Origin of the sequence: Ideonella livida (assembly GCF_010499455.1) — a bacterium.
Lineage (GTDB): Bacteria > Pseudomonadota > Gammaproteobacteria > Burkholderiales > Burkholderiaceae_C > Ideonella > Ideonella livida.
On record NZ_JAAGOH010000008.1, the window covers coordinates 1 to 110,591 of the forward strand.

At 70.5% G+C, this 110,591-nt stretch carries 101 protein-coding genes, 2 tRNA genes, 2 pseudogenes and 2 riboswitches (1 of these 107 running past the window's edge); of the genes and pseudogenes, 60 read left to right on the forward strand and 45 right to left on the reverse strand.

The annotated features are described in order from the left end of the window. Positions 1-464, forward strand: a 464-nt coding sequence (locus G3A44_RS08435; protein WP_163457076.1) for an IS30 family transposase, incomplete at its 5' end; no start/stop codon positions are given. Positions 465-481: 17 nt separating this feature from the next. Beyond that, positions 482-1,195 (forward strand): hypothetical protein, encoded by a 714-nt coding sequence (locus G3A44_RS08440; protein ID WP_163457077.1) that lies wholly within the window; start codon positions 482-484, stop codon positions 1,193-1,195. Positions 1,196-1,421: 226 nt separating this feature from the next. Here G3A44_RS08440 and aroQ read toward each other — a convergent pair whose 3' ends face one another. The 6 genes from aroQ to G3A44_RS08470 all read right to left on the reverse strand — a co-directional run bounded on the left by aroQ (position 1,422) and on the right by G3A44_RS08470 (position 5,979). Beyond that, the gene (gene aroQ, locus G3A44_RS08445; protein WP_163457078.1) at positions 1,422-1,937 is read right to left on the reverse strand and encodes a type II 3-dehydroquinate dehydratase; all 516 of its coding nucleotides are present in this window, start codon (positions 1,935-1,937) and stop codon (positions 1,422-1,424) included. Between the two features lie 54 nt (positions 1,938-1,991). Further along, a complete protein-coding gene (gene aroE, locus G3A44_RS08450; protein ID WP_163457079.1) occupies positions 1,992-2,825 on the reverse strand; it encodes a shikimate dehydrogenase in 834 nt (277 codons plus the stop codon). Positions 2,826-2,890: 65 nt separating this feature from the next. Further along, positions 2,891-4,114, reverse strand: a complete 1,224-nt coding sequence (locus G3A44_RS08455) for a CaiB/BaiF CoA transferase family protein (protein WP_163457080.1) — start codon at positions 4,112-4,114, stop codon at positions 2,891-2,893. Beyond that, a complete protein-coding gene (locus G3A44_RS08460) occupies positions 4,111-4,620 on the reverse strand; it encodes a MaoC family dehydratase (RefSeq protein WP_163457081.1) in 510 nt (169 codons plus the stop codon). Before G3A44_RS08460 ends, G3A44_RS08455 begins: the two co-directional genes overlap by 4 nt. A 28-nt stretch (positions 4,621-4,648) precedes the next feature. Further along, on the reverse strand, positions 4,649-5,032 hold the full coding sequence (locus G3A44_RS08465) for a VOC family protein (RefSeq protein ID WP_163457082.1): 384 nt from the start codon (positions 5,030-5,032) through the stop codon (positions 4,649-4,651). Then, positions 5,029-5,979, reverse strand: a complete 951-nt coding sequence (locus G3A44_RS08470; RefSeq protein WP_163457083.1) for a ketopantoate reductase family protein — start codon at positions 5,977-5,979, stop codon at positions 5,029-5,031. The genes G3A44_RS08465 and G3A44_RS08470 overlap by 4 nt, the downstream gene beginning before the upstream one ends. A gap of 121 nt (positions 5,980-6,100) precedes the next feature. Between G3A44_RS08470 and G3A44_RS08475 the strand changes: the two genes are divergently transcribed. Next, on the forward strand, positions 6,101-7,033 hold the full coding sequence (locus G3A44_RS08475) for a LysR family transcriptional regulator (protein ID WP_163457204.1): 933 nt from the start codon (positions 6,101-6,103) through the stop codon (positions 7,031-7,033). Here the strand turns inward: G3A44_RS08475 and ttdB are convergent. From ttdB to G3A44_RS23245, 5 genes and pseudogenes are all read right to left on the reverse strand, one after another. Continuing rightward, a complete protein-coding gene (ttdB, locus tag G3A44_RS08480; protein WP_163457084.1) occupies positions 7,026-7,652 on the reverse strand; it encodes a L(+)-tartrate dehydratase subunit beta in 627 nt (208 codons plus the stop codon). The genes G3A44_RS08475 and ttdB overlap by 8 nt on opposite strands. 17 nt (positions 7,653-7,669) lie before the next feature. Continuing rightward, positions 7,670-8,590 carry a L(+)-tartrate dehydratase subunit alpha gene (gene ttdA, locus G3A44_RS08485; protein ID WP_163457085.1) on the reverse strand — a complete coding sequence of 307 codons (921 nt, stop codon included), beginning with the start codon at positions 8,588-8,590 and terminating at the stop codon, positions 7,670-7,672. A 29-nt stretch (positions 8,591-8,619) separates the two neighbouring features. Further along, positions 8,620-9,645, reverse strand: a complete 1,026-nt coding sequence (locus G3A44_RS08490) for a Bug family tripartite tricarboxylate transporter substrate binding protein (protein ID WP_375138641.1) — start codon at positions 9,643-9,645, stop codon at positions 8,620-8,622. A gap of 94 nt (positions 9,646-9,739) precedes the next feature. Beyond that, positions 9,740-10,633 carry an SDR family NAD(P)-dependent oxidoreductase gene (locus tag G3A44_RS08495; RefSeq protein WP_163457086.1) on the reverse strand — a complete coding sequence of 298 codons (894 nt, stop codon included), beginning with the start codon at positions 10,631-10,633 and terminating at the stop codon, positions 9,740-9,742. A 163-nt stretch (positions 10,634-10,796) separates the two neighbouring features. Then, positions 10,797-10,925, reverse strand: a pseudogene (locus G3A44_RS23245) (IS5/IS1182 family transposase); the annotation flags it as partial. Positions 10,926-11,002: 77 nt separating this feature from the next. Here G3A44_RS23245 and G3A44_RS08505 point away from each other — a divergent pair. The 3 genes from G3A44_RS08505 to G3A44_RS08515 all read left to right on the forward strand — a co-directional run bounded on the left by G3A44_RS08505 (position 11,003) and on the right by G3A44_RS08515 (position 12,286). Next, positions 11,003-11,194, forward strand: a complete 192-nt coding sequence (locus G3A44_RS08505; RefSeq protein WP_163457075.1) for a hypothetical protein — start codon at positions 11,003-11,005, stop codon at positions 11,192-11,194. Positions 11,195-11,213: 19 nt separating this feature from the next. After that, a complete protein-coding gene (locus tag G3A44_RS08510) occupies positions 11,214-11,540 on the forward strand; it encodes a hypothetical protein (RefSeq protein ID WP_239061765.1) in 327 nt (108 codons plus the stop codon). Between the two features lie 71 nt (positions 11,541-11,611). Continuing rightward, the gene (locus G3A44_RS08515) at positions 11,612-12,286 is read left to right on the forward strand and encodes an ATPase (RefSeq protein ID WP_239061766.1); all 675 of its coding nucleotides are present in this window, start codon (positions 11,612-11,614) and stop codon (positions 12,284-12,286) included. Positions 12,287-12,316: 30 nt separating this feature from the next. Here G3A44_RS08515 and G3A44_RS08520 read toward each other — a convergent pair whose 3' ends face one another. Genes G3A44_RS08520 through G3A44_RS08530 form a run of 3 tightly spaced genes read right to left on the reverse strand, consistent with a single transcriptional unit; the run spans position 12,317 to position 16,835 of the window. Then, entirely contained in the window at positions 12,317-13,489 is a 1,173-nt protein-coding gene (locus G3A44_RS08520; protein ID WP_163457089.1) for an acyl-CoA dehydrogenase family protein, read from the reverse strand. Between the two features lie 20 nt (positions 13,490-13,509). Next, positions 13,510-14,688 (reverse strand): acetyl-CoA C-acyltransferase, encoded by a 1,179-nt coding sequence (locus tag G3A44_RS08525; RefSeq protein ID WP_163457090.1) that lies wholly within the window; start codon positions 14,686-14,688, stop codon positions 13,510-13,512. A 14-nt stretch (positions 14,689-14,702) separates the two neighbouring features. Next, entirely contained in the window at positions 14,703-16,835 is a 2,133-nt protein-coding gene (locus tag G3A44_RS08530; protein ID WP_163457091.1) for a 3-hydroxyacyl-CoA dehydrogenase NAD-binding domain-containing protein, read from the reverse strand. Between the two features lie 303 nt (positions 16,836-17,138). On the opposite strand from G3A44_RS08530, the gene G3A44_RS08535 reads away from it, so the two are divergent. Then, on the forward strand, positions 17,139-17,933 hold the full coding sequence (locus tag G3A44_RS08535) for an IclR family transcriptional regulator (RefSeq protein WP_163457092.1): 795 nt from the start codon (positions 17,139-17,141) through the stop codon (positions 17,931-17,933). Positions 17,934-17,953: 20 nt separating this feature from the next. Here the strand turns inward: G3A44_RS08535 and G3A44_RS08540 are convergent, their stop codons facing one another. Continuing rightward, positions 17,954-18,601: a hypothetical protein gene (locus tag G3A44_RS08540; protein WP_163457093.1), complete on the reverse strand. Its 648-nt coding sequence runs from the start codon at positions 18,599-18,601 to the stop codon at positions 17,954-17,956. 354 nt (positions 18,602-18,955) lie between these two features. On the opposite strand from G3A44_RS08540, the gene G3A44_RS08545 reads away from it, so the two are divergent. From G3A44_RS08545 to G3A44_RS08575, 7 genes are all read left to right on the forward strand, one after another. Beyond that, a complete protein-coding gene (locus G3A44_RS08545; RefSeq protein WP_163457094.1) occupies positions 18,956-20,014 on the forward strand; it encodes a helix-turn-helix domain-containing protein in 1,059 nt (352 codons plus the stop codon). Positions 20,015-20,201: 187 nt separating this feature from the next. Next, positions 20,202-21,398, forward strand: coding sequence for an amine dehydrogenase large subunit (locus G3A44_RS08550; RefSeq protein ID WP_163457095.1), 1,197 nt, complete (start codon positions 20,202-20,204; stop codon positions 21,396-21,398). Next, positions 21,398-21,952, forward strand: coding sequence for a MauE/DoxX family redox-associated membrane protein (locus tag G3A44_RS08555; RefSeq protein WP_163457096.1), 555 nt, complete (start codon positions 21,398-21,400; stop codon positions 21,950-21,952). Before G3A44_RS08550 ends, G3A44_RS08555 begins: the two co-directional genes overlap by 1 nt. Beyond that, positions 21,949-22,587: a methylamine dehydrogenase accessory protein MauD gene (mauD, locus tag G3A44_RS08560; RefSeq protein WP_163457097.1), complete on the forward strand. Its 639-nt coding sequence runs from the start codon at positions 21,949-21,951 to the stop codon at positions 22,585-22,587. The genes G3A44_RS08555 and mauD overlap by 4 nt, the downstream gene beginning before the upstream one ends. Then, positions 22,584-23,132 (forward strand): methylamine dehydrogenase light chain, encoded by a 549-nt coding sequence (locus G3A44_RS08565; protein WP_163457098.1) that lies wholly within the window; start codon positions 22,584-22,586, stop codon positions 23,130-23,132. Before mauD ends, G3A44_RS08565 begins: the two co-directional genes overlap by 4 nt. A 17-nt stretch (positions 23,133-23,149) precedes the next feature. Next, positions 23,150-23,653 carry a c-type cytochrome gene (locus G3A44_RS08570; RefSeq protein WP_163457099.1) on the forward strand — a complete coding sequence of 168 codons (504 nt, stop codon included), beginning with the start codon at positions 23,150-23,152 and terminating at the stop codon, positions 23,651-23,653. Beyond that, positions 23,650-24,186 carry a c-type cytochrome gene (locus G3A44_RS08575; protein ID WP_163457100.1) on the forward strand — a complete coding sequence of 179 codons (537 nt, stop codon included), beginning with the start codon at positions 23,650-23,652 and terminating at the stop codon, positions 24,184-24,186. The genes G3A44_RS08570 and G3A44_RS08575 overlap by 4 nt, the downstream gene beginning before the upstream one ends. Positions 24,187-24,228: 42 nt before the next feature. On the opposite strand, the gene G3A44_RS08580 is transcribed toward G3A44_RS08575, so the two are convergent. Genes G3A44_RS08580 through G3A44_RS08595 form a run of 4 tightly spaced genes read right to left on the reverse strand, consistent with a single transcriptional unit; the run spans position 24,229 to position 28,527 of the window. Beyond that, positions 24,229-24,870, reverse strand: coding sequence for an NIPSNAP family protein (locus tag G3A44_RS08580; protein ID WP_163457101.1), 642 nt, complete (start codon positions 24,868-24,870; stop codon positions 24,229-24,231). Between the two features lie 57 nt (positions 24,871-24,927). Further along, positions 24,928-26,502, reverse strand: a complete 1,575-nt coding sequence (locus tag G3A44_RS08585; RefSeq protein ID WP_163457102.1) for an acyl CoA:acetate/3-ketoacid CoA transferase — start codon at positions 26,500-26,502, stop codon at positions 24,928-24,930. A gap of 10 nt (positions 26,503-26,512) precedes the next feature. Then, positions 26,513-27,676, reverse strand: a complete 1,164-nt coding sequence (locus tag G3A44_RS08590; protein WP_163457103.1) for an acyl-CoA dehydrogenase family protein — start codon at positions 27,674-27,676, stop codon at positions 26,513-26,515. Between the two features lie 44 nt (positions 27,677-27,720). After that, complete coding sequence (locus tag G3A44_RS08595; protein WP_163457104.1) at positions 27,721-28,527, reverse strand: shikimate dehydrogenase family protein; 807 nt, start codon at positions 28,525-28,527, stop codon at positions 27,721-27,723. A gap of 110 nt (positions 28,528-28,637) precedes the next feature. Here G3A44_RS08595 and G3A44_RS08600 point away from each other — a divergent pair, with 110 nt between their 5' ends. Then, positions 28,638-30,530 carry an FAD-dependent oxidoreductase gene (locus G3A44_RS08600; RefSeq protein ID WP_163457105.1) on the forward strand — a complete coding sequence of 631 codons (1,893 nt, stop codon included), beginning with the start codon at positions 28,638-28,640 and terminating at the stop codon, positions 30,528-30,530. A gap of 61 nt (positions 30,531-30,591) precedes the next feature. After that, positions 30,592-31,407 carry a sugar phosphate isomerase/epimerase family protein gene (locus tag G3A44_RS08605; protein ID WP_163457106.1) on the forward strand — a complete coding sequence of 272 codons (816 nt, stop codon included), beginning with the start codon at positions 30,592-30,594 and terminating at the stop codon, positions 31,405-31,407. Here G3A44_RS08605 and G3A44_RS08610 read toward each other — a convergent pair. Further along, a complete protein-coding gene (locus tag G3A44_RS08610) occupies positions 31,350-31,676 on the reverse strand; it encodes a hypothetical protein (RefSeq protein ID WP_163457107.1) in 327 nt (108 codons plus the stop codon). The two genes, G3A44_RS08605 and G3A44_RS08610, sit on opposite strands and share 58 nt — an antisense overlap. Positions 31,677-31,771: 95 nt before the next feature. Further along, positions 31,772-32,857: an MBL fold metallo-hydrolase gene (locus tag G3A44_RS08615; protein WP_163457108.1), complete on the reverse strand. Its 1,086-nt coding sequence runs from the start codon at positions 32,855-32,857 to the stop codon at positions 31,772-31,774. 254 nt (positions 32,858-33,111) lie between these two features. Here G3A44_RS08615 and G3A44_RS08620 point away from each other — a divergent pair, with 254 nt between their 5' ends. After that, positions 33,112-33,615: a MarR family winged helix-turn-helix transcriptional regulator gene (locus G3A44_RS08620; RefSeq protein ID WP_163457109.1), complete on the forward strand. Its 504-nt coding sequence runs from the start codon at positions 33,112-33,114 to the stop codon at positions 33,613-33,615. Positions 33,616-33,635: 20 nt separating this feature from the next. Here G3A44_RS08620 and G3A44_RS08625 read toward each other — a convergent pair whose 3' ends face one another. Both G3A44_RS08625 and G3A44_RS08630 read right to left on the reverse strand, forming a co-directional pair. Beyond that, positions 33,636-36,722 carry an ATP-binding protein gene (locus G3A44_RS08625; RefSeq protein ID WP_163457110.1) on the reverse strand — a complete coding sequence of 1,029 codons (3,087 nt, stop codon included), beginning with the start codon at positions 36,720-36,722 and terminating at the stop codon, positions 33,636-33,638. 14 nt (positions 36,723-36,736) lie between these two features. Beyond that, positions 36,737-37,897: a response regulator gene (locus G3A44_RS08630; RefSeq protein WP_163457111.1), complete on the reverse strand. Its 1,161-nt coding sequence runs from the start codon at positions 37,895-37,897 to the stop codon at positions 36,737-36,739. Between the two features lie 208 nt (positions 37,898-38,105). Between G3A44_RS08630 and G3A44_RS08635 the strand changes: the two genes are divergently transcribed. Further along, positions 38,106-39,242: an aminotransferase class V-fold PLP-dependent enzyme gene (locus tag G3A44_RS08635; RefSeq protein WP_163457112.1), complete on the forward strand. Its 1,137-nt coding sequence runs from the start codon at positions 38,106-38,108 to the stop codon at positions 39,240-39,242. 40 nt (positions 39,243-39,282) lie between these two features. Here the strand turns inward: G3A44_RS08635 and G3A44_RS08640 are convergent, their stop codons facing one another. From G3A44_RS08640 to G3A44_RS08650, 3 genes are all read right to left on the reverse strand, one after another. Next, positions 39,283-39,843 (reverse strand): CAP domain-containing protein, encoded by a 561-nt coding sequence (locus G3A44_RS08640; protein ID WP_163457113.1) that lies wholly within the window; start codon positions 39,841-39,843, stop codon positions 39,283-39,285. A 152-nt stretch (positions 39,844-39,995) separates the two neighbouring features. Then, positions 39,996-40,080 (reverse strand) — tRNA-Leu (locus tag G3A44_RS08645). A gap of 413 nt (positions 40,081-40,493) precedes the next feature. Beyond that, positions 40,494-40,578 (reverse strand) — tRNA-Leu (locus G3A44_RS08650). A 152-nt stretch (positions 40,579-40,730) separates the two neighbouring features. Here G3A44_RS08650 and G3A44_RS08655 point away from each other — a divergent pair. Beyond that, positions 40,731-41,471 (forward strand): DUF4336 domain-containing protein, encoded by a 741-nt coding sequence (locus G3A44_RS08655; protein WP_163457114.1) that lies wholly within the window; start codon positions 40,731-40,733, stop codon positions 41,469-41,471. A gap of 19 nt (positions 41,472-41,490) precedes the next feature. Here G3A44_RS08655 and G3A44_RS08660 read toward each other — a convergent pair whose 3' ends face one another. Beyond that, positions 41,491-42,219, reverse strand: coding sequence for a TetR/AcrR family transcriptional regulator (locus tag G3A44_RS08660; protein WP_239061767.1), 729 nt, complete (start codon positions 42,217-42,219; stop codon positions 41,491-41,493). A gap of 229 nt (positions 42,220-42,448) precedes the next feature. Between G3A44_RS08660 and G3A44_RS08665 the strand changes: the two genes are divergently transcribed. After that, positions 42,449-43,273: a Crp/Fnr family transcriptional regulator gene (locus G3A44_RS08665; protein WP_163457115.1), complete on the forward strand. Its 825-nt coding sequence runs from the start codon at positions 42,449-42,451 to the stop codon at positions 43,271-43,273. A 45-nt stretch (positions 43,274-43,318) separates the two neighbouring features. Here the strand turns inward: G3A44_RS08665 and G3A44_RS08670 are convergent, their stop codons facing one another. Beyond that, a complete protein-coding gene (locus G3A44_RS08670) occupies positions 43,319-43,738 on the reverse strand; it encodes a VOC family protein (protein ID WP_163457116.1) in 420 nt (139 codons plus the stop codon). A gap of 450 nt (positions 43,739-44,188) precedes the next feature. Here G3A44_RS08670 and G3A44_RS08675 point away from each other — a divergent pair, with 450 nt between their 5' ends. Next, a complete protein-coding gene (locus G3A44_RS08675) occupies positions 44,189-45,199 on the forward strand; it encodes a S1C family serine protease (protein ID WP_163457117.1) in 1,011 nt (336 codons plus the stop codon). An 82-nt stretch (positions 45,200-45,281) separates the two neighbouring features. On the opposite strand, the gene G3A44_RS08680 is transcribed toward G3A44_RS08675, so the two are convergent. After that, complete coding sequence (locus G3A44_RS08680) at positions 45,282-45,953, reverse strand: PEP-CTERM sorting domain-containing protein (protein ID WP_163457118.1); 672 nt, start codon at positions 45,951-45,953, stop codon at positions 45,282-45,284. Between the two features lie 152 nt (positions 45,954-46,105). On the opposite strand from G3A44_RS08680, the gene G3A44_RS08685 reads away from it, so the two are divergent. Together G3A44_RS08685 and G3A44_RS08690 are read left to right on the forward strand one after the other, a co-directional pair. Next, positions 46,106-46,825, forward strand: coding sequence for a tRNA-uridine aminocarboxypropyltransferase (locus G3A44_RS08685; RefSeq protein ID WP_163457119.1), 720 nt, complete (start codon positions 46,106-46,108; stop codon positions 46,823-46,825). A 51-nt stretch (positions 46,826-46,876) separates the two neighbouring features. After that, on the forward strand, positions 46,877-47,941 hold the full coding sequence (locus G3A44_RS08690) for an RNA methyltransferase (protein ID WP_163457120.1): 1,065 nt from the start codon (positions 46,877-46,879) through the stop codon (positions 47,939-47,941). A 70-nt stretch (positions 47,942-48,011) separates the two neighbouring features. Here G3A44_RS08690 and G3A44_RS08695 read toward each other — a convergent pair whose 3' ends face one another. The 3 genes from G3A44_RS08695 to G3A44_RS08705 all read right to left on the reverse strand — a co-directional run bounded on the left by G3A44_RS08695 (position 48,012) and on the right by G3A44_RS08705 (position 51,333). Beyond that, entirely contained in the window at positions 48,012-49,439 is a 1,428-nt protein-coding gene (locus G3A44_RS08695; protein WP_163457121.1) for an AarF/UbiB family protein, read from the reverse strand. Beyond that, positions 49,436-50,224: a TetR/AcrR family transcriptional regulator gene (locus G3A44_RS08700; RefSeq protein WP_163457122.1), complete on the reverse strand. Its 789-nt coding sequence runs from the start codon at positions 50,222-50,224 to the stop codon at positions 49,436-49,438. Before G3A44_RS08700 ends, G3A44_RS08695 begins: the two co-directional genes overlap by 4 nt. 170 nt (positions 50,225-50,394) lie before the next feature. Continuing rightward, positions 50,395-51,333: a DMT family transporter gene (locus tag G3A44_RS08705; protein WP_310734346.1), complete on the reverse strand. Its 939-nt coding sequence runs from the start codon at positions 51,331-51,333 to the stop codon at positions 50,395-50,397. A gap of 343 nt (positions 51,334-51,676) precedes the next feature. On the opposite strand from G3A44_RS08705, the gene G3A44_RS08710 reads away from it, so the two are divergent. The 4 genes from G3A44_RS08710 (at position 51,677) to G3A44_RS08725 (ending at position 58,394) form a co-directional block, all read left to right on the forward strand. After that, a complete protein-coding gene (locus tag G3A44_RS08710) occupies positions 51,677-52,402 on the forward strand; it encodes a hypothetical protein (RefSeq protein WP_163457123.1) in 726 nt (241 codons plus the stop codon). 61 nt (positions 52,403-52,463) lie between these two features. Further along, positions 52,464-54,719 carry a helicase-related protein gene (locus G3A44_RS08715; protein WP_163457124.1) on the forward strand — a complete coding sequence of 752 codons (2,256 nt, stop codon included), beginning with the start codon at positions 52,464-52,466 and terminating at the stop codon, positions 54,717-54,719. Between the two features lie 308 nt (positions 54,720-55,027). Further along, positions 55,028-56,800, forward strand: coding sequence for a DUF1800 domain-containing protein (locus G3A44_RS08720; protein WP_310734347.1), 1,773 nt, complete (start codon positions 55,028-55,030; stop codon positions 56,798-56,800). 10 nt (positions 56,801-56,810) lie between these two features. Then, complete coding sequence (locus tag G3A44_RS08725; protein ID WP_163457125.1) at positions 56,811-58,394, forward strand: DUF1501 domain-containing protein; 1,584 nt, start codon at positions 56,811-56,813, stop codon at positions 58,392-58,394. Between the two features lie 54 nt (positions 58,395-58,448). Here the strand turns inward: G3A44_RS08725 and scpC are convergent, their stop codons facing one another. Continuing rightward, on the reverse strand, positions 58,449-59,957 hold the full coding sequence (gene scpC, locus G3A44_RS08730; RefSeq protein ID WP_163457126.1) for a succinyl-CoA:acetate CoA-transferase ScpC: 1,509 nt from the start codon (positions 59,955-59,957) through the stop codon (positions 58,449-58,451). Positions 59,958-60,358: 401 nt separating this feature from the next. Between scpC and G3A44_RS08735 the strand changes: the two genes are divergently transcribed. Next, on the forward strand, positions 60,359-61,060 hold the full coding sequence (locus G3A44_RS08735) for a heme oxygenase-like domain-containing protein (RefSeq protein WP_163457127.1): 702 nt from the start codon (positions 60,359-60,361) through the stop codon (positions 61,058-61,060). Positions 61,061-61,141: 81 nt separating this feature from the next. Here the strand turns inward: G3A44_RS08735 and G3A44_RS08740 are convergent, their stop codons facing one another. Continuing rightward, the gene (locus G3A44_RS08740; protein ID WP_163457128.1) at positions 61,142-62,104 is read right to left on the reverse strand and encodes a PDR/VanB family oxidoreductase; all 963 of its coding nucleotides are present in this window, start codon (positions 62,102-62,104) and stop codon (positions 61,142-61,144) included. 167 nt (positions 62,105-62,271) lie between these two features. On the opposite strand from G3A44_RS08740, the gene G3A44_RS08745 reads away from it, so the two are divergent. The 5 genes from G3A44_RS08745 to G3A44_RS08765 all read left to right on the forward strand — a co-directional run bounded on the left by G3A44_RS08745 (position 62,272) and on the right by G3A44_RS08765 (position 65,418). Continuing rightward, the gene (locus tag G3A44_RS08745; protein WP_163457129.1) at positions 62,272-63,321 is read left to right on the forward strand and encodes an aromatic ring-hydroxylating dioxygenase subunit alpha; all 1,050 of its coding nucleotides are present in this window, start codon (positions 62,272-62,274) and stop codon (positions 63,319-63,321) included. Between the two features lie 126 nt (positions 63,322-63,447). Continuing rightward, positions 63,448-63,816, forward strand: coding sequence for a nucleotide pyrophosphohydrolase (locus tag G3A44_RS08750; protein ID WP_163457130.1), 369 nt, complete (start codon positions 63,448-63,450; stop codon positions 63,814-63,816). Between the two features lie 3 nt (positions 63,817-63,819). Then, complete coding sequence (locus G3A44_RS08755) at positions 63,820-64,203, forward strand: hypothetical protein (RefSeq protein ID WP_203561343.1); 384 nt, start codon at positions 63,820-63,822, stop codon at positions 64,201-64,203. Next, positions 64,203-64,853, forward strand: a complete 651-nt coding sequence (locus G3A44_RS08760) for a 2'-5' RNA ligase family protein (protein WP_163457131.1) — start codon at positions 64,203-64,205, stop codon at positions 64,851-64,853. Before G3A44_RS08755 ends, G3A44_RS08760 begins: the two co-directional genes overlap by 1 nt. Positions 64,854-64,932: 79 nt before the next feature. Continuing rightward, entirely contained in the window at positions 64,933-65,418 is a 486-nt protein-coding gene (locus G3A44_RS08765) for a universal stress protein (protein ID WP_163457132.1), read from the forward strand. Between the two features lie 71 nt (positions 65,419-65,489). On the opposite strand, the gene G3A44_RS08770 is transcribed toward G3A44_RS08765, so the two are convergent. Both G3A44_RS08770 and G3A44_RS08775 read right to left on the reverse strand, forming a co-directional pair. After that, a complete protein-coding gene (locus G3A44_RS08770) occupies positions 65,490-67,970 on the reverse strand; it encodes a serine/threonine-protein kinase (protein WP_163457133.1) in 2,481 nt (826 codons plus the stop codon). 96 nt (positions 67,971-68,066) lie between these two features. After that, a complete protein-coding gene (locus G3A44_RS08775; RefSeq protein WP_203561344.1) occupies positions 68,067-68,990 on the reverse strand; it encodes a LysR family transcriptional regulator in 924 nt (307 codons plus the stop codon). Between the two features lie 132 nt (positions 68,991-69,122). On the opposite strand from G3A44_RS08775, the gene G3A44_RS08780 reads away from it, so the two are divergent. After that, entirely contained in the window at positions 69,123-70,214 is a 1,092-nt protein-coding gene (locus tag G3A44_RS08780) for a tartrate dehydrogenase (protein ID WP_163457134.1), read from the forward strand. 46 nt (positions 70,215-70,260) lie between these two features. On the opposite strand, the gene G3A44_RS08785 is transcribed toward G3A44_RS08780, so the two are convergent. Further along, positions 70,261-71,895, reverse strand: a complete 1,635-nt coding sequence (locus G3A44_RS08785; RefSeq protein WP_163457135.1) for a sensor domain-containing diguanylate cyclase — start codon at positions 71,893-71,895, stop codon at positions 70,261-70,263. Between the two features lie 725 nt (positions 71,896-72,620). Between G3A44_RS08785 and G3A44_RS08790 the strand changes: the two genes are divergently transcribed. Continuing rightward, complete coding sequence (locus G3A44_RS08790; RefSeq protein WP_163457136.1) at positions 72,621-73,100, forward strand: hypothetical protein; 480 nt, start codon at positions 72,621-72,623, stop codon at positions 73,098-73,100. 38 nt (positions 73,101-73,138) lie between these two features. Here the strand turns inward: G3A44_RS08790 and G3A44_RS08795 are convergent, their stop codons facing one another. Both G3A44_RS08795 and G3A44_RS08800 read right to left on the reverse strand, forming a co-directional pair. Then, the gene (locus tag G3A44_RS08795; protein ID WP_163457137.1) at positions 73,139-74,047 is read right to left on the reverse strand and encodes a sulfotransferase family protein; all 909 of its coding nucleotides are present in this window, start codon (positions 74,045-74,047) and stop codon (positions 73,139-73,141) included. Between the two features lie 81 nt (positions 74,048-74,128). Further along, on the reverse strand, positions 74,129-74,821 hold the full coding sequence (locus G3A44_RS08800; RefSeq protein WP_163457138.1) for a PEP-CTERM sorting domain-containing protein: 693 nt from the start codon (positions 74,819-74,821) through the stop codon (positions 74,129-74,131). 506 nt (positions 74,822-75,327) lie between these two features. Between G3A44_RS08800 and G3A44_RS08805 the strand changes: the two genes are divergently transcribed. Next, positions 75,328-76,953 (forward strand): alpha-D-glucose phosphate-specific phosphoglucomutase, encoded by a 1,626-nt coding sequence (locus tag G3A44_RS08805; RefSeq protein WP_163457139.1) that lies wholly within the window; start codon positions 75,328-75,330, stop codon positions 76,951-76,953. 31 nt (positions 76,954-76,984) lie between these two features. Here G3A44_RS08805 and G3A44_RS08810 read toward each other — a convergent pair whose 3' ends face one another. The 6 genes from G3A44_RS08810 to G3A44_RS08835 form a co-directional block, all read right to left on the reverse strand. After that, complete coding sequence (locus tag G3A44_RS08810) at positions 76,985-77,140, reverse strand: hypothetical protein (RefSeq protein ID WP_163457140.1); 156 nt, start codon at positions 77,138-77,140, stop codon at positions 76,985-76,987. A gap of 134 nt (positions 77,141-77,274) precedes the next feature. Next, the gene (locus tag G3A44_RS08815; protein ID WP_163457141.1) at positions 77,275-78,138 is read right to left on the reverse strand and encodes a YfaP family protein; all 864 of its coding nucleotides are present in this window, start codon (positions 78,136-78,138) and stop codon (positions 77,275-77,277) included. A gap of 74 nt (positions 78,139-78,212) precedes the next feature. Further along, the gene (locus G3A44_RS08820) at positions 78,213-79,925 is read right to left on the reverse strand and encodes a DUF2300 domain-containing protein (protein ID WP_163457142.1); all 1,713 of its coding nucleotides are present in this window, start codon (positions 79,923-79,925) and stop codon (positions 78,213-78,215) included. After that, the gene (locus tag G3A44_RS08825; RefSeq protein WP_163457143.1) at positions 79,922-84,841 is read right to left on the reverse strand and encodes an MG2 domain-containing protein; all 4,920 of its coding nucleotides are present in this window, start codon (positions 84,839-84,841) and stop codon (positions 79,922-79,924) included. The genes G3A44_RS08820 and G3A44_RS08825 overlap by 4 nt, the downstream gene beginning before the upstream one ends. 51 nt (positions 84,842-84,892) lie before the next feature. Further along, positions 84,893-85,693 carry a DUF1175 family protein gene (locus G3A44_RS08830; protein WP_163457144.1) on the reverse strand — a complete coding sequence of 267 codons (801 nt, stop codon included), beginning with the start codon at positions 85,691-85,693 and terminating at the stop codon, positions 84,893-84,895. Positions 85,694-85,701: 8 nt separating this feature from the next. After that, on the reverse strand, positions 85,702-87,498 hold the full coding sequence (locus tag G3A44_RS08835; RefSeq protein ID WP_163457145.1) for a DUF2138 family protein: 1,797 nt from the start codon (positions 87,496-87,498) through the stop codon (positions 85,702-85,704). Positions 87,499-87,853: 355 nt separating this feature from the next. On the opposite strand from G3A44_RS08835, the gene G3A44_RS08840 reads away from it, so the two are divergent. The 24 genes and pseudogenes from G3A44_RS08840 to G3A44_RS08950 form a co-directional block, all read left to right on the forward strand. Beyond that, a complete protein-coding gene (locus G3A44_RS08840; RefSeq protein ID WP_163457146.1) occupies positions 87,854-88,612 on the forward strand; it encodes a DUF3047 domain-containing protein in 759 nt (252 codons plus the stop codon). Between the two features lie 44 nt (positions 88,613-88,656). Beyond that, positions 88,657-88,891, forward strand: a riboswitch (cobalamin riboswitch). 149 nt (positions 88,892-89,040) lie between these two features. Beyond that, entirely contained in the window at positions 89,041-90,894 is a 1,854-nt protein-coding gene (locus G3A44_RS08845) for a TonB-dependent receptor domain-containing protein (protein WP_163457147.1), read from the forward strand. Between the two features lie 166 nt (positions 90,895-91,060). After that, positions 91,061-91,864 carry an energy transducer TonB gene (locus G3A44_RS08850; RefSeq protein WP_163457148.1) on the forward strand — a complete coding sequence of 268 codons (804 nt, stop codon included), beginning with the start codon at positions 91,061-91,063 and terminating at the stop codon, positions 91,862-91,864. Next, the gene (locus G3A44_RS08855; protein WP_163457149.1) at positions 91,864-92,949 is read left to right on the forward strand and encodes a FecCD family ABC transporter permease; all 1,086 of its coding nucleotides are present in this window, start codon (positions 91,864-91,866) and stop codon (positions 92,947-92,949) included. Before G3A44_RS08850 ends, G3A44_RS08855 begins: the two co-directional genes overlap by 1 nt. A gap of 13 nt (positions 92,950-92,962) precedes the next feature. Next, on the forward strand, positions 92,963-93,814 hold the full coding sequence (locus G3A44_RS24055) for an ABC transporter ATP-binding protein (RefSeq protein WP_163457150.1): 852 nt from the start codon (positions 92,963-92,965) through the stop codon (positions 93,812-93,814). Between the two features lie 58 nt (positions 93,815-93,872). Beyond that, on the forward strand, positions 93,873-94,499 hold the full coding sequence (gene cobO, locus G3A44_RS08865) for a cob(I)yrinic acid a,c-diamide adenosyltransferase (protein ID WP_163457151.1): 627 nt from the start codon (positions 93,873-93,875) through the stop codon (positions 94,497-94,499). Positions 94,500-94,543: 44 nt separating this feature from the next. After that, positions 94,544-95,602 carry a nicotinate-nucleotide--dimethylbenzimidazole phosphoribosyltransferase gene (gene cobT, locus G3A44_RS08870; protein ID WP_163457152.1) on the forward strand — a complete coding sequence of 353 codons (1,059 nt, stop codon included), beginning with the start codon at positions 94,544-94,546 and terminating at the stop codon, positions 95,600-95,602. A 91-nt stretch (positions 95,603-95,693) separates the two neighbouring features. Beyond that, positions 95,694-96,761 (forward strand): adenosylcobinamide-phosphate synthase CbiB, encoded by a 1,068-nt coding sequence (gene cbiB, locus G3A44_RS08875; protein WP_163457153.1) that lies wholly within the window; start codon positions 95,694-95,696, stop codon positions 96,759-96,761. A gap of 63 nt (positions 96,762-96,824) precedes the next feature. Then, a complete protein-coding gene (locus G3A44_RS08880) occupies positions 96,825-97,982 on the forward strand; it encodes an aminotransferase class I/II-fold pyridoxal phosphate-dependent enzyme (protein ID WP_163457154.1) in 1,158 nt (385 codons plus the stop codon). A gap of 27 nt (positions 97,983-98,009) precedes the next feature. Continuing rightward, entirely contained in the window at positions 98,010-98,900 is an 891-nt protein-coding gene (locus tag G3A44_RS08885) for an adenosylcobinamide-GDP ribazoletransferase (protein WP_163457155.1), read from the forward strand. Then, positions 98,893-99,528 (forward strand): histidine phosphatase family protein, encoded by a 636-nt coding sequence (locus tag G3A44_RS08890; protein WP_163457156.1) that lies wholly within the window; start codon positions 98,893-98,895, stop codon positions 99,526-99,528. Before G3A44_RS08885 ends, G3A44_RS08890 begins: the two co-directional genes overlap by 8 nt. 106 nt (positions 99,529-99,634) lie before the next feature. Continuing rightward, positions 99,635-99,899, forward strand: a riboswitch (cobalamin riboswitch). 266 nt (positions 99,900-100,165) lie between these two features. Then, positions 100,166-100,822 carry an energy-coupling factor ABC transporter permease gene (locus G3A44_RS08895; RefSeq protein ID WP_163457157.1) on the forward strand — a complete coding sequence of 219 codons (657 nt, stop codon included), beginning with the start codon at positions 100,166-100,168 and terminating at the stop codon, positions 100,820-100,822. An 8-nt stretch (positions 100,823-100,830) separates the two neighbouring features. Continuing rightward, a complete protein-coding gene (gene cobM, locus G3A44_RS08900) occupies positions 100,831-101,622 on the forward strand; it encodes a precorrin-4 C(11)-methyltransferase (RefSeq protein ID WP_163457158.1) in 792 nt (263 codons plus the stop codon). Further along, a complete protein-coding gene (locus G3A44_RS08905; RefSeq protein ID WP_163457159.1) occupies positions 101,619-102,551 on the forward strand; it encodes a sirohydrochlorin chelatase in 933 nt (310 codons plus the stop codon). The genes cobM and G3A44_RS08905 overlap by 4 nt, the downstream gene beginning before the upstream one ends. After that, positions 102,548-103,240 (forward strand): precorrin-8X methylmutase, encoded by a 693-nt coding sequence (locus G3A44_RS08910; RefSeq protein ID WP_163457160.1) that lies wholly within the window; start codon positions 102,548-102,550, stop codon positions 103,238-103,240. The genes G3A44_RS08905 and G3A44_RS08910 overlap by 4 nt, the downstream gene beginning before the upstream one ends. Positions 103,241-103,252: 12 nt before the next feature. Continuing rightward, complete coding sequence (locus G3A44_RS08915) at positions 103,253-104,407, forward strand: cobalt-precorrin-5B (C(1))-methyltransferase (protein WP_163457161.1); 1,155 nt, start codon at positions 103,253-103,255, stop codon at positions 104,405-104,407. After that, entirely contained in the window at positions 104,404-105,735 is a 1,332-nt protein-coding gene (gene cbiE / locus G3A44_RS08920) for a precorrin-6y C5,15-methyltransferase (decarboxylating) subunit CbiE (protein ID WP_163457162.1), read from the forward strand. The genes G3A44_RS08915 and cbiE overlap by 4 nt, the downstream gene beginning before the upstream one ends. After that, positions 105,725-106,570, forward strand: a complete 846-nt coding sequence (gene cobI, locus G3A44_RS08925) for a precorrin-2 C(20)-methyltransferase (RefSeq protein WP_163457163.1) — start codon at positions 105,725-105,727, stop codon at positions 106,568-106,570. The genes cbiE and cobI overlap by 11 nt, the downstream gene beginning before the upstream one ends. Beyond that, positions 106,567-107,307: a cobalamin biosynthesis central domain-containing protein gene (locus G3A44_RS08930; protein WP_163457164.1), complete on the forward strand. Its 741-nt coding sequence runs from the start codon at positions 106,567-106,569 to the stop codon at positions 107,305-107,307. The genes cobI and G3A44_RS08930 overlap by 4 nt, the downstream gene beginning before the upstream one ends. Next, positions 107,304-107,708: pseudogene (locus G3A44_RS23255) on the forward strand (cobalamin biosynthesis protein); the annotation flags it as partial. The gene G3A44_RS08930 and the pseudogene G3A44_RS23255, both read left to right, overlap by 4 nt. A gap of 15 nt (positions 107,709-107,723) precedes the next feature. Further along, positions 107,724-108,758 (forward strand): precorrin-3B C(17)-methyltransferase, encoded by a 1,035-nt coding sequence (cobJ, locus tag G3A44_RS08935; protein WP_203561346.1) that lies wholly within the window; start codon positions 107,724-107,726, stop codon positions 108,756-108,758. Next, positions 108,755-109,171 (forward strand): (2Fe-2S) ferredoxin domain-containing protein, encoded by a 417-nt coding sequence (locus G3A44_RS08940; protein ID WP_163457166.1) that lies wholly within the window; start codon positions 108,755-108,757, stop codon positions 109,169-109,171. Before cobJ ends, G3A44_RS08940 begins: the two co-directional genes overlap by 4 nt. A gap of 118 nt (positions 109,172-109,289) precedes the next feature. Continuing rightward, a complete protein-coding gene (locus G3A44_RS08945; RefSeq protein ID WP_163457167.1) occupies positions 109,290-109,787 on the forward strand; it encodes a GNAT family N-acetyltransferase in 498 nt (165 codons plus the stop codon). Next, on the forward strand, positions 109,784-110,591 hold the 5' portion of the coding sequence (locus G3A44_RS08950) for a cobyrinic acid a,c-diamide synthase CobB (RefSeq protein ID WP_239061768.1). 626 nt of this gene lie beyond the right edge of the window; only the first 808 of its 1,434 coding nucleotides appear in the window; its start codon is at positions 109,784-109,786; the stop codon falls past the right edge of the window. Before G3A44_RS08945 ends, G3A44_RS08950 begins: the two co-directional genes overlap by 4 nt.

The window sequence follows — 110,591 nt, forward strand, 5'->3', positions numbered from 1 at the left end:
GCGCCATCGGCACAGCCGTTGAGCGCTACAGCCGCTTTGTGCTGCTCACGCAGATGAACGGCTGCACCGCCGCACATGCCCTCGAAGGCTTCAGCCGGCGCTTCAAGACCGTCATGCCCGAACTGCGACTGAGTCTGACCTACGACCGTGGCAGCGAGATGGCCCGCCACGAAGAGTTCACCCAAGCCACAGGCATGCCGGTCTACTTCTGCGAGCCCTACTCCCCGTGGCAGCGCGGCTCCAACGAGAACATGAACGGCCTGGTACGTCAGTTCCTGCCCAAGGGCACCGATCTGTCCACAGTGACGCCCCAGAAGCTGGCCTACATCGAGGCCATGCTCAACGACCGCCCCCGCAAGATCCTCGACTTCCGAACGCCCCGCGAGGTGTTCATGGAAATCGTCGAGGCCGAGCGATTCAAGCGCCTGCATGGGTCGGGGCTCGGTGTTGCACTTCAGGGTTGACACCACCACCTATGCAAATGCACATCGCGCGCCGATTGTCAGAAGCAATCGGTAGCTGGCTTCATTATGAGTTTTGTTGCTATAGAGCTGGTCTCTTTTCAGAAGACTCCCTAAAGGCCGCAGTAGGTGGCGTTTTGAGTTCATTTCCGATAATTACGAAGGGCGCAAGAGTCTACGCAAATTTTCCTCATGAATCTCTTAATCCACTTCGAAAAGCTGGACGTAAGCGTGAGGTGGACTTTGCACTAATACTTGCCGGAGCAGGTCTTCCAAAAAAGGGAGCTCAGATTGTTGTGGAGACAAAATGGGCAGGATCAAGCCACTGCCGTCCTGAAAACATATTTCAAGACTTCCTTCGTCTTGCAGCGATCAAGCGTGATGATCCGAATGCAACCTGCATTTTCCTACTTGCTGGAAACGAAAGGGACGTTAGCTCAGTACTTCAGAATATGCCCTTCCGAAGTGAGGGTAAGACGAATTGCGGAATTCGCTCATCGGGACGTAATTGCCGTCTGACATTAGATCCTTCAAATACATCTCATCGCTCCTACTTTGGCGATGTAATTGGCGGCCTTTCTAGCGATGGATTTAAAGTTCCGGAATCATTCGTTAGCCGAGCACACGGCTTACATCCGAGACAGACAGATGTGGGTACGGTGGACTTTCAAGCAATTGCTTGGGAAGTTCTTGAAATTTCTTCACAATTCATCAATCCAACGCTGTGGTCGTGACAAGAAAATGCCGCCTGGCCCATCTGGTAAGAATTCCTGGCGAGTCAATAAAAACCTGGCAGGCCCCCCCTTCTAAAGCGGCTTTTGGACTTGGTGAACCGGTGTGCCGATGAGCCGGGCTCCATTCACTCGGTGTGACCTTGGGTTCGAAGAAGGGTTATCGAGTTTTCCTCCAGCCGATCTGACCTGGCAGTGCATCCTTGTGCACACGCCCGTCAAGATCAATTCACAGGGCTGGTGTCAGCGCTCTTGCAACGGCCGTGGCGGCTCCACCCATCCCCTCCGCCTGCCGTGCCCGCGCATGCCCCAACCCCGTGCGCAACGCCAGCAGGTAGCTGTCCACCCCAAAGCCGGCGATTTGGCCTTGCACGATGTCGGCGAAGACGGAGTGGTGGCGGAAGGGTTCGCGGGCGTGGATGTTGGACATGTGCAGCTCGACGATGGGGCAGGTGAGGATGGCCAGGGCGTCGCGGATGCCGTAGCTGTAGTGGGTCCAGGCACCGGCGTTGATCAGCACGGCGTCCACGCCGTCGAAGTAGGCCTGGTGGATGCGCTCCACCATCTCGCCTTCGTGGTTGGTCTGGAAGGCCTGCAGCTCAGCGCCTAGGCTGTGGGCCAGGGCCTGGAGCTGGGCGTTGATCTCGTCGAGGGTGGTGGTGCCGTATTGCCGTGGGTCGCGGCGGCCGAACATGTTGTGGTTGATGCCGTGCAGCATCAGCACGCGTGGGGTGGGGGCGGTCATGGTGGGGTGGGGGTCAGGCAAGGGCGGCGCGGTGCGCGGGCAGGGGGCAGCGCGTCACTCCAGCGGTACAGTCAGGCGGTCGATGACGGCGGTGGTGGCGGGGCGCACGCCGCGCCACCAGGCAAAGGCTTCGGCGGCTTGTTCCACCAGCATGCCCACGCCGTCGGCCACGCCGCGCACGCCGGCTTGGCGGGCCAGTTTCAGGAAGGGCGTGAGGCCTTTGCCGTAGGCCAGTTCGTAGGCGGTGCCGGTGGGGCTGAACACGCTGGCGGGCACGGGCGGCAGTTGGCCGCTCAAGCTGGCGGAGGTGGCGTTGACGACCAGGTCAAAGCGGCCCTCGGCGGCCAGCGCGGCATAGGGGCGGCTGCGCAGCGGGCCGCGGCCGGCCAGTTCCGCCACCAGCGCCTGGGCTTTGGCCTCGTCGCGGTTGGTCAGCACCAGCTCGGCCGGGCCGGCGTGCAGAAAAGGCAGCAAGGCGCCCCGGGCGGCGCCGCCGGCCCCCAGCAGCAGCACGCGGCGGCCGGCCAGGGGGCATTGCAGGTTGACCTCGATGTCGCGGCGCAGGCCGATGCCGTCGAAGTTCTCGGCCAGGATGCGGCCGCCCTCGAACTTGAGCGCGTTGGCGGCGCCGGCCAGGGTGGCGCGTTCGCTGCGCTCGTCGGCCAGGGCAAAGGCGCGCAGCTTGAATGGGGCGGTGATGTTCAGGCCCAGGCCGCCCTGGGCGCGGAAGTCGTGCACCAGGCGCTCAAAACCATCGGCCGGGGTGAGTGGGCCTTCCAGCGCCTCGTAGCGCAGGGTGTGGCCACAGGCCTGGGCGAACAGGCCGTGGATGAGCGGGGACTTGCTGTGGCCGATGGGGTGGCCGATGACGGCGTAGCGGTCGGTCATGAAAGGGCTCCGGGTGACGGGTCAATGGCAGGCCAGTAGCGGGTCAGTGGCGGGTCAGTGGCGGGTCAGTGGCGGGCCAGCACGCCGGCGGCTTGCAGCGCGGCAATTTCGGCGTCGTCATAGCCCAGGCCGCGGGCCACCTGGGCGTTGTGTTCGCCCAGGTCGGGGGCGACCTGGCGCACGGTGGTGTCGCAGTCGCTGAAGCGGAAGGGCAGGTTGGGCAGGCGCAGGGTGCCGTAGCGGGGGTGCTGCTGCTCCAGCACCATGCCGCGGGCCTGGATCTGCGGGTCGGCCAGCACCTCGTCAATGCGCTGCACCTTGGCGGCGGGCACGTCGATGCTGTCCAGCAGGGCCAGCAGCTCGGCCACGCTGCGGGCGGCCACCCAGGGTTTCACCACCGCCAGGATGTGTTCACGCGCCGCATTGCGGCCGGTGCTGGTGTGCAGGCGGGTGTCTGAGCCAAAGCCGGCCGGGCCGCCGTGGGCTTCCACCAGCGCGGCAAAGCGTTTCCAGGCGTCGTCCACCTGGGCGGCGATCACCAGGTCGCCGTCGGCTGCACGGAACACGCCGTAAAGCGTGCTGGTGGGCATGTCGTGGCCGGTCTGCACGGGTAGCGCACCGGTGAGGGTGTAGTTCTGCACCGCATATTCGTGCATGGACACCAGGGTGTCGTACAGCGCCATGTCGATGTGCTGGCCACGGCCCGAGCGTTCACGCCCCAGCAGCGCGGCGTTGATGGCGGCCACGGCGTGGATGCCGGTGTACATGTCGCCTAGCGAGATGCGCAGCAGGGGCGGCGCCTCGCCGGGCGTGCCCACCATCTGCATGATGCCGCTCTTGGCCTCGGCGATCAGGCCGAAGCCGGCGCGGTGGGCGTCGGGCCCGGTGTGGCCGTAGGCCGAGATGCTGCAGTACACCAGCCGGGGGTTGCGCGTGCGCAGCTCGGCCTGGCCCAGGCCGAGTTTGTCCAGCGCGCCGGGGCGGTAGTTCTCAATGAACACGTCGGCTGAGTCGCAGAGTTTTTGCATGAAGGCCCGGCCACGCGGGTCTTTCATGTTGACGCTCACGCCCTGCTTGCCCATGTTGAGCTGCAGGAAGTAGCCGCTGCTTTGCTCGTCCAGCACGGTGGCGTGCTGGCGGCCGGCGTCACCACTGCCCGGGCGCTCCACCTTGATGACCTCGGCGCCAAGCGCCGCCAGGCAGCGGCCCACATAGGGGCCGGCCAGGAAGTGCGAGTAGTCGATGACGCGGATGCCCTGCAGCGGCAGGTCTTGGGTGGGCGTGCTCATGCCGAGGCCTCCGGGGTGGCGATGTCGGCGACCTCGGCGTGTGCAGCGGCGCCCGGGCGGCGCGGCACCATCAGCCGGTGTTCGCCCTTTTGCACCACCTGGCCGTGCTGGTTGATCAGCTCGCTGGGCAGCACCACGATGCCCCAGCCCGGTTTGCTGCGGCTGGCGCGCAGGGTGCCGACGCTGAACTTCACATGCAGCACGTCGTTCACCTTGATGGGCAGCAGGAAGTCCCAGGTCCAGCCCAGGGACATGCCGGGCAGGAAGCGGTAGTCGCTCTGGGTCTTGAGGCCGTCGGCGATGGACTGGCCGAACAGGCCGTGCGCCACCAGGCAGCCAAAGTGGCTGGCGTTCGCGTAGGCCTCGTCCACATGCACGGGGGTGTGGTCGCCGGTCAGGTCGGCATAGGCCTGGATGCGTTCCCGGGTGACGACGTAGCTGGGGCTGATGCAGGTATCGCCCAGGCGGGCGTCGTCCCAGTATTTCTCAGGGCTGAGGGGGTTCATGGCGGCGGTGCGGGCAGGTGGGGGGCGCTCAGGCGCGCGGGTTGACGGCCAGGGCCTGGGCCACGGCGCTGGCCGGGCGGGCCTGGATGAGTTCCACGGCCAGGCCGTCGGGCAGGCGCAGCCAGTTGCGGCCCTGGGGCATCTCGGTCACGCCAAAGGCCTGGGCGGCGGCCAGGGCGGCCTCCAGGTCTTCGCACATCACGCCCAGGTGGCCCAGGCGGCCTTCAGGGCCGGCAAAGTCAGGCTGGGCCATGAACTGCAGGCCGCCCAGCGTCCAGTACTGCACGGGGTTCTCGATCGTGCCCTGCACCTCGCGCATCGTCATGCCCAGCACGTCATGGAAGAAGCGGATGTGCCAGTGGATGTCCTTCACCCAGATGGCGACGTGTTCCAGGTAAGCCCGGGTGCTCATGCGGCGGTCTCCTCGTGTTGTCGGTCGGTCATGGCGCGCTCAATGCCCTTGATGCAGGCCACCAGCGTGCGGTTGACGGGGGTGGGCACGCCCAGGCGCTCGCCCTGGCGCACCACGGCGCCGTTGATGAAGTCGATCTCGGTCAGCGCGCCCTTTTCCAGGCTTTGCAGCATCGAGGTCTTGAAGGCGGGTGAGAGGCCGGCGCGGGCCAGTTGCCAGGCCTGCTCGGGCTCGGTCAGGCTCAGGCTGACGCCGGCGGCCCGGGCCACGGCGATGGCTTCGGCCACGGCGGCCTGGGCGGTGGCGGCCAGCGCGGGCTCGTCATAAAGCTGGCCGTAGCGCAGGCGGGTGATGCCGGTGAGCGCGCCGGTGGCCACGTTGACCAGCAGCTTGTCCCACAGGGTGCCCATGATGTTGGTGCTGACGGTGGTGTGGGCGCCGGCGGCCGTCAGGGCTTGGGCGATGGCCTGCACGCGGGGGGTGAGCTGGCCGTCCAGCTCGCCAATGTGGGTGGCCTTGCCGCGCAGGCCGGCCTGGATGTGGCCCGGGCCGTGCAGCACGCCGCCCACATAGGTCTTGCCGGCCAGCACGCGCTCGCGGCCCACCAGGGCGGCCAGCAGGTCTTCATGGCCCAGGCCGTTTTGCAGCGAGAGCACCACCGTGTGCGGCCCCACCAGGGCCAGCGCGCCGCGCAGGGCCGATTCGGTTTGTGGCGACTTCACCAGCACGATCACCAGCTCGCTGACCCCCACTTCGGCGGCTGAGGCGCTGGCGCGCACCGGCAGCACGCGGCTGCCGTGGTCGTCGTCCACCCGCAGGCCGTGGGCGCGCAGCGCCGCCACGGCGTTGGCGTTGCGGTGCAGCAGCCACACCTCGTGGCCGGCTTCGGTCAAGGCGGCACCGAACACGCACCCCAGTGCGCCGGCGCCCAAGATCGTGATCTTCAAGCTCTTCTCCTGGCAAGGCCGCAACCTTAGGCACGGGGCAGAATTCGCTCAATGCAATGGTGGCAATAGCGCCATTGCGATTGGCAATACAGGGGCCATGCCCCGCCTTCCAGGCCAGACCATGACCACCAACGCCCTGCCCGAGCTGAAACTGCTGCAGCTCTTTGACGTGCTCTACGACACCCGCAGCGTGACCCGCGCGGCCGAGGCCCTGGGCCAGAGCCAGCCCACGGTGAGCATCTGGTTGGGCCGCCTGCGTGAGCAGCTGCACGACCCGCTGTTTGTGCGCACCCCCGCCGGCATGACGCCCACGCCGCAGGCCGAGGCCATGATCGGCCCCTGCCGCGAGGTGCTGGAGGGCCTGCGACGCCTGGCCGCCTGGGAGACGGGCTTTGACCCCGCCACCGCGCGGCGGCGCCTGCGCATCTGCATGACCGACGCCAGCCACATCACCCTGCTGCCGCGTCTGCTGGCCGCGGTGCGGCGGCAGGCCCCCGGCGTGCGGCTGGAGGCCGCGCGCATCGACGGCAACACCGAGCGTGCGCTGGAGTCGGGTGAGGCGGACCTGGCCATTGGCTACGTGCCCTGGCTGGGCGGTGGCATCTACCAGCAGCAGCTGTTCACGCAGGACTGGGTGTGCCTGTCCTGCGCCGGCCATCCGCGGGTGCAGGGGGGCGAGGGACAGGACGTGGCGCGGGACGTGGCGCTGGACGTAGCGCGTTACCAGGCCGAGGCCCATGTGGTGGTGGCCGCCGGCACCGGCGCGCAGCTGCTGGAGCAGGCCTTGCTGCGCTCACGCATCGAGCGCCAGGTGGCGCTGGAGCTGCCGGGTTTTCTGGGCCTGGGCGCCATCGTGCAGAGCACCGAGCTGCTGGCCACGCTGCCGCGCCACATTGGCAGCGTCTTGGCGGCCACGCACGGGCTGACGCTGCAGGACTGCCCGTTTCCGGTGGAAGGCTTTGCGGTGCGCCAGCACTGGCACCCGCGCTTTCACCAGGAGCCGGGCCACCGCTGGCTGCGGGGGCTGGTGGCCCAGCTCTTTGGCCTCACTTGATGAAGCGCACCTGCTCGTGGATCTTCTTGAGGATGGGCTTCTTCTTCTCGGCGAAGGCGGCCTTGTTCTCGTCGATCAGGTTGCGGCCCTTGGTGTCGATGGAGATGATGAGCGGGCCGAACTCGCGCACCCGGTTGACCCACAGGGTCTCGGGCATGCCCAGGTCCTTCCACTGCGCGTCTTCAATCTTCTCCACCTGGGTGGCGGCCAGCACGGCACAGCCGCCCGGGAAGATGGCGTGCACGGCCTTGTTCTCCACGCAGCCGGCGGCGGTTTCGGCGCCCATGCCGCCCTTGCCCACCACCAGCTTCACGCCGGTCTGCTGGATGAAGTCACGCTCGAACTTCTCCATGCGCATGGAGGTGGTCGGGCCGATGGAGACCATCTCGTAGCTGCCGTCGTCCTTCTGCTTGACGATGGGGCCGGCGTGGAAGATGGCGCCGCCCTGCAGGTTGACGGGCAGCTCGCGGCCCAGCTCGATCAGGCGGCGGTGGGCCACGTCGCGGCAGGTCACCAGGGTGCCGGTGAGGTAGACCACGTCACCGGCGTTCAGTTCGGCCAGGTCCTCGTCCCGGATGGGGGTGGTGAGGATCTTCTTCTGGGGGGTGGGGGTCGTCATGGTGGGGGCTCCGGCGGTCACAGCGCGACGTTGTCGTGGGAGAGGATCTCGTGGCTCAGGTCGGCCTTGATGCGGATGCGGCCACGGCGGTGCGCCCAGCACCCGGTGGACACCGCCACGCCGATGGTGGAGGGGTGGCGGGCGGAGGATTCGATGTTCACGCCCATCACGCTGGCGTTGCCGGTCAGGCCCTGCGGGCCCAGGCCCACCTCGTTGAGGCCTTCTTCCAGCAGCTCCTCCATGCGGGCGGCGTTGCTGTTGGGGTGGCGTGAGCCCACCGGGCGCAGGATGGCCTTTTTGGACAGGCGTGCGGCCGTCTCGGCCGAGGTGGACACGCCCACGCCCACCAGCATGGGCGGGCAGGCGTTGACGCCGCGCTGGGTGATGACGTCGAACACGAAGTCGGCCACGCCTTCGTAGCCCTCGCCGGGCATCAGCACCTTGGCGGCGCCGGGCAGGGTGCAGCCGCCGCCGGCCATGTAGACGTCGATGATGCAGTCCTCACCCTTGGGGTCGATCTCCCAGTCCAGCCAGGGGATCTTGCTGCCGGTGTTGGTGCCGGTGTTCTTCTCGTCAAAGGTCTCCACCGCGTTGTGGCGCAGCGGGCCGTGCACGGTGGCCAGGCGGGTGGCTTCGGCCAGGATCTCCTCCAGCTCGCCCAGCATGGGAAAGCGCGCGCCGGCGGTGATGAAGTACTGGATGACGCCGGTGTCCTGGCAGCTGGGGCGGTTCAGGCGGTCGGCCGCCTCCTGGTTGTCGGCCATGCTCTGGTAGATGGCCTGGGCCAGCGGGTGGGTCTCGGCCTGGCGCAGGTCGGCCAGCTTGTGGGACACGTCGGTGGGCAGGCGCTTGCCCACGTGGGCGGTGAACTTCCACATCACGTCGGTGAGCTGGCGCACGGCCTCGTCGCGCGGAAGAGTGTCGAGGGAGGGGGTCATGGTCATGTGGGGGGCAGGGTCCGGAAGGTTCATTCGAGGGTGACGCGGGCGTCTTTGACGGCCTTGGCAAAGCGCGCGGTGTCTTCGGCGATCAGGCGGGCCATGGCCTCGGGGGTGTCGCCCACGGGCTCGGCGCCAATCTCATCAAAGCGCTTGCGCAGCTCGGGCGACTGCAGGGCCTTGACGATCTCCGCGTTCAGGCGGGTGGTGATGTCTTTGGGCGTGGCCACCGGGGCCAGCACGCCAAACCAGGTGCCAATGCGCACGCCCTTGACGCCGGCTTCTTCCAGCGTGGGCACATCGGGCAGGGCAGGGGAGCGCTTGCCCGTGGTCACGGCCAGGGCCTTGAGCTTGCCGGCCTTGATGTGCTGCAGCAGCGGGGTGGCGGTGTCAAAGCTCATGTCCACCTGGCCGCCCAGCAGGTCGGTGGTCAGGGGGCCGCTGCCCTTGTAGGGCACGTGCACCAGGTCGGTGGCGGTCAGGTTCTCAAACTGCGTGCCGATCAGGTGCTGGGCGGTGCCGTTGCCGTTGGAGCCGTAGGTCATCTGCCCGGGCTTGGCCTTGATCTGCGCCACCAGTTCGGCCACGTTGCGCGCCGGGTTGCGGGCATTGACCACCAGCACATTGGGCACCAGGGCCACGGTGGCCACCGGGGCCAGGTCTTTCTGGAAGTCGTAGGGCAGTTTCTTGAACACGCTGCCGGCGATGGTGTGGTGCACCGCGCCCATCAGCAGGGTGTAGCCGTCGGGCTTGGCCTTGGCCACCATGTCGGCGCCCAGCGTGGCGCCGGCGCCGGGCTTGCTCTCCACGATCACCGTCTGCCCCAGGGCCACGCCCAGGCGCTCGGCCAGGGTGCGGGCCACCACATCGGTGGTGCCACCGGCGGCAAAGGGCACCACCAGGGTGATGGGCTTGGTGGGCCAGGCGGGGGTCTGCGCTGTGGCCAAACCGGTCAGGCCGGCCAGGCCCAGGGCGGTGCACAGCATGCGGCGGCGGTGCCCGCGGCGCTGGGGGGAAAGGCCTGCGGCGCGGGCCGCGCCGTGGGGTTTCAACATGGCAGTCTCCAGGGTGGTCTTGGTGTGAGACGCACTCTAGAGGCCCCCATGGCAGGGGAAATGCCTTGAGCTTCAAGGCATTGTTGACTTCAAGTTAACTATTTGGCGGCGTCTCGCCCAGCTGCGCCAGGCTCCAGTCCCACAGGGCGCGGGCCGTGGCCTCGTCGCGCGCGGCCGGGCAAGGCAGCTGGGCCTGACCGTCCCGCCAATACAGGCCCGTCTGGGCCGACAGCGCCGGATCGGTGGCGCAGCGCAGCGGCGTGCGCGCGCCCTCCTCGGGCGTGACCATCCGGGCAAAGTGCCGCAGCAGCCACTGCACCGGCCCCGGGGCATGGCGCCAGATCTCGGTGGCCACCACGCCAGGGTGCACGGCGTAGGTGCTCACCCCGCTGCCTGCCAGCTCCCGGGCCAGCTGCGCACTGAACAGGATGTTGGCCAGTTTGGACACCGCGTACTCCGGCAGCCCCAGCGGGCTGCGGGTGCGCCGGCGCAGCCGCTCCCAGTCGGGCAGGCCCCGCACATGCCGGTGCGCCGCGCTGGCCACCGTGACCACACGCGCCGGCGTGCTGGTCAGCAGGTGCGGCAGCAGCAGGCGTGTCAGCAGGAAGTGCCCCATGTGGTTCACCCCGAAGGCCAGCTCAAAGCCCGAGGCCGTCAAGCCGCGGCGCCCCGCCACCCCGGCGTTGTTGATCAGCAGGTGCAGCGGCAGGCCCAGGGCCTGGAAGTGCGCTGCGCAGCGCCGCACCGACTCGAAGTCCCCCAGGTCCAGCGACAGGAAGATGCCCGCTGGCGCCCCCGGCAGCAGCCGGATGTCGTCCAGCACCGCCTGTGTGCGCGCCAGGCTGCGCCCCGCCAGCACCACACGCCAGCCCTGGCGCGCCAGCTCCAGCGCGGTGATCCGGCCAATGCCGGTGTTGGCCCCGGTGATGAGGGCGACGGGGGGCGCGGCCGTGAGGGGTGGCCAGGCATCGGAGACGGAGAAGGGCATGGAGCGCGCACGCAGACAAAGGGCCGCGAGCTTAGCGCGCGGCGCGGCGTTGGCGTGTGACGCAGCAGGACCAGCGCCCTGCGGGACGCCACCTCAACTGCCGCGCATGGGCTGTGATGCGCAAACCCACGAGCAGACGCCATGACCCCAGCCCCGGATGGACTCATGCCGCGGCGGCCACCGGCACGGTCTGCGGCCGGCCGAGTGGACTGAAGCGGTTGAGCACGGCCACGCGCAGATGCAACTCGACCACCTGGCGCTCGAACGTGCGCGCCGTGACACCAGCCCCAACGTCTGACGCAACGCCCGCCCGAACAAGCACGTGATGCTCAGGCAGAACTGGATCGTCGCGTCCGGGAAGGTCTGGCTGTGTGCAACGGAGCCGGTGAGCTGACCAACGCCATCATCGACGCCTTTGACGCCCACAGCACCATGAGCCGCCAGGCCCTGGATTCAGAGCGCGTGCGCAGCGGCCTCAAACACCTGCTGCTGGGGCCGGCGGGGCTGTACGAGGCACTGCGGCGGCGGGGGAGTGGCCAAGACATGCGGCCCGCACCGTGACTAGGCCACAAAATCGGGAATGTTGCTGCTGGCTTTCGTCACAGAATCCCCGATGTGCCTGGATGATGGCGTACTAGACCCCGAGGACCATGACATGACGCTTCCCACCGTGCCGCTGAGCGAGTCTGCCATGCAGAGTTTGGAGGCCCACATCCCTGAGCTGGCAGAGGGCGCTTTCAAACAAGCGTATCTGCAGGCTTTGACGGTGGGTGGCAAAGCACTGTTGGCCCGCGATGGGCAACTGGTGGAGGCGAAGGCCGACGGCACCGAGCGAGTCATCCGTTCACTGGCCAAGCCCACTGCCGTGACGCCGGGAACTCAGCGACTTCTGCGCCGGCAGGGGTGATGTCCAGCGCCGTCCCCAGGGTCCGAATGTTTGCTGGGCCCAATGGCTCGGGCAAAAGCACACTGAAGGACATGCTGCCAGCGCCCTGGTTGGGCGTGTATGTGAATGCCGACGAGTTGGAGAAGAGCCTGCGGGAAGCGGGGCGGATCAACCTTGCGGCATTCGGGCTAGAGACCACTGCGGAGGGACTCCGGACGGCTTTGTCGGCTTCCACCTTGCTGGCCAAGGCCGGGTTGTTGGACTCACTGCGCCATGTGCAAGTGCAGGGCACTTGGGCGTTGCTGCCCGGTGTGGAGATCAACTCTTACTGGGCTTCGGCGCTGGCAGATGTCATCCGGCACCGCCTGATGGCGGCACGGGTGACGTTCACGTTTGAGACCGTGATGTCCTCACCAGACAAGGTGACGTTCTTGCGAAAGGCGCGGGAAGCGGGCTACCGAACCTATCTGTACTTCGTGGCGACAGAAGATCCGGACATCAATGTGGCGCGGGTGCAGTACCGGGTTCAGACGGGTGGGCATCCGGTGGCGGAAGACAAGATCCGCAGCCGCTACACCCGCTCGCTGGCCTTGTTGGCGGATGCGCTGGGTGCTGCAGACCGAGCCTACCTGTTTGACAACTCCGGTGCAGAGCGGGTGTGGGTGGCCGAGTCCACCGGCACGCCAGAGGGCGCCGAAGTGGCCATGCGCACCCATGCCATGCCTGCATGGTTCAAGTCAGCGGTTTGGGATCAGATGGAAGGCTGAGGGCTGACTTTTAAGCGCTGCTCTGCGGGGTCAGCGCCTGCGCCCATACAGCCCCAAGCCCCGCCCGATGATCTCTTTCATGATCTCGTTGCTGCCGGCAAAGATGCGGCTGACGCGGGCGTCGGTGTACATGCGGCTGATGCGGTATTCGTCCATGTAGCCGGCGCCGCCGTGCAGTTGCAGGCAAGCGTCGATGACCTTGCCTTCCAGGTCGGTGGCCAGCAGTTTGGCTTTGGCGCCGGTGTCGGCGTCCAGCCGGCCGGCGTTGGCCAGCAGCACGCACTGGTCCACAAAACATTGGGTGGCGTCCAGCTCGGCGCGCAGGCCGGCCATCACAAAGCGGCTGTTTTGGAAGGCGCCGATGGCCTGGCCAAAGGCTTGGCGCTCCTTGATGTAGTCCAGCGTCAGATCGAATGCGGTCTGGGCGTGGGCCAGCGAGGTCATGGCCAGCGACAGGCGCTCTTTGGCCAGCAGGCGGGCCATGTGGGCGAAGCCCTGGGTGGGGTCGCCCAGCACATTGGCGGCGGGCACCACCACGTGGTCAAAGAACAGTTCGGCGGTGTCTTGCGCGGGCAGGCCCATCTTCTTGAGCTTGCGGCCCCGGGTGAAGCCGGGCATGCCGGCTTCCACCACGAACAGGCCGATGGCGTGTTTGCTTTCCGTGCTGGTGCGGGCCGCCACCACCACCACATCCGCCTGGGTGCCGTTGGAGATGTAGGTCTTGGCGCCGTTGAGCACCCAGCCGCTGCCGTCGGCGGTGGGCTTGGCCTGGGTGCGCATGCCGGCCAGGTCGCTGCCGGCGCCGGGCTCGGTCATGGCAATGGCCAGGATGTGCTCGCCACTGATGGCCTTGGGCAGGAAGCGCTGGCGTTGCTCTTCATTGCCGATCTCGGCGATGTAGGGCGCCACCACGGTGGAGTGCAGGTTGAAGTAGATGCCCACGTCGGCATGGCGCACGCACTCTTCCACCAGGATCTGCTCGTAGCGCAGGTCGTCGATGCCGGCGCCGCCGTACTGCTCGCCTGCCCAGGTGAGCAGGTAGCCCAGCGCGCCGGCCTGGGTGAAGGCCGAGCGGTCCACATGGCCTTGCTCGCGCCAGCGCTCCACATGGGGGGCGATCTCCTGCTGGAAAAAGCGGCGCACGCCGGTGCGGAACTCTTCATGGTCAGGCTCGAAATGCAGGCGCAGGGAGGCGGCAGGCATGGGAGGTCTCCGGGGTGAATTCAAAGCACTTCAAACAGGCCGGCGGCGCCTTGGCCACCGCCAATGCACATGCTCACGCCCACAAAACGCGCGCCTCGGCGCTTGCCTTCAATCAGCGCATGGCCCACCAGGCGGCTGCCTGACACGCCGTAGGGGTGGCCCACGGCGATGGCGCCGCCGTTGACGTTCAGGCGCTCGTCGGGGATGCCGAGTTGGTCGCGGCAGTACAGCACCTGCACGGCAAAGGCCTCGTTCAGCTCCCACAGGTCCACATCGCTCAGGCTGAAGCCGGTTTGTTTGAGCAGCTTGGGGATGGCAAGGACCGGGCCGATGCCCATTTCGTCGGGCTCGCAGCCGGCCACGGCAAAGCCGACAAAGCGGCCCAGCGGCTGCAGGCCGCGCTGGCGGGCTTGCTCGGCCTCCATCAGCACGCAGAAGGAGGCGCCGTCAGAGAACTGGCTGGCATTGCCGGCGGTGACCACACCGCCGGGCAGGGCGGGGCGGATCTTCTGCACGCCGTCCAGCGTGGTGTCGTCGCGGATGCCTTCGTCGTGGCTGACGGTGACTTCACGCAGCGTGGTGGCGCCGGTGCGGGCATCCACCTGGGCCATGGTGGTGGTGACGGGCACGATCTCGGCGTCAAAACGGCCGGCGGCGCGGGCGGCGGCGGCGCGCTGCTGGCTGCGCACGCCGTATTCGTCTTGTGCCAGTTTGGAGATGCCGTAGCGCTGGGCCACGCATTCGGCGGTTTCCACCATGCCTTGGTACAGCGCGGGGCGCTGGGCGGCCAGCGTGGCCTCTTCCAGCATGAAGGTGTTGAGGTGGCCTTGCACCAGGGTGATGGATTCCACCCCGCCGGCGGCCAGCACCTGGGCCTCGCCGCACTGGATGCGCTGGGCGGCCAGGGCGATGGCCTGTAGGCCCGAGGCGCAGAAGCGGTTGACGCTGAAGCCGGCCGTGGTGACGGGGCAGCCGGCGCGCAGCGCGATGAGGCGGGCCACGTTCAGGCCGGTGGCGCCTTCCAGGAAGGCGGAGCCGGCGATCACGTCTTCCACCTCACCGGGCTGGATGCCGGCGCGTTGGATGGCGTGCTGCAGGGCGTGGGCGCCCAGCGTGACCGGGTGGGTCATGTTGAAGCTGCCGCGGTAGGACTTGGCCAGCGGGGTGCGGGCGGTGGAGACGATGACGGCGTCGTGCATGGTGGGCGGCCGGTTCAAGAAGGCGTGTAGGCGGTGAGCGGGGCGCCGGATTCGGCCAGTTGCACCAGCAGGGGCGCAGGCGTCCAGAAGGCGGTGGCGTTTTGGTAGGCCGGGCCGCGGGCATGGCGGCGCATGGCTTGCAGCACGCCGGGCAGGCCCAGGCGTTCGGCTTGCCACATGGGCCCACCGCGCCAGCGGGCAAAGCCGTAGCCGTGCAGGTAGACCACGTCGATGTCGGCGCCCCGGCGGGCGATGCCTTCGGCCAGCAGCTTGGCGCCTTCGTTGACCAGGGCCAGCAGCAGGCGCTCGACGATCTCGTCGTCAGCGATGGCGCGGCGCGTCAGGCCCAGGCGGGTGGATTCGGCCTCGATGAGTTGCTGCACCTCGGCGCTGGGGCGTGGGCGCTTCTCGCCGGGCACATGGTCGTACCAGCCCTTGCCGTTCTTCTGGCCCAGGCGGCCGGCTTCAAACACCAGGTCGGCGGTGCGCGAGAAGGTGAGATCCGGGTGCTCGGCTTGGCGGCGGCGGCGGATGAAGGCGCCCACGTCGTGCCCGGCCAAGTCGCTCATGCGGAAGGGGCCCATGGCCATGCCCCAGCGCTCCATGGCGCCGTCCACCTGGGCGGGGGTGGCGCCTTCGTCCAGCAAGAAGCCGGCTTGGCGCAGGTAGGGCTCCAGCATGCGGTTGCCGATGAAGCCGTCGCACACCCGCGAGACCACGCCCACCTTGCCGATGCGCTTGGCCAGGGCCAGGGCGGTGGCCAGGGCGTCGGGCGCGGTGTGCTGGCATTCGATGATTTCCAGCAGCGGCATCAGCTGCGCCGGGCTGAAGAAGTGCAGGCCCAGCACGTCTTGCGGGCGCTGGGTGAAGGCGGCCACGCGGTTCAGGTCCAGCGTGGAGGTGTTGCTGGCCAGCAGGGCGCCGGGCTTGGCCACGGCGTCCAGGCGGCGGAAGACGGCCTCTTTGACGGCCCAGTCCTCGAACACGGCTTCAATGAGGAGGTCGGCGTCGGCCAGGTCGGCATCGGCGGTGGTGCCGTGCAGACGGGCGAGGTGGGCAGCGGCCTGCTCGGGCTTGAGGCGGCCCTTGGCCACGGCGCCGTCAAAGTGGGCGCGGATGTTGGCCAGGCCACGCGCCAGCGCCTCGGGGGTTTGCTCCAGCACGGTCACGCTCAGGCCGGCCTGCAGCAGGCAGATGGCAATGCCGCAGCCCATGGTGCCGGCGCCCACCACGGCGGTGCGTTCCACGGGGCGGGTGGGGGTGGCCGGGTCCAGGCCGGGCAGCTTGGCCACGGCCTTTTCGGCAAAGAAGGCGTGGCGCAGGCCGGCGGAGGCTTCGCCATGCACCAGCTGCACAAAGGCCTCGGCTTCTTGCGCCAGGCCCTTGGCCAGAGGTTGGGTGACGGCGGCTTCCACCAGGTCGATCACCTTCAGGGCAGCGGCGTTGGCGGGGCGGCCTTGCGCAGCGCCGCGTGCGGCGGCAAAGAAGCCGGCGGCATTCGCCAGGGCCGGGCGGCGGGCGCCGGTGCGGGGCAGGGGCTGGCCGGCGGCCAGCGCGTCGGCCAGCTGGGCCGCCAGAGTGGTGGCGGCGGGCAGGGGGTCGCCCTCGGTCACGGTGTTGAACAGGCCGCTTTCTGCCAGGGCCCGGGCGGGCTGGGTCTTGCCTTGCAGGATGAGGTTGAGCGCCAGATCTGCCGCCACCAGGCGCGGCAGGCGCTGGGTGCCGCCGGCGCCGGGCAGCAGGCCCAGGTGGATCTCGGGCAGGCCCACGGTGCAGGCGCCCTCGGCCACGCGGCCGTGGCAGGCCAGGGCCAGCTCCAGCCCGCCGCCCAGGGCCAGGCCTTGCAGCGCGGCCACCACGGGTTTGGCGAAGTGTTCCAGGCGGTTGCAGAGGTCGGGCGGCGTGGGCGCCCAGGTCATGGCGGGCTGGCCGAATTCACCAATTTCGCCGCCGCCGCAGAAGGCCTTGGCGTGGGCGCCGGTCAGCACCAGGGCGCGGATGGCGGGGTCGGCCGCGGCGGCGTCCAGCGCGTCGGCCAGGGCCACGCGCAGCGGCAGGCCCAGGGTGTTCAAGGGGGGGCTGTTCAGGCGCAGCACGGCCACGCCCTGGGCATTGGGCGCGTCAAGCAGGACAAGGGTTTGAGGCATGGCAAGCAGGAGTCGGGAGTCGGGGCGGCTGTGGCCGCCGATCGGGACGCGCCGCGCCAGCCCTCACAGGCCCGCGCCGCACAGCACCGGGACACGGCATGGTCGTTCCCATAATGTCAATTATCTTGACTTTAATTGGATCGTCAATCCACCTGACATGCGGTCATCCCGAGCGCAGGCCTTCCGTTTCGGAATGGCCGTCCAACCTGGAAGTTGTCGCCGCCAACGGTATGCTTGGCAGGCACGGACCGGCGGCCGGACCGGCGGCCGGGCCGTGCGACGAGACCACACAGGAGATGTCCCATGTCGGGCGTGATGGAGAGAACCCTGGCCCTGCTGGAGCGGCTGGCCGAAGACGTGCGCGGCGTGCCGCTGGCCACCCTGTCTGACGAGCTGGACATACCGCGCAGTGCCACGCACCGCTTGCTGGCCGACCTGGCGGCCCTGGGCTATGTTCGCCAGACCCGGGAGCGGGGCGACTATGTGCTCACCACCAAGTTGGTGTCGCTGGGGCTGAACTACCTCAAGCACTCCGGGGTGGTGGACCTGTGCCAGCCCATCCTGGACCGGCTGGCGGAGACCGCCGGCGAGCTGGTGCGTCTGGGCGTGGTCGACGTGGACCACATCACCTGGGTGGCCCTGAGCCAGGGCGCGCGTGCCGGCCTGCGCTACGACCCGGACATGGGCCTGGACGTCAAGCTGTCCTGCACCTCCTCGGGCCACGCCTGGCTGGCCACGCTGGAAGAGGACGACGCCATCGCCCTGCTCACCCGGCAGGGCTTGGGCAAGCCGCCGGAATATGGTCCCAAGGCGCCAGCCACCATCGCGGCGGTGATGAAGGCCGTGGCCCAGGCCAGGCGCCAGGGCTGGGCGCTGACGCTGGAGACCTATGCCCCCGGGCTCTCCGCCCTGTCCACCCCCATCCGGCCGGCCGGCCGTGGCGCGGTGGGGGTGCTGGCCATCTCGGGCCCGACGGTGCGCCTGAGCGAGGAGCGCCTGCGCGCCCTGGTGCCTGAGCTGCTGGCCGCTGCAGCCGACATTGCCCACGTCAGCGCCGCCTCGCCGCTGTTTGACCGGGCCTACAACCGCGTGGGCTGAGTCCCGGGCGCTCGGCCCCCTCAGTACGGCTTGGGCACGAAGCGCAGGCGCCGCAGGCGATCGTCCTCCCAGACAAACCAGTGGATGCCGCGGTGGCCCGCTTCGAAGTTGAGGCCGCCGTAGACCACGATCAGCCGGCTGTCCGGGCGGGTGCGCCAGGGCACATCCGCGTTGTCCGTGGGCACGTCGCCCAGGTAGTTGCGGTCAATGCCCAGCAGGGCCGGCGGGTGGTGCACCGCGCCGGTCTTCAGGTCGACGATGGCCATCTCCAGGCAGGCGGTGCCGCAGCCCCAGCTGACCAGGGTGTAGTGGCCGGCAAAGACCTGGCCGCGGCGGGCGCCTTCGCGCAGGCGGGTGCGGAACTCCCGCGAGCGCGGGTGGCTGTCCACATCGGGCACGGCCCGGCGGCCCTGCCAGCGCTCGGCCGGATGGTCTTCAAACCGCGGCGCGTCGCGGGGCAGGTCGCGCCGCGTGAGGGTGATGCGGCGCAGGTCGGCCGCGGCCGAGGCCGGCGTGTCTTCGATGGTGTCGGTCGCCGCCGGCGGCGCTGAAGGGCCGGGCGCACCCGGCGCGGCAGCGCCAGGAGACGCGGCCAGCGCCAGCGACAGGGCCAGCCACAGGGCCGGGGCGGCCACGGTGTGGCGCGACAGGAGATGGGGCAAGGGCATGGCGTGAGGATAGGGGCAGGGCGTGGACAGGGCGTGGTCAGGGCACAGCGTGGGGCTCGCCGACCTTCTTGCCTGTATACGCCGCAGGGCGGCCGCCCACGGCTCATGACGCCCGCACCAGCCGCATGAAACACCGCCTGGTACCCGGGCTGGGTACTGCGTGCCACAGGCGCAGCCAGGGCGCATCGCAAAGATTCGCCCCCCGGACAACCCGGGTGCAGGGGTGAGCCCGGTGGCGGCCGGCCGGGGGCTCTGCAAGACTGGCGCCGGCCCCCGGAGCCCGCCGCCGGGGAATGGATCTTGCACGCCGCCGGCCCAGGCCACCGACGAGTGGCCCTTACCCACCCGGTCCCCATGTCGTCCACCTCTTGCCTTGCCGGCGCCGCCGTGGCGGCCGCGCCGCTGCCGCCCTGGTCGCCCCGCCAGGCCCATTGCCGTCGCCTGCAGGCCCAGGATGTGGACGAGCATGCCCAGGCCATCGGGTCCTGGGACCTGCGCTACGACCAACTGGGCGCCGGGCGTTTCCAGGCTGGCTTTTTCGAGCTGCGGCTGCCCGGCCTGCAGGTGTTTGCCGAGCACACCCGCCAGGCGGTGCGCCAGCGCGGCAGCCTGGGCCAGGGCCGGCTGGGGGCGGCCTTCATGCGCCGTGGCCAGGGCGAGGGCAGCTGCAACGGCCAGGCTTTCGGCCATGGCGAGGTGCTGGCCTGGCATGACGCCGAGCTGGACCTGCGCACCCCCGATGGTTGCCAGCTGGCCGGGGTGGTGTTGGAGCCCGACCTGCTGCCGTCCCAGGGACTGGCCCTGCCCCGGCTCTCACAGCCCTTGAGCGGGCAGGCCGCGGCCGTGCGGCGCCTGCACCGCCTGGTGCTCGACAGCCTGGTGTTGGCGCGCCGCCTCAGCCACCGGGCCGACGTCCCGGGGGGGGCGGTTGGCCGGGCCGCCCAGTGGGCTGACGCCCTGGCGGTGGCGCAGTGGCGCGACGACCTGGTGGACGCCTGCGTGGCCGCGGTGCACCGTGCGCCCACGGTGGGCGACCCGCTGCGGGCGCAGCGCCGCGCCGCCCTGGTGGAGCGGGCCTGCGCGCGCATGCTGGCGCAGGTGGAGCAGCAGGAGAGCATCTCCCAGGTGGCCCTGTGCCAGGCGCTGGGCACCAGCGTGCGCAACCTGGCCTATGCCTTCCAGACCGTGCTGGGCCTGTCCCCGCTGGCCTGGCTGCGTGTGGTGCGCCTGGGCGAGGCGCGCCGCACCCTGCGGCGCATGGCCGCCGGGCAGGAGGCGCCGCAGAGCATCTACGCCGTGGCCACCCGCCACGGCTTCTGGCATCTGGGGCGCTTTGCGGTGGAGTACCGCCAGCAGTTCGGTGAGCGGCCCTCCGACACCCTGGGCCGTCCGGCCCGCGAACGGATCGGCTGAGCCCGGCGGGGCCGCGGACGCACCGGGCCGGGCCCCGGTGCACCGGGCCGTGCGCACGGGCACCCGGCTGGGGCGCGGTCTTGCCAAATCCGGATAACGCTTTGCGGGATGCGGACAGCGCGGCAGGCGGCTGTTTTTGAGAATTTCCGGCACGGGCCACCACGGTCCGCTCCCCGGAGATTCCCACATGCCCACCTCCCCAAGTTCACACCGTACGCCTGCGGCGCCGCCCCGCCGCCTGGCGCGCCTGCCGCAGGCCTTGGGTCTGCTGCTGGCCGCCGGCCTGGGCCTTGCCCAGGCGGAGCTGCCCGTCGAGCAGACCCGCATCGAGCCGCTGGCCCCGGCCACGCCTGAGCGGATCTACCTGACCGATCCGGTCATGCCGCACCTGGTCGACGGCCGGGTGATCGTGATCGATGGCCAGAAGATGAAGCGCCTGGCCGTCATCGGCTCGGGCTTTTCGGCGCTCACCACCCTGTCGCCCGACCGGCAGTGGCTGTATGTGGCCACCACCTACCACAGCCGCCTGCAGCGCGGCACCCGCACCGACGTGGTGGAGGTCTACCGCACCGACGACCTGACCTTCTCGCACGAGATCGAGATTCCGCCCAAGCATGCGCAGGGTCTGCCCATCAAGGCGCTGATGCAGACCAGCGCCGATGGCCGCTTCCTGCTCATCCAGAACGCCACGCCGGCCACCTCGGTGACGGTGGTGGACACCCAGGCGCGCAAGGTGACGGCCGAGATCGCCAACCCCGGCTGCTGGGGCGCCATCCCCTGGCCCCAAGCCAGCACGCGCTTTTCCACCGTCTGCGGTGACGGCACGCTGCAAACCTTTGACCTGAGCGCCACCGGCACCCCGGCCGGCAGCCAGCGCAGTGCCCGCTTCTTTGACCCCGACAAGGAGCCGCTGTTCATGCACTACAGCCTGCAGGGCAGCACCATGACGATGGTGGGCTTCTACGGCGCGGTGCAGCAGATCACCCTGGAGGGCGATGCCCCACGTTTTGCCACGCCCTGGAACTTCATCCGCGAGGCCGACCGCAAGCAAGGCTGGCGCCCCAGCGGCTTCCAGCTCTTTGAGGTGGTGGGCGGCCAGCTCATCGTGGGCATGCACCCGCAGGGCGCGGAGGGCACGCACAAAAACCCCGCCGAGCAGCTCTGGACGGTGGACCTGACCACCCGCACCCGCGTGGCCCGCACGCCGGGCTTTGGCACCTTGTCCATGACCCAAACGCGTGAGGCCCAGCCCAAGCTGGTGCTGCTGAGCGCGCTGGACAACACGCTGCGCGTGCTGGACCCCGCCAAGCCCGCCACCATGGGCAAGCCGCTGCGCCACTCCGAGCCCATGGGCGAGACGCCCGTGTACCTGGAGACGCACTGATGGCCGCCGAGCTCATCACCCTCGACCCCGTGCTCGGCCACGCCGCCGCCGCCAGCGTGGGCGCGGTGCTGCTGACCGGGGCGTGGGCCAAGTTGAAGGATGTGGCGCTGTTCCGCGCCGCGCTCGACAACTACCGCCTGCTGCCCGATGCCGCCCTGGCCCCCGCCGCGCTGGCGCTGCCGCTGCTGGAGGCCGCCGCCGGCGCCCTGCTGCTGCCGCTGTCCACCCGGGCGTTGGGCGCCGTGCTGGCCCTGGCCCTGCTGGCCCTGGTGACCGCGGCCGTGGCCCTGCGCCTGGCCCGTGGCGCCGGCCGCATGGACTGCGGCTGCGGCGGCAGCACCGAGGTGCCGCTCTCGCGCGGCCTGCTGGCCCGCAACGTGGTGCTCATGGCCGTCACCGCCCTGGCCGCGCTGCCCGCCGGCGACCGGCCCACCGTGTGGCTGGATGCCGTGGCCGCCCTGCTCACCACCCTGTTTGCCCTGGGCCTGTACCACGCCGCCAACCTGTGGCTGGCCCATCAACCCAAGCTTCTTGAACTGAGGAACGCCCCATGACCGATGCCCTCGTCGTCTCCAACATCGTGCTCTGGGGGGCCGTGCTGGCCCTGCTGGTGGCGGTGATCGCCCTGTCCCGCCAAATCGGCATCCTGTATGAGCGCGTGGCCCCCATGGGCGCGCTGATGATGGACACCGGCCCCAAGGTGGGCGAAGCCGCCCCCGTGTTCGACCTGCCCAGCCTGGGCGGCGGTCACGTCACCGTGGGTGGCCCGGCCGCCCGCAGCACGCTGCTGTTCTTCCTCTCGCCCACCTGCCCGGTGTGCAAGAAGCTGCTGCCGGTGCTGCAGTCGATCCATGCGGCCGAGCGCCAGACGCTCAACCTGGTGTTCGCCTCCGACGGCGAGACGCCCGAGCACGCCGAGTTCCGCCAGCGTGCCGGCCTGGGCGCCTTCCCCTACGTGCTGTCGGCCGAGCTGGGCATGACCTGGCGCATCAGCAAGCTGCCCTATGCGGTGCTCATCGACGAGCGCGGCATTGTGCGTGGCAAGGGCCTGGTGAACAGCCGCGAGCAGATCGACAGCCTCTTTGCCGCCCGCGACATGGGCCTGACCTCGGTGCAGGAGTACATGGACCGCAAGATCGCCGCCCACGCCGGGCATGACCACGCATTCGCTCACAAGGAGGCCGCATGAACGCGCTCTGGAACTGGCTGGACCGCGCCGCTGAGCGCCGTGCCCGCCGCCTGGCCCAAACCACCTCGCGCCGCAGCCTGCTGGTGGGCGTGGGCAAGACCCTGGTGGCCTCGGCCTTCACGCTGCCAGTGCTGCCGTTTGACCGCACCGGCCAGGCGCTGGCCGCCGGGGGCGGCCACGGCGCGGCCGCCAAGAAGAAGGGCGCCCCCACCGACACCGACTGCGACTACTGGCGCTACTGCTCGGTGGACGGTTTTCTGTGTTCCTGCTGCGGCGGCTCGGCCACCAGCTGCCCGCCGGGCAGCACGGCGTCCAAGGTGGCCTGGGTGGGCACCTGCCTGAACCCGGCCGACGGCAAGAACTACCTGGTCAGCTACACCGACTGCTGCGGCCGCACACCCTGCGGCTCCTGCTTCTGCAACACCAACCACGGCGACCGGCCGGGCTACCGCCTGGGTGTGCACAACGACGTGAACTGGTGCATGGCCAACGACAGCTCGGTGTACCACTGCACCGTGTCCGTCATCGTCGGGGTGGCCGACTGATGGGCGCCCGGTCACGCTTGGGTCCGCGCCGCTGGCGCGGTCTCTCGGCTGGGCTGGGCCTGGCCGCCCTGTGCGCCGGCGGGGGGGTGCCCGCCGCCGCCCAGCCCGCCCTGGTGCCGGCCTCCCCCCAAGCGTTGGCGCGGGGAGCCGAGGTGTTTGGCGGCGTCTGCTTGGCCTGCCACGGCGCCCAGGGGCAGGGCACCGCCGGCCTGGCCCCGGCGTTGGCCGGGCCCCTGGCGCCGGCCTTGGCCAGTGCGGAAGGCCGAGGCTACGTGCTGCGCGTGCTGCTGCACGGCCTGAGCGGGCGCATCGTCTCGCAAGGCCAAACCTTCATGGGGGCCATGCCCGCACAAAGCAACTTCCATGACGAAGACCTGGCCGCCGTGGGCGCCCACCTGGCGCGGCTCAATGGGCTGGAGGGGGCGCCGTTCACCGCCACCGAGGTGGCCACTGCGCGGGCAGAACGGCCCGCACCCACCCACAAGGCCCTGCGCGAGCTGCGCGCCAAGGTGATGCCATGAGGCCGCCCCGCCACCTGCGCCCGTTGCTGCTGGCGCTGTGTGCCGCCGTGGCCGGCGCCACCGGCGTGGCTGGGGCCCTGGCGGCCCCCGAGGTGCCGCCCAGCGTGCCGCCCCCGGCACCGGCCGGGGCACAGGCGGTGGCCCCCGCCCTGGCGCTCACCCCCCGTCAGGTGGCGCAGTCCCGCCTGCACTACATGCAGCACTGCATGGGCTGCCACCTGGCCGACGGCAGCGGCGCGCCTGACAAGGGCATTCCCAGCATGCAAGGCGCGCTGGGGCGCTTTCTGGCCGTGCCTGGCGGGCGCGAGTTCATCGTGCAGGTGCCCGGCGTGATGAATGCCGCGCTGACCGATGCCGAAGTGGCCCAGCTCATGAACTGGCTGCTGCCCCAGGTGTCCGTCAGCACGTTGCCGCCGGACACCGCGGCCTACACCGCCGCCGAAATCTCCCGCCTGCGCCAAACCCGGCCGCTGGACGTGCCGGCTGCCCGCGCCGCCCTGGTGGCGCAGTGGGCGGTGGAGGTGGCGCGCTGAGCCGTGGGGCGGCGGGCACCGCGGCGCGCCGCCCGGTCCCACTCACCTCAACGGCGAAAACGGCAGCGGCACGCACAGCTGCGAGTGCATCTTGGCCAGTGAGGCCGGGCCGCCCTTGGGGGGCCAGATGCCTGTTTGCACGGCCTCGCCGCGGATGCGGGCGCGTTCGTCCAGGCTGGCGTAGGCCCAGATGTTGAGAAAGCGCGGTTGCTCGCCGCCGTCCAGCGCGGTGAAGGCGCCCACAAAGGGGGAGAGCGCTTCGCGGGCCGGAATGGCCTCTTCCCAGGCAGCAATGGTTTGCGCGAGCAGGCCGGTTTTCAGGCCGTAGGTGCGCAGCTCGTACCACTTGCCCAGCTCGGCCGGGGCCGGCTTGGGGAGGAAGGGGAAGCGTTTGTAGGCGCCGGACTTCAGGCTCACCAGCCACTCGGCGCAGCCCAGCGGGTTGGTGGCCAGCAGCAGGTGCTCACGCGCGGCGGCCAGGGCGTTGGCATCGGCAAACTCGCGCAGGATCTGCACCTGGCTCAGGTCGCCAAAGTCAGAGGCCCAGGCGCCCACCAGGGTGCCGCCGGCGGCGGGCAGGTGGTCTTGCAAGGCGGCATAGACCTTGGCGTTGCTGAAGACGGCGATCTCCAGCGTGGTGAGTTCGTAGACGGTGGGGTCGGTGGACTGGACGGGGGTGGCCATGCGGGCTCCGGGGGGGGCAAAGGAGGAATGGGCTCAACGGCGCTTTCAACGGCGCGTTCAACGACGGTTCGTCAGCGCGCCCAGCCCGTCGTCCTCACGCCGGTAGTGCGAGGCGGGCAGCACGCGCAGGTCAGGCGCGATGCGGGGGGCAAAGTCCATCTGGTCCAGGATGTCGCGCTGCAGGTCAATGCCCGGGGCGATTTCAAACAGCTCCAGCCCTTCGCGGGTCAGGCGGAAGCTGCCGCGTTCGGTCAGGTAGAGCGCGGTTTGGCCGCGCTCCAGGCTTTGCGGGCCGCTGAAGGTGACTTGGTCCACCTGCTGCACCAGCTTGTTCACGGCGCCTTGGCGCAGCACGCGCATCTGCCCGTCGCCGGTGGCCAGCTGCACGCCCTTGGCCGCGAAGGTGCCGCAGAACACCACGGTGCGGGCGTTTTGGGCGATGTCGATGAAGCCGCCGGGGCCCACCGTGAGCCCACCCAGGCGCGACACGTTCACGTTGCCGGCGGCGTCCAGCTCGCCAAACCCCAAGAAGGCCAGGTCCAGGCCGCCGCCGCCGTAAAAGTCGAACTGCGTGGGCGCGTCCAGCATGGCGCTGGCGTTGCGGGCGTAGCCAAAGAGCACGCCATCCAGCAGGCTGCCGCCGTAGGTGCCGTGCTCAATGGTTTGGTAGATGCGGTGCAGCTCGCCGCGGCGCACCACCAGCTTGGCCACGGCGTCGGGGATGCCCACGCCGTAGTTCACCACTGCGCCTTCAAACAGCTCGCAGGCGGCACGGCGTGCCACCGCTTGGCGCTCGTCAAACTCGCCCAGCTCGGGCAGCGCCTCGGCGGCGCGCTCGGCGCCCGTCAGCTCGCCGGAGAGGCTGGGGTCAAAGGGGATGTCATAGCTGGTGCGCTGCTCAGGGTCCACCACCACGGCGTCCACCCAGGCGGCGGGGATGCGCACCTCACGCGCCTTGAGCGCGCCGCGTGGCAGCTTTTCTTTGACCTGCACGATGACGGTGCCGCCGCTGGTGCGGGCGGCCAGCGCGATGTGTGCGGCGTCCAGGTTGGCGGCCTCGTGCTCCAAGCTGATGTTGCCGTCTTCATCGGCGGCCGAGGCGCGCACCAGCGCCACGTCCACCGGGTAGGGCTTGTAGCGCAGGTACTCGCGGCCCTCCACCTGCACCACCTCGGCCAAGTCGTCTTGGGCCGCCTCGTTCATGCGGCCGCCGCCTTGGCGCGGGTCGCACACGGTGCCCAGGCCCACATGGGTGAACAGGCCCGGCCGCCCGGCGCCAATCTCACGGAACAGTTGCGAGGACACACCGCCGGGCAGGATGTAGGCCTCGATCTTGTTCTCGCGCGCCAGCTGCTGCATGCGTGGGCTCCACACCCAATGGCCGCCCACCACCTTGCGCACCAGGCCCTCGTGGGCAAAGCAGTTCATGCCGCGTGAGCCCTTGTCACCAATGCCCAGGGCGTGCACCACCGTCAGCGCCCGGGGCGCTTGCGTGGCCAGAAAGCGGCGCTCCACCGCTTGAAACAGCGTGGTGGCCTCCATCAGGCCACCACCGCCACCCATCAGGGCCACGGTGTCGCCATCGCGGATCAGGGCCGCGGCCTCATCGGCGGAGATGAATTTGTTCTTCATGGCGCCGGCCTTATCGGTGGAGGTCGTGGAGCGCGGCGCCTTGTTTCATCACCGTCTTGGCAATCACGCCACGGTGTATCTCGGAGGTGCCGTCAAAGATGCGGTAGATGCGGGCGTCGCGGTAGTAGCGCTCAATGGGCAGTTCCTTGCAGAAGCCCATGCCGCCAAACACCTGCACCGCGCGGTCCACCACGCGGCCCAGGGTTTCGGCGGCATGCACCTTGACCATGGCGATGTGGGTGCGGGCGTCCAAGCCGGCGTCGATCATCCAGGCGGCGTGCAGCACCATCCAGCGGGCGGCGTTCACCTCGATCACGCTGTCGGCCAGCATCTGCTGGACCATCTGAAAGTCACCAATGCGCTGGCCGAACTGCTGGCGGTCTTGCACGTAGGCGCTCATCTTTTCCAGCACATGGCTGGCCTTGCCCACGGCGCGGGCGCCCACCTGGGCCAGGCGCACCACGTTCAGCGCACCCATGGCCAGCTTGAAGCCCTGGCCGCGCTGGCCCAGCAGGGTCAGGGGCTCCAGCACCACGTGGTCAAAAAACAGCTCCACATGGGGCGTGCCGCGCAGGCCCATCATCTTTTGGTCTTTGCCCACGGTGAAACCGGGCAGGCCCTTGTCCACCATGAACATGCTGATTTCTCTCTCCCCCGTCTTGGCCGACACGAGGAAGAAGTCGCTCCACTCGCCGTCGCTGATGAAGTGCTTGCTGCCGTTGAGCACCCAGCGGCCGTCTTCACGTTGTGTGGCGCGGGTTTTGATGCCCTGGGCGTCTGAGCCGGCGCCGGGTTCGGTGATGGCAATGGCGCAGGTGCGTTGGCCCTGCACGGTGGGCGTCAGCCAGCGGGCGATCTGCTCGCCCTGGCATTCCAGCAGCGGCTCATAGACGTTGCCAAAGGCGCGGCGGATCAGGATGTCGGTGGTGTGGCCGAACTGCTCTTCGCACAGCATGCGGTCCACCGCCGAGAGCCCGCCGCCGCCCAGCGCCTCAGGGATGTTCAGCGCGTACAGGCCCAGGGCCTTGGCCTTCTCGTGCACCGCCAGCGCGGTGTCACGCGGCAGCTCGCCACGGTCTTCCACCGCGTCTTCCAAGGGCTGCAGTTCTTCGCGGATGAAGCGGCGCACGGTGTCAAGCAGCATCTTCTGCTCGTCGGAAAGGGCGAAATCCATGGCGGTGGGGGTCTGTGGAAGGGGAGGGGAAAAAGGGGGCGGGTTCAGGCCAGGTAGAAATCCACCAGCCGGTCGCACACGGCGGCAAACATGCCGGCGCCGGTCATGGTGGACAGGCCCTGGGCGCGGGCGGCCTCAATCAGCGGCGGCACGGCGGGTTGGGTGACCACGCAGCCGACAAAGGTGCCGGGCGCCAGGCGGCTGGCGTCCAGCGGCAGCGGGTCGGTGGGCTGCATGCCCATGGGGGTGGCGTTGATCACCAGGTCAAAGCCGCTGGGGTCGGCGCTGCCCACCTCCGGCGGCACCGGGTGGCCCACCTGCGGGCCGTAGGCGCGCAGCTTGGTGGCCAGGGCCTCGCGGCGGGTGGTGTCGGCCTCTTGCAGGGCCAGGCGGGCCACGCCGGCGTCCAGCAGGGCGTGGGCGATGGCGGAGCCGGCGCCGCCGGCACCCACCAGCAGGGCGCATTTGCCGCGCGGCTCGCAGCCGGCGGCGCGCAGGCCGGCCACATAACCTTCACCGTCGCACATGTCACCCAGCCAGCCGCCCGTGGCCGAGCGGCGGATGGCGTTGGCCGCGCCAATGGAGCGGGCGCGGGGCGTGGCCTCATCGCACAGGGCCAGGGCGTCAAACTTGTGCGGCACGGTGACGATGACACCGTCCACATTGGGCATGCGGCGCACGGCGTCCATCCACAAGGGCAGATCGGCCGGGTGCACGTGGGCCGGCACGACGATGGCGTCCGCCCCGCGTTCACGCAGCAGGCGGGTCACACCGGCGGGGGATTTGACCTGGGCGATGGGGTCGCCCACGATGAAGATCACGCGGGTGGCACCGCTGTAGCTGTCGAGCACGGGACGAAGTCTCCGGTGAGGGAATGGCCGGCATTCTGACTCAAAATGGAATAGAGTTCCACAAAACAAACTTGTTCCGGATTTTGCCGACACTCCGGACCTCACCGTCGATGCCTACCCCGTCTGCGCCGTCCGCACGGCCTTCCCCAGCGCCCACCACAGCGTCCAAACCCTTGCCCACGGTGTCACCCACCGCCACCCCTGAGTCCTGCGACCTGCTGGTCATTGGCTCGGGCGCCGGGGCGCTCAGCACCGCTGTCACCGCTGCCCACCTGGGCTTGAAGGTGGTGGTGATAGAGAAGGCGCCCGTGCTGGGCGGCACCACCGCTTGGAGTGGCGGTTGGATGTGGATCCCGCGCAACCCGCTGGCGGTGGCCGCAGGCATCACGGAAGACGCCGATGGCCCGCGCCGCTACCTGCGCGCCATCTTGGGTGATGCGGTGATGAACCACCCCGCCCAGCGCCGCCGGCTGGAGGCCTTTTTGCACCACGGCCCGGCCATGGTGCAGTTCCACCTGAACCACACCGCGCTGCGCTTTGTGGATGGCAACAGCATCCCGGATTTCCACGGCCGGGCCGAGGGCGCCCGCACCGGCGGCCGCTCGGTGTGCGCCGCGCCCTTTGATGCCGCGCGCCTGGGGGCCGACTGGTCGCTGCTGCGCCCGCCGCTGCCGCTGGTGGCGTGGCTGGGCCTGAGCATTGGCGGCGATTTGCGCCACTTTTTGCGTGCCAACCGGGCGCTGGATTCGGCGTGGTACGTGGGCCGGCGGGTGCTGCGCCAGTGGTGGGACCGCGCGGTGCACGGCCAAGGCCGCCAGCGCATGGCGGGCAATGCGCTGGTGGGGGCGCTGCTGCTCTCGGCCCGCCAGGCGGGGGTGACGCTGCTGCCGCGCCATGCGGCGGTGGGCTTGTTGACTGAACCGCCGGGGCAGGCAGGGGAGGTGGGCGGCCGCGTCACCGGTGCCCGGGTGCTCACGCCGCAGGGCGAGCGCGTGCTGCACGCCCGCTGCGGCGTGGTGTGTGCGGCCGGGGGTTTCCCGCACGACTTGGCACGCAAGGCGGCCTTGTTTGCGCACGCGCCCACCGGGGCCGAGCACCACAGCGCCGCGCCCGCCACCAACACCGGCGATGGCCTGCGCCTGGCCGAGGCCGCCGGCGCCACGGTGGACACCGCGCTGGCCGATGCCGGCGCGTGGTGCCCCGTGTCGCTGGTGCCGCTGCCGGCCGCCCAAGGCGGCGGCGTGCAGGCCTTTCCGCATTTGGCTGAGCGCGGCAAGCCCGGCCTGATCGCCGTGGACGCCCAGGCCCAGCGCTTTGTGGACGAGGCGGGCAACTACCACAGCGTCATGCGCGCGCTGTTCGCCCGCCACCCCGGGGCGGCCGCCCCGCACGCCTGGCTGCTGTGTGACGCGCGTTTCATCCGCCGCTGGGGCCTGGGCGTGGTGCGGCCCTGGCCGTTTCCGCACCGCCGCTGGCTGGCCAATGGCTACTTGAAGCGCGGCCGCACCCTGGCGGAACTGGCCGCCGCCTGTGGCCTGGACCCTTTGGCCTTGGCCGCCACCGTGGCGCGCTACAACGCCGGCGCCGAGCGAGGGGAAGACCCCGACTTTGGCCGCGGCAGCACGCCCTATGACCGCCTGCAGGGCGATGCCGAGCACCCTGGCCCCAACCCCTGTGTGGCGCCGCTGGTGCAGGCGCCGTTTTATGCCGTGCGCATCGTGCCCGGCAGCCTGGGCACCTTTGCCGGCTTGGCGGGCAATGAGCATGGCCAGGTGCTGCGCCCGGACGGCCAGCCGCTGCCCGGCCTGTACGCCGCCGGCAACGACGCCGCCAGCGTGATGCGCGGCCACTACCCCAGCGGCGGCATCACCTTGGGGCCGGCCATGACTTTTGGCTACCTCATCGCCCACCATGCGGCGGGCCAGCCGCTGCCCACGCCCGCGTGGCCCGATGCCGAGCCGGAGCCCGAAGCCACGCCCAAGCCGGTGTGGCCGGCGGCTTGAGCGCGAGCCCATCTGACCCGATCCGCACCGCCCCCATCGCCCTCCACCCCATACCCCGTCGATGATCTCCACCCCCCGCACCCTCTCCCTGGCCCAGCTCATCGCGCTGCCCTACAACCCACCGCAGATGGTGGCCCTGGCGGCCGCCACCGGCTGCACCGGCGTGGGCCTGCGCCTGCTGCCCACGGCGCCCGGTGGCCGCCACTACCCGCTGATGGATGCCCCGGCCTTGCTGGCGGAGACCCTGGCCGCGCTGGCCGACACCGGCGTGCAGGTGATGGACCTGGAGGTGGTGCGCCTGGGGGAGGCGTTTGACGTGACGGCGTTTCTGCCCCTGTTCGATGTGGGCCAGCGCCTGGGCGCCCGTCACCTGCTGGTGGCGGGCGATGACCCCGATGAAGCCCGCCTGACCGCCGCCTTCGCCACACTGTGCGAAGCCGCCGCGCCCTACGGCCTGACGGCCGACCTGGAGTTCATGCCCTGGACGGCGGTGCCCAACGTGAGCACGGCGGCGCGCATCGTGGCCGCCGTGGCCCAGCCCAATGCCGGCCTGCTGGTGGACGCCTTGCACTTTGCCCGCAGCGCGTCCACGCTGGCCGAGGTGGCCGCCCTGCCGCGTGCCTGGCTGCACTACGCCCAGGTGTGTGATGGCCGGGTGCCGCCGCCCACCACCGTGGAAGGCCTGATTTTTGACGCCCGCTGCGAGCGCCTGCTGCCCGGCGAGGGCGGCATTGACCTGCCCGGCCTGCTGGCCGCGCTGCCGGCGGACCTGCCACTGAGCATCGAGGTGCCCAGTGAGCGCCGCGCCCCCGCCATGGGCTACACCGCCTGGGCCGCCGCCGCCAAGGCGGCCACGCTGCGCCTGCTGGGTGGCTGACGCCCGCGGGGCCGGTCGCTGTCCTCCGCGCAGGGCAGGTTCACCTTGCCCAGCGCGATGGAGCCGCTGGTGTCCCAGCGGCGCTCGCGCAGGGTGCCCACATGGCAGGGCTGGCCGCCGGTGGCCGGCACGCAATACACCAGGCCGGACATGCGGTCGGGCTGCCAGGGGGTCCGCAGCGGGTCCAGCAGCGGCGCGGGCTGGGCCACGGGCGCCAGCAGGCCCGGCGTGGCCAGTGCCAAGAGGCGGGCAAGACGGCAGACAGACATCGCGCGGCGCATGGGGGCGCCTGGGTCGGCGGCGCACCGTGCACCGCGGCGCCCTGATCGGCCCTGGGGACCCTTTCTTGAGCCCCGGCCTGTCCTCAGCGCGGCGCTGGCGGGTGCAGGGTCCAGGTGGCGCCGTGCGCCAGCAGGCGGAAGTCCTGGGGGGAGACGTTTTGCGTGGTCAGGGCGGCGGCCAGGTCGGCCTGGTTGCGTTCGGGGCCGTCATCGGCCAGGGCGAAGGTGCCCCAGTGGATGCCCAGGCTGTGGCGGGCGCCCAGCTCGCGGTGGATGCGCACCGCCTCCTCGGGGTCCACGTGCTGGTCCTTCATGAAGTCCCGCGGCAGGTAGGCGCCCACCGGCAGCAGTGCCAGGTCGATGCCGGGGTGACGCTGGCCGATGGCCTGGAAGTCCGGGCTGTAGCCGGTGTCTCCGGCAAAGAAGACCTGGCGGCCGCCCCGGGCCAGCAGCCAGCCCGTCCAGTGGCTCTGGTGGCGGTCGGTCAGGCCGCGGCCGCTCCAGTGGCGTGCCGGCAGCGCGGTGACGGTGGCGCCTTCGGCCGTGGTCGACTGCCACCAGGCGGTGGTCTGCACCGGCCCCAGGCCTTCAGCTTCCAGCCAGGCCTGCAGGCCCGGTGGCGCCATGATCCGCGGCGGGCCACCGGCCTGGGCCTGCAGGGCGCGCAGACTGGGCAGGTCCAGGTGGTCGTAATGGTTGTGCGACAGCAGCACCAGGTCGATGCGTGGCAGCTCGTGCAGTCCGTAGGCCGCCGGGGTGTAGCGCTTGCTGCCCAGCCAAGACAGCGGTCCGGCCCGCTCCGAGAACATGGGGTCGGTCAGGACGGTCAGTCCATCGACCCGTAGCAAGGCGGTGGCATGGCCGATCCAAGTGACCGAGAGCTCACCCGGGGCGGCGGGCGCGCGGCCCCGCGCCTCGTGCACCAGGGGCAGGGCTTGGGCGGGTTGGCCGGCGTCCGAGGGGCGTGAGACGTTCCAGTGCAGCACCTCCCACAGCGACTTGTCGATGCGGCCGCCATCGCTGTTGGCGTAGAGCTGCGCGGTGGCCAGCGCCAGGCCGGGCAGGGCCAGCCAGGGCAGGGCGCGCCACAGCCGCCGGGCAGGCCGGGGGCTTGGGTCTGAGGTGGTGGAGGCAGGGGCGGTGGACGCGGGGCGTCGGAAGGGGGACATGACCATGCGCCGATTGTGTGCAGCCGGACAGGGCCTGGCAGCGGGCGGGGCGTAGCGGTGCGTCGCGCTGTTTGTCGTTTTGTATCGGCGGCACAGGCGCAAAGGCCCTGGCGCGGCGCTGGCAACCCCGGGGAGTCACTCACTCCGGGGACTGGGCGGCCTGCCTACACTGCAGCGCAGCGGTGCGGGCCCGTCGGGTCCGCCATGTTGTTGGCCTGCCGCGGCCTTGCCGGGCGTTTTGCGCCCACCCACCCATGCCCCGAGATCCCAAGCCAGCGCCAGTCGCCGCCGCCGGTGCGCCCAGTCCGGTGGACCTGTTGACCCATCGCCTGCATGTGCTGAGCAAGTTGACCGACCGGCTGAGCGACGCGCGTTGCCAGGCCGAGGTGGGCTTGCCGCTGGGCGAGGCCCGCTGCCTGGCGGTGGTGGGGTCCATGCAGCCGCTGTCAGTCAACCAGCTGGCCCAGCAGGTCAGCCTGGACAAGGCCCAGGCCAGCCGGGCCGCACAGAGCCTGTCCGACCAGGGGCTGCTGCGCAAGTTGCCGGCTGCGCATGATGCTCGCGGCGTGGAGCTCAAGCTCACCACCCGCGGCCGCTACCGTTGGCGCAAGCTGATGGCGGTGATCGAGCAGGGCAACGAGCAGCTCTTCAGCGTGCTGCCGCCCGACGACCGCGACCGCCTGGCCCAGGCGCTGGAGCAGCTGATCCAGCATGCCCGCCGCCAGTGCGCTGAGGCGGCGATGCTCGCGGGGCGCTGAGCCGCCGGCCGGTGGGCCGCTCAGGCGGCCGGGCGCTCCACGCCCAGCCAGGCGGCCAGGGTGTCGCATTGCGGCTCCAGGGTGGTGAGCAGCGCCTCCAGTGCCGGGGCGGCCGGTGCGGCGGCTGCCAGCGTCTCCTCCACCTGACGTGCGCGCTGTGCGGCCTCGCTCAGCCCCAGATTGCCCAGGCTGCCCTTGAGCTTGTGGGCGATGCGCCCCAGGTCGTCCGGCGGCGTGCCTTGCTGTTCCACCTGCGTGCGGGCCTGCTGCAAGGCCAGGCGCTGCCGCGGCCAGTCGGTGACGAACTGGCGCAGTACCTTGCGCAGCAGCTGCAAGGAGCCGCCGCAGCGTGAGAGGGCCGCGGGCAGGTCTGCGCCGGCCAGGGGCGGCAGGGTGTCCGGGTCCAGCGGAGCCGCGGGCGCGGCGGGCGCCGGTGCGAGTGCGGGCGCCGGCGCGAGTGCCGAGGCGTGGGCCGGACGCCGGGCATGGCGGGCCAGGGTGTGCAGGACCTGCTGGGCCTCCATGGGTTTGGTGATGTGGGCGCACATGCCGGCCTGCAGGCAGCGGTCCCGCTCCTCGGGCAGGGCATGGGCGGTGAAGGCGATGACCGGCATGTCGGCCTCCAGCCCATGCACCAGTCGGGTGGCCTGAAAGCCGTCCATGCCCGGCATCTGCAGGTCCATGATGATGGCGTGGAAGTGACCGCCGGGGCGCTGGCGCAGGGTCTGGATGGCCTGCTCGCCGCTGTCGGCCTCCTCGGCCAGGGCGCCGGCGCGGTGCAGCACGTCCATCACCAGCTCGCGGTTGATGTCCACATCATCCACCACCAGCACCCGCAGGCCCTGCAGGTCCACGCTGGCGGCGGCGGCCACAGCGGCGCCAGGGTCGGCCTGTCCGCCAGCCGCCACCTCCAGCGGCACCGTCAGCCGGAAGGTGGAGCCTTGCCCCAGACGGCTGCGGGCGGTGATGTCGCCGCCCATGGCACGGGCCAGCTTGCGGCTGATGCTCAGGCCCAGCCCGGTGCCGCCAAAGCGGCGCGAGGTGGAGCCATCGGCCTGCTCAAAGGCCTGGAAGATGCGTGGCAGGGCCTCCTCGGAGATGCCCACGCCGGTGTCGGTGACCTCGAAGACGAGCTGGTCGCCATCGGCCTGGAGCTGGGCGCCCACCCGCACGCAGACCTCGCCGGACTCGGTGAACTTGAGCGCATTACCCAGCAGGTTGACCAGCACTTGGCGCACGCGCTGACGGTCCAGCACCACCGCGTCGGGCAGGCTGGGGTCGCAGCTGACCCGCAGCGGCAGGCGCTTGGCCTCCGCACGCTCGCTCACCAGGTCCACCGCGCCGTGCACCAGGTGCGACAGGCTGCAGCACTGCGGGTCGAGCTGGATGTGACCGGATTCGACCTTGGCGTAGTCCAGGATGTCGTTGATGACGCCCAGCAGGTGCTCGCCCGCGCGCTCGATGCGCTTGAAGTCCTGGGCCGCATGGGTGCCGGCCTGTTCGCGGCCCGAGCCACGGCGGGCCAGGCCGATGACCGAATTCAGCGGGGTGCGGATCTCATGGCTCATGTTGGCCAGAAAATCAGACTTGGCGCGGGCCAGCTGCTGCGCCTGGTCGCGGGCGGATTCCAGCTCGCGCTGCAGCCGCTTCTGGGCGCTGATGTCGGTGCCCAGGTGCACGGTGGATTGGGGGTGCCCCTGGGTGTCGGCCACCACCACGGTGGTCAGCAGGAAGTCGGCCTCCTGGCCATCGGCCAAGCGCACCGCCAGCTCCCGCGACTGTCGGATGCCGGTGCCGTCCTGGACCTCCACTTCCAGGCACGACGGGGCCAGGGGGGTGTCCAGGTCCTGGCAGGTCTGGCCTTCCAGCTCGTCGCGGGCCCGGCCCAGCGCCGACTCGAAGCGCCGGTTTACCCGTTCCAGCCGGCCCTGGGCATCGCAGATGCCCAAGGTGATGGGCAGGGCCTCGAAGATGTCGCGCAGCCGGCGCTGCTCGTCCTGCAGCTCCCGGGTACGCTGCTGCACCGTGGCCTCCAGCACCTGTGCTTGGTGCTGGAGGGCTTCCTCGGCCTTGATGCGTCCGGTGATGTCGTGGCCGAAACAGGCCACCTGCGCCTCGCCCTGGTGCTGGATGGCGTCGAACTTCATGTCCCACCAGATGGGCTCGCCGTTCACGTCACGGGTGCGCCAGGGCAGGACGCGGGTGCCGTGCTGGTGCACTTCCCGCAGCAGCAGGGTCAGGCGGTTGCGGTCGGCTTCGCCACCCGGGTAGAGCAGCTCGTCGGCCTCCAGCGGGCCCGGGGTGGTGGCCCCATGGCGCAGCACGGCCTGCTCGTTGGCGTAGCGCAGCTTGCCAGTGGTGGGCTCGAAGATCAGGATGGCGGTGGGCGAGCGGTCCAGCAGCACCGAGAGGGTGGCCTTTTTCTCGCTGAGGTGCATGGCTTGTCGCTGGGACTCGTCAGCGGCCACCCTCAGCGCCTCGTGGGCGGTGTTGATGCGGTCGATGGTGGTCCAGAACAGGCTGCCGTAGCGGTGGATCAGCCAGGCCACCAGCAGCAGGGTCAGGCCCCGCAGGACGAACTGGCTGCCCGGCGGCGGCGTGTTGTCCGCCGTCAGGCCGCTGATGACGCCCTGGGCCTCAGCGGCCCACAGCAAGGCCAGCCCGCCCAGCGCCGTGCCGGTGACCAGCAGCATGGCCCGCGTGCCGATCACCAGACCGGCGATGGCCACCAGGGCCACCAGGGGGTGCAGGCCCGAGCCCGACACCCCATTGCCCAGCCGGTAGACCGCCAGCAGCAGGCCGATCAGCACGGCCATGGTGAAGAACAGGGCGGCGTCCCGCGTGCCTCGCCAGTGGCTCAGGACCAGGGCGATGCCCGCGGTGAGGAACACCGCGGCGGTGGGCACCATGCGCAGGGACAGGTCGGTCCGGTGCTCGCCGTGGTCCAGCAGCAGGGTCACGCCGTGCAGCAGCGCGGCACCCAGCGACAGGTACAGCAGCACCCGGAAGGCTTTCAGGATGGACTGATCCAGCTCCTGGCGGTACTTCCCCAGACTGGAACTGACTTGAGTGGCCGCCGCGGAGGCGGGGGCGTCCGACGCGCTCATGGGTGCTTTCCGCGTCAGGCCGGGTTCGGGCTCAGGCGTTGGATCACCTGGCCCAATTCGCGCTCGACCACTTGGCTGGCGTCCAGGATCTCCATCACCTTGCCGCGGTGCTCGGCGATGATCTCGCTGAGGTGGTCCTCCTGCCCTGCCGTCAAGCCCAGGCTGAGGAAGGCGTTCTCCACATGGGAGGAGAGCCGCTCGAAGACGCCCAGCACCTGCAGCCGCTGGGTGTGGTTGCGCGCGGAGATGTCGGTCAGCGCGTCCCGGGTGAGCTGCACCAGCTCCTGCGTACTGGCCAGCTGGCTGCGGGCCCACTGGGCCTCCAGCGCGGACAGCCGCGTCATGGCACCTTCCACCAGCAGGGCCACGTTGTCGATGTGACGTCCCATGCGCTCAGACTCCTGGCGGTCCATGGTGTCGGGCCGGTTCATCAGCAGTCCGCGCACGAAAACCAGCACCTGGCCGTAGCCAAAGCCAGTGTGCGGCCCCAGCGGGCGGATGCGCGGCCCCTCGCGCATGACCTGCAGGTGATCGAGGATGGAGTTCTCCAGCGCGCTGCATTCGCCCTTGGCGTTCAGCGAGATCTGCAATCCCGTGGCGCTGAGCCGCACACAGCCGTCGAGCCCGAAGCGCCCCAGCGACTCGAGGATGGCGACGGCCAGCGAGCGCAGGTCGTCGCACTGCGCCATCTGGCGCTGGAAGTCCAGCACCACGCCCGCTTCGCCCACCATGTCGGCCGAGCTGAGCACGGCGTTCATCATGTCGTCGAGCTGGCCGGCCATGTCCTTCTGGCGCAGGCGCTGGCCCAGCACCTTCTCGATCTTCACCTGCAGTTCGCTGGGCTCGAAGGGCTTGACCAGGAAGTCATCGCCTCCGGCCTCGTAGCCCTTGAGGCGCTCCTCGATCTGGGTGCGTGCGGAGTGGAAGATGACCGGCAGCTCTTGGCCTGCCGGGGTGGCCCGCAGGCGCCTGCAGGTCTCATAGCCGTCCAGGCCGGGCATCTCCACGTCCAGGATCACCAGGTCCCAGGGCTGGGACTCGATCAAGGCCAGTGCAGACTCGCCGTCGGGCGTGCCCTCCACATCGTGGCGCGCCTCCAGCGTGCCCTGCAGCATCATCCTCACCAAGTCGTCGTCATCGACCACCAGGATCCGGGTCCGGTTCTCTGCACTCATTGCAACTCCCTGGGCGCTCCAACGCCGTTGCGGGCTCTTTCGGCCATGGCTCGTTGCAGTTGAGGGGTTTCATGCCAGGAGGTTTTCCGTCCTTTGCGCCGGACTTGATCCGGGCCGGATCCATCGGGCCGGACCCGCTGTTAAGCTGGTCCCGACCACCCGCCAGCGTGCGCGGTGTGGACCACAAGACCTTGCCGACGGAGACACCATGCCTGGACTGCTTCCCCACGTCGATCCCGACGGACTGCTCGAGTATTCGGTGGTGTACACCGACCGGGCGCTCAACCACATGTCAGCGCGTTTCCAGGGCGTGATGCGTGACATTTCTCACGTTCTGCGCGCAGCCTACCAGCCACACAGCGTGGCGGTGGTGCCGGGCAGCGGCACCTTTGGCATGGAGGCGGTGGCGCGGCAGTTTGCCCAGGACCGCCGTTGTCTGGTGCTGCGCCATGGCTGGTTCAGCTTCCGCTGGAGCCAGATACTGCAGATGGGCCGCATCAGCGACCAGGTGCAGGTCCTCAAGGCGCGGCCCCAGGACCCGGCGGACAGCCAGTCGGCCTGGACGCCGGCCCCGCTCGAGGAAATCGTGGCCACCATCCTGCGCGATCGCCCTGAGGTGGTGTTCGCCCCCCACGTCGAGACCTCCAGCGGCATGATCCTGCCCGATGCTTGGTTGCAGGCCATCGGTCAGGCCACGCACGAGGCCGGGGGCCTGTTCGTGCTGGATTGCATCGCCTCTGGCGCAGTCTGGGTCGACATGGCCGCCCTGGCCGTGGACGTGCTGGTGAGCGCCCCGCAGAAGGGCTGGAGCGGCTCGCCCGGCTGTGCCTTCGTGATGCTCAGCGCCCGGGCGCGCGAGCGCCTGGAGGCCACCACCAGCACCAGCTTTGCCGCCGACCTCAAGAAGTGGGTCCAGGTCATGGAGACCTATGAGAGCGGCGCTCACACTTACCACGCCACCATGCCCACCGATGCGCTGACGCTCAGCCGGGCCGCGATGCTGCAGACTCAGGAGGCGGGCTTCGAACAGCTGCGCGACCGGCAATGGTCCTTGGGATCACGCGTCCGCGCGCTGATGGCCGAACTGGGCTGGCGCAGCGTGGCCGCGCCCGCCTTCGCGGCGCCCGGGGTGGTGGTCAGCCACACCCGGCACCCGGGCCTCTCCTCGGCCAAGGGCATGATCGCCCTGGGGCTGCAGACCGCCTCCGGCGTGCCGCTGCAGTGCGACGAGCCGGCCGACTTCCAGACCTTCCGCGTGGGGCTGTTCGGCCTGGACAAGCTGGCCGACATCGACCGCACGGTGGGCACGCTCGCCCAGGCCATGAGGGCCCTGCCGCCGGCCTGAAGCCGCGGCCCGGCACCAAGCGCCAGACGACCGGGCGGCCTCAGTACGGCCGGCGGCCCACGATGTTGCCGGCAGGCAGGTACTGGCAGACCCAGATCTGCGCCTGATCGGCGCACACCTGTCGGCCGCAGCCCAGCTCCTGGCTGTCGGCCCACACCATTTGGGTGTAGTGGCCGCAGACCCGACCGGGCGCGCAATCGTTGGTCGCAGGGCGGTAATCCGCCGACTCTCCGCCCCACGCACTGGCCACCGCTGCACCCGTCACCGGCTGCAGCTCCACACGACCATCGCTCCAGGTCAGGGGTCCACCCCAGTAGATGTTCTCGCCCTCCGCCCCGTGGCTATGTTGCAGCTGACACCCCTGGGTGGCCAGGCGGGTGGCCCAGCGTTGGGCGCTGGCGGCCAGCGTCTCCGACCAGCGCAGCGGCGGCACGCCCACCCGGGTCCGCCACCGGTTGTGCTCTCCCACCAGATCCGCCCGCTGGGCGGTGCTCAGGCCCTGGGCGCCGGCGGTAGCCGGCAGGCTGGGTTGGGCGTGGGCGGCCGTGCTGGTCCACAGACAGAGCAGAAGGGCCAGGCAGGAGGTGGAGGGCAGGGTCATGGCGGCGGGACTGAGAACGCAGCGCGGTGTCACGGCGCCGACCTCAGGCAGGCAAAAGTGATGGACCGGGAGCCTAGCACGCAGCATGGTGGTCGGAGAGTCCACGGCCGGAAATGAAAAAAGGCCAGCGCGATGCGCTGGCCTTTTTGGTTTGGTGCCCAGGAGAGGACTCGAACCTCCACGGAGTTACCCGCTAGTACCTGAAACTAGTGCGTCTACCAATTCCGCCACCTGGGCAGGTGCTTCGTCGTTGTTGACAACTCAAGAAAGTCATCAGTGATCAGCGAAGACCACGACTATAGCAGAGAGCTTTTTCGGTGCGCAAGCATTTTTTGAAAAAAGTGCGTCCGCCGTTCTGTTGCATGCCGATGGTCCTTCAGGGGCGCCGCCGATCTCAGGGCCGCGGATGCGTGGTGTGGCCTTGCGAGGGCGGTGCGCAGGGTGTGGGTGGCGCAGAGACGCTCATGCGCTGAGCGCGTGAGCCGGTGCTCCGCTGCGGCGGCGCCCTCAGTGGCTGATCAAGCCCTCTGCTTGCGCGTGGCGGACCTGCCGCTGCCTCCAAGGTTCCACCAGCTCGGGACCTGACCCGGATTGCCAAAGGTGGGCCGGAAATGAAAAAAGGCCAGCGCAGTGCGCTGGCCTTTTTGGTTTGGTGCCCAGGAGAGGACTCGAACCTCCACGGAGTTACCCGCTAGTACCTGAAACTAGTGCGTCTACCAATTCCGCCACCTGGGCAGGTGCTTCGTCGTCGTTGACAACTCAAGAAAGTCATCAGTGATCAGCGAAGACCACGACTATAGCAAGCATCTGAGAGTTGATGCCAGCATTGTTGATAAAAAAAGTTGGTTATCAGGTGGTCGCGCCCGGTGGCATGATCCCTGGCCATCGTGAAACTTCCCACTCCGCCTCCAGTGGCCTGGTCTCCCCAATGGGAGTACACCCTGTCTCCGGTCACCGCCGACATCTGGATCGTCCGCCACCCGCTCATGGTCCGCGGTGTGGAGATCACCACCTGCATGACCGTGGTGCGCCTGCCGGAGGGCAGGCTGTGGCTCCACTCGCCGGTTCCCATGGACGTGACCCTGCGCAGCCAGCTGGCCGGGCTGGGCCGGGTAAGCCATGTGGTGGCGCCCAACCGTCACCATCACCGCTTCGTCCGGCAGGCCTTGGCACACTGGCCCCAGGCCACCTTGCATGCCGCGCCCGGCCTGGGTCTGGACCATCCCGATCTGGCAGCTGCGCCGCTGCTTGGCGCGGCGAGTTCGCTGCACTGGGGGGCGGAGCTCTCCGCGTGGCCGATTGAGGGTCAGCCCGGTGTGGCCGAGACGGTGTTCTTCCATCACCCCAGCCGTACCCTCATCGTGACCGACCTCCTCACCTGGTTCGGACCCTGGGATGCCTGGCCGGTGCGTGCCTGGGCGCGTCTCCAGGGTTGCCTGGGTGAGCCTGCGGTGCCGCAGCGCCTGCGGCGGCACTACACCCAGCGCGCGGCCGCGGCCCGCAGCATCGCCCAGGTGCTGGCGCTGCAGCCGCGGCGCATCGTGCTGGGGCATGGCCCGGTGGTGCAGGCGCAGGCCACCGAGAGACTGGTGCGCGCTTTCGCCTGGTTGCCCGGGCTTGACCCCTGAGCCAGGGGGCGGCTCGGGCTCAGGTCTTGGCGACGAGCCGAAGGGTCATGGCGCAGACGTCGTCGGCGAACTGCTCCACGGCGATCTTCTTGTGGCGGTACTTCCAGCGCTTGACGTACCAGTCCTGCATGGCCGCCACCGTGTGGCCAGCCAGCAGCTCGGCCTGTTCCGTTGCCAGTGCCCCGACGTCCCGCAGGAGTCCCGCAATGTCGGCATGCAGTTGGAGTTCGGCCGCCTTGGCCACCTGGCGCTGGCTGGCGTCGAGCATGCGCGACTCCATGAAGACGAAATAGAACCAGGGCTGCAGCAACTCGGTGAGGTAGATGTGCCCGCGCAGCGTGGCGTCCAGGCGGGCGTCGGCATCCTGGTGGTCGGTGAACCAGTGCGGGATGGCCCCTCCTAGCAGGTGGATCATGTCCTCGACCATGGCCGCCAGATCGTCCTTGCTGGCGATGTAGCCGTACAGGCCACCCATGGACAGACCCGTCTCCCGGCTGAGGTCGCGCAGGGTCATGCTGACAAAGCCCACCTTGTTGGCCAGTCGGAAAGTGGCTTCTATCAGCTTGCGCAGGTTGTCCTGCGCCTTGTCTGCCCGGCGCACCGTCATGCGCTGCTGGTGGCGCTCCAGCACCAGGTCCCAAATGCTTTGGCTGTCCACCGGAGCGGCCTTCCTGAAAGCCTGAAGGGTGAATTGCCGGGGCAGGCCCAGTGGCCTGCGCAGGTCGCCGAACATCGCTTGACCGTCCATGGCGGCGAAGTATAGACTTCAGAAAACCGAGCGAGCGCTCGGTTTTTTACGCAAGGGATTTCCCGGATGCGCTCCGCTTTCGCACCCGGTCCAGCCGCCCCTTCAGAAGGAACAAGATGCCGCGCCGAGACAACGCTTTCACCCGCCTGCGCCAAGTCGCCGGACGGTCCTTCTCGCCTGTGGGCCGTGCCGCGCAGGGCATCGCGTCCCGCATCGTCCGGGAGGCTGCATGAGCTGGAATCCCCACTTCACCACACCGGCCGCTGGTGGCACGCCTGTCAATGGGCGCGTGCCGGTCACCACCTGGGCCCCCACCGGGGGTTACGGTCGGACGGCGATGCGGCCCGAGCCGGCGCTGCACCTGCATGAAGAGCGCGCGGTGGTCCAGAACCCCTGGTTCCAGGAACTGGGGGCAGACCTGCAGCGGGCCCTGATGGCCGCCTGTTCGGTGCGGCGGGTTCGGGCTGGCACGACGCTGTTGCGCAGCAATCTGCGTGCCGAGAGCTGGTACGGCCTGGCCCTGGGGGTGGTGCGCTTGTCCGTGCCGCTGGACAACGGACGGCACCTGACCTTGTCCCTGGTCCGCCCGGGGGAGTGGTTTGGCGACGTCTCCATGTTGGATGAGCGCTCACCCTGGGAGGCCGAGGCCCTGACCGACGTGACCCTGCTGTGGATGCCCCGGGCGGCCTTGCTGGACCTGTTGGAGCGCTTCCCGGCGTTCGGTCTGGCCCTCGCTCGCCTCAACAGCACCCGCACCCGGCAATTGACCCAGCTGCTCGCCGGGGCCGTGTCCCAGCCCTTGCGCCAGCGGGTCGCGCAACTGCTGGTCTATGTGGGCAAGCGCTTTGGCGTGCCCCATGCGGCAGGCACCCGGGTCACGCTCAAGCTGTCACAGCGCGATCTGGCCGATATGCTGGGCGTCTGCCGTCAGCGGGTCAACGTCTGCCTCAAGCGCATGGAGCGCGAGAGTTTGGTGCAGGTCGATGACGGGCATCTGGTGCTGCAGCTGACCGGGTTGCGCACGGTGGTGACCTCTCCACCCGACGCCAGCTGAAGTCCGCTGGCGCCGGTGGCGGCCAAGCCGCCGCGCAGCCACGGCTCACCAGTTGCCGGTGTTGGGCATGGACACCCAGGGTTCCGCCGGGGCGAGTGCCGGGCCTGCCTGCAGCAGTTCGATGGAAATCTGGTCGGGAGACCGGACGAACGCCATGCGACCGTCGCGTGGGGGCCGCAAGATGGCGACGCCGTGGGCCTGCAGCCGGGCGCAGGTGGCGTAGATGTCTTCGACCTCGAAGGCAATATGGCCAAAGTTGCGGCCACCGCCATAGTCTTCAGGGTCCCAGTTGTAGGTGAGCTCGACCTGAGCCTGCTCGTCGCCTGGCGCCGCCAGATAAACCAGGGTGAAGCGGCCCTGAGGGTATTCGTTGCGGCGCACCTCCACCAAGCCCAGGGCATCGCGGTAGAAGGCCAGTGAAGCATCGAGGTCGGTCACGCGGACCATGGTGTGCAGGTATTTCATGCCCGTCACTGTAGCCAGCGCCCGCTTGGAGGGCCGGGCGTAAAGACCCCCGCAGGCGCGGTGGCATGTCCGCGGGCGGGCCAGGCGGACCACCTGAGGGCCGGCGCCCGAAGGCGCCGGTCTCCCATCGCAGGACCGCAGCATGTGTTTTCCCTCCAACGCCTGGCACCGCGGAACATGCCAGACTCCCTTCGACGTCCTTCTGCCATCGGCGGCATCGGGCAGGAGGTGGCCGATGCCCTGGCATGGTCAGATGCTCTGAGCGTTCTGCGCCACGACAAGAAGGTGTAACCAATTCATGCTATGCGAAACCTCTTGATACAAACAAGGGCGCGGGGGCATTACCCCTGTGATCAACAGGGGCAGCACATTGGTGCTGTGGTGGCGCGGCGGGTGGTGGTGGCCGCCATCGCCGGGTGGGTCGTGTGGCCCGGCCTGTTTTCGACGGCCATGGCGCAGACCCGCGAGGCCGCCGCCCCCCGTGCCGTGACGCCTCGTGGCCCCTTGGGTGCGCAGGAACTGCAGGTGGTCAGGCTCTTCGAGGACGCAGCACCCAGCGTGGCCTACATCACCAGCGAAACGGTGCAGGGCAACGCCTGGATGGGGGCCGAACTGGCCCAGTCCGCCGGGAGCGGCTTCGTGTGGGACACGCTGGGTCACATCGTGAGCAATAACCATGTGGTCGAGGGCGCCCGCCGCTTGTGGGTGCGCCTGGATGGTGGGGCGCCCCTGGAGGCGCGCCTGGTGGGCCGCTCCCCAGAGTACGACCTCGCGGTGATACGGCTGCTGCGGCCGCCACGGGACCTGCGGCCTTTGCCGCTGGGCACGTCGCGAGACCTGCGCATCGGGCAGACCGTGTTCGCCATCGGCAACCCCTTCGGCCTGTCGCGCACCCTGACCCAAGGCCTGGTGAGTGCCCTGGACCGAGAGCTGCCGACCACCAACTACCGCGAGGTTGCGGGGGTGATCCAGACCGATGCGGCGATCAATCCCGGCAACTCCGGCGGTCCGCTGCTGGACAGCGCCGGGCGCCTGATTGGCGTCAACACCGCCATCCGGTCAGCCTCCGGCAGCTCCTCCGGCGTGGGATTCGCCATTCCGGCGGATCTGGTCAACCGGGTGGTGCCGGCCTTGATCAATCGGGGTGTGGCCCCCTTGCCGGGCATAGGCATCACGCCGGTCCGGCCGGACCTGGTAGCCCGGGCGGGCATCCAAGGGGTGGTGATCGCCGAGGTGGGGCGAGGAACGCCAGCGGCCGACGCGGGCCTGCGTGCCTACAACCGGCGGAGCGGCGAACTGGGCGATGTGATCACCGCCGTCAATGGCAAGCCCGTGGAAACCGTCTCAACCTTTGTGGCCGAGTTGGACCGCGCCGGCATTGACAACCTCGCCGAGCTGACCGTGGTGCGCGGCGAGCAGGCGCGAAAGGTGCGGGTGCGGGTGGTGGACATCACCCGATGAAACTGCGGAAGTGGCTGACGTGGGCCGTGCCCTGTCGTGATGCCGTGGCAGACCCCGCAGCGGCGTGGGTCGCGGGGCGCCCTCAGGCCGGTTGGCGGCTTGCCCGGGCTTGGCGACGGCGCCAGCCCAACAGGGCCAGGCCTGCGGCCAGCATCGCGGCGGGGGCGGGTTCGGGCACCACGGTGACCGGCGGATCCGGGGTCACGGGGATGGTGGCGCCGTACCAGGCCGAGGTGGTGTTGCCGTATTCAATGGCTTGCACGTGCAGGGCAAAGCCCAACCATTGACCGGCGCCGCCCACCCACGTCCAGCTGGCAGACTCGCCGTCTTCCAGACGGGCGTTGCCGCCGTTGTCGTTGTTGCCCTTGCCCAGCGTGAAACGGAAATCCCAGTCACCGCCAGGACCGCCGCCGGCGCTGATCTTCACTTCCTTGAGGCCGCTGACGGTGCCCACCGAGCCCTGCGAACCGCCATCCTCCAGCATCACCGCCAGGCTGCCGATGAAGTCGTTGGCACCGGCAAGTTGTTCCAAATTGCTGGCCACCAGGGTGAACTGCACGTCCTGATCCACCTCGTTGACCACCAGCGAGGCGAAGCTGGCGGTGGTGGGCGCGCCCGTTCCGCTGAGCAGCGTGCCGAAAGTGAAGGTCTGCGACGTGGCGCCAGCCGAGCCCATCGCCAACGCGGCACAGCCCGCGGCCAACAGGCGCAGGCTGGTCTTGGAGGTGCGGGGAACTGGGGCCGTGGAGGTCATGATGGTGTGGGTTCCGGTTGCAATCTGATGCGTGGGCGCCACAGGTTGGACTCAGAAGTAGTCCTATTGACGTGGCTCATATTGTAGGAGTCGGTTACGGGGTGATACGTTCCGAGGCCCCCCCTACAACGGGGGTTACCGTGCAGGCAAATGTGAAAAATTCCGCAGCTTCTCAGGGGCCAAGTCGCCGACCGGTTTGTCCACGCTGCCAGCGACCGCATCGCACCTGCTGCTGCACCTGGGTGCGCCCGGTGGCCAACGCGCTGCCGGTCTGGGTCTTCCAGCACCCTGAGGAGGTGGGCCAGGCCAAGGGCAGCCTGACGCTGCTGGCCCTGAGCCTGCAGGCCTGCCGTGTGGAGGTGGCCGAGAGGATTGATGCACAGGCCCTGGCCCGGGCTCGGGACTGGCTGGGCGCGCGCCCGCGGCTGCTCTACCCCCCGGCTGCCGTGGCGTCGTCTGAGGCCGCTGCTGGCGATTTGGAGTCAAGGCGGGAGCTCGTCCCGCCGGGGGAGGGGCCGCCCACCGGCCTGTTGGTGCTGGACGCCACCTGGCGCAAGAGCCGCAAGATGCTCCACCTGAGCCCGGCGCTCGCGGCTTGGCCGCGCCTTTCGCTGCAGGCACCACCGGATTCGCGTTACGCCGGCCTGCGGCGGGCGCCGCAGCCGCAGGCGCAGCGATCCACCCTCGAGGCGACCTGCCTGGCCTTGGCAGACCTGTCGCAAGATGCCCGGCCCTATGCCGAGTTGCTGGCTGCCTTCGGACAATGGTGTGCGTGCCTGGCGGTCGATTTCAGGCCTGTGCCTCCGCGGCTGGCCGATGCGCCGCCAACGCCTGCGTCCCAGCCGCCGGTTGCCGACGCGGGCCAGGCCTGAACGCCTACACTCCCGCGCCCCGCCGTTTCTGTCTTGCCTGCGCCCATCGCCATGACCTCTGCCGAGCTCCAGCATCTCCCGGCCCTGCAGGCGCGACTGCGCGCCCTGGGCGCCCAGCCGGTGCATGTCCAGCGCGTGCTGCGCCTGTGGACGCACGCGCTGCCGCTGGCGCAGGGCCGCCGCAAGGTGGAGCATTTCCTGCCCGCGCCTCTGCTGACGGCCCTGCCCACGCTGATGTCTGAGCTCCGGGGTCTGGTCCAGCTGCGCTCGCAGCATGCCGGCGAGGATGGCTCCGCCCGGTTGCTGCTGGGACTGGGGGACGGCCAGACGGTGGAGACCGTGCTGCTGCCACGCGATGGGGTGTGCGTGTCCACCCAGGTGGGTTGTGCGGTAGGCTGCCGCTTCTGCATGACGGGGACTGAGGGACTGATCCGCCAGGTGGGCAGCAGCGAGATCGTGGCCCAGGTGGCCATGGCGCGTAGCCTGCGCCCGGTCAAGAAGGTGGTCTTCATGGGCATGGGGGAGCCGGCCCACAACTTGGAGGCGGTGCTCGACGCCATCGAACTGCTGGGTACGGTGGGCCAGATCGGTCACAAGAACCTGGTGTTCTCCACCGTGGGCGACGAGCGGGCCTTTGCACGGTTGCCCCAGGGGAAAGTCAAGCCCGCGCTGGCCCTGTCCTTGCACACCACGCGTGAAGACCTGCGGGCCGAGCTGCTGCCCCGCGCGCCGCGCCTGTCGCCCCAGGCCCTGGTGGAGGCGGCCGATGCCTATGGCCGCGCCACCGGCTATCCCGTGCAGTACCAATGGACGCTGCTAGAAGGGGTGAATGACACCCCTGAGGAGATCGAGGGCATCGTGCGCCTGCTGGGTGGGCGCTACGGGGTGCTCAACATGATCCCCTACAACACGGTGGCATCGCTGCCGTACCGGCGCCCGTCCTGGGAGCGGGCCGCCGAGATCGCCCGCACCTTGCACCGTCGGGGCATCTTGACCAAGCTGCGTCATTCGGCCGGCCAGGATGTGGAGGGCGGCTGCGGCCAGCTGCGCGCCCGCGAGGCGGTGGGGCGCGAGGGCCGCGTCCGGCCGGTGGTGCCGCTGCGGCCGGTGGCCTGACCTCTGTTTGGGCGGGCACCGCGCGGCGCTGGCGGGCCCGGCCGGCCGGGACCCACCGGCCCAGGCGGTTTCAGGCGCCCGACGCGTGCAGCGCGCCCCAACGGGTGGGATGGGTGGTCCGGGTGTCCACCCGCGCTTCCAGGCGCCGCAGCAGGTGGAGCAGCCCCAGCCAGGCCCGGTCAAAGCAGGCCAGTGTGACCGGCAGTTGTGCAATGGCCCGGGACAGCGGGGCCGCCTGGCGGTGGTCCGGCCAGCTGAGCGCGGGCAAGCGGCCAAAGTCGCAGCGGCCTTCGGCATCGACCAGGCGCCAAGGTGCCGTTTGCCAGGCCAGCAGCGGGTAGGCGGCGGGCCAGATCTGCTCCTGCACCTGGACGGCGTCCAGCCCGCCCCCAAACACCCCCAGGGCACCCCAGCCGTGGAGCAGCTGGGTGCCGGCTTGCGGTGGCAGGGGAGGGACGTCGGCCTGTCCGGTCGCGTCGCTGGCGCCCAGGGCCATGGTCGCACCGCTCCAGACCAGGCCCATGCCGGCCAGCAGGTCCGCCGAGATGGCTTGCGTGCAGCCGAAGTCCAGCCAGCCCAGCTCGACATCCGGGGCACCTTCATCGCCCGGGATGGCCATGTGGAACAGCAGGTTGCCCGGATGCAGGTCCGCATGGAAACGGCCCATGCGCAGCACCATGTGCCAGAAGCCGTCCCAAAGCCGCTGGCCGGCGGCATCGCGCGCGGCGGCACCGGGCGACTGGGCCAGCCAGTCGTCCAGGTGCAGGCCGGGCAAGGCCTGCATGGTGAGGATGCCGGGCCGGCACAGCGTGGGCAGAGGGGCCGGCACCCGCTGGCCGGTGCAAGGGCCCATGCCCCGGGCGAAATGCGCCAGCGTCAGCGCTTCGGCCTCGTAATCCAGCTCCTCCTCGAGCTTGCCCCGAGCGCCGGCCAGCAACTGGCGGGCGTTGTCGGCCGAGGCCCCGGATTGCCGCACCAGCCATGGCAGCAGGGCGCCCAGCATCTGCAGGTCGCTGCGTAGCGCGCTGGCCACCCCGGGGTACTGCAGCTTGACGGCCACCGCCTGGCCCTCCCAGGTGGTGGCGTGGTGCACCTGGCCCAAGCTGGCGGCGGCAAAGGCGACCGGCTCGAACCGCCGGAAGACCTGGCCAGGTGCCTGGCCAAAGGCCTGCAGGAACTGCTTGTGGACCAATGCACGGTTCAGGGGTGGACTCTGGTGGCAGGCGGTGGCCAGCTGCTCGCGCCAGCCCGGCGGCAGCCAGCCCGGTGGCAGCGCACCTTCCAGGCTGAGCAGCTGTGCCGCCTTGAGCGCCGGGCCCTTGAGCTGGTGCAGTGCCTGCATGAGCGGACCTGGATCGACCGGCTGGCCCAGCAGGGCCGGCGCACCGGCGCGGGCGGCCGCCCAGCCCAGTCGGGCACCACGGGACAGCGGGTGGCCGGGCAGGGGGGCGGCCGGGGACGCGTCCGCAGCGTGACGGGAGGCAAGTTCTGCGGTCATGTCTGCTCCTGGGGGCGGTCGGCTTGTGGGGGTGGGGAGGGCATGTCGCGGCGGGGGCGGACCCGCTGCACTGCGGCCAGGAGGTCCTCCAGACCCAGCCCGGGGCCTGGCCCCTGGCGCAGCCAGCGCTGCAGGCTGCCCCGCAGCACAAAGCCCAGCAGTTCGCCCGCGCGGCCCAGCAAGTCGCTGCGCAGCACCGAAAGGCCCAGGCCCAGGCTCATGTCGACCAGCCGTGTGGTCTGGGCGAATGCCTCGGAGTCGTCGTCCAGCCAGTAGGCCAGCACGCCCATGAGGTAGTCGCTGCCGGCCAGGCTGATCCAGCCTTTGAGGGGGCACGGCGGAATTTCCCCGCGCTGCTCGGCCTCGTCCAGCCACTGGCGCAGCTGCTGCTGCACGGCGGCCTGTCCGGGCAGGCCGTCGCGCAGGCTGAGCAAGGGCGAGCGGCGCACCAGTTCACGGCTGAGCTGGACGAACTCCCTGTCCGGCAGCAAACGCTCGAGCCAGGCATCGACCAGGCGTTGCAGGCGCTCCTGCAGGTCGAACGACGCCAGGTCCGGCGTGGCCAGGGTTTCGGCCAGCGCGTCCTCCAGCGCCTGTTCATGCCAGGCCATCACCAGCTTTTCCTTGGTGGTGAAGTACTTGTAGATGGTGGCATCCCCCACCCCAGCCACACGGGCGATCTCCTTCATGGAGGTCGTCTCGTAGCCGTGGAGGGTCATCAAGTCGGCGGCGACCTGCAGCAGCTTGCGCCGGGTCTCGGCTTGCTGCGCCTTTGATACCTTCATTGCTATCCAATAAAAAACAAAATATTTGCTTTATTGAATAGTAAGTTCAGTTTGATGGCAAGCCCGCCCAGCTCAGGGCGTGCCCGGTTCCCGTCGTGGACGGTCAGGTGGCGGGGTGGGGGGGATGAGCGGTGCAGTCGGCGCGGACCGTGCTGCACCGGCCATTCCGGTCAGAAGCGGGAAGGCTCGGCCTGCAGGGCCGCCAGGGCGGCGGCCTGTTCGCGTGCTGCCAGCCAGGTGCCCGCTACGCCGCCCAGGGCGATCAGGGCGACGCCCAGCACGGACAGGGCGTCGGGCACCTGCCCGAACAGCCACCAGCCGCCCAGCATGCCAAACCCGATCTGCAGGTAGAGGTAGGGCGTCAGGCGCGAGGCCGGAGCGTGCAGGTAGGCGACGGTCAGGAACCGGTGGCCCACCCAACCCATGAAACCCAGGGCGGCCAGCAGACCCCAGAGCCAGGGCTGCTGGCCGATGGCCGGACCCAAGCCGGTGAAGGGCAGCACCACGCTGGCTGCCCCCAGGCCGACCGCGCCCGTGAAGAACTGCATGGTGCCCGCGTTCTCTCCCAGCCGCGCCAGCCGACTGGTGAGCACCTGGTAGGCGGCATTGGCGGCTACCAAGCCCAGCGGATAGAGCAAGGCCCAGTTCACGTCGTCCCCTGTGGGCCGGATGACCAGCAACGCTCCGCCAAAGCCGGCGGCCACGCAGCCCCAGCGCAACACCGAGACCTGCTCGCCCAGTTGCAGTGCGGCCGCTGCGGTGATGACCAGCGGGGTCAGCATGACCACCGCGGTGAACTCTCCCACCGACATGTGCTGCAGGGCCAGAAAGCCGAACGCGCTGCAGGCCACCAGGCAGGCCCCGCGGGCCAACTGCAAGCCCAGATGGTGTGTGGCCCACAGGCCTCGCCCCCGTTGGGGCCATTGGGTCAGGCCGGTGGCGCCGGTCATCACCAGGTAGCGGGTCCAGATCACCAGGGCCAGGGGCAAGGTGGCGCTGGCGAGTTTGGTCAAGCTGTCCAGGGTGGCGAAGCTGGCGGTGGCCAGGATGACCGCGCCCAGGGCGCGGTGCCAGTGTTGTCGGGGGGTGAGGGCGTGGTCTTCGGACACGGTGGCGCAGGCGCGGGCGGTCCCATGGGAGGGACGGCCGGTCAAAGCGCTCGATTGTGGCGCCGCGGCCCTGCCCCGGGCCGCTGCCGGGCGGCGCGGTGGCTGCGCGCGCCTGCAAGGGGGTTGTGCAGTCCTGCAGCTTGGAGCGCAGGACTGCTTGTGCTTTTCCGCCCATCGGCCTGTGGGCCACCACGCCAAACTCGACAACCGTGCCGCGGTCTGCGTGTCGGACGGCACCGATCAAACGGCACCCGCCAGAAGCCATTGGCCGGTGGGTCCCGCGCACCCGGTGTCTTTCCGGGTGCGACGCCTTTTTCCCTTGCCTTTCACGTCTCGACAGCCCATGGTTTCCCCCGCTCCCTTGTCCACGCTCACGCCGTCCGGTCGGGCCCCTGCTTACGGGCCGGAGGGGTCGGCGGATGTCCTGGCCCGTCGCGCGCGCTGGGAGCTGATGCTGCTGGGCGCTGCCGGGCTGGCCCTGGCGTTGGCGGGCGTGCTCGCCGGGCTGTGGACCTGGCCCGGGCCCTACGGCGCCCACCAGGAGTCCGGCACGGGAGGGGCATGGGGGGCAGGCCTGGCGGCCGTGCTGTATGCGCTGGCCTGGTGGGCCTGCGTGTGGCGCGCCGGGCGCCATGAGGCCACGCGCTGGATGTGGATGGGCATGGCCGTGCTGTTGCTGTGCCTGGCCATGGCCCTGCAGCTCCAGGGGCTGGAACGGCTGACTGGCAACGCCCGCGCGCTGGCCCATGCCGAGGGCTGGTACGCGCAACGCCGGCCCGTGCAGGCCGCGTTGCTGGTGGTGCTGGGGCTCGGGGTCTGGCGGGCGCGTCGCCTTCTGCCGCGGCTGGCCACCGCGACCGGTCCGCAGGACCGCGCTGCCGGCATGGCGGCCCTGCTGCTGGCGGTTTTCGTGCTGGGGCGGGCGATCTCGCTGCACCATGTGGACGCGGTGCTCCAGTGGCCACTGGGCCCCATGCCGCTGGGCGCCTGGCTGGAGAACGGCCTGCTGGCGGTGCTGGTGGCGCTGGGCCTTCGAGGGCCACCGGGCGCAAGGGGGCGTCAGCCCTGACAATGCGCCCTGCGTGCCCGCCGGGTACGCCCCTGATGCGCCCCGCGCGACTTTCTGTTCCATGAGCCAAACGCCGCCCCCCGTCCGCCTGCCCGTTCCGTCCCATCTGCAGCGCCTGCCTCCCGAGGTGGCGCCGGAGCAGTTGGAGCGGGTGCGCCAGGGCGCCTACAACCTGCCTCAGGTGGTCAAGCCCGCCGACTACCTGCCGGAGGACACCGCCGATTTCGAGACCCGCCTGGAGCGTGAAGGCCTGATCCTGTTACAAAAGGCGGTGCCGCATCAGCGGCCCAGCCGCTGGATCAGCCCGCAGTTGGTGGTCAGCGCCCTGCAGCACCTGGAAGAGGTGGGCGTGGGTCGCGAGACCCGCGGGCTCATGGTGGAGCGTTATGCCACGCTGGAGGCCCTGGGCATCAGCCGCAGCGCCGACCCCTTGGCGGGAGGCTGGGAGCGGGTGCATCGTGTGCCGTTGACCCTGGGTTTTGAGGACTGGCGCCAGCCGGGCTTGCTGGGCGTGGTGTTCCGCGCGCCGGTGGCGGCCGAACCGGTGTGGGCCTTCTTCCGCCACGGCGACAAGCGCGCCCTGCTGGCGGCGCTGGGCCCCACGCCCCCGTACCCGCATGCGGCCGAGCTGGTGGCCCACCTGGACGCCCTGGCCGAGCGCAGTGCCTGGTGCGATGCCAAGGCCATGGACTCGCTGTTGCCCCGCCTGCAGGCCGAATGTCAGCGGCCGCAGACGCTGGAGGCCCTCAAGGCCGCCTGCACCCGCGCCCAGGACCGCTGGGAGCACCAGGTCAACGAGCAGCTCACCCTCTCGAGCCTGGGCCGCGAGCTGGCGTTCCAGGGCTACCCGGACAGCTTCGAGCAGGCTCGGCAGGTCGGCCGTCGCGTGACCCTGTTCGTCGGGCCGCCCAACAGCGGCAAGACCCATGCCGCCTTCGAGAAACTGGCCGGCGCGCTGGACGGGGCCTACCTGGCGCCACTGCGCCTGCTCGCCCTGGAGGGGCGCGACCGCCTGGTGGCCCGCGGCGTGCCCTGCAGCCTGCTGACCGGGGAGGAGAACGTGCCCGCGGACAACGCGCGGGTCATCAGCAGCACCATCGAGATGGTCAACACCCGTGATGTGGTGGACGTGGCCGTGATCGACGAAGCGCAGATGATCTTCGACGGCTCGCGCGGCTGGGCCTGGACCCAGGCCATCGTCGGCGTGCCCGCCCGCGAGGTGATCATCATCTGCTCGGCCTATGCCGTGCCTGCCATCGAGAACTTGCTGGGCCTGTGCGGCGAGCAGGTGGTGGTGCGCCAATTCGAGCGCAAGCAACATGTGCAGCTGCTGCCGGGCCCGGTCGGCCTGGGTACCCTCAAGAAGGGCGATGCGGTGGTGGCCTTCAGCCGCCGCGACGTGCTGATGCTGCGCGACCAGATCGCCGCCAATGGTCATCCGGTGTCGGTGGTGTACGGCGCTTTGCCACCGGAGGTGCGTCGGCGCGAGGCCGAGCGTTTCGCCAGCGGCGAGTCCCACCTCCTGGTGGCCACCGACGCCATCGGCATGGGTTTGAACCTGCCCATCCGGCGGGTGCTCTTTTCCACCCTCACCAAGTTCGATGGGGTGGGCGACCGCCCGCTCAACGAGAGCGAGGTGCACCAAATTGCCGGCCGCGCCGGCCGCTACGGCCTGCACGAGGAGGGCTTCACCGGGGTACTGCACGAGGCCGAACCCACCGCCGCCCGCATGCTCAAGGAGCAGATGGCCCGCCAGCCCAAGGCGCCGCGCAACTTCAAGGCGCCGGTGGCGCCCAACTGGTGGCACATCAGCACCATTGCCCAGCGCCTGGGCAAGCAGCAGCTGCACGACATCCTGCATGTCTTCATGGAGCAGCTGCGGCTGGATGATGCGCACTTCGAGGTGGCCGAACTGGAGCAGATGCTGGCGCTGGCCGCGGAGCTGGACCACAACGCCAGCGCCCTGAGTCTGCGCGAGCGCTTCACCTATGCCCAGGCACCGGTGGACACGCGGACCGAGCAGTTGGTGCAGGACTTTTATGGCTGGGCCTGGGAGCACGCCCGCCATGGCAGCGTGAGCCGGCCCGAGTTCCTCGACCACGTCGGGGCCAACAGCCGTTTGGAGCGCATGGAGCAGGTGCTGCGGGCCTGTACCCTGTGGCTGTGGCTGGACCTGCGTTTTCCTGGGGTCTACAGCGCACAGGACGAGGTGCTGGCCATGCGCAGCGTGCTCAACGACGGCATCGAGCGCCAGCTCAAGGCCAAGAAGCCGCTGTGGCAGGCCCGCGGTCGCCCCCGCCAGGGCGGGCGCCGCTGAGCGCCACCGCTGCCCGGCCAAGGCCAGCGCGCTGCGCCCCTGGACGGCCCTGGCCGCTTGGTGCTTTCCGGCCCCGCGGGCCGGACGCCACGGTTGTGAAAGCACTTGTAAGGCGATGCAAACACCTGTGAAGGGCTGGTTAACCTTCCGCCCGCACCAGATTCCGGTGCGTTTTGCGGTGGGCAGTTCCAGTGCGGCAACAGGTGGAAAAAATCAGACAAGCGGTGGGTGGCCCAGGGGCCTTGGCCACGGTGGGGGCGGGCGATCGGCGAGACGATGTCCCGCGGCATGGCAGGCCGGGCGCGCCGGTGTGGCGCCGGCTGCTGCAGGGCCTGGCCCTGACGGCCGGCCTGGCCTTGGCGGCCTGTGGTGGCGGCGGCGGTGGCTCGGAGGGCGCCCAGGAGCCTGCGGCCACGGACCCGGACCGCGTCACCGGCAAGCCGGCCACACGCGCTGAGGCCGCACGCTTTCTGGAACAGGCCACTTTCGGCCCCACAGCGGCCGACATCGATGCGGTGATGGCCCAAGGCTACGGCCCCTGGCTGGAGGCCCAGCTGGCCCTGCCGGCCACCGGAGGCGGCCACGTGGCCTACTGGGATGCACGCCAGGCGGCACTCAAGGCGGCCGGCAGCGGCGCCTACCAGTCCGAAGTGCTCGATGCCTTCTGGACCCGGGCACTGTCGGCCCCGGACCAGGTCCGGGCCCGGGTGGCCTTTGCCCTGAGCCAGATCTTCGTGATCTCCATGGTCGACGGCGGCGTGGGCAACTACCCGCGGGGCGCAGCCGGCTACCTGGACATGCTCAACCAGCAGGCCCTGGGCCGCTACCGGGACCTGCTGGAGTCGGTCTCCCTGCATCCGATGATGGGCCTGTACCTGTCGCACTTGGGCAACCAGCGCGAGAGCCCCAAGACCGGCCGTGTGCCCGACGAGAACTACGCCCGCGAGGTGATGCAGCTGTTCTCCATCGGCCTGCACGAGCTCAACGCCGATGGCACGCCACGCCTGGTCAACGGCCAGCCGGTGGAGACCTACGGGCAGCAGGACATCCAGGGCATGGCCCGGGTGTTCACCGGCTTCTCCTGGGCCTGCCAGGTCTCGGACGACAACTGCTTTTTCTGGGCCTCCAGCCGGGAAGGGGAGACCGAGGTCGACCGCGTCCTGCTGCCGATGCGGCCGTACCCCCAGTTCCATGCCTTCCAGGAGAAGCGTTTCCTGGGGGTGACGGTGGCCGACCAAGGCAGCCGCGCCAATCCCGAGGCCAGCCTGAAGACGGCCCTGGACACGCTGGCCGCGCATCCCAACGTCGCGCCCTTCCTGGCCCGCCAGCTGATCCAGCGCCTGGTGACCAGCAACCCCAGCACCGCCTACGTCGGCAGGGCCGCCGCCGCTTTCCAGCAAGGCGGTGGTGACCTCAAGGCCTTGGTGCGCGCCGTCCTGCTGGACAAGGAGGCCCGCGACAGCCGGCAAGCCGAGAGCCCCACCTTCGGGCGCCTGCGGGAACCGGTGCTGCGCCTGAGCGCTTTCCTGCGCGCGATGGAGGCGGGCTCCGACAGCGGCGCCTGGCTGATCCGCAACACCGATGACGCCGGCACCGCCCTGGGCATGAGCCCGCTGCGTGCGCCGTCGGTCTTCAATTTCTACCGTCCTGGTTATGTGCCGCCCGGCGGCGCGCTGGCCAGCGCCGGGCTGGTCATGCCGGAGATGCAGATCACCCACGAAACCTCGGTGGTGGGCTACGTCAACTACATGCGCTCGGGCATCCAATACGGCTTTGGCCAGAACGGCTTCGACTGGAAGGCCAGCCGCCGCGATGTGCAGCTGGCCCACAACCGCGGCGACAACAGCCTGCTCAACCTGGTGGAGACCCCCGAGGCCCTGGTGGAAGCGGTTGACCAGCGGTTGTTGCAAGGGCGCATGGGCGCGGCCCTGCGGGCTGAGATCGTGCAGGCGGTGGCCTCCATCGCCATCCCGGTGCGCAGCGGCGGCAACGACAGCTGGGTGGACGCCCAGCGGCGTAACCGCCTCTATGCCGCCCTGTTCCTGGCGTCCATCGCCCCCGAGTTCATCGTGCAGAAGTGAGAGGTGCCGCATGACACAGCACCGCGACAAATCCCTCCGCGCTGGCGTGCCGGCCAGCACCTTCGGTGCCGCCCGACGCCGTTTCCTGGCCCGCAGCGGCCGTTTTGCCGCCCTGGGCGCCGCCGCGCCGCTGGCCATGAACCTGGCCGTGCTGGGTGGCGCCTCCGCCCAGTCGGCTGGCGACTACAAGGCCCTCATCTGCCTGTTCCTGTATGGCGGCAACGACACCTTCAACACCGTGCTGCGCACCGACGGCGAGCATTGGGACCACTATGCCGAAGTGCGGGCCGCCGGCGGCAGCCTGGCCCTGCTGGCCCCGGGCACGGCGCGCAGTGGTGCCAGCGGCACCTCGCCCGAGGCCCTGGGCGGCGTGTTACCGCTGTCGGCCCTGGGCAGCCCGGCCGGCCAGCTGGCCCTGCATCCGGTGATGACCGGCGCCCAACGCCTGTTCAACACCGACCGCCGCCTGGCGGTGCTCAGCAACATCGGGCCGCTCAAGGTGCCCACCACCAAGGCCGACCTGGCGGTGAGCACCCATCCCCGGCCGGCCAAGCTCTACAGCCACAACGACCAGCAGGCCACCTGGATGGCGCTGGCACCGGAAGGGGCCACCCTGGGCTGGGGCGGACGGCTGGCCGACCGTCTGGTGGAGCTCAATGACGAGCCGATGTTCACCGCGATCACCGGCTCGGGCAATGCCGTGTGGCTGGCGGGGGACCAGGTGCGCCAGTACCAGATCGGCAGCAGTGGGGCGCTGCGCATGGGGGATCCGGACAGCAGCGACCGCATCTTCAATTCGACTGAGGTGAGCGCGGCCATGCGCCGCATCGCACGCCAGTCCCGCAGTGCCCACGCGCTGGAGCTGGAGCATGTGGCGGTCAGCGGCCGCTCCATCGACGCCGAGGCCGCGCTGCGCAGCGCCCTCAAGCCGCCGGAGAACGCGCTGTTCGGCACCGCCCCGGTCAGCGGCAGCTACCGCGCCAGCGACGATCCCCGCCTGCAGTACACCAACCCCACCAACGGCCAGCCGGCCTACAGCAGCATGGCCCAACGGCTGCAGACGGTGGCGCGGCTGATCGAGGCCCATGCGGCCAGCGGCATCGGCGCGCGGCGCCAGGTGTTCTTTGTGGCGGCCGATGGCGGCTACGACACCCACAGCAACCAGGGCGCCACACAGGCCGACAACCTGGCACGGCTGGACCACGCCCTGCGCTACCTGGACGACACCCTGGGCCGCCTGGGGATGCGCGAGCAGGTCACCACCTTCACCGCCTCCGAGTTCGGCCGCACCTTCACCACCAACGGGGACGGCACCGACCACGGCTGGGGCGCCCACCACCTGGTGATGGGCGGTGCGGTGCGGGGCGGGCGGATCTTTGGTGAGCTGCCCACCCTGGGCACGCGCAACGCGTCGAACAACCTGTTCGACAACAGTCCGGACCAGCTGGCCAACGGCGCCCTGCTGCCCACCACCAGCGTGGACCAGCTGGGGGCGACATTGGGCCGCTGGTGGGGCGTGGGCAATGCCGATTTGCTGGAGATCTTCTCCTCGCTGTCGGCCTTCTCCAGCCGCAATCTGGGCTTCATGGCCTGACGCCGCCGCGGCGACGGCGCTGGCGACGCGGTCGGCCCTCGGGCCGTCCAAACCTCAGCGCATGTGGCCGGTCTTGAGGTATCGGCCGTGCCAGCTCAGGGCCTCATCCAGCAAGTGCGGGGTGTGCTGGCCCGATGCGCCGGCGCGGGCCCGCTCCAGGTAGTCCTGCAGCTCCGGACGGAAGCTGGGATGGGCGCAGTGCTGGATGATCAGCTCTGCGCGCTTGCGCGGTGACTTGCCGCGCAGGTCGGCCAGGCCGTTCTCCGTCACCAGCACCTGCACATCGTGCTCGGTGTGGTCCACGTGGCTGACCATCGGCACCAGGGTGGAGATGGCGCCGCCCTTGGCAGTGGACGGGGCCATGAAGATCGACAGGTAGGCGTTTCGGGCGAAGTCCCCCGAGCCACCGATGCCGTTCATGATCGACGAGCCCATCACATGGGTCGAGTTGACGTTGCCGTAGATGTCGGCCTCGATCATGCCGTTCATGGCGATGATGCCCAGGCGGCGGATCAGCTCCGGGTGGTTGCTGATTTCCTGCGGGCGCAGCACCACACGCCGGCGCCAGTGGTCCAGGTCGGCGTTGAATTCGGCCAGCGCGGCCGGGCTGAGCGCCAGCGCGGCCGAGGAGGCGCTGGCCAGCGTGCCGCTCTTGAGCATCTCCAGCATGCCGTCCTGCAGCACCTCGGTGTAGGCGGTCAGGCCCTTGAAGGGCCCGTTGTTCAGGCCCTCCAGCACCGCATTGGCGATGTTGCCCACGCCCGATTGCAGCGGCAGCAGCTCCGCCGGTAAGCGGCCGTGCTTCACCTCGTGCTGCAGGAAATCGAGGATGTGGCCGGCGATGGCACGCGAGGTGGCATCGGGCGGGCTGAACTCGGCGCTTTTGTCGGCGTGGTGGGTTTCGACCACGGCCACCACCTTGTCCAGGTCTACCTTCAGGTAGGGCTCGCCGATGCGGTCATTGGGATGCACCAGCGGGATGGGTTTGCGGTGTGGCGGGCGCTCGGTGCCGTAATACACGTCATGCATGCCCTCCAGCCCGGCGGGCTGCCAGCTGTTGACCTCCAGGATCACTTTGCCGGCCTGCTCCAGCCAGGTCTTGTTGTTGCCGATGGAGGTGGAGGGGATGAGCCGGCCGTCCTCCAGGATGCCCGCCACCTCCACCACGGCCACATCCAGCGGACCGAAGAAGCCGAACCACACGTACTGGGCCACATGCGACAGATGCACGTCGATGTAGTCCATCTGACCGGCGTTGATGCGCGCGCGGCATTGGGGATCGCTCTGGTAGGGCAGGCGAAGGTCCATGGCGTTGACCTTGGCCAAAGCACCGTCGAGTTCGGCTGAGGTGCTGGCGCCGGTCCACACACCGATGCGGAAGTGCTCGCCCCGGTGGTGCGCGTCGTCGATGCGGCGGGCCAGTGCCTGTGGCACGACCTTGGGCGAGCCCGAGCCGGTGAAGCCACTCATGCCGACGTTGTCGCCGTCGTGGATCAGGGCGGCGGCCAGGTCCGCCGACATGAGGCGGCCGCGCAGGCCGGGATGGAGGATGCGTGAGCTCATCGGATAGGTGGCAGCGTAGGGATAGGCGCCAGCGGTGACCCGGTGGTCGGGGACCGGCGCGTGGGCCGGGCGGAGGGAAGGGCGCGGTGAAAGCGTCGAGGCGCCGCGTGGACGACACGCCATTCGCGGCCCATCATAGTGAATCAAGGGTAAACCCTCGATGGAGACCGGGGGTGGCGGCAATGTCTCTTGATGCGCGTCAATGTGGGTGGCTTGGCCGCCGCCGTTTCAAGCCCTTGCCCCGTGCCACAGCTGCTTGCAAATGATCGGGAATTCCCTCACAGGATCTGCCCGGCCTCGTCACGCCAGGGACACGGCTTGTCAGCACAATGCAAGCCCATCCCCGACGCTGCCCTGTGTGCCGATGCCAGGGCCCGTTCACCCACTCGCCGGAGAGCCCCATGCTGACCACTCATGCTGCAGGTGCCCCCGTCATCCACGCTGCCATGTTGGAGGCGCGGCTGCCTGAGCAGCTGCCGAACAGGGCCGCCGAGGAGCTGCTTTTCTCGGGTTCGGAGGCCCTGCGGCTGGCCACCCGCGAACGGCTAGTGGCCCTGGAGCATTCAGGCTTCTGGCAGTCGCTGCTGCATCCCGAACTGGACCGGCCCGCCTATGCCCAGCTGCTGCAGCAGCTTTCGGGAGTGTGGCCGCCCATCATGCGTGCCTTGCGCGAGCGTGCGGCGGCATTGGGCCGCGACGAATGGCTGCCGCCCACCGGGACCGCCCGCCTGCTGGCCGACTTGAGCTGCCTGCGGCGACTGGGCCATCTCTGCCCCGAGGCCGCACCCACGGCCCGCCGTCTGGAGCTGCCGCGCGGCGACCAGTCGCACCTGTTGGGCATGGCCGCCATGGTGGCCGAGCTGCTGGCCCAGGGCCAGCGGGTGGCGCCTCATGTGGATGCGCGCCTGGGGTTGTCCGGGGAAGGTCGCAGCTTCTTCCTGCCCAAGGACGGCCCGGTGGAGGGCTTGCGCAGCGCCTTGTGGCGCCATCGACTCGATCAGCAGCTGCGTACCCGCGCTGCCTGCGAGAGCGCCATCCGGGGGGCTGTCGGTCTGCTTGACCTGCTGCTGCAGCATCTGCGCAGCGCCTGGGTGCAGGCCTGAGCCTCTTGCGCCGTCCGTGCGCCGTCCGGCGCCCTGGCATGACAGGCCGCCACCGCAAGGGGTGTCACGGCCGCCCGGCCATCAAAGATCGAGCACCAGGCGCGCTGACTTGGCGCGAGAGCAGCATGGCAAGAACTGGTCGTTGGCGGCCTGCTCCTCGGGTGTGAGGTACTGGTCGCGGTGGTCAGGGATGCCCTCGACCACCCGCGTCAGGCAGGTGCCGCAGATGCCTTGTTCGCAGGAGGTGGGCAGCAGCACGCCCGCGGCGTCCAAGGCCCGGGCCACCGTCTGGTCGGCCTCCACCCAGATGACCTTGCCGCTGCGTGCCAGTTCCACCTCGAAGGCCTGGTCACCGGCTTGTGGTGCCCCCTCGCCGGCAAACACCTCGCTGTGCAGACGGTCCTCGGGCCAGCCGGCCCGCCGTGCCGCGCCCAGCACCGCCTCCATGTAGCCCTTGGGCCCGCACACATAGAGGTGGGTGTCAGCCGGCGCACCGGCCAGCACCGCCGGCAGATCCAGTGCGGTCCCGGCCTCGTCGTCAAAGTGGTGTCGCACCTTGGTGCCCCAGGGCGACATGGCCATGCGGGCCAGGAAAGGGGTCTGCGTCCGGCTGCGGGTGCTGAAGTGCAGCGTGAAATCGTCACCTTGGCGGTGCAGGGCCTCTGCCATGGCCAGCAGCGGCGTCACGCCAATGCCCCCGGCCATCAGCAGGTGGTGGCCGGCGCCGGCCGCCAGCGGGAAGTGGTTGCGCGGCACGCTGATGGCCAGGGTGTCCTGTTCTTTCAGCAGCGTATGCACCGCAAGCGATCCGCCGCGCGAGTCCGGCGCCTGGAGCACGCCCAGCTGGTAGTGGTCCACCTGACCAGGCGCATTGCACAGCGAGTACTGGCGTACCAGCCCGTTGGGCAGGTGCACATCGATGTGGGCGCCGGCGGTGAAGTCGGGCAAGTGGGCGCCGGCCTGGGCGGGCACCAGGTCCAGGGTGCAGATGCTGTCGGTCTCGATGGCCTTGCGGGCAATGCGCACGGTCAGGGTGGCGGTCATGCTGGTCTCCGTTTCAGGCCCCGCATGGGGGCTGTTTAGGATCCGATCATAGTGCCTGCATTGACGAAATTCCTCAATGGCATCCAAAATTGGATCCAATTTGAGCCTTGGCGGTCCCTTTGGACCGGCTGTTGGCAGATTCAGGATCCCAACGTGAAGGAGACAGGATGTTCCCCCGCAATGCCTGGTACGTGGCGGCCATGCCCGACGAGATCGCTGCCGACAAACCCCTGGGGCGCCGCATTTGCGGCGAGCCCATGGCCCTGTACCGTGACGAGCACGGCCTGGTGGCCGCCGTCGAGGATTTCTGTCCGCACCGCGGCGCACCGCTGTCGCTGGGTTTTGTGCAGTCCGGCAAGCTGGTCTGCGGCTACCACGGCCTGGCCATGGGCCGCGACGGGCGCACCTGCAGCATGCCTTGCCAGCGGGTCAGGGGCTTTCCGGCCATCAAGGCCTATCCGGTGGCCGAGCGCTACGGCTTCGTCTGGGTCTGGCCTGGCGATCCTGCCCAGGCCCGGGAGCAGGACATTCCCGTGCCGATCTGGTGGGACAAGCCTGACTGGGCCTATGGCGGCGGGCTCTACCACATGAAGTGCGATTTCCGCCTCCTGGTGGACAACCTCATGGACCTTACCCATGAGACCTATGTGCACAGCACCAGCATCGGCCAGAAGGAGATCGATGAAGCCCCGGTGGCCACCCGCATGGAAGAGGGTGTGGTGGTGACCGAGCGCTACATGGAAAAGATCTACGCCCCCCCGTTCTGGCGCATGGCCATGCAGGCCAACGACCTGGATCCGGACGCCCAGGTGGACCGCTGGCAGATCTGCCGTTTCGTGCCGCCCAGCAATGTGCTGATCGATGTGGGCGTGGCCCTGCAGGGCCACGGCGGCTTCCACGCCCCTGACGACAAGAAGGTCCATTCGGTGGTGGTGGACTACATCACCCCCGAGACAGAGACCAGCTGCTGGTACTTCTGGGGCATGGCGCGTCATTTCAAGGCCGATGATGCCGCCTTGACCGACACCATCCGCACCGGGCAAGGCAAGATCTTCGCCGAGGACCTGGAGATGCTCGAGCGCCAGCAGGCCAACCTGCTCCACTGGCCGCAACGGCAGCTGCTCAAGCTCAACATCGACACCGGTGGGGTGATGGCGCGCAAGATCGTGGACCAGCTCCTGGCCGCCGAGCGCCCTGGGGTTGGTGCACCGGCTTGAGGTGGCGCTGTCCCGGGTCGGGGTGGCGCGGCGGCCCGGCCGGCGACAATCCGCCCGCGCGTCGTTATAGATGGCGCGTGGCGCTCCCGGTGGGAGCTGCCCCCATGGCCTCTGCCGGAATTGCCCATGTCCGTCGTTTCCCCCGAGGTGCTGGCCGCCATCCTCCGTTTCCGCGAGGAGCGCGATTGGCGCCAGTTCCACAACGCTCGCCACCAGGCGGCCGCCCTGGCCATCGAGGCCGGTGAGCTGCAGGAGCAGTTCCTCTGGCTGCGCGACGACGAGCTGGCGGCCCGCTGGACCGAGCGCCGCGAAGACATCGAGGACGAGGTGGCCGATGTGGCCACCATGCTGGCCCTGTTCTGCCACGACCATGGCATCGACCTGGATGCAGCCGTGCAGCGCAAGCTCGTCAAGGCCGCCGCCAAGTACCCGGTGGAACAGGCCCGCGGACGGCACCTGAAGTACGACCGCCTGGTCGGTCGGCAGGAGGACTGAGCCGTGGAACCGCTGCGTTTTCTGGAGTTCGACTGCTCCGAAGACACCGAGGGCCGGCAGACCTGGGACGCCGTGGCCAGTGTCACGCCTCGCCACTGGCCTGCCCTGCAGGGCGAGGTGGCCGGCTTGCTGGCCTGGCTGCACCGATGCTACGGCGACCGTCAGGGGCCGGCCGAGGACGGGGGACTGTGGGACTTCGACCTGCATGGTCTGGTCGAGCGCAGTGCCCCCCAGGAGATCCGTTTTGACGGGGCCCGTGGTGAACTGCGCCTGGCCGCGGCCGGCAGCGAGACGGTACGCCACACCCTCACGCTGAGCCTGAGCCTGGATCCGGCGGTGGCCGACCGCCTGGCCGAGGCCCTGGGCTTGGAGATCGAGGGCGACTGATGCCGGCACCGTCCGCCGGGTGTCATCTGGCCGCCTCACTCGCCGACCCCGTGGACTGGCGCTGCGGACGCCAGCGCTATGCCGTCTGGCTGCTGCCGGTGGAGTCGCCTGAGGTGCTCGTCCGGTGGCGGCAACTGCAGGCGGCACTGCAGCCCTGGTGCTGGCCGGCCCTGCGCCAGCCGCACATCACCCTGCAGGTCTGTGGTTTCACCGATGGGGACGGCAGCCGGGCGGACGATGTCAGTCCGGTGCAGCTGGCCCATCAGTGGCTGGCGCTCCAGCGTCTCCGGCCCCGGTCCTTTGACCTGTGGGTCGGTGGCCCGGACAGCTTTGATGCCGCGGCCTATCTGACGGTGGAGGATCCGGGTGCGGCACTGCAAGCGTTGCGCCCGTGCCTGGCGCTGCCACACGGCGAGTTCCGAACTGTTCCCTACCGGCCCCATCTCACGCTGGGCCTGTACCGCCAACCCTGGCCCAGGTCCAGCCTGGCCGCCTGGTGGCGGCGCTGGGCGCAAGCGGCGTGCGTGCCGCTGCGCCTGCCGGTCACCCGTGTGCTGCTGGCGGAGTACGACGCCCGCGCGCTGGGTGGCCGCTGGTGGGTGCGGCAATCCTTGCGGCTGCGCGAGGCCATCCCGGTTCAGCGTTCCTGACCTTGCGCCAACTCCCTGGTGGCGGCCACGCCCGCGGGCGTAGCATGGGCTCATCGTTTGACCCCGGAAGGACCCGACCATGTTGCACTACCTCATTCCCACCGATGGCTCCGACGTTTCGCTCGACGCGGTGCGCCATGTGCTGCGGCTGCGCCGCCACGGCTTGCAGTGCCAGGTGGTGCTGGCTCATGTGCGTGAGCCGGTGCACCTCTACGAGGTGGTGCTGGCGCCGGATGTGGAGGTGCTGGAGCAGGCGGGCCAAGGCGCGGCTGCGCATGCCTTGCAGCCGGCCCTGGCCCTGCTGCAGGCAGCGGGCCTGGAGGCCGCCACCGAGGTGGTGACCGGAGATCCCGCGCACGAGCTGGCCCCCTTGGCCGAGCGTTGTGGCTGCGATGCCATCGTCATCAGCACCGCGGGCCAGGGCTGGCTGAGCAATGACCGTGTCGGGCGGGTGGCCGAGGCGGTGCTTCACCATGCCACAGTGCCCGTCACCCTGGTGCGGCGCGTGGACCTTGAGGAGGCCTCAGCAGAGGAGGCCTCCGATGGGGACACGGCCGAGGCGTGACAAGCTGACTCAGCCCCCGGATGCGCGGGTGCGCGTCCCGCGGGTATGGCGCGTTGGGCCGAGGCGCGGGGTCACCGTGCGGTGCGCAGTAGCGCCTGCACCTCCTCGATCTGTCCGGCGCGTGCGGCCTCGGGCTGTCGGGCCTGCTGGGCCTGCAGGTATTTCAAGGCCCGCTGCAGGGGGGCTGCGGCCTCCTGCCGACGTCCCAAGTGGTGCAGCACCTTGCCCTTCCAATAGGAGCGGCGGTCGAAATCACCCTGCCAGCGGGGATTGCCGGGGTCTTCCTGCATGAACCGCTGGGTCATGGCCAGGCACTCCTCGACGGCGGCCAGGGCGGCCGTCGGGTCCTGGGCCGCCCAGTGGGTGCGGGTCAAGGTCAGCAGCGTTTGCGCCAGATCGCTGCGGAAGTGGATCTGGTCCGGGTGCTTGGCGATGAGCTCGCGCGAGAACGCGATGGAGCGTTCGAGGTAGCCAATCGCCTCGCGAGGTCGGGACGAGCGGGACAGCCAGCCGGCCTGGCTGCTGAGGATCACGGCGGAGGTGCGCCGTGCGTCGGCCTCGAAGGTCGGCCGGCTGGGGTGGCTGTGGGCCTGCAGCGCCGGCACGAAGGCGGCCAGTGCCGGTTGTTGCCGCCAGGCTTCATTGAGCGTGTAGGCCCGCTCGTAGGCGGCCCAGGCCTCAGGCAGCCTGCCCACCCCCAGACCGTTGCCATCCAGCGCCAGGGCGTGGGCAAAGTGCAGGCCGGCCAGGGTGCCTTGCAGCTGCAGCGCGTCGGCGCTGGGCGGGGCCTGGGCCAGCAGGCGTTCGCCTTCGGCGGTGGCCCGGGCCAGGAGGCTGACGGCCGCCTCGGCCTGCCCGGCGTTGAGCAGCGCGTCCGCCCGCAGGCTGTCGGCACGCAGTTTGAACAGGGCGTTGCCGGGCTCGGCCGCTCGGGCGGGTGGCAGCAGCGCCGCCTGCGCCAGCGCCGCCTGGGCGAAGGCTTCGGCCTTGTCGTTGCGGTTCAGGGCGTTGGGATAGCCCTCGGCATGGCCCTCGCCCAGGTGCACCAGCATCATCAGCAGGTCCTGGCGCGCGCGGTCGGCCTGGTCCCCCTCGCCCAGGCGGGGCAACAGGGCTTGCAGAGAGTCCACCGTCTTGGCATACAGGTCCATCTTGAGGGCCATGCCACCGGGCAGAAATTCCATGCTCTCCCCGGTGCCCAGAATCACCTCACGCGTGAGCCGCTGGAAGGCGGCCAGCCGTTCCTCAGCCAGGCGCGCCTGCCATTGGCTGGCGACCAGTCCACCGGTCAGGGACAGAGCCGCCAGAGCCAGGCTGGCGCTGGCCAGGGGCTGACGGCGGGCGGCCTTCCAAGCTCGCGTCCAGGGGCTGACAGGCAGTGCCCGCACGGGGAAGCCAGCCAGGTGGCGACGCAGGTCGTCGGCCAGCGCCTCCACGCTCGCATAGCGGTCTTCGGGCCGCTTGGCCAGGGCCTTGAGCACAACCGTGTCCAGGTCGCCGCGCAGGGCCTTGCGCCGGGCGGGCCAGTTCGGCTCGGGGGTGTCCGGCACCTGGCTGGGCGGGGGGGGATCGTCCTGAAGCAAGGCGCGGGCGGCTTGCGCGGCCGAGGTGGCATGTCGCCCCGTGGGACGCACGCCGGTCAGCAGCTCATAGAGCAGCACCCCGAGGCTGTATTGGTCGGTGGCGGTGGTCAGGGGTTCGCCCAGTACCTGCTCGGGGCTGGCATAAAACGGGGTCAGCGGCCTCAGGCCCTCTTGCGTGAGGCCCGGGGCGGCCGGAGCCGGATCCAGGGCCTTGGCTATGCCGAAGTCCAGCAGCTTGATGTCACCCTGGTCGGTCACCATCACGTTGCGTGGCTTGAGGTCGCGGTGGACGAGCAGCCGCCCGTGGGCATGGGAGACGGCGTCGCACAGTTGCAGGAACAGGCGCAGTCGCGCCGTCAAGCCCAGCCCGGCCACGGCCTGGTCCAGGGGTCGGCCGCTGACCCGCTCCATCACAAAGTACGGCTGCCCCTGCGGACCGAGGCCGGCATCGAACAGGCGTGCAATGTGCGGATGGTCCAATCGCGCCAGCGCCTGGCGTTCCTGTGCGAAGCGGGTCAGCACCCCGGCGGAATCCAGGCCATGGCGTAGCAGCTTGACGGCGGCAAGGCCCTGGAACTGGCCGTCTGCCCGCTCCACTTCCAGCACCACCCCCATGCCGCCCCGACCCAACAAGCCGATCACCCGCCAGGGGCCGAGCAGGGTGCCGAGGGGGGCCTCGTCCATGGCATGTGGGTCTGCGGCAGAGCCCGTGGCGGCCTGCCCTGCCGCGGCTGCCGCCAGCAGCTGGGCTGCGTCGGCCTGCAGAAAGCCGTCGCCGGCCGTCACCTCCTCGTAGTGGGCCAGCAGCGACACCAACTCGGCGCGGGTGGCGTCGTCGCAAGTTGCCTGAGCCACAAAGCTTGCCCGCGCCTCGGGTGGCAGGGCCAGGGCCTGGTCAAACAGGGCCCGCCAGCGCGCAGGTTCGGCGGGAGCGGGGGTGGCGGAAGCGGCTGGTGGCACGGTGGTCATGGGTCCATGATGCGGGCGGTAGCCTTCGGCGCCAAGTGCAAGGCGTTGCCCGCTGTTTGCAGGGCTCTGGGGGCGGACACCCGGTTCGGCAGGGCGTCAGCCCAAGCGGCCGGGCAGGTGCTGTTGCAGGTGTTCCACCGCCACCCTTACCTTGGCGGCATGGGCCAGCCGCTGCGGCACCACCGCCCAGACGTTGGCCGGCTGGGTCCAATCCGGCAAGATGCGTTGCAGAAGGCCCTGGTCGAGCAGGGGGCCAACGTCCCAGAGGCTGCGCAGCAGTAGGCCGTGACCGGCCACCGCCCACTGGACCACGATCTCGCCTTGGTTGGAGGACAGCGGTCCAGTCACTTTGACCCGGCGCTCCAGCTCGCCCTGCTGCAGGCGCCACAGGCCAAAGGGGTGGTCCCGTTCCTTGATGACCAGGCAGTCGTGCTGGGCAAGGTCCTCAGGGGTGCGGGGCAGGCCGCGTCGGGCCAGGTAGGCTGGCGCGGCGCAGAGCACACGGTGGTTGGCGGCCAGCGGGTGGGCGATGAGGTGGCCGGCGATCTCGTCGCCCACCCGCACGTCCAGGTCAAAGCCCTCACCGGCCACGTCCACCAGGCGGTCAAACAACTCCAGCCGCACCTGCAGGTCGGGATGCGCCAGTTGCAACTCCCCCAGCAGCGGCGCAACCACTCGCCGGCCAAAGCCGAAGCTGGAGCACACCCGCAGGTGGCCGCGCACCTGGCTGCGGGTTGCGCGCACGTCCTGGACCAGATGGTCCAGGTCGTCCAGGATGCGTTGTGCCCAGGCGTAGACACGCTCGCCGTCTTCCGTGATGCCCACCCGCCGGGTGGTGCGGTGCAGCAGTCGCGTGCCCAGCCCCGCCTCCAGCAGGCGCAGCCGTTTGCTGACGTAGGCGGTGGAGCTGCCCAGCGCCTGGGCCGCAGCGGCAAAGCTGGCCAGCCGGGCCACAGTGGCAAACACCCGCAGGTCTTCCGGGGGGGGCGAATAGGGGACCTCTTGGCGGAGGTCAGCCAATGGCGGCTTCTCTTTGGTCACGATTCGTGAACAGTGGCTTCACAAAAGGTGGCATTGTCTTTGAATGCGGCGAAAGACATCATGCCGCCACGACGCCCCGGACCGTCCGGGGGAGCGCCACCAGGAGATTCCATGCAAGACAAGACCTTCCGCATCGCCGTCATTCCTGGCGATGGCATTGGCAAAGAAGTGATGCCCGAGGGCCTGCGCGTGGCGCAGGCGGCCTGTGACCGCTTTGGCATCCGGCTGGAGCAGACGCCCATCGAGTGGGCCAGCTGCGACTATTACCAGGCCCACGGCACCATGATGCCGGCCGACTGGAAGGCGCAGCTGGAGGGCATGGATGCGCTGCTGTTCGGGGCGGTGGGATGGCCGGCCACCGTGCCGGACCACATTTCGCTGTGGGGCTCCTTGCTGAAATTCCGCCGCGAGTTCGACCAATACGTCAACCTGCGCCCGGTTCGCCTGTTCGACGGTGTGCCCTGCCCCTTGGCGGGCCGCAAGCCGGGCGATATCGACTATTTTGTGGTGCGCGAAAACACAGAAGGGGAATACACCAACCTGGGCGGCAAGATCTTCGAGGGGACGGACCGCGAGATTGTGATCCAGGAGTCGGTCTTCAGCCGCCATGGTACTGACCGTGTGCTCAAGTACGCCTTTGAGCTCGCCCAACGCCGTCAGCGCAAGCACCTGACCGTGGCCACCAAGAGCAATGGCATTGCCATCAGCATGCCGTGGTGGGATGGCCGTGCCGACGCGATGGCCACGGGCTACCCCGAGGTGACGGTGGACAAGCAGCATATCGACATCCTCAGCGCCCGCTTTGTCCTGCAACCCGGCCGTTTTGACGTGGTGGTCGCCAGCAACCTGTTCGGTGACATCCTGTCTGACCTCGGCCCAGCCACCACCGGCACCATTGGTCTGGCGCCCTCTGCCAACCTCAACCCGGACCGGCGCTTCCCCAGCCTGTTCGAGCCGGTGCATGGCTCAGCGCCGGACATCTACGGCCAGAACATCGCCAATCCTGTGGCCATGATCTGGTCGGCGGCGCTGATGCTGGATCACCTGACCGGTGGCCAGGGGGCAGGCCGGGCGGCCCACGACGCCATCCTGGGGGCCATCGAAACGGTGCTGCGTGAAGGGCCGCGCACCCGGGACCTGGGCGGGCAGGCCAGCACCACCGAGATGGGCCAGGCGATCGCCCAACTCGTCGCGCAGGGCTGATCGACAGCAGCCTCAAACCGACCGTTCGCCAAGACGGTCGGGCGGTTCAGCTGCCGTGGCCAGACCGGGTGCCCGGCATGTCCGCCGTGCTCAGTGTGCCGAAGCGAAAGCTCCTCCCGCCAGCAGCCCGTGCGAGGGTCAGCGCGGCCGACACGCGACTCATCAACTCGGCCAGGTCATGAGGCGCCTCCATGCCCTGGGGGGCCAACTGCACGATGCCGATGCAGGCCTGCACCGGCATCGACTGCTGCTCGACCACGCAAGGACGCATCAGCGCGTCCAGAAGCCGCTGGGCGGTGGCGGCCGCAGCCACCGGCGTCAGTTCGCCCCAGCTCACCAGCACAAAGCTCACGGTGTCCACCCGGGCCAGCAGATCGCCCTGCCGTACCACCGTGCGAAAGCGGGCGGCCACGATCTGCAGCACCTGGTCGCAAACCGTCCGTCCGTATCGGTCGACCAAAGCGTCGAAATGTTGCAGCTCGATGCCGAACAGGGTGAAGGGGCGTGCCTCGGAGGCGGCGAGCTGCCGGTCCAGCTGGTCCCCATTGGCCAGTCCGGTCAGGCTGTCAAAGCCTTCCCGCCGATCCCGTACATCCTGGGCCGCATGCTCCAGCGTGGCATCCCGTCCCACACCGCGCCAGCCCTGCCAGCGGCCCTTGTCGTCCACCAGGCGCCTGCCGCTGAGTGACCACCAGCGCAGCTCGCCCCCAAGCATCAGCGGCACCTGCAGGTCCTGGAAGGGCTCCACATCGCCCAGGGCCTGGCGCAGGGCCTCCTGGGCCTGCCGCTCCTCCGGCGTGGGGCGTGGCAGGCTCAGGTTGAGCAGACGCAGCAGGTCCTCGCCTGCCAAGGACTCCGGCGGGCGACCCAACACGTGCGAGAGGCGCTGGCTCACGTGGGTGAGGCGCCCCTCGGCGTCCAGCTCCCACAGCCAGTCCTGCGCGTTCTGCTCGAAGTCGTAGAGCAGCCGGTGCACCAACTGCTTCTCACGGTCACTGCGCGCCTCGGCCATCATGCGCTGCCCATAGTGGCGCGCCAGGTGGATGGCGGCCGCCAGCACCATCACGGCGTACAGGCAGGTGAGCACGATCAGCTCGGCGTGCTCCGCCGCGCCGGTGCTGACCAATCCCCCCTGGACCGCCAGCGTCAGGATGAGCACGTAGTTGGCGGCGGCTCTGGGCAGTGGGGCCAGGATGAAGGCGCCGGCGCACAGCATGCCTGCCCCGATCATCAACAAGGTGAGGCGACCGGTCTGGTCGGCTGCTGGCAGGCCCAGCACCATGGGGGCTGCCCAGAGGCTGGCTGTCACCACCGCGTTGCGGGTGGCTCGCCATAGGGTGTAACTGCTGCAGTAGCGCGGCCACTGGCCTTCCCGCCAGGTCCGCCAAGCCCGCAGGCCCGTGCCGCTGGCCACCGTGACCAACAGTGCCCACAGCAGCACCGCCGGCAGATGGGCGTGTCCACGGAACACCCAGGCCACGACGAGGGCGTTCAGCACATTGGCCACGGCCACCCAGGGCGTGGCAGCCAGCAAAGGTTGCAGTTGTAGTGAGCGGAACAGTGCGGCGTCCGGACTCTCCAGATCGTAGGGGGTGCAGAAGCGCAGCCACCTTTCATGCAGCCGGCGCCAGGCCGGACGTGGCGCCGACCGGGCGGCAGGGTGGGCTGAAGATGCGGTCATTCCGGAGTGGTCACATACCCCCGATGCCGGGGGAACTGGGGTGCCGGCATCCATGGCCGGCGGGCTGACGGGCTGAGGGGACGGGCGCCTGCCACCTCAGGCCGAGCGCCCGCAGAGGCGGCGGGAACCGTTCGGCCCGAACCCGCACTGCGTGGGTGGGAGCCTAGCAGCACCGGATCGTGGTGTGAACCTCTGGAGGCCCGGAGACTTGTCTCCAAGTGCTGCCGGCGCCCGTCATGGCTTCGCCTGCCAGCGGTGCCCGTCGTGCCAAAGACAAGGGGAATCCGCTTCTTACCGCTCGTCCCGGCGAGCCATAGACCACAACGCCGCGGAAAAGGCGAGTCCCGGCGACAATAGCGCTTTGGATCACTGGTTCCCTCGATGGCGCCGGGATTCAGCGTCGCCGGTGGCGTACCGCGCTCTTGCAGCGGTGCCCTCAGGGTTTTCGACTAGCGAGTCACCAGAGCCTTAAACGCTCTGGGTGTACGTCGATAACCCTGGATAACCGGCGAATGGTCGACGTCGGCCGGACTCGTGGCCAATGCAGTGACGTGACGGAGAAGTGAATGAGAACGACGGTTGTGGATGGGATCACACTCCAATGCCCGCGCTACGTGGTGCGGGTTCCGGGCGGGTGGCAGGTTCGACTGCCCCATGAGCCCACGGTGTTTTTCGCGGATTCGCGGTATGGAGGTCCTCAGGGCTCACATCAGGCGGCGGTGGACATGCGTGTCTCCCGTATCCCCATGTCCGAGGAGGCGGTCGGCGCCTTCGCGCGGGTGGAACGCCGCAACAAGAAGGACCCGCTGGGTGTACCTGGCGTTTTTCTGGTCCACCAGGGCCGGCGTGGCAAACGCACCCCCAGCGTCTACCTCCACGTGATCACCAAGGGGCTGCCCACACGGGCCATCTACGTGGGCACCGAGAGCACCTGGGAAAAGCGCTTCCCGGAGAAGTTGGCCGAAGCTGCTGCACTGCGGGAGCAGCGCGTGCGGGAGTTGGCCCAGCGGGCCGCGGCCGAGACGCCGGCGATGCTGCCGGTGCCGGTGGCACCAGAGACACCGGTGGCCCGCAAGCCGCGCGCCGCCCGGCAGACGCCGACGGGCGTGGCCGCTGTGAAAGACGGTGCGGCGAAGGCCAGCGCGGCACCCGCGCCCGCAAGTCGTGGCCGCAAGTCGGCAGCGCGCAGCAGCGCGGCGGCCTGATGCAAGGGCGTCGCCGTGTGACGGGGCGGCGCCTCGCGTCAGTTCGGGGAGATCTCGAATCCCATGGATTCGAGATCCCTCAGGCTGCGCTCGGAAAACACGGACAAATCGCGACTGCGGTAACGCCCCAGTGAGGTGGATGGGCGAACCAGTTTGACCATTTGATCGACCGTATCGTCGTCGGTGGAGAGGTCGAGGAAATTGAGCAGCCGGACAAAAGTATCTCGCGGCTGGCGGCAAAGATCTTCGTAGCGTAGCGCCAACACGCGGTCGGGATAACGGGCCGACAGTTCCACGAAGCGGCGCTGGCTGTGAAGCCAGAAGTCGAGGGCTTGTGTTGGCCCCACCGGCAAGGGTGTTCCGATCAGTCGGGGCCCCCAACGTTTGGCTTGGTTGAGATTTTTCGAGAAGGCCATGTCCAAGCCATGCCGAATGACTTGGACGTATCGCAGCGTCGGCAGCGCTTCCAGCCAGCGATCAGCCATGAGGTGGCAGTTGGGCTCTTTCCATCCCCAGGGGCGGACCGCCGAGGTTGCGGTGCCGGTGGCCTGGGCCAGCAGGCGATCGCGAATGCCTTCGAGTCTGACCTGTGCCCAAGCGCGGTCGTGGTCATGGCGGCTTGCACCCGCCACGGCCTCCCAGTTGGCCGACAAGGTCGCTGCGGCCCTCTCCAGCGGTCCATTGGGTTGACCACTGCCCTGGAGCAGGTACAGCTCCATCAGTGCATGCAGGCGTTCGGCCTCCACATCCAAGATGCCCGGCCAGCAGAAGAGGCCGGTGTAGGCCAGATCGTCCCCGGCTGGATTCTGGTCATCGCCCATGTGTATCCCTGCCAAGGCCAGTCCGTGCGACAAGACGCGCGTGCCACTGCCCCCGACGCCGCCGATGGCGACCTTGGGTTGGAACTGGCCTTGAAGGATCGAACGGGCGTCGGGACGGAGTGGCATGGCGGGCGAGGAGGGAAGTGCCAACGAAAAAGGCCCCTTGCGGGGCCTTTATTCTGAGGGGTCGGCTGCAAGCCGACGCGATCAGGCGCGCTTGCTGCGCTTGCGGGCGGCGCCCACAGCGGCCAAGCCCAGCGCAAACAGCGCATAAGTCTCGGGTTCCGGAACCGGCGCGGTACCTGCCACCACGCTGATGTCGTCGATGCCGACGATCGTGGCATTGCTCAAGGACACGAAGGTCAGCGTGCTGGCGGAGCCGTCCGAGTAAGCCTTGAAAGACTGGGTCACCCAACCGGTGCTGGAGGAGGCCAGGTCCTCCGTCTGGCTGCCAAAGCTGCTCGTGATCGTCACGCCGGCATCGGTCGAGTAGGTGTTGAAGCTGATGTCGTACCAGCCGGCCGCCAGGGTCAGCGAGTAGTTCAGCGTGACCACCCCGAAGTTGTTCGTGGCGCCGGACAGCGACAGGTACGCGGCGTCATCACCGAGGAAGCTCACCGACGACACCGGGGTGGCGAGGGTGCCGGAGCTCGAGGCCTCGTTCACCAGCCATGCGGCGCCGACCTCAGTCGTCTGAGCGTTCACATCCCAGCCATTCAGGTTGGTGGAAGAAGTGGTCCACCGGCGCACGTTGGTGAAGTTCACGTTCGTCGACCCAGTGCCGCTGTAGCCGCCGAAATTTTCCGCGAAGGAGGTGGAAGTGACGGTGGTCGTGGCGTGTGCGCCCACCGAAGCCGCACCAGCAACCGCCAGCGCGAGCATGTTCTTGAGGATCTTCATCGTCTGGACTCCTGTTTCTGAAGGACTCGATGCAAGCGTACCATATCTGATACTTTATGTAACGGCAATTGTGAGCTTCCCCCTAATGCACATCCCTCATGGCCAGGGGGTTGCCGGCGCCGCTCCAACGGTGACATCGTCTTGCTGCAGGTGGATTGTGCTTGATTTCCAGCAATGGCGACCCTTCAATCAGGGGGTAGGCGCAGATGGTCGGTCGGTTGGGGCCGACCTGCGTGACTTCTTGCGGCGCGGTGGACGTTGCGACGCGCCTGAGTGATGCGAAGGAAGGTTGCAGAGAGTTACAAGAAGACGGTTGAGGTGGTTGTCCTTGCACTGTTCGTGGTGTCCCGGCCAGACGGTGCCGCTTCCGCCTGATGACCGCGCGGGTCCGCGACGCCACAGCGGTCAGAATGTATCGGTGGCGGCGGGCACTTCCACGTCGACCGCCGCCCACGCGCCGGCATCACGCCTTGTGTTTTCGTCTATTTCGCTGACAGTTCCCCACCATGCTCACCCAACCCATTTCCGGCATGAAACCCGGCACCAGCGGTCTGCGCAAGAAGGTGACCGATTTCCAGCGGCCGCATTACCTGGCCAACTTTGTCCAGTCCATCTTCAATGCTGTTCGCCCGGCCGACGGTTTTGCGGGCAAGACCCTGGTGCTGGGGGGCGATGGCCGCTTCTTCAACGCCGAGGCGGCGCAGCTGATTCTCAAGATGGCAGCGGCCAACGGTTTTGCACGGGTGCTGGTGGGACAGGGGGCGATCCTGTCGACGCCGGCCGCGTCTTGTGTGATCCGCCGGCATGGCGCCTTTGGCGGCATCATCTTGTCAGCCAGCCACAACCCGGGTGGGCCTGAGGGCGATTTCGGCATCAAGTTCAATGCGGCCAACGGCGGGCCGGCCCCCGAGGCGATGACCGAGGCCATGTACGCCGCGTCGCAGACCTTGACGGAGTACCACGTGCTGGAGGCGCCGGACGTGGACTTGACGCGCCTAGGCCCCACTGCGCTGGGCGCGATGACCGTGGAGGTCATCAGCCCCGTGGACGACTATGTGGCCCTGATGGCCAGCCTCTTCGATTTCCCGGCGCTGAGGGCGCTGTTCGCCGGGGGCTTCCGTCTGCGCTTTGATGCGATGCATGCGGTGACCGGCCCCTACGCCCGGGCGATTTTTGAGGAGGCGCTGGGGGCGCCGGCGGGCACCGTGATGAACGGCACGCCTTTGCCGGACTTCGGCGGCCACCATCCGGACCCCAATCTCGTGCATGCCCATGAGCTGCTGGCATTGATGATGGGGCCTGACGCGCCGGACCTGGGTGCAGCCTCCGACGGCGATGGCGATCGCAACCTGATCATCGGTCGTGGCATTTTCATTTCGCCCTCGGATTCCCTGGCGATGTTGGCCGCCAACGCCCACTTGGCGCCGGCCTATGCGCAGGGCATCTCTGGGATCGCCCGGTCCATGCCCACCAGCGGGGCGGCTGACCGCGTGGCGGCTGCCTTGGGGGTGCCGGTGTACGAGACGCCGACGGGCTGGAAGTTCTTCGGGAACCTGCTGGACGCGGGGCGCGTCACGATCTGTGGCGAGGAGAGCGCTGGCACCGGCAGCCACCATGTGCGGGAGAAGGACGGTATCTGGGCGGTGCTGCTGTGGCTGTCCATCCTGGCCCGCCGCGGCCAGAGCGTGCAGCAGATTGCCCAGGAGCACTGGTTCACCTACGGCCGCAATTACTACACCCGTCACGACTACGAGGAGATCGATGCGGCCGCGGCGGCGCAGTTGATGGCTGGCTTGCGGGCCCGCCTGCCGGCGCTGCCGGGCGCCACCGTGGCGGGCCGGCTGGTGGCCACGGCGGACGACTTCAGTTATCTGGATCCGGTGGACGGCAGCCAGTCCAAGCAGCAGGGCCTGCGGGTGGTGCTGGCCGACGGCTCGCGCATCGTCTACCGCCTGTCCGGCACCGGTACGGCCGGGGCCACGCTGCGGGTGTACATCGAGCAATACGAGCCCGATGCCGCGCGACTGGACCTGCCCGTGCAGGAGGCGCTGGCGCCGTTGATTGCCGCGGCCGAATCGCTGGCGGACATCCGGGCCCTGACAGGCCGGACAGAGCCCAGCGTGATCACCTGAAGCGTGACGGGCGGCGCCGCAGACGCACCGCTCACGGAGGCACGAAGCGACGCGCCAGGGTCAGCCGGACGGTGATGGCCGGCTGCGCCAGAGGGGCGTTGGAGTGGTAGCCCTCCGCCCCAAAGTGGCCCCAGTAGTTCAGGTACACGTGGCACGCGCCCGGCAGCGGGGTGGCCATAGGAGACATCTCCGGTCCGGCCGCGGCCGTTCCCGCAAGACCCCAGGGCGACAACGGCCGCGGGGTGGAGCACCATCTGCTGCAGTCGCCTCGCGCCCCTTGCGGACCGGCGCCAGGGCCGGGGCGGGCCGTGTCGCCAGTGTTCATGGCGGTGCACCGACGGTGAAGCGCCGCACCAGGGTCAGCTCGCCCGGCTTGCGCATGGGTACCCGCCAGACCTGCTGCTTCTCGCGGGGTGTGCCCTCATGCTCGATGAGCGCGATCTGCGCCACCGTCAGGCCGTCCTGTGCCTCGCCGGCACCAAAGTAGTTCACCAGCACCTGCCACACCCCAGGCGTCGGCCGCGGGTGGACGAAGATCTCGGGTCCATAGCCCGTGGTCACGTCCACGTCCAACACACCGCCGCTGGGCGAGACCCGGGCGCCGTAGAAGACATGTTCGCCCTCCGGGGAGAGCAGGTGCAGGTCCAGGTCGGTCATGGGGCTGTCCCAGCTGAGGACCACGCGCAGGGCCGGCCGGGTGCGTGGGCTGGCTGTCTCGAAGAACTGTGTCCGCCCGCCTTGTGTGCCTTGGCGTACTGTCACGGCATGGGGCCCCGCGCCGAAGGACCATGGCCGCTGGAAATGGCCATCCGGTGCCACGGCCAACGGCATGGCGACCCCGTCCACCACCAGCCGCCCCATGAGGGGGGCGGCCGCCGGGGACAGCGGCCGGCCATCGGGTCGCGGCGCGACCAGCCGGCCTTGAATCCGTCCGCCGGGCGGCGCCCGCTCAGCGGAGACCGAGGCTGCGGGATAGTGCACCTCCTGCAGCAGTTCACCAGCCTGTACCTCGGTGTGCCGCCATCCGCCCACCGGGTCCTGCAAGATCCCCGGCGGGGCGGCCAGGCCAGGTCCCGCTGCACAGAACCAGAGGTTCAGAGCGGCCAGCAGCGCCCACGGCCGATGGGCCGGGGCGGTCGGTGGGGCGGCGACGGCCGTCCGGCGGGAGTGGGGTTGGGGCGACATGGTGGGGCAGGGGAGGAAGGGGCCATCGGGAGGGCAGGGAAGGCCGGGGGGGCGCGTTGGAGGGCGGGCCGGGCTCAACGGTCCACCAGCTGGCGCGCCAGGGCTTCGATGTAGTCTTCATCCCGACCTCGGGGATGGTGGATGAAGGCCAGGTGCAGATACTCGTGGATGAGGGTCAGCCGTCCCTCACGGCTGTGCCACTCGCGCAGCACGATGCGCTGGCGCCGCAGGTCGGCATGCGGTGGCCCCCAGGACAGGGCGCACACCTGCACTGGGCCCGCAGGGGGTTCGTAGCCCGGCTCATGGCGTAGGCGTTCGCGCCAGCGGTGCTGGCGCTGGGTCAGCCAGCGGGCTGCGTCGGGCAAGGCCTGACAGTCGTCGGCCTGGCCCCACTGACCCAGGCCGGCCGATCCGAACGCGGGCGCAAGCAGCGCTGTCCAGGGCTGCGCCGGAGACGCTGCCCAGCGTGCCAGGGTGGGCCGCCAACCGAAGACACCGGGGCCTTCGTCCTCCAGGTGGTATCGCACGCCGTGCGGCAGCTCTCCCTGCAGCACCCAGCCGGCGGTGAACCGGGCGGCCGCCAGGGCGTCGGGCGAGGGCGGGAGGGGGCTGACGCGCTGGGCATGGGTGCTGTCTTCCACCTGGCGGCAGCCGGCCTGGGTGGCGTCCGCTGGCACGGTGTGGTGCAGCAGCCAGGTGCGGGCCACCACAGCCAGGGCGCGGGTGGGGGCGGTCTGGCGGGGGTCAGCTTCCCGGTCCAGGACCCGGGCGATGTAGTCTTCCAGCGGCAGGCGGGCGCTCAGCCGCCAGCGCAGCGCGCCGTCCGCCGTCACCTCGCGGCTGGCCTGCAACGGGCCGGGCACGGTCAGCGACAGCCGGGTACCGCTGGCGAAGCGCAGTTCATGGGGCACCGGCGCGAGCGGGCCTTCGACCACGGCCTGGCCGTCCGGCCGGGTCACACTGGCCAGGGGGTGGCGGGCGAAGAACTGGACCTGGACACAGGGTTGGGCCTGCTGCAGGGCCGGCTCGGGGTCGGCCTGCAGGCGGCCTTGGGCGGTCCAGGCCTGCGCCAGAGTCGCGGCCTGGGCCTGCACCACACGGCGGCCTGTCCCTGGCCCCTGGATCCAGAAGGGTTGACCGTCGGCCAGCCAGCCGCCCGCCCCGCCCAGGCGCTCGCCTTGGGCGTCCACCCAGCTCCAGGTCTTGTAGCGCGGGCTGCTGCCCAACACCGCGGCCAGGGCGGGGTCCTGGGTGACCAGGGGCCCCAGCGCCTCACGGGCGGCCAGGCGTGCGGTGGCGGGTACGGCCGCCAGCGCCTGAAGGATGTCGTCACGGGGGACCCAGGTGTCCGGCCTCAGCCGCTCGAGTGAGCGCAGCCAGTCCGGCGGCTGGGTGGCCGGCCGGCCACCGTCGGGATCGAGAGCGCTCCAGAAAGCGCGCCACGCGGCAGCGCTCAGGCCCAGGCGGGCGGGCTCGAAGTATGGCCCACAGGAGCGGCGCAGGGCCTCGTCGCGTTCGACCCAGCCCCCGGGCTCACAACAGTAGTCTTCGTCAGGCTGGCGCTCGGCCTGCGGGCCGCAGGTAAAGACCGGTTCCGGGGGCTGTCCTGTGCGCGTCTGCTCCACCAGCCAGGCATGGACAAAGAGTTTCCAGAGGCTGCCCAAGGGGGCCAGCGTTGGCGCAGAGGCGGTGCGGGTGGCCGCTTGATCCGGCAGGGCCTGCGCGCCCACAGCCCCCTGCAGCACGGTGAGCGCCGCGGCAGCGATCCGCGCCCTGGCCGTTTTCACCGCACCTCCAGCCGGCCCCAGGGCGAGGCGTTCTCGGTGGCCTTGGCCTCCGGTTCGTAGACCCGCCAGAGCCGGGCCGGGGGCAGCTGGAACACCCCGCGTTGGGAAAAGCGCAGCAGGTGCCGCACCGTCACGGTTTGTTGGGCGGGCAACACGTCCAGCGGCACGCCGTAGCCACCGTCTACCGGCTGGGCGGTCGCAGCCTCCAGCGGGCGCCAGGCGGGCTCGGCAGACTTGCCGGCCGGCAGGTCCAGTCCCCAGGTGGAGGTTTCCACCGCGGCGCCGGGCGGCAACGCCACCTGCAGCAGCGCCCAGCGTAGGCGCGGGCCGGTGGCCCGCAACTGCACCTCGTCCAGGTACAGGGCATTGGCATCCAGCGGGCTGCCCGGGCTCACGGGTTGCAGGCTGACCTGTCGTCGCGTGCTGGCCAGCGGGGTGGGGGGCGGGCCGGCGGGATTGGGGGCTTCCGCCTCATCCGCCGTGGCCTGCTCCGCCGGGTGGGGGCGGGTGGTGACCTTATAGAGCCGGCGCTGGAGTTGGACGGGCAGCGCGGGCGCTGTCGTCGGGACCAGCGCGCTGTCGAAGCGCAGGAAGGCGTGGCGAGCACTGCCGGCGGCTGCAAGCTGAGCCGGCAAGGCGGCCCCGGGTGCCAGCCGGTACTGGGGCTGACCCCAGGCCGAGGTCTGGGCCAGTGGCTGCCAGGGGGCCGGCAGGTTGGGCACTGCCAGCCGGCCCGCGGCCAGCAGTGAGCCCCCTGCGGCCGGCAGGTTCGCGCGGGCGTTGGGGGGGCCACCCAGGGCGGTGTGCAGCCACCCCAGGGCCAGGGCCCGGTCCGGGCCGGCTAGTTCGCCACGCACGCGGCCTAGCAGCGCCAGCGCGCGCTGGCGGGCCGTGGTGGCGCTGTTCCAACCCAGGCCGGGGCCGGCCAATGCCAACAGGGCCTGCGCCAGGGGCTGCGGACTGGCCGCCAGGCGTCCGGCCGCAGCCAGGGCTGGCGCTGGCGGGGCGGCGTTGCCGCCCGCAATGCTTGACCGCCGTATGGTGTGGGTGGCCAGCACCCAGGCCATGTCGCGGGCCTCGGGATCGGCAGCATCGGCCAGTACCAGACTGTGCTGGCCAGGCCGGATGCGCGGCGTGGCTGGCGCCCGGGCGGCGCCAGCCTGCAGATCGTCCAGCAGGGCGGCCTGCAGGCTTTGCACCGGCAGGCCCATCTGCGCCATCCAATCCAGCGCCAGGGCGCGTTGCAGCGGTGGCAGCTGCGGTGCGGCCTTGGCATAGACCTCCAGCAGCCGCTGCCAATGCGCTGGCGGCAGCGGCTGCTGCAGCGCCTGGCTGGCCCGCCAGTCGGCGTGGTAGGCATAAAGGGTCAGGAAGGGGTCGGGGGCCATGTGCCGGCCCCACCACGCGAAGCGGGCCTGGGGGCTGGCCAGCTGGGCCAGACGCAGCCGCCCGCCCGCCAGCCGCTGGGTGAGCCAGGGGGCCAGCGCTTCCTGGCCCGGGGTCAGGTGCTCCAGGGCCAGGGTCAGGGGCAGCAGGCGGCTGGCGGTCTGCTCCACCCCGCCCCAGGGCAGGTCCACCAGCTCGTCGATCCACCGGCTGAAGGCGCCGGCGGCCGGATCGGCGCTGAGGGTCAGCCGCAAGTTATGGGCGTCGGGCGGTAAGGCCAGCGGTACCGGGCCCTGGCTCAGGTCCAGCACCAGCTCTCGGGGGGCGGCCCACCCAGGCGCCTGTCGCCGCAGGCGCGGCTGCAGGCGGTCGGCCTCCACCGGCGCGCCGCTGCCTGGGGGTGTCACCCATAGGCTCAAGCTCAGGTCGGGGGCCTGCAACTGGGTGGCCTCCAGCGGCAGGTGGACAAAGTTGGCACCTGGGCGCAGCAGCAGTGGCAGGCGTCTGGGGGTGGGTCCCAGGCCGCTGACCCTCAGTTCTGCCGGACGCTCCCCAGCCTGCTGGCTGAACACGGCCACGCTGGCCTGGGCCTGGTCGCCCAGACGCTGCCAATCGGGACTGGTCCACTTCAGGTAGTAGGGCTTGTCGCTGCGCACCCAGGCGGTTTGCTGGCCGACCAGACCCTCGGCGGTCATGGCCCTGCCGGTCAGGCGCCAGCGGCTCAGGGCGTCCGGCATGACGAAGGTGAAGCGGGTGCGCCCGCTGGCGTCGGTGCGCAGCCGGGGTTGCCAGGCGGCGGTGTCCACCTCGTCGCGCCGTGGCCGCTCCTGCACCTTCAGGGCGCGTTCCGGGTGGCCGCGCTGCCCGGGCAGCTGGCCCAGCGCCTGGGTGGCCAAGTCGTAGCCGATGAAGGACAGGCTGGCGCTGGTGCGCACGTTGTTGCGTCGTGGGTGGAAGAAGAAGTCCTCGATGCTGGGGGCGATTTCCGGCTGCAGCACGTAGATCATCTCGTCGACCACGCCCACGCTGACCTCGGCGGCCACCGGCCGACCGCCGACCTGGGTGCTCACCTCCACCGCCACGGTCTCACCGGGGGCGTAGACCGCGCGCTCGGTGCGCAGGCCCACCTGCACCCGAGCCTGTTCCACCCGCAGTCCCTGGTTCTCGAAGACCAGGGCCCCGTCCTGCACCAGACCCACGGAGAAGGTGATGTTGGGCGCCATGGCCGCGGTGACCGGGATCTGCACCCGCCACTGGTGGGGGGTCAGGCGCTCCGTGCGCAGGCCATCACCCCCGTCGGTCAGCAAGCTCGCGGCCTCGACGCTGTCGCGCTCCAGACTGATCAGGGCCTGCTCCACCGGGCGCGAGAAGGTGACCAGGGCCGTGGCCGTCTGCCCGGGCAGGTAGCGCGGCTGGTCCAGGGTGATGGCGATGCTGCCGGCGGGCACCTGCACGCCCGGGCCGGTGACGGTGTGGTGGCTGGCCCCCACCAGGCGGCCGCGGGCATCCCGCAGCTGCAGGGTGTAGGTGCCGGGGCGGACCAGGTTCAAGGTGCTCTGGCCGCCGGCCGCGCTGCTGGCGGCTGCCGCGATGGGCTGACTGCCGCGGCTTCGGTCCTCCTGGCGCAGCCAGTCGAGTTGGACCGGGCGGGCAGGTTCAACGGCGCCGCCACCCAAGCTGATGCGGCGGCTGGGGGTCCACTGCAGCCGTACGGACTCGCCCGGTGCGGAGAACTGGCGCTCGGCCTGCAACGCCCAGGCGGCGCCGCCCCGCTCCACCAGGAGTTCCTGGTGGCCGCGAACCCGGTAGGCGGCGCCGTCGGCGGCCAGGGCCGAGAGCAGGTAGCGGCTGGCCACCTCGGCCGGTGGCAGGCTGAAGCGCGCCATGCCCTTGGCGTCGGTGGTCAGCTCAGACTGGCTGAGCTTGACGGGAAAGGCGCCCGCATAGTCCAGCTCGCCGTCGATGAGGCTGAGCTGCTGCGCGCGGGCCGACAGGCTGACCTGGGCGCCCACCACCGGACGGCCGTCGGGGTAGTGCAGTTGCAGCCGGCCGGTCACCGCTTCGCCGGTGCTGAAGTCGGGCTTGTCCGGCAGCCACTGCAATTCGAAGTGCGGCTTCTGGTAGTCGGCCACCCGGAACGCCGCCGCGTAGACCTCGTCGCGCAGGGTCAGGCGCAGCTCATAGCCGCCCGCCGGTGCGTTGGCGGGCAGGTGGAACTGGGTGTCGGCGCCACGCTGACCGCTGAAGGTGGTGCGCTGTTGGGCCACCACCTGACCGACGGGGTCCAGGGCCTGCAGCTGCAGCGGGCCGTCGGCCAGCGGCACCGAGTCGCGGGCGTTGCGGAATTCCCGACCGGTGATCTTGACCTTGACCTCGTCCCCGGGCCGGTACAGAGGGCGGTCGGTCACCGCGTAGACCCTGGCGTTGTAGATCTCGCTGTCGTAGTAGAAGTTCTCGGAGATGAAGACGCCGCCGGCCGGGTCCTGACCGAAGACGTAGCTCTGCTCCGGAGCTGCCTTGGCCAGTCGCAGCAGGCCGCGCCCGTCGGTCTGGCCACTTTGCAGCACACCCACGCCATCGGTCCACAGCACCCGGGTCCCCGGCACCGCCTGGGCGTTGTCCCGCCGGGCGCTCCAGACGAGCATCTGCTGGCCAGAGACCTTGGTCAAAGCGACCGTGTCGGAGACAAAAAGCAAGGTGGTCGCCCGATGCAGGCCGGCACTGGCCTCCACCAGGTACAGGCCTGGCGGCAGGCCCTGACCCTTGGCGGTCAGCGGCACCATCACATTGCCCGCTGCCGGACCGATGAAGCCGCTGCTGCTGCCCTCCAGGGCCAAACCTTCGGGTGGCGCGATGGGCCGGGCCGCATGCACCGGATAGCGAAAGCGCTGCACCAGCGGCAGACCGGGAATGGGACGGTGGCTCGGTGGCTCCTGGAAGGCGGAGGGCCGCGTCAGGTCGGCCGGCGTGCGAAGCGCCGGGGCCTGGGCGGTCACGGCCTGCCGCGCCTGCGGCGAGAACAGGTCACGCCAGGCCTGGCGCGAGCGTACCCACCAGCTGTCCCACAGGTGGGTCAGGGTGTTGGACAAGCCCTCCGGGGCTGCCGGCGCGGGTACACGCACGCGGTGCAGGTTGCGCTGCTGGCGCAGGAAGCCCAAGGCATCGGGAATCCGGTAGAGGGCAATGTCCACGCCACCCAGCGCGGACGTGCCATGGGGGTCCTGCAGCTCCAGCCGCACTTGTGGCGGCTCCTGGCTGCCGTAGGTGGCGTCGGTCAGTAAGAAAAAGGGTTCTCCGCTGTAGGGCTGTCGTTCATTGGCCAGCGGAGATTCGGCGACGGGGGCCGGCGCGCTGGCGGGGGCGGAAGGGGCCGCGACGGCCACCGGGCCACCCAATCCCCCAGGGTGTGGAGGCGCTGGCAGCAGGCCGGCCAGGGCCGACACCAGCAGGGCCGTGGCGGGCCCGCGCGGGCGGCCCACCAGGCGGGAAAAGGCGGGGCGGGGGGCGGCAGGGTGTGAGGTTCGGGCCATGGGTGGCGGATGAGGCGCGTGGGGGGGGGGCCGAAGGGGGCAGGGGAGGCTTCAGCCCAGCAGATGCAGCCGGTGCAGGCCCACGAAGTTGGGGTTCTGGTCGTGGGGGCGCCAGCGGGTGTCCCGCCAGTCCATCAGTTGCGCCACCGGCAAGGCCCGCAGGCCGGTGTCACCTGGTGCGCGCTGATTGGCGGGCTGACCGGTGTGGTAGGCCACATAGGGTCCCAGCCACAGCATCAGGTGCTGGTCATCCCCGAAGTCGTAGAACAGCAGGTCGGCCGCCTGCGCCTGGGCGAGCTGGCGGCCCACCCGCCGGGTGTTGGCCTGCACCAGCTCGAGGGCGGTCACAAAGGCGGCGGTGCCCCCTTCGGCCCGGCGCCAGCGGTGCCGCCAAGGGGTGGCCAGGTTGGGGGCCAGGTCGGGAGGCAGTCGGCGGCCCTGCAGCCCCATGCTGCGCCGCCAGGCCATGTCATGGGGGCGCAGCGCCTCGGCCACCACAAAACGCACCAGCCCGGCGCAGTCCTGGTGGTGCCAGCGCGGACTGGGGCCCTGCTCCAGCTGTTGCCGCACCAGCACGCCGATCCAGTCGCGCAGCGCCTGGGCAGCGGCTGGCGGCAGCCGGGTGGGCACCGGGTCCGTGGCGTCCACGCGCCTTGGCGGCACGGCGGGCGCTTGCGCCCGGGCGCCGGTCAGGGGCCAGGCCAGGACCCCGGCTGGAGCCGTCCACCGGCCCAGGGTGACGCCACCTGCCAGGGAGGTGAAGTGGTGCAGGCCAGCCTGCAGCAGCCGGCGCCGGGTGGGGGGTTCGGTGCCTGGCTGGCAAGCGCAGAGGCGGAGGAGCGCAAGGGGCATGGTGCAGCTCAGGGCAGGCGGCCGGGCGCCGCCAGGGCCGTCCAGCGCAGTGACATCCAGCCCTGGGCGTTGGGAAGACCTTGCAGCTGCACTTGGGTAGCGGGCAGCTCAGCCAGGCGCTGCAACTGGGGGAAAAGCCGGGTCTGGGCCGCCTGACGGAAGCTGGCCTGGCGGGGGCCCAGCACCGAGAGCGACTCGGCCTGGAGCAGGCGGCTCAGTTCCGCCGGTTCCACCACGGCCAACACCGCGCCCGGTGCACCACTGGCCCCCAGGCTGTCGGCCACGCTGGGATAGCGACGGGCGACGGTATCGACCGCGCGGTCCACCAACCCCGCGTCAGGTGAGAACAGCCACCAGGGGCCGACGCGCTGCAGGGCCCAGTGGTAGGTCCCCTGGCCGGCACGACGCTGGGGCACCTGGGCAAGCGCCCGGCCGTCGCCAGTACGCAGCGCCGCCTGCTCGGGCAGCAGCCACTCGGCCAGGGCCCGCAGGGTGGCGTCGTCCGGCGCGGGGGCACTGCTGCGGGCCACCAGCAATGGCGTGTGCAGCGTGGCGCCGGCATACCAGCACACGGCGGCCGGCCCTTGCAGGCCTTGCAAGGTGCGCCGCAGCACCTCGGGCGGCCGGGGGGTATCGGCTGAGGTGCCCTGGGGGGCAGCGCCCAGCGCCTGCAGGCGCGACCAGGCCACCGGCAAGGCCGCGCAGGCGGCAGGGCTGGCCGGCAGGGCGGCCCAGGGCGGTTGCGACTGCAGGCTGGCGGGCAGCCCGCCTCCCACCCGCACACGGGTCTCCAGTACCTGCCCGCCCAGGTCCAGGCTTGCACCCAAGGCCTGCAGGCCCGGAAAGAAGTGCTGGTATTGCAGCGACAGCAACGGCCCGCGGGCCACCAGCTCATGACGACCGGGGCTGGGCTGCACCGCCTGGGCCTGCTGCCAGACGGCCTGTTCGGTGGCGCGCGGCGAGAGCAGGCGCAGCAGCACCTCGGCGGCGGCCGGGTCGGGTCCGGCCACGGGGGTGTCCGCACCGGGCGCATCGCCCGGTGCCGGGGGCGACCAGAGCAGGCCGGGATCGGACATGACCACCAGCCGGTCGCCGCGGGCGGCCAGTGCCAGCGTACGCCGCGGGCTCAGGGCCAAGGCCAGCACCGGCACGGCGGCGGCGCCGTCGGCCGGCTGCAGCTGGCCCAGGCGGCTGAGCTGCAGGTCCTGGGCCGCCAGCGGGGCCAAAGTCTGCAGCAGCCGGGTGGCTGCACCGCGCTCCATGGCCAGGGCCCAGTGGCGCAGGGCTCCGCGGTCGTCGGGCCACATCGCCAGCTCCGCCGGGCCGTCCAGCGCCTGCTCCAGCAGCCGCTCGGGCAGACTCAAGTCGTGTTCAAAGGCCAGCCGCTTGAGGGTGCCGGCCAGGGCCAGCCGCTCTTCGTGCTCCTCGTAGTGGAAGACGAAGTCCTCGGTCAGGACGGTGCGCAGCACCGGGGCGCGGGTCAGGTCCCGGACCAAGCCCGAGAGGCTGGGCGTGGCCACCCAGGCCTGGGGCTGGCGCCAGTCCACTTGCAAGGGGTTGAGCGGACCCTGGTACTGGGCCCAGCCCTGCCGGCTGCTGCCCAGTCCCGCCAGGGCCAGGACGCCACCGGCCACCCACAACGTCCGCCGCACCCACCGCCGCTGCAGCCAGGGGCGCAGTCGAAACGGGCCACCACGGGCCGAGCGGCAGCCGGGCCGGGTGAGCAGGGGGCTGGAGAGGGCTTCGGGCTCCGCGGCGACGGAAGGGGTGGCAAGGGGCGGTTCTGGGTCCGCTAGGGTGGGCATGGCAGTCTCCCGGAAGGGCGGCCGGTCACAGCATCAGGCCGGCCAGGGCATCATAGGCGGCCGGTCCTGCCTCGGCCCGGGCGGACAGGCCGCCGGACAAGGGGGGCATGGCCCCGTGTCAGGAGGGGATATTTCCGATGCCGATGTCCACCGTCCGCAGACTTGGCGCGTTGCGCCCCCTGGGCGCCACGTCCCTGACCGGGCTCGGCCGGCCTTCCTTTGCAAGCCCTCGCCACGTTTTGCGTCTCCATCTGCTGTGAACCTGTCGTCCTGTACTGCTTCGTCCTCCTTCCACCCGTCGCGCCCGTGGGCCACGCGGCTGCCTTGGGCCGCAGGTCTGGCCGTTCCCCTGTGCATGGCGCTGCTCCTGGGCGGCTGCGCCCAGGCGCCGTCAACCGGAACCGCCCCACCCCTGCCGGACACCCCCCGCGTGGTGAGGCTCTCCCCGGACCAGGAAACACCGGCCTGGCAGCCGCTGCTGTTGCCCGGTAAGACGCCGACCCGCTATCAGCCCGACCGCAAGGAAGGTCGACCGGCTTGGCGGGCGCAGGCGGACCTGAGCGCCAGCATGTGGCGGCGCAAGCTTTACGTGGCCCCGTCCGACCTGGGCGAGGTGCAGTTCTCGTGGTGGGTCTCCAATTTGCTGGAGGGGGCGGACCTGGCCGAGCGAGGTCAGGGGGATTCGCCGGCCCGGCTGGTCTTCGCCTTTGATGGCGACACGGGGCGGCTGGGCTTTCAGGACCGCATGATGGCCGAGATGGCCGCCACGCTGACGGGCGAGGCCATGCCTTACGCCACCTTGATGTATGTCTGGTCCAACGGGTCGGCGCCGGAGTCGGTCATCACCAATCCGCGCACCGGCCGTGTGCGCAAGATCGTGCTGGAGTCCGGTCCTGGCCCTTTGCGCCAGTGGCGCGACTACCGGCGCAATCTGGTGGAGGATTTCCGCCGGGCCTTCGGCGAGGCCCCTGGTCCGCTGGTGGCGGTGGGCCTGATGACCGACACCGACAACACCCGCACCCGGACCACCACCTGGTACGGTGAAGTGCAGTTGCTGGCGCCGGTGGCGGCTGGCGTCGGCGCGGCGCCCCCGGCGGTGTCGGCGCCGCACTGACCCAGCACGGCACGGGCTTATCAGCGGGCTGCAAGCCTGCAGCGGTTAACATGCACACCGTTGGTGCCTGGCAGCCTGATCGTGGTCTGCCGGGGTAAACGGGAAGCAGGAAGATTCGCCTCCACGAGGCACGTCCAACCTGCGCTGCCCCCGCAACGGTAAGCGGACGGGGTGTTCACACCCTCGCTTGTGCCCCTGGTCACTGGAGCCGCCGGCTCCGGGAAGACCGCACAGGTCGATTCCGCCAGCCCGGATACCGGCCAACAGGGGGTGCCCGACGCGTCAAGGCGTGCCGGGTGCCGATGTCAGCGGTCCTCTGCGGGGAAGCGGAGGGCTGCGCGGCGGTGCGCGCCGTGGTCTTTTCCTGTCTGGACGCCTTGCGCCTCAGGGGTTGCTGCCGCGCCGCCTTGTCCGGAAAGTGTTCTCCCATGCGTTCCCTGCGCCCGTCCAGCGCCCTGGCGATCCTGCTCCACGCCCCTCTCTGTCTTACCCTGGCCCAGGCCCAGACTGCGTCCGAGGCCGACTTTGTCGTCACCGCCAGCCGCAGCGCCGAAGCCACCAGCCGCAGTGTGCGGCCCCTGCTGGTGCTGACGGCCGAGGACATCCGCACCGCCGGTGTGAGTTCGCTGCCTGAGCTCCTGCGCGCCACCGGTCTGGCCGAAGTCACCAGCAACGGCGGGCTGGGTCAGGCGGCCAGCGTCTTCCTGCGTGGGGCCAACGGCGGCCACACCCTGGTGCTGATCGACGGTGTGCGCATCGGCTCGGCCACCAGTGGCGCTGCCGCCCTAGAGGGCCTACCCCTGGCACTCATCGAGCGTGTCGAGGTGCTGCCCGGCACCGCCAGCAGCCTGTATGGCGGTGACGCCCTGGGCGGCGTGATCCAGGTGTTCACACGCAGCGCCCAGCGCTCCCCCGGCACCACCGTCGCCCTGACCGGCGGCAGCCATGGCCTGCGCCAGGCCCAGGCCAGCCATGCACAACGTGGCAATGGCACTGAGGTGGCCGTGGGGGTGAACGCCTGGGAAGTCCGGGGCTTCGATGTCAAGACCGAAGGCACCTACGGCCACGAGCCTGACGCCGACGGTGCCCGCGGCCAGTCCCTGAACCTGCGCCTTCAGCAGGAGGTGGGCGCCCACCGCCTGGGTCTGCAGTGGATGAACAGCCAACTGCGCAACCGCTACGACAACTACACCCAGGACTGGACCACTGGCGAATGGGGGGGCGCCCACGCCTGGGCGGACTCCCGCCTGTCCACGCGGGCTGCTACCTGGCAGGGGCCACTGGCCGCAGGCGTGAACAGCGAGCTGCGCCTGTCCCAGGCCACTGACGATTCGCAGACCCATGACGCCAGCCCGAGCTTTTTCACCACCCGTCAAGACCAGCTGAGCTGGCTCAACCGCTTGGCGGCAGGCGGCGGGCAACTGGTGGCCGGCCTGGAGTGGCTCAAGCAGAAGGTGGACAGCGACACCGACTTCGCCGTCGACGCGCGCACCGTCAAATCGTTGCTGCTGGGCTGGCGCGCCACCCAGGGGGCAGTCAGCACCCAGATCGACCTGCGGCGTGACGCCAACTCCCAGTACGGCGCCCACGCCACCGGGCAGGCCGCGGTGGCCTGGCAGCTGGACCCTGCCTGGCGCCTGCGCCTGGCCGGCGGCACGGCGTTCAAGGCGCCCACCTTCAACGACCTGTACTGGCCCTTTGCCGGCAACCCCGGTCTGCAGCCTGAGAAGGCCCGCAACCTGGAGCTGGGCAGCGACTGGCAGCTGGGCGGCCTGCGCCTGAGCGCCACCGCCTTCCGCAGCCGCATCACCGACCTGATCGCCTGGCAGGAGCAGGCCGATGGCAACTGGCTGCCGGCCAACGTGGGGCAGGCCGAGAACACCGGCCTGAGCCTGGGGCTGAATGGCCGCCTGGCCTCGGGCTACCAAATGCGTGCCCAGGCCACCGTGCAGAACCCCCGCAATGCCGACACCGGCCTGCAGCTGCAGCGCCGCGCCCGCCAGTTCGCCGCGCTGGGCCTGAGCCGCCGCGACGGCGCGCTGCACTACGGCAGCGACCTGAGCTACGTGGGCCACCGCTTTGACAGCGCCAACGAGTCCGCCGCCAGCCGCATGGGCGGCTACAGCCTGTTGGCCGTCTTTGCCGGCTGGAAGTTCAACCCCGACTGGGCGCTGGAAGGGCGGGTGAACAACCTGGCCGACAAGCGCCATGAATCGGTGCAGGGCTATGTGACCCCGGGCCGCGAGGCCCAGCTGACCCTGCGCTGGACGCCCGCGTCCTGAGGCCTCGGTCCGCGCCTTGTCCCCAGTGCCACCGATGTCCGGCCCGTCCTGCCCATCCTGGCCTTTGCGCGCCGAACTGCGCCTGGGCAGCGGCCTGCCCGGCCGCGGCACGGGGCCGGGGGCTGGGCGCGGGGAAGGGCGGGGTGCGCGGACCGGACGCCGGGCCTTGGGTCTGGCCGTGCTGGCCGCCCACGGGCTGGTGATGGCATGGGCCTGGCAGACGGCCGCCACGCCGCCGACAGGCGGACGGCAGCCGCCGGCCGCCACGGTGGCGGCCGGTGGGGCGCCACCGTTGCTCTGGCTGAACCTGCCGCCCGCGCCAACGGCGGCCACGCCGATGGTGGCGTCGCCCCGCGCACCGCAGGACGTCACCGCGCCGCCGGCGCGGGCCGATCGCCCCGGCACCACGACCACCGTTGCGCCGACCCCCCAGGGGGTGCTGCCGCCTCAGGCCGTCCAGGTGGCCGCCACCTTTGCCCGCGTCGATGACGCCCCGGCGGTGGCGCCCCGGGCCACGGCCGCCGCCTCCCTGCCCAGCCTGGAGCCCCCGGCCGTGCCAGGGCTGCCTAACCTGGCGCCCGGGGCCAAGTCCAGCCTGCCCGTGGCGATGGCGCGTGTCGGTGCCGCCAGTCCGGTTCCGCCGGGTGGTGCCACCCAAGCCCCGCGCGCGCTCGCCGGCAACCGGTTGCCGGCCTACCCCGAGGCGGCCCGCGAGGACGCCCTGGAAGGCACCGTGGGGCTGCTGCTGCTCATCGACGAACAGGGGCGCGTCACCCAGGTGCAGTGGACCCGGCGCAGCGGCGCGCCCCTGCTGGACCATGCTGCGGCCGAAGCCGCGCGTGCCTGGCGTTTCACGCCCGCACTGCGTGAGGGCCAGCCGGTGGCCGGTCAGCTCAGCCTGGCCATCCGCTTTCAGCTCGATGCCGCGCCGTTGCTGGCGCAGACGCTGGTGTCCCGGGAGACCCCCTGATGCTGACCCTTCCCCAGAGTGCCCTGCCCGACGCGCCGGCGGAGGCGGTCGACCCGCTGGCCGCGCTGCCCTGGCCGCGTCGCCATCCCTTTGCGGTGCTGGCCCTGGGCCTGCTGCTGCTGGCCGGGGTGGTGGTGCTGGCCCTGGCCAGCGGCAGTGGCGCCGTGCCCCTGGCCCGGGTGCCGGTCCTGCTCTGGTCACCCGACGATACGGCTGCTGCCGAGATCCTGCACCGCCTGCGCCTGCCCCGTGTGCTGGCAGCCCTGTCCACCGGCGCCCTGCTGGCCCTGGCCGGTGCCCTGATGCAGATCCTGCTGCGCAATCCCTTGGCCGATCCCTATGTGCTGGGCCTGTCCGGCGGTGCGGCCCTGGGTGCCCTGTCGGTCATGGCCCTGGGGGCTGGTGCGTTGGCGGTGCATGGCGGTGCCTTGGCCGGTGCCCTGGTGGCGGTGGTGGTGGTGTTCAGCCTGGCCCGCCATGACCTGGGGCGGCTGGAGGCCGCCAGCAGCCAGGACAACGCGCCACGGCTGCTGCTGACCGGCGTCATGTGCTCGTCGCTGGCCATGGCCGGGGTCAGCCTCTTGCTGACCCTCTCACCCACCGAGCGCCTGCGTGGCATGCTCTTCTGGATGCTGGGCGACCTCTCCGGCGCCGACATGCACCCGCTGGTGCTGGCCGCCGCGCCGGCCCTGTGCCTGGCGCTCTGGCCGCTGGGCCGCGCGCTCAACCTGATGCTGCGCGGCCCGGGTCCGGCCCAGATGCTGGGGGTGCCGGTCGGCCGGGTGCGGCTGGCCCTGTACCTGGCCGCCTCCACCGCCGCCGGGCTGGCGGTGGCCACCGCCGGCACCGTGGGTTTTGTCGGCCTGGTGGTGCCCCATGCGCTGCGCCTGCTCCTGGGCAATGACCAGCGCCTGCTGCTGCCCGCCAGCGCCTTGGGCGGCGCCGCCTTCCTGCTGGCGGCTGACACCGTGGCCCGCACCTTGATGGCGCCGCTGCAGCTGCCGGTGGGGGCCATCACCGCCTTGGTGGGCGCGCCTGTGTTCATCCTGCTGCTGACCCGCGGCCCCGGCCGCCGGGGCGCCTGAAGCCGCCACCGTCATGTCCCTGTCTGCCCCCCGCTGGCTGCGGCGCCCCGCGGCCACGCCCAGCCGCCACCACCGCCCCCCGGCCGGCACGCCCCTGCTGGCCACGGAGGACCTGCGCGTCACCGTGGGCGGGCCCGGGGGCCGCCTGCTGGTGGACGGCTTGAGCCTGGCCCTTCACCCCGGCCAGTTCTGGTGCCTGCTGGGGCCCAATGGCGCGGGCAAGACCCAGCTGCTGCACACCCTGGCAGGCGCCCGGCCGCCAGCCTCGGGGGCGGTGGAAGTCGGTGGCCATCCCCTGGCGCACTGGCCGCTGGCCGAGTTGGCCTGCCTGCGCGGCTATGTGCCTCAGGCCGTGCACGATGCCTTCAGCACCCCGGTGCTGGACGTGGTGCTGCAGGGCCGCCATCCGCATGTGTCACGTTGGCATTGGGAGGGGCGGGCCGACCATGCTCTGGCCCTGCAAGCCCTGGCCCGCGTGGGCCTGGCGCCACTGGCCCTGCGCGATGTGACCACGCTCTCCGGCGGCGAGCGCCAACGCGTGGCGCTGGCCACGCTGCTGGCCCAGGATCCGCCACTGGCCCTGCTGGACGAGCCCCTGGCCCACCTGGACCTGGCCCAGCAGCTGCGGATGCTGGACCTTCTCAAGGCCGAGGTGGACGAGCGGCAGCGGGCGGTGCTGATGTCGGTGCATGACCTCAGCCTGGCGGCCCGCGTGGCCACCCATGCGCTGCTCATCACCGCGGGTGGCCGGGTGGTGGCCGGGCCGGTGGAGCAGGTGATGACCGCCCCCCAGCTCAGCCGCGCCTTTGGCCACCCGCTGCGGCGCCATGAGGCCGAGGGCCGCACCTGGTGGTTGCCGGCTTGAGGCGGCCGCACTACCTCCCCACATTCCGCCAGCCCCACCCCGCATGCCCCACCCCGCCATGAACCGCTCTGACACGGACACCGACACGGACACCGAAGCCCGCCACCGCGAGAAGATGCAACGCCTGAAGGCGGCCGTGGATGCCCGCATCGCCCAGGCCCAGGAGGACACTGGCGTGCTGCTGGTCCTGACCGGGCCGGGCAAGGGCAAGAGCAGCTCCGCCTTCGGCATGGTGGCCCGGGCCCTGGGCCACGGCATGAAGGTGGGCGTGGTGCAGTTCATCAAGGGCGCCACCCCTACTGGCGAGGAGCGCTTCTTCCGCCGCTTTCCCGACGAGGTGACCTACCACGTCACCGGGGAGGGCTTCACCTGGGAGACCCAGAACCGTGCCCGCGACATCGAGCGTGCGCAGGCCGGCTGGGTGCTGGCGCGCGGCCTGCTGCAGCGCGAGGACGTGCCCCTGGTGGTCTTGGACGAGCTCAACATCGTCCTGGCCCACGGCTACCTCGAGCTGGACACCGTGCTGGCCGACCTGACCGCTCGCCCGCTGCACCAGCATGTGGTGGTCACTGGCCGGGGCGCACCGCCTGCCCTGGTGGAGCTGGCCCAGACCGTCTCCGACATCAAGGTGGTCAAGCACGCCTTTCGCCAGGGCATCCGCGCCCAGCCGGGGCTGGAGCTCTGAGCCCGGCCCCTCCCTTCCACCGCTGACCTGCCAAGCCCCACGCCATGGACACCACCCTGCGCTTTGACATCCTCCCCCAGGACACCCCGGCCCACGACGCCTTGCGCCAGACCCTGCAAGCCCGCATCGACGGCAAGACCAAGCCGCTGGGTGCCCTGGGCCGCCTGGAGGACCTGGCCCTGCAGCTGGGCCTGATCCAGGGTCGCCCCGACCCCGTGGCCCGCCAGGCCCGCGTCATCGTCTGCGCCGGCGACCATGGCATCGCCCATGAGGGCGTGAGCGCCTACCCCCAGGAGGTCACCTGGCAGATGGTGATGAACTTCCTGGCCGGAGGTGCCGCGGTGAACGTGCTGGCCCGCTCGGTGGGCATGGAGGTGCAGGTGGTGGATGCCGGCGTGGCCCACGACTTCGGCCGCATCGCCGGCCTGGTGCATGCCAAGGTGGCGCCCGGCACCGCCAACAGCGCGGTGCAGCCAGCCATGACGGCGGCCCAGTGCGACGCTGCGCTGGCCCGCGGCCGCGCCCTGGCCCATCAGGCGGCCGAGGCGGGGTGCCAGGTCCTGGCCCTGGGTGAGATGGGCATTGCCAACACCAGCGCCGCCAGCCTGCTGCTGCACAAGCTGGCCGGTGTGCCGCTGGAGGTGGCCACCGGCCGCGGCACCGGCGTAGATGATGCCGGCCTGGCCCGCAAGCGCGCCGTGCTGACCCGGGCCGCGGCGCGCACCGGCACCCTTGGCGCCTTCGACGCCCTGTGCGAGTACGGTGGCCTGGAGATCGCCATGATGGCGGGCGCCATGCTCGGCGCGGCCGAACGCCGCCTGCTGGTGTTGGTCGATGGCTTCATCGCCTCCAGCGCGCTGCTGGCCGCGTACCGCCTGGCCCCGGCGGTGCGCGACTACGCCGTCTTCGCCCACCAGTCGGCCGAGGCCGGTCACGCCGCCCTGCTGCAGGCGCTGCAGGCCCGTCCGCTGCTGGCCCTGGACCTGCGCCTGGGCGAGGGCACGGGCGCCGTGCTGGCCTGGCCGCTGGTGCAGGCCGCCGCCGCCTTCCTCGACGGCATGGCCAGCTTCGCCGCCGCCGGGGTCAGCGGCCAGTCGGCTTGATGCCGGACAAGCCGACCCGGCGCGGTTGTGCCGGGGCCGGCGCGATACTCGGGGCCGCCGCCGGCGCCTCCGCCCGGACCGTCCTTCCGGCATGAACTCCCCGTCGTACCTTCTGCTGCTTTCCGCCCTGTGCGTGCTGTGCGCCCTGGCCTTTGACCGCTGGTGGGGCGAGCCGCCTGCCCGCTGGCACCCCGTGGTGTGGATGGGCCGCTGGCTGGGTATGTTCAGCCCCTGGCTGCGCAGCCTGCCCGCGGGGGCGCCGGCCTTTGCGGCCGGCGCGCTGGCCTGGTGTGCCGGTGCAGCCCTGGTGCTCACCCTGGCCTGGCTGGCGCAGGACGTGCTGCACCAGCTCTGGCGCCTGGACGACCCCCTGCGTGCCGTGGGTGTGGTGCTGGGCCTGGGGCTGGGCGGGCTGCTGCTCAAACCGCTGCTGGCCTGGCGCATGCTCCGCAACGAGGTGCGAGCGGTGGACCAGGCCCTGGACCACTCCCTGGAGGAGGCGCGGGCCCAGCTCTCGCGGCTGGTCAGCCGCGACACCCGCCACCTGGACGCCACGGCGGTGCGCGAGGCCGCCATCGAGACCCTGGCCGAGAACCTCAACGATTCGGTCGTCGCGCCGCTGTTCTGGTTTGCCGTGGCCGGCCTGCCCGGTGCCGCGCTCTACCGCTTTGCCAACACCGCCGACGCCATGTGGGGCTACCGCGGCGAGTGGGAGTGGGCCGGCAAATGGGCGGCCCGGGCCGACGACCTGCTGTCTTGGCTGCCGGCCCGCCTCACAGCCTGGCTGCTGGGCCTGGCGGCGGGCCAGCGCCATGCCTGGCGTGGCCTGCCGGGCCTGGGCGCCCAGGCCTGCCGCACCCCGTCGCCCAACGGCGGCTGGCCCATGGGCGCCATGGCCCTGCTGCTGGGCTGCCGCCTGGGCAAACCGGGCGTGTACCTGCTCAACGAGGGCGGTCGCCCGGTCGGGGGTGCCGAGCACCTGCTGGCCCTGCTGTGGGCCGGCCGTGTGGTGGCCCTGCTGGCCCTGTTGGCCGCCGCGGTGGCGGTGCTTGCCTTTGCCGTGACCATGAGCGCCGAACTGGGCTGGGCCGCCGCCCTGACCTCCTGGGGCAGCAGCCCGCGCGCCACCGGCGTCTGGAGCGTGCCGGTGGTGCCTTGAGCCGGTGCCCACAGCCCCGCTGATCCTCTTCTTCCGATCCTTCCGCCCCGACCCGTCTGCATCTTGTTCCGCCTGCCCCTCAAGTCCCTGATGTCCCGGCCGCCGGCTGCCGTCGCGGCCGAGCTGCTGCCCGGTGAGTTGCCCGTGCACGGCGGCCCCGATGTCCTGGGCGTGCCCCGGGTGGATTTCTCCACCAATGCCAACCCGCTGCCGCCCCCGGCGGCCGTGCTGCAGGCCCTGGCCGGCGCCGACCGCTGCCGCTATCCCGAGCCCGGCTACCACCGCCTGCGCGAGCACCTGGCGGCCCTCACCGGCTGCCAGCCGTCGCAGGTGCTGCCCAGCGCGGGCAGCGCCGAGGCCATCCGGCGCCTGAGCCTGTTGGCCCAGCTGCAGGGCCGCCGGCAGGTGTGGCTGCCCGAGCCCGGCTATGCCGACTACCGTGCCGCCGCCCAGGCCCTGGGCTTGCTGGTGCGGGGCTGGACCACCCCCGACGAGCTGCTGCAGGGCCTGTGGGACGAGCCGGCGGCCTGTCTGGTCTGGATCACCGAGCCGCACAACCCCAGCGGCGGCAGCCTGCCCGCGTCGTTCTGGGCCGAGCTGGGCGACCTGCTGGCCCGGCGCGACCACTGGCTGGCGCTGGACCGGGCCTACGAACCGCTGCGCCTGCGCGGCGCGTGCGGCCTGCCGGCGGCGCTGGCCGCACGCGCCTGGCAGCTCTGGTCGCCCAACAAGGCGCTGGGCCAATGCGGTGTGCGGGCCGGCTGGCTGCAGGCACCCGCCGGCGAGGCCCTGCTGGCGCGCGCCGCCGGGGCCCTGGCGCCCAGCTGGGTGCTCTCGGCCGAAGGGGTGGCCCTGCTGCAAGTCTTCCATGACGCCGCGGTGCAGGACTGGCTGGACAGCGCACGCCACACCCTGCGGCGCTGGCAGGCTGACCAGCACGCCCGGCTGGGCGCGCTGGGCTGGCACTGGCAGCCGGGCAGCGTGACCCCGTTTGCCCTGGCCCGTCCACCGCTGCCGGCGCACCGCCTGGGCGCCGTGCTGGCCGGCCTGCGGGCCCAGGGCCTCAAATTGCGGGACGCCACCTCCATGGGCCTGCCCGGTTGGGTCAGGCTCTCGGCCCAGTCGCCGGCGGCGGTGGACGAGCTGGTGCGGGCCTGGCCGGGCCTGGCCGGCGAGTCCGACGCCGCGGCCGGCCCGGCCCCGCAGCCCACCACCTTCTGACCCTTTGCGCTGTAGCCACCCTCCGTCATGACCTCACCCGACACCGGCGGCGCCGCCCTGCAGGAACTTCGCCGCCTGCTCATAGCCGTGCAGTTCCTCACCCGCCTGCAAGTGCCGGCCTGGGTGGGCTGGAGCCCGGCGCAGGCCCGAGCCAGCCTGCGCTACCTGCCGCTGGTGGGCCTGGGCATCGGCACCGTGGCCGCCGGCGTGGTGCTGGTGGCCCTGCACTGGTGGAGCCTGCCCGTCGCGGTCGGCCTGAGCTTGGTGGTGACCATGCTGCTCACCGGTGCCCTGCACGAGGACGGCCTGGCCGACTGCTGCGACGCCCTGGGGGGCGGCGGACGCGACCGCGAAAAGGTGCTGAGCATCCTCAAGGACCCCCGTGTGGGCAGTTTTGGCGCCGTGGGCCTGATCCTGGTGCTGGGCCTGAAGACCGCGCTCTGGCTGGACCTGCTGGATCAGGTGGGCAGCCTCCACGCTTTTGCCGGTGACGGTGACGGTCCCACGCTGACCGTGCCCCAGGCGGTGGTGGCTGGCGGCATGCTGGCGGTGCTGCTCAGCGGCATGGCCAGCCACGCCCTGAGCCGGCTGTCCCTGTTGGTGGTCATGGCCCGCCTGGACTACGCCCGTCCCCCGGGCAGCGGTGGGCGCAGCGAAGGCCTGGCCCAGCGGCCGGGCGCCATGGAGCTGGCTGTGGCGGGCCTGGTCGCCCTGGCGCCCCTGGCTGCCCTGGGCACTCAGGGCTGGCCGTTGGAGAACCTGCTGGGGGCCGCGCTGGCGCCCCTGTCCATTGGGGGCATGGCCATGACCCTGATGCGCCAGCGCCTGGGCGGCTGGGTGGGTGACGGGCTGGGCGCCACCCAACAGCTGGCCGAAGTGGCGGTGCTGCTGTCGCTGTGTGCTGTGCGCAATGTCTGAGCCCGAAGCCGGACTGGACCTGCTGCTGCTGCGGCACCCGCCGGTGGCCCTGCCGCCCGGCCATTGCTATGGCTGGCTGGATGTGCCGCTGGCCCCGCCTGCCACCCAGACGCTGGTCGCCGCCGTGGCCCGGGTGCAGGCCCGACTGCAGGCCTGGGGGCTGCGGCCGGCCTGCGTGGTGAGCAGCCCCTCCAGCCGTTGCCTGGACCTGGCCCGGGCCTTGGCGGCCACCCCGGAATGCGCCGGATCCGGCCCTGCGCTGGCGGTGCGGGTGGATGCACGCTGGCGCGAGCTGCACTTTGGCCGCTGGGAGGGGCGGCGCTGGGACGACATCCCGCGCCACGAGAGCGACCCCTGGGCCGAGGACGTGCACCACCGCGCCCCGCCCGAAGGCGAGACACGAGCGGCGCTGCTGGCCCGGGTGCAGGACGCGCTGCAGGCACTGCGCCGTCAGCCCGGCCCCTGCCTGGTGGTGGCCCATGCCGGGCCGCTGCGCGCGGTGCTGGCGCAGGCCCTGGGCCAGCCGCCCGGGCAGGTGCCCGACATGCCGCTGGACTGCGCCCATCTCAGCTGGCTGCGCTGGCCCGCCCACGCTGCACATCCCCAAGCGCTGCAGCTCAACCAGTGAGCGGCGACTGGGCGCGCCTGCCGGGCGCCGTCCTGCCACGAGGCCATGGCGCCAAGGGAGCGACCGCCCGGCCCCATGCCATTTGCCGCCCCGGCACCCCTCCGTTACACTGCGCCCCGCTTCAGGTGCCCCAGGGTGGACGGTCGATGACCGGACGCGCCGGGGTGAAACGGGAAGCCGGTGAAAACCCGGCGCTGCCCCCGCAACGGTAAGCGAGAGAACTGGAACGCATCAGCGCGGTCGGCCCCTTGGCCGCCAGCCCCAGCCACTGTGCCCCACGGCATGGGAAGGTGGATGCGATCCGGCCGGTGGACCCTCCAGTCCGCCGCCCCTCGCCGAGCCCGGAGACCGGCCTGCAAGCGCACAGCTGCAGGCCGTTGCGGAGGGCGACGGGATGCGCGACAGAGCCGTTCGTCCTTTCCGTCTCGACCCTGCCCGGCAGGCGCCCCCGTGGCCGCCTGGGCGTGGTGCCTGCCGCCGACTGCCGGTGGCCGTGCGCCGTGCCGACCGTGCCGGGCTGTCCGGCACAGGGGCGCGGCCCTGCTGCCCATCCTCTCTCCCGCCTCGGGGTCTGCGTCCTTCGGTTCCACCGTTTCCACGCCATGCGCCCGGTGGGGGCGCCCTCCAGGAGAGAGCCATGCACATCGAACCCGGCCTGTTGGCCCAGACCAAGCTCATTGCCGCCAACACCGCCGCCCTGGCCGTGCTGGCCAGCCAGGCCCCGGCGCTTGCGCGCCGCCCCGCACTGTGGCTGCGCACCGGCCTGGCCGCCCTGTTCTTCACCCTGTTCATGCAGGCGTTCCACCTGCCGGTGGGCCCGTCGGAGCTGCACTTCATCGGCGCCATGCCCATCTACCTGCTGCTGGGCTTCCTGCCCACGCTGTTCGGCTTTGCGCTGGGCCTGGGGCTGCAGGGGCTGCTGTTCGAGCCGCAGGATCTGGTACATCTGGGCGTCAATGCCCTGTCGCTGATGGTGCCGCTGACCGTGCTGCACCAGACCTTGGGCCGGCGCCTGAACACGGCCGCCCTGAGCGCCGCGCAGATCCTCAAGCTCGACGGCGTGTACTACGCCGGCGTCACGCTGATGGTGGGCTTCTGGCTGACGCAGTCGGCCGACGCCTTCGCCCTGGCCGACTGGGCGCGCTTTGCGGCCTCGTACCTGGCGGTGGTGGCGCTGGAGCCATTGTTCACGCTGTGCCTGGTACGCGGGGTGCGCGGGGTGCGCGGTCAGGCGCTGCTGCCCGCCTGGGCCGGCGTGTGCCTGGATGAACGCCTGACCGGCGCCCGCGCCTGAGGCCGGCCATGGAGGCTCTCCCCACGGGCACCGTCTGGTTTGTCGGCGCTGGCCCGGGCGACCCGGAGCTGATCACCGTCAAGGGGCGCTTGCTCATCGAGCGCGCCGGGGCCATCCTGTTTGCCGGCTCGCTGGTGAACGAGGCCATCACCCGCTGGGCGCCGCCCGGCTGCGTGGTGGCCGACAGCAAGGACATGGCCCTGCCCGAGATGACCGCCTGGCTCGTCGCCCAGGCCCGGCAGCATGCCGTGGTGGTGCGCTTGCAGACCGGCGACCCGGCGCTCTACGGCTCGCTCATCGAGCTGGTGCAGCCGCTGGACGCCGCCGGCGTGCCGGTGCAGGTGGTGCCGGGGGTGTCCTCGGCCATGGCGTCGGCCGCGGCGGCGGTGGAAAGCTTCACGCTGCCCGAGGTCACGCAAAGCGTCATCTTCACCCGAGTGGAAGGACGTACCCCGATGCCGCCAGGCGAAGACCTGGCCGCCCTGGCCGCGCACCGCACCACCCTGTGTGTGTTCCTCTCCATCACGCTGCTGCACAAGGTCGAGGCCGGCCTGCGTGCCGCGGGTTGGGCGGAGGACGCGCCCCTCGTTGTCGTCCACAAGGCCAGCTGGCCAGGGGAAGAGCGCATCGTGCGCGGCACCCTGGCCACCATCAAGCAGCGCTGTCGCGAGGCCGGCATCGTCAGCCAGGCCATGGTCATCGCCAGCCCCACGCTGGGCGCGCGCCACTGGCCCGAACTCATCAAGTCCAAGCTCTACGACCCGAGCTTCACCCACCGTTTCCGAAAGGCCAGCGCATGAACGCCGCCACCTGTGTGTCTTCCTGCCCCGCTCCCGGACATTTCCCCCTCACCACGGTGCTGATCGTGGGCCATGGCTCGCGTGAGGCCTCGGGCAACGACGAGATCTGCGAGTTCGTGCGCCGATGGCGTGAGCGCCAGCCGGGCTGGCGCATCGAGCTGTGTTTCATCGAGTTCGCTGTCCCGTCGCTGCATGACGGCCTGCTGGCCGCCGCGCAGGGCGCACAGCGCGTCCTGGTGCTGCCCCTCATCTTGAACGCCGCCGGGCACGTGAAGATGGAGATTCCCGAGGCCATCGAGCACGCCCGTGAACACTGCCCGGGCGTGACCTTCCAGTACGCGCCGAACCTGGGCGCGTGTGACCCCCTCCTGGCCATCCTCAAGCGCCGCCTGCGGCAGGCCCTGGCCACCCTGGACATGCCCGACCCCCTGACCACCGGCGTCATCCTCCTGGGCCGGGGTTCGTCGGACCGGGCTGCCAATGGCGACGTGGCCAAGATGGCCCGCTGGCTGCACGAGGAGTCTGACCACGAGCTGGTGGATGTGGCCTTTACCGGCATCACCTTCCCCCGGCTGGAGCGAGTGGTGCAGCGCCAGGCCCTGCTGGGCTTGCGCCAGGTCGTGGTGCTGCCGTATTACCTCTACACCGGCACGCTGATGCAGCGCATCGAGCGCCAGGTGGGCCATCTGCGTCAGCAGTACCCGCTGCTGCGGTTCGCCTGCGGTTCGCACTTCGGCTTCGAGCCCGAGATTTTTGCCTTGCTGGAGCAGCGCGTCACCGAGCTGCAAGCCGGGGTGGCCGGCGCCGCCATGCCGTGTGACGGCTGCCGCTTCCGCGAAATCGCGCACGAGCTGGGGCACGGCCACTCGCACGAGCACACGCAGGGGCACGCGCATGCCCACGCCCCGGCCGAGGCCATGCCCGCATGAGCAGCGTCAACACCGTCACCGAGCAGCTCACCCGCGCCGGCCAGGCCATCGAGCACGACAGCTTCGCCATCATCGATGCCGAGGTCGGCCCGCACCGCTACGACGCGCAGCAGTGGCCCATCGTGCGCCGCATGATCCACGCCAACGCCGACTTCGAGTTCAACGGTCTGACCGACTTTCACCCACAGGCGGTGCAAGCCGGCATCGCCGCCCTGCTGGCGGGCGGCGCGGCGATGGTGGCCGATGTGGAGATGATCTGCTCGGGCCTGTCACGCCCGCGCCTGGCGCACTTTGGCGTGGCCACGCACCAGTTCATCAGCGATGCGGATGTGATCGCCGCCGCCCAGGCTGAGAACACCACCCGCGCCGTGCAGGCCCTGCGCAAGGCCTGGCGGCTGGGTTTGCTCGAAGGCGCACTGGTGGGCATCGGCAACGCCCCCACGGCCCTGATCGAGCTGGTGCGCCTGATCCGTGAGGAGGGGGTGCGCCCGGCGCTGGTGGTGGGCATGCCGGTGGGCTTTGTCTCGGCCGCCGAATCCAAGGACCTGATGGCCGAACTGCGCGAGGTGCCCTGGATCGTCATCCGTGGCCGCAAGGGCGGCTCCACTCTGGTGGTGGCCGCCCTGCACGCCCTGTTGGCCCTGGCGGAGGCGGCGCAGCGCGCCGGCCACACCGCCACGGCGGGCTGAGGTCCGGCGGCCATGAAGGACAAGGCCGTGCAGCGCGGCACCCGCACTGGCTTCACCACCGGCGCCTGCTCGGCGGCGGCGGCGCGGGCGGCCGCGCTGGGCCTGGTGACGGGCGAGATCCCGGCCGACGTGGAAAGCCTGTTGCCCAACGGCCAGCGCGTGCGCTTTGCGGTGCAGGACGCCCACTGCACCGCCACCCACGCCCACGCCGTGGTGGTCAAGTTCGCCGGCGATGACCCGGACTGCACCGACGGCGCCCACCTCACCGCCGACCTCCAGTTGCTGCCTGACGCCCCCGGCGAAGTGCGGCTGCTGGGCGGCACGGGCGTGGGCACCGTCACGCTCGACGGCCTGGGCTTGGCGGTGGGGGGCCCGGCCATCAACCCCGTGCCCCGGCGCAACATCGAGGCCAATGTGCGTGAAGTGGCCGCCGGGCTGCTGACGCACGCGGGCCTGGCGGTGACGATCTCGGTGCCGCAGGGCGAGGCCATGGCCAAGAAGACGCACAACGCCCGGCTGGGCATCCTGGGCGGCATTTCCATCCTGGGCACCACAGGCATCGTCAAGCCGTATTCGACCTCGGCCTGGCGGGCCAGTGTGGTGCAGGGTGTGCAGGTGGCCGCCCAGGTCAGCCGCCGTTTGGGGCTGGGCGTGGGCGGGCGCGGCGTGGTGGTGTTCACCACCGGCGGGCGCACCGAGCAGTTCGCCCAGCGTCAGCACCCGGCCTGGCCGCTCACCTGTTTTGTGCAGATGGGCGACTTCCTGCGCTATGCGCTGGACGAGGCCGTGGCGCAAGGCGTGGGCCAGGTGGTGATCGCCGGCATGGTGGGCAAGCTCACCAAGATCGCCCAGGGTGAAACCATCACCCACGCCAACCGCGCCGAGGTGGACACCGGCTTGCTGGCCGACCTGGCCACCGCGCTGGGCGCCCCGGCGGACGACTGCGCCGCCATCGCCGCCGCGCCCACCGCCCGCTTTGCGGCCGAGCGCATGGCCGCCTTGGGGCTGGAGGCCGCGTTTCACCACGCCTTGGCTGAGCGCGTGGTGCGCACCCTCACCGCCCCAGAGCGCTACGGCCACCGCTTCGCCCTGCAGGTGCTGGTGTGCGACTTTGACGGCCAGCTGCAGGCCCAAGCCCTCAGCCCGAACTGGAACCCCACCCCATGACCGACCCCAACCCCTGCGTCATCCTCGGTGTGCTGGACGACGGCATTGCCAGCCTTACGCCCGTGGCGTTGGCCGAGCTGCGCGCCGCCGAGGTCGTGATCGGCGCCACCCGCACCCTGGCGCTGCTGGTCACCGAATTCAAACCCGGCGCACGCACCCACGACCTGACCGGCGCACTCCGCCACGTGCCCGACTGGGTGCGCCAGGCGCGCGCCGACCACTTGAAGGTGGTGGTGCTGGCCACGGGCGACCCGCTGTGCCACGGCATCGCCAGCTACCTGGCCTCGCGGCTGTGCCTGTCGGCGCTGAAGGTGCTGCCCAACCTCTCCACGCTGCAACTGGCCTGCGCCCGCGTGGGGCTGGCATGGCAGGAGGCGCGCATCGTCTCCGTCCACGCCGCGGATGCGGGCGAATGGCAGCCCGGCAGTCCGCCCACGCACGGTCTCTACGCCCTGGCCCAAGCCCTGCGCACGCATGACCGCCTGCTGGTGCTGACCAGTCCGGCCAACTCACCCGACCGCATCGCCCGGCTGCTGCTGGCCGAGGGGCTGGGCGAAGACTTCCAGCTCGCCGTGGCCGAGCGCCTGCTCACGCCCCATGAGCGCGTGCTGGCCGACCTGAGCCCCGCGCAAGCGGCAGCGCAAACCTTTGCCGACCCGAATGTGCTGCTGCTGTGGCGCTGCCGGGCGCGCACTTGGCCGCAGCTCTTCGGCCTGCCGGATACGGCCTACGCCCAACGCCAGCCCGACAAGGGGCTCATCACCAAGCAGGAGGTGCGCGCCGTCTCGCTGGCCCGCCTGCAACTGCGTGCTGACAGCCGCGTGTGGGACCTGGGTGCCGGCAGCGGCTCGGTGGGCCTGGAGGCGGCGCGGTTGTGCGCGCAGGGCCATGTGTGGGCCATCGAGAAGAACGCGGCCGATGTGGCGATTGCGCAAAGCAACCAGCGCGCCTTCGGCCTCAGCAACCACACGCTGGTGCACGGCAGGGCGCCGGCACACCTGGACACCTGGCCGGACCCGGACGCGGTGTTCATCGGCGGCTCCGGCGGCGAGCTGGCCACGCTGATCCCCACCGTGCTGGCGCGGCTGCGCCCTGGCGGTGTGCTGGTGATGAACTTCGTCACCCTCGAAAACCTGGCCACCGCCACGCACACCCTGGCCGCGCAGGGCGCCACCTGGGAGGTGCTGCAACTGCAAGCCGCGCGCAGCCAGCCCATCCTGCACATGCACCGCATGGCCGCGGAGAACCCGGTGTGGATCGTGAGTGCCCGCGCCGGCGACGCCCCTTCAACGGCACATGCAAAGGAGGCCTCCACCGATGAGCGCTGAAACGCCCCCCGCTCCCCCCGCAGCCCCGCGCCTGGGCACGCTCTACGGCGTCAGCCTCGGCCCAGGCGATCCGGGCCTGATCACCCGCCGCGCCTGGGCGCTGCTGGCGCGCCGCGACACCGCCTGGGTCTACCCCGCACGCAGCACCAAAACGCCCAGCTACGCCTTTGACATCGTGCAGCGCGCCGAACTGGCGCCGCCGGCCGATCACCAAAGCCTGCTCTTTCCCATGACGCACGACGGCGAAAAGCTCGCCCGTGCCTGGCTGCGGGCCGCCGACGTCGTGCTGCCCAAGCTGCTTGCCGGACAGGATGTGCTCTTCCTCGTCGAAGGCGATGCCAGCACCTATGCCACCTTCGGCCACCTGGCGCGCACGCTGCGCCAGGGCGATGCGCGCGTGGCCGTGGAGGTGGTGGCCGGGGTGAACGCCTTCACCGCCGCCTGCGCCACCCAGGCCGAACCGCTGTGCGAGCAGGACGACACCGTCGCCCTGGTGCCCGCCGCCTACGGTGTGAGCGCCTTGCAACGCCTGCTGACGGACTTCGACACCCTGGTGCTGCTCAAGGTCAAACCCCTGCTGGGCGAGCTGATCGACTGGTTGGACGCCCAAGTCCTGCTGCCCCACACCCGCTTCATCGAGCGCTGCGGTGCGCCGGACGAGCAGGTGGTCAACACCCCCACGGGGCTGCTCGCCCTGCGCGGCCAGAAGGTGAGCTACCTCTCGCTGATGGTGGTGAAGAACCCGCATCGGGTACGCGGCGAGCGCATTCGCGGCTGCCTGAAGAAAACCTCTGCGCCCCTGGCGCTACCCCAGGCTGAGGAGACCCACGCTTGAGCTTGCCCCGCATTGGCATCGTTGCCATCACCAAACACGGCGCCACCCAGGCGCGCCGGCTGGCACAGCAGCTGCCGCACGCCCACCTCTGCACGGCAGAGAAGTTCGCCCCGGTGTTCGCCGGCCTGCCCAACCCGCTGCGCGCCTACCCCGGCGCCCTGCGCGACGAGATCGGGCCCCTGTTCGCAACGGTCGACCAGTTGGTGTTTTTTGTCTCGCTGGGCGCGGTGGTGCGCCTCATTGCGCCTTTCCTGAAGAACAAGGACGAAGACCCCGGCGTCACCGTGGTGGACGATGCTGGCCGCTACGCCATTGCCGTGCTGTCCGGCCATGTGGGCGGCGCCAACGCCATGGCCGAGCAGGTGGCCGCGCTGCTGGGCGCCGAGCCGGTGCTCACCACTGCCTCGGACGTGGGGCGCACGATTCCCGTGGACATCCTGGGCCGCGAGCTGGGCTGGCGGGTGGAGGCACCCAAGCGCAACATCACCCGCGTCTCGGCCGCCGTGGTGAACGAGGAGCCGGTGGCCTTTGTCCAGGAAGCCGGCAGCCCGCACTGGTGGACCCGCCCCACGCCGCTGCCGCCCAGCATCCAGCGCTTTGGCCGTTTGGACGAGGTGGATCTGGCGCGCTTTGCCGCCGTGCTGTGGGTGACGAATGCGGAGGTGCCCGAGACGCTGTGGCAGCAGTTGCATGAGCGCCTGGTGGTGTATCGCCCGCCGGTGGACCGTGCGGCATGAGCGCCTCGGCCCTCACCCCGCCCCGCCCGCGGCTGGCCCTGGGCCTGGGCTGCGACCGCCACACCCCCGAAGCCACGCTGCGACAGGCCGTGGCCGAAGCCCTGGCCCGGCTGGGCGCCGATTGGTCGGACGTGGCCGCCGTGGCCAGCATCACCCTGAAGGCCGACGAAGCGGGCCTGCTGGCCCTGTGCGCGTCGCAGGGCTGGCAGCCGCAGTTTTACGCGCCGCCGCAGCTCGCCGCCGTGGCGGTGCCCAACCCCTCTGAGACCGTGCGGCGCCACACCGGCACGCCCTCCGTCAGTGAGGCGGCCGCCTTGCTGGCCGCTGGGCGCCCGCACGAGATGCACGCGCTGCGCTTGGAGAAACACCGACGCCAAGGCCCGGACGGCCGCCACGCCACCGTGTCGGTCGCTGACATGACCCCAACCCCCATGACCCCTTCCTCACCCACCACCCCGCGGGGCCAGATCACCCTGGTCGGCATCGGCCCCGGCAGTCCCGAGCACATGACCGCCCGCGCCCGCAGCGCCATTGCCGAGGCCGACACGGTGATCGGCTACGTCACCTACATCAAGCTGGTGGCCGATCTGCTGGACGGCAAGGAGGTCATCCGCAAGAGCATGACCGAGGAGCTGGACCGCGCCATCGAGGCCCTGGACCGCGCCCGCCAAGGCAAGAAGGTGGCCCTCATCTCCTCGGGGGACGCCGGGGTGTACGGCATGGCCGGCCCGACCTACGAGGTGCTGTTCCAGGCCGGCTGGACACCCGACAGCGGCGTGGCCGTGGAGATCGTGCCCGGCGCCTCGGCGCTCAACAGCTGCGCCGCCCTGGTGGGGGCCCCACTGACGCACGACTTCTGCGCCATCTCGCTCTCCGACCTGCTCACGCCCTGGCCGGTGATCGCCCGGCGCCTGGATGCGGCGGCATACGCGGATTTTGTCGTCGCGCTTTACAACCCCAAGAGCGGGCGGCGCACGCGCCAGATCGTCGAAGCGCAGCGCCTGTTCCTGCGCCACCGCCGGCCCGACACGCCGGTGGTCATCGTCAAGAGCGCCTACCGCCGGCGGGAGCAGATCCACTTCACCACCCTGGCCGCCATGTGCGAGGCCGACATCGGCATGCTCAGCACCGTGCTCATCGGCAACAGCAGCACCTTTGTGCGCGCCGGGCGCATGGTCACGCCGCGGGGCTACGCCAACAAGTACCAGAACGGCGACGAGGGCTTTGCCACCCGTGACGGCGAGAAGGCCGGGCGGTCCCTGTCCACCGGCCTGACGGGCTGGCTGGACACCCTGCAAGCCGAGCACGCCGCCGGCACCGACGTGGCCGCGCTGGCCCTGCGCCACCGCCTGCCAGAAGACTACCTGCGCGCCGTGCTGGCCGAGCCGCGGGACACCGGGAACGCCGCCCCGGCCACTGCCGCTGCCACCGCCGAGGAGGGCGACGCATGAGCGAGTCCGCGATCAAACCCCGCATCGGCGCCTACGCCCGCCACCTGCTGGTCTGCACCGGCCCGCGCTGCACCCAGGACGGCCAGGCCCAGGCCCTGTTCGACAGCCTGGGCGAGAAGTTCAAGGCCGCCGGCCTGAACGAGGGGGCGCTGCGTGTCAAACGCAGCCGGGTGAGCTGCTTTGCCGCCTGCAAGGGCGGCCCGGTGATGTGCGTGCAGCCCGACGGCACCTGGTACTACAACGTCACCCCTGCGCACATGGACCGCATCATCGCGCAGCACCTGGTGGGTGGCCGGCCGGTGGCCGAGCTGGTGTTCCACCAAGGGCCGGGCTGCGCGGCCGCCCAGGCCGATCCCGCCCCTGACCCCCAGCCGGTGCAGGCCTGCGCCGGGGCCCCCGACACCTCGGGCTGAAGCCGCCACCGCTGCCCCGGGGCTTGTCAGCCCCGGCGGGCGCTGCTTGCCCGAGAATCCGCCGCCTTCACCGTCCACCGCCCCACCGTCTGCTCGCCCACGGCCTGCCCCACACCCCATGACCGCCTCCCTCGACATCCGCCGCGCCTACCTGGCCGAGCTGCCTGACCTGGCCCCGCTGTTCAACGCCTACCGTGCCTTCTACGACTGCCCGGTGGACGAGGCCGGCAGCCTCGAATTCCTGCGCGAGCGGCTGCTGCAAGGCCAGTGCTGGGTGTGGGTGGCCTACCGTCAGACGGCAACAAGCCGCCAGGCCCTGGGCTTCACACTGGGCTATCCCACCTTCTGCTCGCTGCAGCTGGCGCCCATCGTCGTGCTGCATGACCTGTTCACCCTGCCGGCCGCCCGCGGCACCGGCGTGGCCGGCGCCCTGATGCAAACGCTGGAACAGGAGGCCCGCCGCCGCGGCTGTGTGCGGATCGACCTGACCACCGCCCACACCAACACCGCTGCGCAGTCGCTCTACCAGGCCCAGGGCTATGCCCACGACCTGGTGTTCCGCACCTACAGCAAGGCACTGACCCCCGCGGCAGCCCCGGGCGAGGTCTCGGCATGAGCCCGTCGACTATGTCTGCCGCCACCCCCTCCATCGCCCCCACCCTGGCGCCCGTGCTGCTGATCGCCGGCCTGGCCTCCGGCCAGGGCAAGACCACCGTGGTGGCCGCGCTGGCCACCGCGCTGCGCCGCGCCGGCCACCGGGTGCGGGTGTTCAAGTCCGGCCCGGACTTCATCGACCCCATGGTGCTGGCCCGTGCCAGCGGCCAGCCGGTGTTCAACCTCGATGACCGCATGGTCGGCCTGCCCGAGTCGCGCCAGCGCGTGGCCCAGGCGGCGGCCGAGGCCGATGTGGTGCTGATCGAAGGCGTGATGGGCCTGTACGACGGCCCGCCCAGCGCCGCCGACCTGGCCCGCGGCCTGGACGTGCCGGTGGCCGTGGTCATCGATGCCGGCGCCATGGCCCAGACCTTTGGCGCCCTGGTGCATGGCTTGGCGCACTACCCCGCGGGTCGCAGCGGCGAGGCCCCGCCCCTGCGGCTGATCGGTGCCATCGCCAACCGTGTGGGCAGCGCCGGCCACGCGCAGATGCTGGCCGAAAGCCTGAACCCGCCGGCCGATCCCACGCTGGCCGAACTGACGGCGGCCGCTACTGACACGGCCCCGCGCCTGCTGGGCTGGCTGCCCAAGGCCGCCCAGGCCATCCCGGAGCGCCACCTGGGCCTGGCCAGTGACGCCACCGCCGAGATCGACGCCGCGCTGGACGCCCTGGCCGCCAGCCTGGACCCGGCCCTGCTGCAAGCTCTGCTGGACCTGCCGCGCTGGCAGCCCCCGGCCGCTGCCGCGCCGGCCCCCGCTGCGCCGC

Excerpts from the sequence above, each read along its gene's own strand:
- G3A44_RS08465 (WP_163457082.1), bottom strand. The coding sequence starts at position 5,032 with ATGAGCACCCGGGCTTACCTGGAACACGTCGCCATCTGGGTGAAGGAC.
- G3A44_RS08600 (WP_163457105.1), top strand. The coding sequence starts at position 28,638 with ATGCCTACCCCGTCTGCGCCGTCCGCACGGCCTTCCCCAGCGCCCACC.
- G3A44_RS08635 (WP_163457112.1), top strand. The coding sequence starts at position 38,106 with ATGCCTGGACTGCTTCCCCACGTCGATCCCGACGGACTGCTCGAGTAT.
- G3A44_RS08520 (WP_163457089.1), bottom strand. The coding sequence starts at position 13,489 with ATGCCTGCCGCCTCCCTGCGCCTGCATTTCGAGCCTGACCATGAAGAG.
- G3A44_RS08515 (WP_239061766.1), top strand. The coding sequence starts at position 11,612 with ATGCTGCCAGCGCCCTGGTTGGGCGTGTATGTGAATGCCGACGAGTTG.
- G3A44_RS08815 (WP_163457141.1), bottom strand. The coding sequence starts at position 78,138 with ATGTCGCCCCAACCCCACTCCCGCCGGACGGCCGTCGCCGCCCCACCG.
- G3A44_RS08840 (WP_163457146.1), top strand. The coding sequence starts at position 87,854 with ATGGCGCTGCTCCTGGGCGGCTGCGCCCAGGCGCCGTCAACCGGAACC.
- G3A44_RS08690 (WP_163457120.1), top strand. The coding sequence starts at position 46,877 with ATGACCTCTGCCGAGCTCCAGCATCTCCCGGCCCTGCAGGCGCGACTG.
- G3A44_RS08540 (WP_163457093.1), bottom strand. The coding sequence starts at position 18,601 with ATGCCCTTGCCCCATCTCCTGTCGCGCCACACCGTGGCCGCCCCGGCC.
- G3A44_RS08945 (WP_163457167.1), top strand. The coding sequence starts at position 109,290 with ATGACCGCCTCCCTCGACATCCGCCGCGCCTACCTGGCCGAGCTGCCT.
- aroQ (WP_163457078.1), bottom strand. The coding sequence starts at position 1,937 with ATGACCGCCCCCACCCCACGCGTGCTGATGCTGCACGGCATCAACCAC.
- G3A44_RS08770 (WP_163457133.1), bottom strand. The coding sequence starts at position 67,970 with ATGACCACCGTGCCACCAGCCGCTTCCGCCACCCCCGCTCCCGCCGAA.
- cobJ (WP_203561346.1), top strand. The coding sequence starts at position 107,724 with ATGACCCCAACCCCCATGACCCCTTCCTCACCCACCACCCCGCGGGGC.
- G3A44_RS08810 (WP_163457140.1), bottom strand. The coding sequence starts at position 77,140 with ATGTCTCCTATGGCCACCCCGCTGCCGGGCGCGTGCCACGTGTACCTG.
- G3A44_RS08495 (WP_163457086.1), bottom strand. The coding sequence starts at position 10,633 with ATGCCCTTCTCCGTCTCCGATGCCTGGCCACCCCTCACGGCCGCGCCC.
- G3A44_RS08805 (WP_163457139.1), top strand. The coding sequence starts at position 75,328 with ATGCTCACCCAACCCATTTCCGGCATGAAACCCGGCACCAGCGGTCTG.
- G3A44_RS08525 (WP_163457090.1), bottom strand. The coding sequence starts at position 14,688 with ATGCACGACGCCGTCATCGTCTCCACCGCCCGCACCCCGCTGGCCAAG.
- cbiB (WP_163457153.1), top strand. The coding sequence starts at position 95,694 with ATGAACTCCCCGTCGTACCTTCTGCTGCTTTCCGCCCTGTGCGTGCTG.
- G3A44_RS08490 (WP_375138641.1), bottom strand. The coding sequence starts at position 9,645 with ATGTTGAAACCCCACGGCGCGGCCCGCGCCGCAGGCCTTTCCCCCCAG.
- mauD (WP_163457097.1), top strand. The coding sequence starts at position 21,949 with ATGACCGATGCCCTCGTCGTCTCCAACATCGTGCTCTGGGGGGCCGTG.
- G3A44_RS08585 (WP_163457102.1), bottom strand. The coding sequence starts at position 26,502 with ATGAAGAACAAATTCATCTCCGCCGATGAGGCCGCGGCCCTGATCCGC.
- G3A44_RS08625 (WP_163457110.1), bottom strand. The coding sequence starts at position 36,722 with ATGAGCGCGTCGGACGCCCCCGCCTCCGCGGCGGCCACTCAAGTCAGT.
- G3A44_RS08605 (WP_163457106.1), top strand. The coding sequence starts at position 30,592 with ATGATCTCCACCCCCCGCACCCTCTCCCTGGCCCAGCTCATCGCGCTG.
- G3A44_RS08660 (WP_239061767.1), bottom strand. The coding sequence starts at position 42,219 with ATGGACGGTCAAGCGATGTTCGGCGACCTGCGCAGGCCACTGGGCCTG.
- G3A44_RS08885 (WP_163457155.1), top strand. The coding sequence starts at position 98,010 with ATGACCTCACCCGACACCGGCGGCGCCGCCCTGCAGGAACTTCGCCGC.
- G3A44_RS08895 (WP_163457157.1), top strand. The coding sequence starts at position 100,166 with ATGCACATCGAACCCGGCCTGTTGGCCCAGACCAAGCTCATTGCCGCC.
- G3A44_RS08620 (WP_163457109.1), top strand. The coding sequence starts at position 33,112 with ATGCCCCGAGATCCCAAGCCAGCGCCAGTCGCCGCCGCCGGTGCGCCC.
- G3A44_RS08785 (WP_163457135.1), bottom strand. The coding sequence starts at position 71,895 with ATGACCGCATCTTCAGCCCACCCTGCCGCCCGGTCGGCGCCACGTCCG.
- G3A44_RS08440 (WP_163457077.1), top strand. The coding sequence starts at position 482 with ATGCACATCGCGCGCCGATTGTCAGAAGCAATCGGTAGCTGGCTTCAT.
- scpC (WP_163457126.1), bottom strand. The coding sequence starts at position 59,957 with ATGAGCTCACGCATCCTCCATCCCGGCCTGCGCGGCCGCCTCATGTCG.
- G3A44_RS08530 (WP_163457091.1), bottom strand. The coding sequence starts at position 16,835 with ATGCCTCAAACCCTTGTCCTGCTTGACGCGCCCAATGCCCAGGGCGTG.
- G3A44_RS08915 (WP_163457161.1), top strand. The coding sequence starts at position 103,253 with ATGAAGGACAAGGCCGTGCAGCGCGGCACCCGCACTGGCTTCACCACC.
- aroE (WP_163457079.1), bottom strand. The coding sequence starts at position 2,825 with ATGACCGACCGCTACGCCGTCATCGGCCACCCCATCGGCCACAGCAAG.
- G3A44_RS08800 (WP_163457138.1), bottom strand. The coding sequence starts at position 74,821 with ATGAAGATCCTCAAGAACATGCTCGCGCTGGCGGTTGCTGGTGCGGCT.
- G3A44_RS08575 (WP_163457100.1), top strand. The coding sequence starts at position 23,650 with ATGAGGCCGCCCCGCCACCTGCGCCCGTTGCTGCTGGCGCTGTGTGCC.
- G3A44_RS08610 (WP_163457107.1), bottom strand. The coding sequence starts at position 31,676 with ATGTCTGTCTGCCGTCTTGCCCGCCTCTTGGCACTGGCCACGCCGGGC.
- ttdB (WP_163457084.1), bottom strand. The coding sequence starts at position 7,652 with ATGACGACCCCCACCCCCCAGAAGAAGATCCTCACCACCCCCATCCGG.
- G3A44_RS08680 (WP_163457118.1), bottom strand. The coding sequence starts at position 45,953 with ATGACCTCCACGGCCCCAGTTCCCCGCACCTCCAAGACCAGCCTGCGC.
- G3A44_RS08835 (WP_163457145.1), bottom strand. The coding sequence starts at position 87,498 with ATGCCCACCCTAGCGGACCCAGAACCGCCCCTTGCCACCCCTTCCGTC.
- G3A44_RS08780 (WP_163457134.1), top strand. The coding sequence starts at position 69,123 with ATGCAAGACAAGACCTTCCGCATCGCCGTCATTCCTGGCGATGGCATT.
- G3A44_RS08550 (WP_163457095.1), top strand. The coding sequence starts at position 20,202 with ATGCCCACCTCCCCAAGTTCACACCGTACGCCTGCGGCGCCGCCCCGC.
- G3A44_RS08475 (WP_163457204.1), top strand. The coding sequence starts at position 6,101 with ATGACCACCAACGCCCTGCCCGAGCTGAAACTGCTGCAGCTCTTTGAC.
- G3A44_RS08845 (WP_163457147.1), top strand. The coding sequence starts at position 89,041 with ATGCGTTCCCTGCGCCCGTCCAGCGCCCTGGCGATCCTGCTCCACGCC.
- G3A44_RS08855 (WP_163457149.1), top strand. The coding sequence starts at position 91,864 with ATGCTGACCCTTCCCCAGAGTGCCCTGCCCGACGCGCCGGCGGAGGCG.
- G3A44_RS08795 (WP_163457137.1), bottom strand. The coding sequence starts at position 74,047 with ATGCCACTCCGTCCCGACGCCCGTTCGATCCTTCAAGGCCAGTTCCAA.
- cobM (WP_163457158.1), top strand. The coding sequence starts at position 100,831 with ATGGAGGCTCTCCCCACGGGCACCGTCTGGTTTGTCGGCGCTGGCCCG.
- G3A44_RS08615 (WP_163457108.1), bottom strand. The coding sequence starts at position 32,857 with ATGTCCCCCTTCCGACGCCCCGCGTCCACCGCCCCTGCCTCCACCACC.
- G3A44_RS08745 (WP_163457129.1), top strand. The coding sequence starts at position 62,272 with ATGTTCCCCCGCAATGCCTGGTACGTGGCGGCCATGCCCGACGAGATC.
- G3A44_RS08640 (WP_163457113.1), bottom strand. The coding sequence starts at position 39,843 with ATGACCCTGCCCTCCACCTCCTGCCTGGCCCTTCTGCTCTGTCTGTGG.
- G3A44_RS08905 (WP_163457159.1), top strand. The coding sequence starts at position 101,619 with ATGAACGCCGCCACCTGTGTGTCTTCCTGCCCCGCTCCCGGACATTTC.
- G3A44_RS08790 (WP_163457136.1), top strand. The coding sequence starts at position 72,621 with ATGCGTGTCTCCCGTATCCCCATGTCCGAGGAGGCGGTCGGCGCCTTC.
- G3A44_RS08750 (WP_163457130.1), top strand. The coding sequence starts at position 63,448 with ATGTCCGTCGTTTCCCCCGAGGTGCTGGCCGCCATCCTCCGTTTCCGC.
- G3A44_RS08695 (WP_163457121.1), bottom strand. The coding sequence starts at position 49,439 with ATGACCGCAGAACTTGCCTCCCGTCACGCTGCGGACGCGTCCCCGGCC.
- G3A44_RS08565 (WP_163457098.1), top strand. The coding sequence starts at position 22,584 with ATGAACGCGCTCTGGAACTGGCTGGACCGCGCCGCTGAGCGCCGTGCC.
- cbiE (WP_163457162.1), top strand. The coding sequence starts at position 104,404 with ATGACCGACCCCAACCCCTGCGTCATCCTCGGTGTGCTGGACGACGGC.
- G3A44_RS08460 (WP_163457081.1), bottom strand. The coding sequence starts at position 4,620 with ATGAACCCCCTCAGCCCTGAGAAATACTGGGACGACGCCCGCCTGGGC.
- G3A44_RS08715 (WP_163457124.1), top strand. The coding sequence starts at position 52,464 with ATGAGCCAAACGCCGCCCCCCGTCCGCCTGCCCGTTCCGTCCCATCTG.
- ttdA (WP_163457085.1), bottom strand. The coding sequence starts at position 8,590 with ATGACCCCCTCCCTCGACACTCTTCCGCGCGACGAGGCCGTGCGCCAG.
- G3A44_RS08555 (WP_163457096.1), top strand. The coding sequence starts at position 21,398 with ATGGCCGCCGAGCTCATCACCCTCGACCCCGTGCTCGGCCACGCCGCC.
- G3A44_RS08580 (WP_163457101.1), bottom strand. The coding sequence starts at position 24,870 with ATGGCCACCCCCGTCCAGTCCACCGACCCCACCGTCTACGAACTCACC.
- G3A44_RS08665 (WP_163457115.1), top strand. The coding sequence starts at position 42,449 with ATGAGCTGGAATCCCCACTTCACCACACCGGCCGCTGGTGGCACGCCT.
- G3A44_RS08700 (WP_163457122.1), bottom strand. The coding sequence starts at position 50,224 with ATGAAGGTATCAAAGGCGCAGCAAGCCGAGACCCGGCGCAAGCTGCTG.
- G3A44_RS08590 (WP_163457103.1), bottom strand. The coding sequence starts at position 27,676 with ATGGATTTCGCCCTTTCCGACGAGCAGAAGATGCTGCTTGACACCGTG.
- G3A44_RS08670 (WP_163457116.1), bottom strand. The coding sequence starts at position 43,738 with ATGAAATACCTGCACACCATGGTCCGCGTGACCGACCTCGATGCTTCA.
- G3A44_RS08725 (WP_163457125.1), top strand. The coding sequence starts at position 56,811 with ATGACACAGCACCGCGACAAATCCCTCCGCGCTGGCGTGCCGGCCAGC.
- G3A44_RS08535 (WP_163457092.1), top strand. The coding sequence starts at position 17,139 with ATGTCGGGCGTGATGGAGAGAACCCTGGCCCTGCTGGAGCGGCTGGCC.
- cobI (WP_163457163.1), top strand. The coding sequence starts at position 105,725 with ATGAGCGCTGAAACGCCCCCCGCTCCCCCCGCAGCCCCGCGCCTGGGC.
- G3A44_RS08675 (WP_163457117.1), top strand. The coding sequence starts at position 44,189 with ATGGCGCAGACCCGCGAGGCCGCCGCCCCCCGTGCCGTGACGCCTCGT.
- G3A44_RS08735 (WP_163457127.1), top strand. The coding sequence starts at position 60,359 with ATGCTGACCACTCATGCTGCAGGTGCCCCCGTCATCCACGCTGCCATG.
- cobO (WP_163457151.1), top strand. The coding sequence starts at position 93,873 with ATGAACCGCTCTGACACGGACACCGACACGGACACCGAAGCCCGCCAC.
- G3A44_RS08710 (WP_163457123.1), top strand. The coding sequence starts at position 51,677 with ATGGTTTCCCCCGCTCCCTTGTCCACGCTCACGCCGTCCGGTCGGGCC.
- cobT (WP_163457152.1), top strand. The coding sequence starts at position 94,544 with ATGGACACCACCCTGCGCTTTGACATCCTCCCCCAGGACACCCCGGCC.
- G3A44_RS08740 (WP_163457128.1), bottom strand. The coding sequence starts at position 62,104 with ATGACCGCCACCCTGACCGTGCGCATTGCCCGCAAGGCCATCGAGACC.
- G3A44_RS08830 (WP_163457144.1), bottom strand. The coding sequence starts at position 85,693 with ATGCCCCTTGCGCTCCTCCGCCTCTGCGCTTGCCAGCCAGGCACCGAA.
- G3A44_RS08760 (WP_163457131.1), top strand. The coding sequence starts at position 64,203 with ATGCCGGCACCGTCCGCCGGGTGTCATCTGGCCGCCTCACTCGCCGAC.
- G3A44_RS08825 (WP_163457143.1), bottom strand. The coding sequence starts at position 84,841 with ATGGCCCGAACCTCACACCCTGCCGCCCCCCGCCCCGCCTTTTCCCGC.
- G3A44_RS08940 (WP_163457166.1), top strand. The coding sequence starts at position 108,755 with ATGAGCGAGTCCGCGATCAAACCCCGCATCGGCGCCTACGCCCGCCAC.
- G3A44_RS08910 (WP_163457160.1), top strand. The coding sequence starts at position 102,548 with ATGAGCAGCGTCAACACCGTCACCGAGCAGCTCACCCGCGCCGGCCAG.
- G3A44_RS08890 (WP_163457156.1), top strand. The coding sequence starts at position 98,893 with ATGTCTGAGCCCGAAGCCGGACTGGACCTGCTGCTGCTGCGGCACCCG.
- G3A44_RS24055 (WP_163457150.1), top strand. The coding sequence starts at position 92,963 with ATGTCCCTGTCTGCCCCCCGCTGGCTGCGGCGCCCCGCGGCCACGCCC.
- G3A44_RS08510 (WP_239061765.1), top strand. The coding sequence starts at position 11,214 with ATGTTGCTGCTGGCTTTCGTCACAGAATCCCCGATGTGCCTGGATGAT.
- G3A44_RS08765 (WP_163457132.1), top strand. The coding sequence starts at position 64,933 with ATGTTGCACTACCTCATTCCCACCGATGGCTCCGACGTTTCGCTCGAC.
- G3A44_RS08545 (WP_163457094.1), top strand. The coding sequence starts at position 18,956 with ATGTCGTCCACCTCTTGCCTTGCCGGCGCCGCCGTGGCGGCCGCGCCG.
- G3A44_RS08455 (WP_163457080.1), bottom strand. The coding sequence starts at position 4,114 with ATGAGCACGCCCACCCAAGACCTGCCGCTGCAGGGCATCCGCGTCATC.
- G3A44_RS08630 (WP_163457111.1), bottom strand. The coding sequence starts at position 37,897 with ATGAGTGCAGAGAACCGGACCCGGATCCTGGTGGTCGATGACGACGAC.